101 protein-coding genes, 1 tRNA gene and 1 pseudogene (1 of these 103 running past the window's edge) are annotated in these 113,364 nt (G+C 62.5%); 65 read left to right on the top strand and 38 right to left on the bottom strand.

The annotated features are described in order from the left end of the window. The first annotated feature begins 94 nt into the window (after positions 1-94). On the top strand, positions 95-304 hold the full coding sequence (locus ACIPZF_RS14675; protein ID WP_016488765.1) for a cold-shock protein: 210 nt from the start codon (positions 95-97) through the stop codon (positions 302-304). A 67-nt stretch (positions 305-371) separates the two neighbouring features. Here the strand turns inward: ACIPZF_RS14675 and apbC are convergent, their stop codons facing one another. Beyond that, the gene (apbC, locus tag ACIPZF_RS14670) at positions 372-1,466 is read right to left on the bottom strand and encodes an iron-sulfur cluster carrier protein ApbC (protein ID WP_400800474.1); all 1,095 of its coding nucleotides are present in this window, start codon (positions 1,464-1,466) and stop codon (positions 372-374) included. 156 nt (positions 1,467-1,622) lie between these two features. Between apbC and metG the strand changes: the two genes are divergently transcribed. The 7 genes from metG (at position 1,623) to ACIPZF_RS14635 (ending at position 7,327) form a co-directional block, all read left to right on the top strand. After that, positions 1,623-3,668, top strand: coding sequence for a methionine--tRNA ligase (gene metG, locus ACIPZF_RS14665; RefSeq protein WP_400800471.1), 2,046 nt, complete (start codon positions 1,623-1,625; stop codon positions 3,666-3,668). Between the two features lie 89 nt (positions 3,669-3,757). Continuing rightward, entirely contained in the window at positions 3,758-4,306 is a 549-nt protein-coding gene (locus ACIPZF_RS14660; RefSeq protein WP_400800468.1) for an Rnf-Nqr domain containing protein, read from the top strand. A gap of 9 nt (positions 4,307-4,315) precedes the next feature. Continuing rightward, complete coding sequence (locus tag ACIPZF_RS14655) at positions 4,316-5,287, top strand: RnfABCDGE type electron transport complex subunit D (RefSeq protein WP_400800465.1); 972 nt, start codon at positions 4,316-4,318, stop codon at positions 5,285-5,287. Next, a complete protein-coding gene (locus tag ACIPZF_RS14650) occupies positions 5,284-5,886 on the top strand; it encodes an RnfABCDGE type electron transport complex subunit G (RefSeq protein ID WP_400800462.1) in 603 nt (200 codons plus the stop codon). The genes ACIPZF_RS14655 and ACIPZF_RS14650 overlap by 4 nt, the downstream gene beginning before the upstream one ends. Beyond that, the gene (locus tag ACIPZF_RS14645) at positions 5,879-6,403 is read left to right on the top strand and encodes an Rnf-Nqr domain containing protein (protein WP_400800459.1); all 525 of its coding nucleotides are present in this window, start codon (positions 5,879-5,881) and stop codon (positions 6,401-6,403) included. Before ACIPZF_RS14650 ends, ACIPZF_RS14645 begins: the two co-directional genes overlap by 8 nt. Positions 6,404-6,407: 4 nt before the next feature. Continuing rightward, complete coding sequence (gene nth, locus ACIPZF_RS14640; protein WP_400800457.1) at positions 6,408-7,046, top strand: endonuclease III; 639 nt, start codon at positions 6,408-6,410, stop codon at positions 7,044-7,046. Positions 7,047-7,150: 104 nt separating this feature from the next. Further along, positions 7,151-7,327, top strand: coding sequence for a PA3496 family putative envelope integrity protein (locus ACIPZF_RS14635; protein WP_400800454.1), 177 nt, complete (start codon positions 7,151-7,153; stop codon positions 7,325-7,327). Positions 7,328-7,371: 44 nt separating this feature from the next. Here the strand turns inward: ACIPZF_RS14635 and ACIPZF_RS14630 are convergent, their stop codons facing one another. Continuing rightward, positions 7,372-7,998 carry a response regulator gene (locus tag ACIPZF_RS14630; RefSeq protein ID WP_400800452.1) on the bottom strand — a complete coding sequence of 209 codons (627 nt, stop codon included), beginning with the start codon at positions 7,996-7,998 and terminating at the stop codon, positions 7,372-7,374. Between the two features lie 269 nt (positions 7,999-8,267). Here ACIPZF_RS14630 and ACIPZF_RS14625 point away from each other — a divergent pair, with 269 nt between their 5' ends. Further along, the gene (locus ACIPZF_RS14625; protein ID WP_400800449.1) at positions 8,268-8,747 is read left to right on the top strand and encodes a hypothetical protein; all 480 of its coding nucleotides are present in this window, start codon (positions 8,268-8,270) and stop codon (positions 8,745-8,747) included. Positions 8,748-8,808: 61 nt separating this feature from the next. Here the strand turns inward: ACIPZF_RS14625 and ACIPZF_RS14620 are convergent, their stop codons facing one another. Both ACIPZF_RS14620 and ACIPZF_RS14615 read right to left on the bottom strand, forming a co-directional pair. Then, complete coding sequence (locus tag ACIPZF_RS14620) at positions 8,809-10,026, bottom strand: argininosuccinate synthase (RefSeq protein WP_400800447.1); 1,218 nt, start codon at positions 10,024-10,026, stop codon at positions 8,809-8,811. 501 nt (positions 10,027-10,527) lie between these two features. Further along, entirely contained in the window at positions 10,528-11,439 is a 912-nt protein-coding gene (locus tag ACIPZF_RS14615; protein WP_400800445.1) for an OmpA family protein, read from the bottom strand. Between the two features lie 130 nt (positions 11,440-11,569). Here ACIPZF_RS14615 and pyrC point away from each other — a divergent pair, with 130 nt between their 5' ends. Next, positions 11,570-12,616, top strand: a complete 1,047-nt coding sequence (gene pyrC / locus ACIPZF_RS14610) for a dihydroorotase (protein ID WP_400800442.1) — start codon at positions 11,570-11,572, stop codon at positions 12,614-12,616. A 59-nt stretch (positions 12,617-12,675) separates the two neighbouring features. Then, positions 12,676-13,287, top strand: a complete 612-nt coding sequence (gene rnt / locus ACIPZF_RS14605) for a ribonuclease T (protein ID WP_400800600.1) — start codon at positions 12,676-12,678, stop codon at positions 13,285-13,287. A 57-nt stretch (positions 13,288-13,344) separates the two neighbouring features. Here rnt and ACIPZF_RS14600 read toward each other — a convergent pair whose 3' ends face one another. After that, complete coding sequence (locus ACIPZF_RS14600) at positions 13,345-13,947, bottom strand: peroxiredoxin (protein ID WP_008099573.1); 603 nt, start codon at positions 13,945-13,947, stop codon at positions 13,345-13,347. Positions 13,948-14,160: 213 nt separating this feature from the next. Here ACIPZF_RS14600 and ACIPZF_RS14595 point away from each other — a divergent pair, with 213 nt between their 5' ends. After that, complete coding sequence (locus ACIPZF_RS14595) at positions 14,161-14,382, top strand: bacterioferritin-associated ferredoxin (protein WP_400800439.1); 222 nt, start codon at positions 14,161-14,163, stop codon at positions 14,380-14,382. Between the two features lie 201 nt (positions 14,383-14,583). Further along, complete coding sequence (bfr, locus tag ACIPZF_RS14590) at positions 14,584-15,057, top strand: bacterioferritin (RefSeq protein ID WP_400800437.1); 474 nt, start codon at positions 14,584-14,586, stop codon at positions 15,055-15,057. 57 nt (positions 15,058-15,114) lie between these two features. Here bfr and grxD read toward each other — a convergent pair whose 3' ends face one another. Beyond that, the gene (gene grxD, locus ACIPZF_RS14585; RefSeq protein WP_400800434.1) at positions 15,115-15,450 is read right to left on the bottom strand and encodes a Grx4 family monothiol glutaredoxin; all 336 of its coding nucleotides are present in this window, start codon (positions 15,448-15,450) and stop codon (positions 15,115-15,117) included. 91 nt (positions 15,451-15,541) lie between these two features. Continuing rightward, entirely contained in the window at positions 15,542-17,650 is a 2,109-nt protein-coding gene (locus tag ACIPZF_RS14580) for a molybdopterin oxidoreductase family protein (RefSeq protein WP_400800432.1), read from the bottom strand. A 365-nt stretch (positions 17,651-18,015) separates the two neighbouring features. On the opposite strand from ACIPZF_RS14580, the gene argF reads away from it, so the two are divergent. Together argF and ACIPZF_RS14570 are read left to right on the top strand one after the other, a co-directional pair. Then, a complete protein-coding gene (gene argF, locus ACIPZF_RS14575; protein ID WP_400800429.1) occupies positions 18,016-18,936 on the top strand; it encodes an ornithine carbamoyltransferase in 921 nt (306 codons plus the stop codon). Next, positions 18,933-20,042: an ABC transporter ATP-binding protein gene (locus ACIPZF_RS14570; RefSeq protein WP_400800427.1), complete on the top strand. Its 1,110-nt coding sequence runs from the start codon at positions 18,933-18,935 to the stop codon at positions 20,040-20,042. The genes argF and ACIPZF_RS14570 overlap by 4 nt, the downstream gene beginning before the upstream one ends. A 39-nt stretch (positions 20,043-20,081) precedes the next feature. Here the strand turns inward: ACIPZF_RS14570 and ybaK are convergent, their stop codons facing one another. Next, the gene (gene ybaK / locus ACIPZF_RS14565; RefSeq protein ID WP_400800424.1) at positions 20,082-20,552 is read right to left on the bottom strand and encodes a Cys-tRNA(Pro) deacylase; all 471 of its coding nucleotides are present in this window, start codon (positions 20,550-20,552) and stop codon (positions 20,082-20,084) included. 301 nt (positions 20,553-20,853) lie between these two features. Here ybaK and ACIPZF_RS14560 point away from each other — a divergent pair, with 301 nt between their 5' ends. The 4 genes from ACIPZF_RS14560 (at position 20,854) to glpD (ending at position 25,815) form a co-directional block, all read left to right on the top strand. Next, a complete protein-coding gene (locus ACIPZF_RS14560; RefSeq protein ID WP_400800422.1) occupies positions 20,854-21,705 on the top strand; it encodes an MIP/aquaporin family protein in 852 nt (283 codons plus the stop codon). Positions 21,706-21,746: 41 nt separating this feature from the next. Continuing rightward, positions 21,747-23,246 (top strand): glycerol kinase GlpK, encoded by a 1,500-nt coding sequence (glpK, locus tag ACIPZF_RS14555; RefSeq protein WP_400800419.1) that lies wholly within the window; start codon positions 21,747-21,749, stop codon positions 23,244-23,246. Positions 23,247-23,347: 101 nt separating this feature from the next. After that, the gene (glpR, locus tag ACIPZF_RS14550; protein ID WP_400800418.1) at positions 23,348-24,103 is read left to right on the top strand and encodes a DNA-binding transcriptional repressor GlpR; all 756 of its coding nucleotides are present in this window, start codon (positions 23,348-23,350) and stop codon (positions 24,101-24,103) included. A gap of 173 nt (positions 24,104-24,276) precedes the next feature. Next, positions 24,277-25,815, top strand: coding sequence for a glycerol-3-phosphate dehydrogenase (gene glpD / locus ACIPZF_RS14545; protein WP_400800415.1), 1,539 nt, complete (start codon positions 24,277-24,279; stop codon positions 25,813-25,815). Here the strand turns inward: glpD and ACIPZF_RS14540 are convergent, their stop codons facing one another. After that, positions 25,816-29,931 (bottom strand): NEL-type E3 ubiquitin ligase domain-containing protein, encoded by a 4,116-nt coding sequence (locus ACIPZF_RS14540; protein WP_400800412.1) that lies wholly within the window; start codon positions 29,929-29,931, stop codon positions 25,816-25,818. 318 nt (positions 29,932-30,249) lie between these two features. Here ACIPZF_RS14540 and ACIPZF_RS14535 point away from each other — a divergent pair, with 318 nt between their 5' ends. From ACIPZF_RS14535 to ACIPZF_RS14510, 6 genes are all read left to right on the top strand, one after another. Then, a complete protein-coding gene (locus ACIPZF_RS14535; protein WP_400800410.1) occupies positions 30,250-31,167 on the top strand; it encodes a glutamate/aspartate ABC transporter substrate-binding protein in 918 nt (305 codons plus the stop codon). A gap of 142 nt (positions 31,168-31,309) precedes the next feature. Next, positions 31,310-32,056: an amino acid ABC transporter permease gene (locus tag ACIPZF_RS14530; protein ID WP_012051388.1), complete on the top strand. Its 747-nt coding sequence runs from the start codon at positions 31,310-31,312 to the stop codon at positions 32,054-32,056. Continuing rightward, positions 32,057-32,728, top strand: coding sequence for an amino acid ABC transporter permease (locus ACIPZF_RS14525; RefSeq protein WP_400800407.1), 672 nt, complete (start codon positions 32,057-32,059; stop codon positions 32,726-32,728). Continuing rightward, positions 32,725-33,459 (top strand): amino acid ABC transporter ATP-binding protein, encoded by a 735-nt coding sequence (locus ACIPZF_RS14520; protein ID WP_176511050.1) that lies wholly within the window; start codon positions 32,725-32,727, stop codon positions 33,457-33,459. Before ACIPZF_RS14525 ends, ACIPZF_RS14520 begins: the two co-directional genes overlap by 4 nt. A gap of 69 nt (positions 33,460-33,528) precedes the next feature. Further along, positions 33,529-35,433, top strand: a complete 1,905-nt coding sequence (locus tag ACIPZF_RS14515; RefSeq protein WP_400800404.1) for an ATP-binding protein — start codon at positions 33,529-33,531, stop codon at positions 35,431-35,433. Then, the gene (locus tag ACIPZF_RS14510) at positions 35,430-36,758 is read left to right on the top strand and encodes a sigma-54-dependent transcriptional regulator (RefSeq protein ID WP_400800401.1); all 1,329 of its coding nucleotides are present in this window, start codon (positions 35,430-35,432) and stop codon (positions 36,756-36,758) included. The genes ACIPZF_RS14515 and ACIPZF_RS14510 overlap by 4 nt, the downstream gene beginning before the upstream one ends. A gap of 99 nt (positions 36,759-36,857) precedes the next feature. On the opposite strand, the gene ACIPZF_RS14505 is transcribed toward ACIPZF_RS14510, so the two are convergent. Then, on the bottom strand, positions 36,858-37,853 hold the full coding sequence (locus ACIPZF_RS14505) for an alpha/beta fold hydrolase (protein WP_400800398.1): 996 nt from the start codon (positions 37,851-37,853) through the stop codon (positions 36,858-36,860). A gap of 196 nt (positions 37,854-38,049) precedes the next feature. Between ACIPZF_RS14505 and metR the strand changes: the two genes are divergently transcribed. Then, positions 38,050-38,967 carry a transcriptional regulator MetR gene (gene metR, locus ACIPZF_RS14500; protein ID WP_400800395.1) on the top strand — a complete coding sequence of 306 codons (918 nt, stop codon included), beginning with the start codon at positions 38,050-38,052 and terminating at the stop codon, positions 38,965-38,967. On the opposite strand, the gene ACIPZF_RS14495 is transcribed toward metR, so the two are convergent. Beyond that, on the bottom strand, positions 38,951-39,364 hold the full coding sequence (locus ACIPZF_RS14495) for an NUDIX domain-containing protein (protein WP_400800392.1): 414 nt from the start codon (positions 39,362-39,364) through the stop codon (positions 38,951-38,953). The genes metR and ACIPZF_RS14495 overlap by 17 nt on opposite strands. A 122-nt stretch (positions 39,365-39,486) precedes the next feature. Here ACIPZF_RS14495 and ACIPZF_RS14490 point away from each other — a divergent pair, with 122 nt between their 5' ends. Both ACIPZF_RS14490 and ACIPZF_RS14485 read left to right on the top strand, forming a co-directional pair. Next, positions 39,487-43,767, top strand: coding sequence for a DEAD/DEAH box helicase (locus ACIPZF_RS14490; RefSeq protein ID WP_400800389.1), 4,281 nt, complete (start codon positions 39,487-39,489; stop codon positions 43,765-43,767). Between the two features lie 269 nt (positions 43,768-44,036). Then, positions 44,037-45,656, top strand: coding sequence for an FMN-binding glutamate synthase family protein (locus ACIPZF_RS14485; RefSeq protein WP_400800386.1), 1,620 nt, complete (start codon positions 44,037-44,039; stop codon positions 45,654-45,656). Between the two features lie 40 nt (positions 45,657-45,696). Here ACIPZF_RS14485 and ACIPZF_RS14480 read toward each other — a convergent pair whose 3' ends face one another. Continuing rightward, positions 45,697-47,115 carry an amino acid permease gene (locus ACIPZF_RS14480; RefSeq protein WP_400800384.1) on the bottom strand — a complete coding sequence of 473 codons (1,419 nt, stop codon included), beginning with the start codon at positions 47,113-47,115 and terminating at the stop codon, positions 45,697-45,699. Positions 47,116-47,506: 391 nt separating this feature from the next. Between ACIPZF_RS14480 and ACIPZF_RS14475 the strand changes: the two genes are divergently transcribed. The 3 genes from ACIPZF_RS14475 to ACIPZF_RS14465 all read left to right on the top strand — a co-directional run bounded on the left by ACIPZF_RS14475 (position 47,507) and on the right by ACIPZF_RS14465 (position 52,033). Next, positions 47,507-50,644, top strand: coding sequence for a transglycosylase domain-containing protein (locus ACIPZF_RS14475; protein ID WP_400800381.1), 3,138 nt, complete (start codon positions 47,507-47,509; stop codon positions 50,642-50,644). Between the two features lie 89 nt (positions 50,645-50,733). Next, on the top strand, positions 50,734-51,279 hold the full coding sequence (locus ACIPZF_RS14470) for a PadR family transcriptional regulator (RefSeq protein WP_400800378.1): 546 nt from the start codon (positions 50,734-50,736) through the stop codon (positions 51,277-51,279). After that, positions 51,272-52,033, top strand: a complete 762-nt coding sequence (locus ACIPZF_RS14465; RefSeq protein WP_400800376.1) for a siderophore-interacting protein — start codon at positions 51,272-51,274, stop codon at positions 52,031-52,033. The genes ACIPZF_RS14470 and ACIPZF_RS14465 overlap by 8 nt, the downstream gene beginning before the upstream one ends. A gap of 121 nt (positions 52,034-52,154) precedes the next feature. On the opposite strand, the gene ACIPZF_RS14460 is transcribed toward ACIPZF_RS14465, so the two are convergent. Both ACIPZF_RS14460 and ACIPZF_RS14455 read right to left on the bottom strand, forming a co-directional pair. Continuing rightward, a complete protein-coding gene (locus ACIPZF_RS14460; RefSeq protein ID WP_400800373.1) occupies positions 52,155-52,787 on the bottom strand; it encodes a Pr6Pr family membrane protein in 633 nt (210 codons plus the stop codon). Between the two features lies 1 nt (position 52,788). Then, a complete protein-coding gene (locus ACIPZF_RS14455) occupies positions 52,789-53,010 on the bottom strand; it encodes a VF530 family DNA-binding protein (protein ID WP_095064225.1) in 222 nt (73 codons plus the stop codon). 166 nt (positions 53,011-53,176) lie between these two features. On the opposite strand from ACIPZF_RS14455, the gene ACIPZF_RS14450 reads away from it, so the two are divergent. The 7 genes from ACIPZF_RS14450 (at position 53,177) to cmoB (ending at position 64,278) form a co-directional block, all read left to right on the top strand. Further along, positions 53,177-55,222: a TonB-dependent receptor gene (locus ACIPZF_RS14450; protein WP_400800369.1), complete on the top strand. Its 2,046-nt coding sequence runs from the start codon at positions 53,177-53,179 to the stop codon at positions 55,220-55,222. 301 nt (positions 55,223-55,523) lie between these two features. Continuing rightward, a complete protein-coding gene (locus ACIPZF_RS14445; protein ID WP_400800367.1) occupies positions 55,524-56,861 on the top strand; it encodes a carbohydrate porin in 1,338 nt (445 codons plus the stop codon). Between the two features lie 28 nt (positions 56,862-56,889). After that, the gene (locus tag ACIPZF_RS14440) at positions 56,890-59,301 is read left to right on the top strand and encodes a glucose/quinate/shikimate family membrane-bound PQQ-dependent dehydrogenase (protein WP_400800364.1); all 2,412 of its coding nucleotides are present in this window, start codon (positions 56,890-56,892) and stop codon (positions 59,299-59,301) included. Between the two features lie 212 nt (positions 59,302-59,513). Then, a complete protein-coding gene (lon, locus tag ACIPZF_RS14435) occupies positions 59,514-61,940 on the top strand; it encodes an endopeptidase La (protein WP_400800361.1) in 2,427 nt (808 codons plus the stop codon). Positions 61,941-62,099: 159 nt separating this feature from the next. Next, positions 62,100-62,492 (top strand): protease inhibitor I42 family protein, encoded by a 393-nt coding sequence (locus ACIPZF_RS14430; protein WP_400800359.1) that lies wholly within the window; start codon positions 62,100-62,102, stop codon positions 62,490-62,492. 89 nt (positions 62,493-62,581) lie between these two features. After that, positions 62,582-63,325 carry a carboxy-S-adenosyl-L-methionine synthase CmoA gene (cmoA, locus tag ACIPZF_RS14425; RefSeq protein ID WP_400800356.1) on the top strand — a complete coding sequence of 248 codons (744 nt, stop codon included), beginning with the start codon at positions 62,582-62,584 and terminating at the stop codon, positions 63,323-63,325. Beyond that, positions 63,322-64,278 carry a tRNA 5-methoxyuridine(34)/uridine 5-oxyacetic acid(34) synthase CmoB gene (gene cmoB, locus ACIPZF_RS14420; protein WP_400800353.1) on the top strand — a complete coding sequence of 319 codons (957 nt, stop codon included), beginning with the start codon at positions 63,322-63,324 and terminating at the stop codon, positions 64,276-64,278. The genes cmoA and cmoB overlap by 4 nt, the downstream gene beginning before the upstream one ends. 28 nt (positions 64,279-64,306) lie before the next feature. Here the strand turns inward: cmoB and ACIPZF_RS14415 are convergent, their stop codons facing one another. Next, the gene (locus tag ACIPZF_RS14415) at positions 64,307-64,501 is read right to left on the bottom strand and encodes a hypothetical protein (protein WP_400800350.1); all 195 of its coding nucleotides are present in this window, start codon (positions 64,499-64,501) and stop codon (positions 64,307-64,309) included. Between the two features lie 322 nt (positions 64,502-64,823). Here ACIPZF_RS14415 and ACIPZF_RS14410 point away from each other — a divergent pair, with 322 nt between their 5' ends. Further along, complete coding sequence (locus ACIPZF_RS14410; RefSeq protein ID WP_400800347.1) at positions 64,824-65,498, top strand: heavy metal response regulator transcription factor; 675 nt, start codon at positions 64,824-64,826, stop codon at positions 65,496-65,498. Next, positions 65,495-66,877, top strand: a complete 1,383-nt coding sequence (locus ACIPZF_RS14405) for a heavy metal sensor histidine kinase (RefSeq protein WP_400800344.1) — start codon at positions 65,495-65,497, stop codon at positions 66,875-66,877. The genes ACIPZF_RS14410 and ACIPZF_RS14405 overlap by 4 nt, the downstream gene beginning before the upstream one ends. Positions 66,878-66,888: 11 nt before the next feature. On the opposite strand, the gene pdxJ is transcribed toward ACIPZF_RS14405, so the two are convergent. The 10 genes from pdxJ to rpoE all read right to left on the bottom strand — a co-directional run bounded on the left by pdxJ (position 66,889) and on the right by rpoE (position 76,910). Continuing rightward, entirely contained in the window at positions 66,889-67,611 is a 723-nt protein-coding gene (gene pdxJ, locus ACIPZF_RS14400) for a pyridoxine 5'-phosphate synthase (protein ID WP_400800598.1), read from the bottom strand. A 61-nt stretch (positions 67,612-67,672) separates the two neighbouring features. Continuing rightward, the gene (gene recO, locus ACIPZF_RS14395) at positions 67,673-68,356 is read right to left on the bottom strand and encodes a DNA repair protein RecO (protein ID WP_400800341.1); all 684 of its coding nucleotides are present in this window, start codon (positions 68,354-68,356) and stop codon (positions 67,673-67,675) included. A gap of 171 nt (positions 68,357-68,527) precedes the next feature. After that, positions 68,528-69,430, bottom strand: coding sequence for a GTPase Era (gene era / locus ACIPZF_RS14390; protein ID WP_400800338.1), 903 nt, complete (start codon positions 69,428-69,430; stop codon positions 68,528-68,530). Then, positions 69,423-70,112, bottom strand: a complete 690-nt coding sequence (gene rnc, locus ACIPZF_RS14385) for a ribonuclease III (protein ID WP_400800335.1) — start codon at positions 70,110-70,112, stop codon at positions 69,423-69,425. Before rnc ends, era begins: the two co-directional genes overlap by 8 nt. Positions 70,113-70,272: 160 nt before the next feature. Then, a complete protein-coding gene (lepB, locus tag ACIPZF_RS14380; protein WP_400800332.1) occupies positions 70,273-71,127 on the bottom strand; it encodes a signal peptidase I in 855 nt (284 codons plus the stop codon). Positions 71,128-71,132: 5 nt separating this feature from the next. Then, positions 71,133-72,932 (bottom strand): translation elongation factor 4, encoded by a 1,800-nt coding sequence (gene lepA, locus ACIPZF_RS14375; RefSeq protein WP_400800329.1) that lies wholly within the window; start codon positions 72,930-72,932, stop codon positions 71,133-71,135. A 183-nt stretch (positions 72,933-73,115) separates the two neighbouring features. Beyond that, positions 73,116-74,519 (bottom strand): DegQ family serine endoprotease, encoded by a 1,404-nt coding sequence (locus ACIPZF_RS14370; protein ID WP_400800595.1) that lies wholly within the window; start codon positions 74,517-74,519, stop codon positions 73,116-73,118. Between the two features lie 209 nt (positions 74,520-74,728). After that, positions 74,729-75,694: a MucB/RseB C-terminal domain-containing protein gene (locus tag ACIPZF_RS14365; RefSeq protein ID WP_400800326.1), complete on the bottom strand. Its 966-nt coding sequence runs from the start codon at positions 75,692-75,694 to the stop codon at positions 74,729-74,731. A gap of 12 nt (positions 75,695-75,706) precedes the next feature. Continuing rightward, positions 75,707-76,297: a sigma-E factor negative regulatory protein gene (locus tag ACIPZF_RS14360; protein ID WP_400800323.1), complete on the bottom strand. Its 591-nt coding sequence runs from the start codon at positions 76,295-76,297 to the stop codon at positions 75,707-75,709. A 31-nt stretch (positions 76,298-76,328) separates the two neighbouring features. Further along, entirely contained in the window at positions 76,329-76,910 is a 582-nt protein-coding gene (rpoE, locus tag ACIPZF_RS14355) for an RNA polymerase sigma factor RpoE (protein WP_011535354.1), read from the bottom strand. Positions 76,911-77,345: 435 nt separating this feature from the next. On the opposite strand from rpoE, the gene nadB reads away from it, so the two are divergent. Further along, positions 77,346-78,950, top strand: coding sequence for an L-aspartate oxidase (nadB, locus tag ACIPZF_RS14350; RefSeq protein ID WP_400800320.1), 1,605 nt, complete (start codon positions 77,346-77,348; stop codon positions 78,948-78,950). A gap of 92 nt (positions 78,951-79,042) precedes the next feature. Here nadB and ACIPZF_RS14345 read toward each other — a convergent pair whose 3' ends face one another. Both ACIPZF_RS14345 and ACIPZF_RS14340 read right to left on the bottom strand, forming a co-directional pair. After that, positions 79,043-79,501, bottom strand: coding sequence for a protein YgfX (locus ACIPZF_RS14345; protein ID WP_400800318.1), 459 nt, complete (start codon positions 79,499-79,501; stop codon positions 79,043-79,045). Next, a complete protein-coding gene (locus tag ACIPZF_RS14340; protein WP_008094993.1) occupies positions 79,485-79,739 on the bottom strand; it encodes a succinate dehydrogenase assembly factor 2 in 255 nt (84 codons plus the stop codon). Before ACIPZF_RS14340 ends, ACIPZF_RS14345 begins: the two co-directional genes overlap by 17 nt. Before the next feature lie 133 nt (positions 79,740-79,872). On the opposite strand from ACIPZF_RS14340, the gene ACIPZF_RS14335 reads away from it, so the two are divergent. Both ACIPZF_RS14335 and ACIPZF_RS14330 read left to right on the top strand, forming a co-directional pair. Further along, on the top strand, positions 79,873-80,814 hold the full coding sequence (locus tag ACIPZF_RS14335; protein ID WP_400800315.1) for a YgfZ/GcvT domain-containing protein: 942 nt from the start codon (positions 79,873-79,875) through the stop codon (positions 80,812-80,814). Positions 80,815-80,845: 31 nt separating this feature from the next. Next, a complete protein-coding gene (locus tag ACIPZF_RS14330; protein ID WP_400800312.1) occupies positions 80,846-81,652 on the top strand; it encodes an HDOD domain-containing protein in 807 nt (268 codons plus the stop codon). A 12-nt stretch (positions 81,653-81,664) separates the two neighbouring features. On the opposite strand, the gene ACIPZF_RS14325 is transcribed toward ACIPZF_RS14330, so the two are convergent. Both ACIPZF_RS14325 and ACIPZF_RS14320 read right to left on the bottom strand, forming a co-directional pair. Next, entirely contained in the window at positions 81,665-83,044 is a 1,380-nt protein-coding gene (locus tag ACIPZF_RS14325; RefSeq protein ID WP_400800310.1) for a sensor histidine kinase, read from the bottom strand. Then, positions 83,037-83,708: a response regulator gene (locus ACIPZF_RS14320; protein ID WP_400800307.1), complete on the bottom strand. Its 672-nt coding sequence runs from the start codon at positions 83,706-83,708 to the stop codon at positions 83,037-83,039. Before ACIPZF_RS14320 ends, ACIPZF_RS14325 begins: the two co-directional genes overlap by 8 nt. Before the next feature lie 199 nt (positions 83,709-83,907). On the opposite strand from ACIPZF_RS14320, the gene ACIPZF_RS14315 reads away from it, so the two are divergent. The 5 genes from ACIPZF_RS14315 (at position 83,908) to ACIPZF_RS14295 (ending at position 89,363) form a co-directional block, all read left to right on the top strand. Further along, the gene (locus ACIPZF_RS14315; protein WP_400800305.1) at positions 83,908-85,197 is read left to right on the top strand and encodes an OprD family porin; all 1,290 of its coding nucleotides are present in this window, start codon (positions 83,908-83,910) and stop codon (positions 85,195-85,197) included. Positions 85,198-85,229: 32 nt separating this feature from the next. Further along, positions 85,230-86,210: a Bug family tripartite tricarboxylate transporter substrate binding protein gene (locus ACIPZF_RS14310; protein ID WP_400800302.1), complete on the top strand. Its 981-nt coding sequence runs from the start codon at positions 85,230-85,232 to the stop codon at positions 86,208-86,210. A 152-nt stretch (positions 86,211-86,362) separates the two neighbouring features. Next, the gene (locus ACIPZF_RS14305; RefSeq protein ID WP_400800300.1) at positions 86,363-86,821 is read left to right on the top strand and encodes a tripartite tricarboxylate transporter TctB family protein; all 459 of its coding nucleotides are present in this window, start codon (positions 86,363-86,365) and stop codon (positions 86,819-86,821) included. A 3-nt stretch (positions 86,822-86,824) separates the two neighbouring features. Beyond that, positions 86,825-88,339 carry a tripartite tricarboxylate transporter permease gene (locus tag ACIPZF_RS14300; protein ID WP_400800297.1) on the top strand — a complete coding sequence of 505 codons (1,515 nt, stop codon included), beginning with the start codon at positions 86,825-86,827 and terminating at the stop codon, positions 88,337-88,339. After that, positions 88,332-89,363: an AbrB family transcriptional regulator gene (locus ACIPZF_RS14295; protein ID WP_400800295.1), complete on the top strand. Its 1,032-nt coding sequence runs from the start codon at positions 88,332-88,334 to the stop codon at positions 89,361-89,363. Before ACIPZF_RS14300 ends, ACIPZF_RS14295 begins: the two co-directional genes overlap by 8 nt. A 93-nt stretch (positions 89,364-89,456) precedes the next feature. On the opposite strand, the gene ung is transcribed toward ACIPZF_RS14295, so the two are convergent. Beyond that, positions 89,457-90,149 (bottom strand): uracil-DNA glycosylase, encoded by a 693-nt coding sequence (gene ung, locus ACIPZF_RS14290; RefSeq protein WP_400800292.1) that lies wholly within the window; start codon positions 90,147-90,149, stop codon positions 89,457-89,459. Between the two features lie 126 nt (positions 90,150-90,275). On the opposite strand from ung, the gene ACIPZF_RS14285 reads away from it, so the two are divergent. Next, positions 90,276-91,382 carry an enoyl-CoA hydratase/isomerase family protein gene (locus ACIPZF_RS14285; RefSeq protein WP_400800290.1) on the top strand — a complete coding sequence of 369 codons (1,107 nt, stop codon included), beginning with the start codon at positions 90,276-90,278 and terminating at the stop codon, positions 91,380-91,382. Between the two features lie 131 nt (positions 91,383-91,513). On the opposite strand, the gene ACIPZF_RS14280 is transcribed toward ACIPZF_RS14285, so the two are convergent. Beyond that, entirely contained in the window at positions 91,514-91,954 is a 441-nt protein-coding gene (locus tag ACIPZF_RS14280; RefSeq protein ID WP_400800288.1) for a hypothetical protein, read from the bottom strand. A 211-nt stretch (positions 91,955-92,165) separates the two neighbouring features. Between ACIPZF_RS14280 and ACIPZF_RS14275 the strand changes: the two genes are divergently transcribed. From ACIPZF_RS14275 to nadS, 8 genes are all read left to right on the top strand, one after another. Beyond that, complete coding sequence (locus ACIPZF_RS14275) at positions 92,166-93,656, top strand: diguanylate cyclase (RefSeq protein WP_400800285.1); 1,491 nt, start codon at positions 92,166-92,168, stop codon at positions 93,654-93,656. Next, positions 93,649-93,873 (top strand): cysteine-rich CWC family protein, encoded by a 225-nt coding sequence (locus ACIPZF_RS14270; protein WP_400800282.1) that lies wholly within the window; start codon positions 93,649-93,651, stop codon positions 93,871-93,873. Before ACIPZF_RS14275 ends, ACIPZF_RS14270 begins: the two co-directional genes overlap by 8 nt. 36 nt (positions 93,874-93,909) lie before the next feature. Then, positions 93,910-94,602 (top strand): pseudouridine synthase, encoded by a 693-nt coding sequence (locus tag ACIPZF_RS14265; protein ID WP_400800280.1) that lies wholly within the window; start codon positions 93,910-93,912, stop codon positions 94,600-94,602. Between the two features lie 346 nt (positions 94,603-94,948). Further along, positions 94,949-95,839 (top strand): alpha/beta fold hydrolase, encoded by an 891-nt coding sequence (locus tag ACIPZF_RS14260; protein WP_400800277.1) that lies wholly within the window; start codon positions 94,949-94,951, stop codon positions 95,837-95,839. A 121-nt stretch (positions 95,840-95,960) separates the two neighbouring features. Continuing rightward, positions 95,961-96,034: transfer RNA gene (locus ACIPZF_RS14255), tRNA-Gly, on the top strand. Between the two features lie 168 nt (positions 96,035-96,202). Continuing rightward, positions 96,203-97,903 carry a SulP family inorganic anion transporter gene (locus ACIPZF_RS14250; RefSeq protein ID WP_400800274.1) on the top strand — a complete coding sequence of 567 codons (1,701 nt, stop codon included), beginning with the start codon at positions 96,203-96,205 and terminating at the stop codon, positions 97,901-97,903. Positions 97,904-98,053: 150 nt separating this feature from the next. Beyond that, positions 98,054-98,374, top strand: coding sequence for a type II toxin-antitoxin system RelE/ParE family toxin (locus ACIPZF_RS14245; RefSeq protein ID WP_400800271.1), 321 nt, complete (start codon positions 98,054-98,056; stop codon positions 98,372-98,374). Then, entirely contained in the window at positions 98,371-98,658 is a 288-nt protein-coding gene (gene nadS, locus ACIPZF_RS14240; protein ID WP_400800268.1) for a NadS family protein, read from the top strand. Before ACIPZF_RS14245 ends, nadS begins: the two co-directional genes overlap by 4 nt. Before the next feature lie 16 nt (positions 98,659-98,674). On the opposite strand, the gene ACIPZF_RS14235 is transcribed toward nadS, so the two are convergent. Continuing rightward, on the bottom strand, positions 98,675-99,760 hold the full coding sequence (locus ACIPZF_RS14235) for a glycerophosphodiester phosphodiesterase (protein ID WP_400800266.1): 1,086 nt from the start codon (positions 99,758-99,760) through the stop codon (positions 98,675-98,677). Positions 99,761-99,856: 96 nt separating this feature from the next. On the opposite strand from ACIPZF_RS14235, the gene ACIPZF_RS14230 reads away from it, so the two are divergent. Continuing rightward, positions 99,857-100,867, top strand: a complete 1,011-nt coding sequence (locus ACIPZF_RS14230; protein ID WP_400800264.1) for a DUF4917 family protein — start codon at positions 99,857-99,859, stop codon at positions 100,865-100,867. 21 nt (positions 100,868-100,888) lie between these two features. Here the strand turns inward: ACIPZF_RS14230 and ACIPZF_RS14225 are convergent, their stop codons facing one another. The 4 genes from ACIPZF_RS14225 to ACIPZF_RS14210 all read right to left on the bottom strand — a co-directional run bounded on the left by ACIPZF_RS14225 (position 100,889) and on the right by ACIPZF_RS14210 (position 103,777). Continuing rightward, entirely contained in the window at positions 100,889-101,398 is a 510-nt protein-coding gene (locus ACIPZF_RS14225; protein ID WP_400800261.1) for a helix-turn-helix transcriptional regulator, read from the bottom strand. Between the two features lie 2 nt (positions 101,399-101,400). Continuing rightward, a complete protein-coding gene (locus tag ACIPZF_RS14220; protein ID WP_400800258.1) occupies positions 101,401-101,679 on the bottom strand; it encodes a hypothetical protein in 279 nt (92 codons plus the stop codon). A 161-nt stretch (positions 101,680-101,840) separates the two neighbouring features. Continuing rightward, on the bottom strand, positions 101,841-103,061 hold the full coding sequence (locus tag ACIPZF_RS14215; RefSeq protein WP_400800255.1) for a class I SAM-dependent methyltransferase: 1,221 nt from the start codon (positions 103,059-103,061) through the stop codon (positions 101,841-101,843). Positions 103,062-103,159: 98 nt separating this feature from the next. Further along, complete coding sequence (locus ACIPZF_RS14210; RefSeq protein ID WP_400800252.1) at positions 103,160-103,777, bottom strand: TPM domain-containing protein; 618 nt, start codon at positions 103,775-103,777, stop codon at positions 103,160-103,162. Between the two features lie 186 nt (positions 103,778-103,963). Between ACIPZF_RS14210 and bglX the strand changes: the two genes are divergently transcribed. The 6 genes and pseudogenes from bglX to ACIPZF_RS14180 all read left to right on the top strand — a co-directional run bounded on the left by bglX (position 103,964) and on the right by ACIPZF_RS14180 (position 112,342). Next, complete coding sequence (gene bglX, locus ACIPZF_RS14205; protein WP_400800249.1) at positions 103,964-106,258, top strand: beta-glucosidase BglX; 2,295 nt, start codon at positions 103,964-103,966, stop codon at positions 106,256-106,258. Between the two features lie 146 nt (positions 106,259-106,404). Next, entirely contained in the window at positions 106,405-108,162 is a 1,758-nt protein-coding gene (locus ACIPZF_RS14200) for an ATP-binding protein (protein ID WP_400800247.1), read from the top strand. Further along, positions 108,156-109,490, top strand: a complete 1,335-nt coding sequence (locus ACIPZF_RS14195; protein WP_400800244.1) for a sigma-54-dependent transcriptional regulator — start codon at positions 108,156-108,158, stop codon at positions 109,488-109,490. Before ACIPZF_RS14200 ends, ACIPZF_RS14195 begins: the two co-directional genes overlap by 7 nt. A 270-nt stretch (positions 109,491-109,760) precedes the next feature. Beyond that, positions 109,761-111,080, top strand: a complete 1,320-nt coding sequence (locus ACIPZF_RS14190; protein ID WP_400800241.1) for an MFS transporter — start codon at positions 109,761-109,763, stop codon at positions 111,078-111,080. Positions 111,081-111,368: 288 nt separating this feature from the next. Continuing rightward, a pseudogene (locus ACIPZF_RS14185) lies at positions 111,369-111,614 on the top strand (hypothetical protein); the annotation flags it as partial. Positions 111,615-111,736: 122 nt separating this feature from the next. Further along, positions 111,737-112,342, top strand: a complete 606-nt coding sequence (locus ACIPZF_RS14180) for a flavin reductase family protein (protein WP_400800238.1) — start codon at positions 111,737-111,739, stop codon at positions 112,340-112,342. A gap of 13 nt (positions 112,343-112,355) precedes the next feature. Here ACIPZF_RS14180 and ACIPZF_RS14175 read toward each other — a convergent pair whose 3' ends face one another. Both ACIPZF_RS14175 and ACIPZF_RS14170 read right to left on the bottom strand, forming a co-directional pair. Further along, positions 112,356-112,589: a hypothetical protein gene (locus ACIPZF_RS14175; protein ID WP_400800235.1), complete on the bottom strand. Its 234-nt coding sequence runs from the start codon at positions 112,587-112,589 to the stop codon at positions 112,356-112,358. Between the two features lie 54 nt (positions 112,590-112,643). Continuing rightward, positions 112,644-112,937, bottom strand: coding sequence for a putative quinol monooxygenase (locus tag ACIPZF_RS14170; protein ID WP_400800233.1), 294 nt, complete (start codon positions 112,935-112,937; stop codon positions 112,644-112,646). A gap of 202 nt (positions 112,938-113,139) precedes the next feature. Between ACIPZF_RS14170 and ACIPZF_RS14165 the strand changes: the two genes are divergently transcribed. Further along, positions 113,140-113,364, top strand: the 5' portion of a protein-coding gene (locus ACIPZF_RS14165) for an AraC family transcriptional regulator N-terminal domain-containing protein (protein WP_400800230.1). The gene runs 696 nt beyond the window's last position; 225 of the gene's 921 nt are visible here — the first part of the coding sequence; its start codon is at positions 113,140-113,142; its stop codon lies off the right edge, out of view.

Raw genomic sequence — 113,364 nt, 5'->3', positions numbered from 1 at the left:
ATCGGCCCATCGCTGAATTTTCTGCTCTCTTTGCGCTCAGTCCCGGGCAGGGTTTTTCCTGACCGTTATCAACTTTGTCCAAGGAGACAGAAAAATGTCCAACCGTCAATCCGGTACCGTTAAGTGGTTCAACGATGAGAAGGGCTACGGCTTCATCACCCCTCAGTCGGGCGACGACCTGTTCGTGCACTTCAAAGCCATCCAAGCTGACGGCTTCAAAACCCTGAAAGAAGGCCAGGCTGTTACTTTCGTCGCTACCCGCGGCCAGAAAGGCATGCAGGCTGAAGAAGTTCAAATCGCCTAAGTCGATTTAGCTTCCTGGCTTTCAAAAAAACCCGCCTTCTGGCGGGTTTTTTTATGCCTGCAGCTTTTCAATCCTCGCTGATGGTGATGCTCGGCATCGCCGGCGCCGCGGCTTCTTGCAACACGATCCGTGCACCTACCTGGCGCGCCAGCTCCTGATAGACCATGGCAATCTGGCTTTCCGGCTCGGCGATCGCGGTCGGCTTGCCGCTGTCGGCTTGCTCACGGATCAGCATCGACAAGGGCAGCGAGGCCAGCAACTCGACACCGTACTGCGCCGCCAGCTTCTCGCCACCGCCTTCGCCGAACAGGTGCTCGGCATGGCCGCAATTCGAGCAGATGTGCACCGCCATGTTCTCCACCACACCCAGCACCGGGATGTTGACCTTGCGGAACATCTCCACGCCCTTCTTGGCATCCAGCAGGGCCAAGTCTTGCGGAGTGGTGACGATCACCGAGCCTGCCACCGGTACTTTCTGCGCCAGGGTCAGCTGGATATCGCCGGTGCCTGGCGGCATGTCGATCACCAGGTAATCGAGGTCGTCCCAGGCCGTCTGGGTCACCAGTTGCAGCAGCGCGCCGGACACCATCGGGCCGCGCCAGACCATCGGCGTGTTGTCGTCGGTGAGGAAGGCCATCGACATGACTTCCACGCCATGGGCCTTGATCGGCACGAACAACTTCTGCTCGCGGATCTGCGGGCGAGTGCCTTCGGCGATGCCGAACATCACACCTTGGCTGGGGCCGTAGATATCGGCGTCGAGAATCCCCACCCGGGCACCCTCACGGGCCAGCGCCAGCGCCAGGTTGGCAGCGGTAGTCGATTTGCCGACACCGCCTTTGCCCGAGGCCACGGCGACGATGTTCTTGACGTTGGCCAGGGCTGGCACCTGGGCCTGGGCTTTGTGCGCGTTAACCACGCAATCAATCGACACCTGGGCCGAGCTGACGCCATCCAGGTTCTCGATCGCGGTCTGCAGCACCTGGGCCCAGCCGTTCTTGAACAAACCAGCGGCATAGCCCAGCTGCAATTGCACGGCGACCCGCCCATCTTGAATGTCGATGCTGCGCACACAGCCGGCGCTGACCGGGTCCAGGTTCAGATAAGGGTCGGTGTACTGGCGAAGCACGCCTTCGACGGCGGCACGGGTGACGGCACTCATGGAGGCTCCCATTGGCATACGGATAGTCAAACAGGCGCCTATCCTAACCCGTCAATCGTCAGCAGTTGCGTGCATGGGGTGAAATATATTCGCCGGCCCTTTATAGTGGCCGATCACCCTGATTTTTACCCGAGCCAGATAAGTAGCCGAGCCACCATGTCCGAGCCACGCCAGATTCTCGTCACCAGCGCCCTGCCCTATGCCAATGGGTCCATTCACCTTGGCCATATGCTTGAGTACATCCAGACGGACATGTGGGTTCGCTTCCAGAAGATGCGCGGCAACCAGTGCATCTATGTCTGCGCCGACGACGCCCACGGTTCGGCCATCATGCTGCGCGCCGAAAAGGAAGGCATCACCCCCGAGCAACTGATCGCCAACGTCCAGGCCGAGCACAGCAGCGACTTCGCCGACTTCCTGGTGGATTTCGACAACTTCCACTCCACCCACAGCGAAGAAAACCGCGAACTGTCGGGCATGATCTACTCGCGCCTGCGCGACGCCGGGCACATCGCGACCCGTTCGGTCACCCAGTATTTCGACCCTGAAAAGGGCATGTTCCTCGCCGACCGTTTCATCAAGGGCACCTGCCCCAAATGCGCGGCCGAAGACCAGTACGGCGACAACTGCGAAAAATGCGGCGCCACCTACGCCCCGACCGAACTGAAGAACCCCAAGTCGGCGATCTCCGGCGCCACTCCGGTGCTGCGCGATTCGCAGCACTTCTTCTTCAAGCTGCCGGACTTCCAGGCCATGCTGCAGCAATGGACCCGCAGCGGCACCCTGCAGGATGCCGTGGCCAACAAGCTCGCCGAATGGCTGGATTCGGGCCTGCAGGAGTGGGATATCTCGCGTGACGCGCCGTACTTCGGCTTCGAGATCCCGGGCGAGCCCGGCAAGTACTTCTACGTGTGGCTGGATGCGCCGATTGGCTACATGGCCAGCTTCAAGAACCTCTGCGCGCGCCGTCCGGAGCTGGACTTCGACGCGTTCTGGAACGAAGGCTCCAAGGCCGAGCTGTACCACTTCATCGGCAAGGACATCGTCAACTTCCACGCCCTGTTCTGGCCAGCCATGCTCGAAGGCGCGGGCTTGCGCAAACCGACCGCAGTCAACGTGCACGGCTACCTGACCGTCAACGGCGCCAAGATGTCCAAGTCGCGCGGCACTTTCATCAAGGCGCGCACCTACCTGGATCACTTGCAGCCGGAATACCTGCGCTACTACTACGCCGCCAAGCTCGGCCGTGGCGTCGACGACCTCGACCTGAACCTCGAGGACTTCGTGCAGAAGGTCAACTCCGACCTGGTCGGCAAAGTGGTCAACATCGCCAGCCGTTGTGCCGGCTTCATCCACAAAGGCAATGACGGCGTGATGGTTGCCGGCGATGCCGCGCCGGAACTGACCGAGGCCTTCCTGGCTGCGGCTCCGTCCATCGCCGAAGCCTATGAGGCCCGTGACTTTGGCCGCGCCATGCGCGAAATCATGGCCCTGGCCGACCGTGCCAACGCCTGGATCGCCGACAAGGCGCCCTGGTCGCTGGCCAAGCAGGAAGGCAAGCAGGACGAGGTTCAGGCCATCTGCGCCCAGGGTATCAACCTGTTCCGCCAGCTGGTGATCTTCCTCAAGCCGGTGCTGCCGGTGCTGGCCGCCGACGCCGAGGCCTTCCTCAACGTCGCGCCGCTCTGCTGGAACGACCACACCTCGCGCCTGGAAAACCACCCACTCAACCCGTTCAAAGCGCTGATGAGCCGCATCGAGCTGGCCAAGGTCGAAGCCATGGTCGCTGCCAGCAAGGAAGACCTGCTGGCCGCCGGCGGCCAGCCACAGGCACCTGCGGGCAACGGCGAACTGGCCAAGGACCCACTGTCGGCGGAAATCGAATTCGACACCTTTGCCGCCGTCGACCTGCGTGTAGCACTGATCGTCAAGGCCGAAGCGGTGCCGGGTGCCGACAAGCTGCTGCAACTGACCCTGGACATCGGCGACGAGCAGCGCAACGTGTTCTCGGGCATCAAGTCGGCCTACCCGGACCCATCCAAACTGGAAGGCCGCCTGACCATGATGGTGGCCAACCTCAAGCCTCGGAAAATGCGCTTTGGCGTCTCCGAAGGCATGGTCATGGCCGCAGGCCCTGGCGGTGAAGAGATCTACCTGCTCAGCCCGGACAGCGGCGCCAAGCCAGGCCAGCGCATCAAGTAATTCCTCCAGCCCCGGCCTCAGTGCCGGGGCTTTTTCATTCCCTGGCGCTTAGTCGGACAGCGCAGCCGATAGCGGCTATCGTCATCTGCATGAACGACTATGTCCTGGTGCTGATCAGCGCCGCGCTACTCAGCGATCAGTTCCTGCAACGGCATCCGAGGTCCAGGCTTGGGCTGCATGTCTGCGGTCTGGCGGGAGCCCTTTCGATCATCATTGGTGTGATCAGCGGCCAGCTGCTGGAGCACGTGCTCGTAGCGCCTTTGCATCTGCAGGACCTGCGTCTGTTTCTGCTGCTGCCCTGGCTGGCGTTGCTTGCCTGGGGCGTACCGCAGGTACTGGCCAGGCTGCGGCGCGACTGGCCAACGGCGCAGCTGACATGGCCATTATTGAACAATGCTGCGTTGCTGGGGCTGACACTGCAGCTCCTGGGGGCACAAGCCCAATGGCTGCCCACATTGGGCTGGGCCGTGCTGGCCGGGCTCGGTTACTGGCTGGCGCTGGCGCTGTTCGACGATCTGAATCAGCGCAGCCAGCATACGGAGGTTCCGGCCCCACTTCGCGGCTTGCCCATCGCCTTGCTAGGGGCCGGCATCATGACCATGGCGCTCTCAGGCATCAACGGATTATTCATGCAATGAAACTGACCCATGACCACTGCTGACCCTCGCCTGCGCAGCGCCATGGGGCTGGTGCTGCTGGCCTGCGCGCCGGGCCTGCTGGCATCGTTGTGGCTGTTGGGGTGGGGGCTGCTGGTGAGCCTGGCGCTATGCGCAATCACTGCCGTTGGTTGCGAAATGGCGGCAATGGCATTGCGCGGTCAACCGGTTACCACCACCCTCAACGACTGTAGCGCGCTGGTGACCGCAGTGCTGCTCGCGCTCGCCCTGCCCACCGAGGCGCCCTGGTGGCTGCCTATGGTTGCCACAGCCGTCGCCATTGGTTTGGGCAAGCAGGCCTTCGGCGGCGTCGGCCGCAACCTGTTCAACCCGGCGATGGTCGGCTACGCATTCGTGCTGCTGAGTTTTCCGCTGCAAATGAATCACTGGCCGGGCCATCCATCGGGCTTGAGCGGCACCCTGCACCTGGTGTTTGGCGGTGGTGAGCAAATCGATGCATGGGCTAGCCCGACAGTCCTCGATGGCCTTCGTCACAATCGTAGCCTGACCCTTGACGAGCTTTTCGCCAGCCATCCGGGCTTTGGCCATGTCGGTGGCAGCGCCAGCGAATGGGTCAACCTGGCGTTTCTGCTCGGCGGGTTGTTGCTGTTGCAACGCAAGGTGTACAGCTGGCATGCGCCGGTGGGCTTGCTGGCTACACTGTCGCTGTTCAGCCTGCTGGCGTGGAACGGTTCCGGTTCGGACTCCAATGGTTCGCCATTGCTGCACCTGTTCTCCGGCTCGACCATGCTGGCGGCTTTTTTCATAGCCACCGAACCGGTGTCAGGCCCAAAGGCTGATCTGGCCAGACTGCTGTTCGGGGCCGGCACGGGCGCATTGATCTACCTGATCCGCACGTGGGGGAGTTACCCCGATGGCACCGCATTCGCCATCTTGCTGATGAACCTGGCTGTGCCGACGCTCGAGCGGATAGCCGCACGCTACGCGCAGGTCACCCCATGAAGCCCCCCCTGCGCAGCCTGATCCTGTTGCTTATCGTGGCTGGAATGGCATTGACGGCCACGCTGGCCTGGCGGCAATGGACACGCACAGCAATCGGCGAAGCCGAGCAACAATTGCAGGCGCAGCAGTTTCTGGCGGTTCTTCCCGCCAAAAGCTACGACAATCATCCACTGGCCGCCCCCCTGCAACTGCCCGCCGTTCAAGCCTCGCATAGCCAGATAATCGCAGCCTATCGCGCCAGTCGCGGCAACACTGCGACGGCGGTGGTGCTGGTGAGTCAAGTACAGGGTTATGCCGCCCCCATCCGCCTGACCATTGCCATCAGCGTCGATGGCCGGCTGATCGGCACCCAAGTCATCGAACAACATGAAAGCCCAGGGCTGGGTGGCCGGATCGCCGACCCTCAGCTGAATTGGCTGGCGCAGTTCGCCCATCGTCGGCTCGAAGACCGATGGGCGCTACAGCGCGATCAGGGCGATTTCGACCAACTGGCCGGTGCGACGGTCACGTCACGTGCGGTGATCGAGGCGCAGCAGGATGCGTTGCGTTATTTCGATCAGTACCGCGCGCTATTGCTCGGAAATTCTGCTCATGAATAGATACTGTCTGCTGCTGGCAGGCTTGGCGCCGTTACTCGGCGCCACCCGTACGCTTGCTCAAGCCAGCGTCATCGGCATCAGCCTGCTCGTGCTGACCGTGCTCCACCAAGGACTGATGCACCCTTTGCGCAGCCGATTGAGTGGGGCGATGTATTGGCTGGCAAGCCTGCTGCTGCTCGCGGCGCTGTCCAGCTGCCTGCTACTTGCGCTACGCGCCTGGGCATTGCCGCTAGCCTTGGCCCTCGGCTATTTCCCGGCGCTGATCTGCCTGCATTGCCTGGCAACAGATCGGCTGCTGCCGGATAACGGCCGCTGGCGCCTGTTGGCAGAGCACCTGGCTGGACTGCTGGCCCTGTGCATGGTGCTCGGCGCCACTCGCCAATGGCTAGGGGATGAGCTGGGCGTGTATGCGGCCAAGCTGGCTCCGGGTGCGCTGCTAGTGCTCGGTGTACTACTGGCCTTGTACAATTGGCTGCGTCCGGGCCCCGCCCCCTCACGTCGTCAAGGAAAGCGTTGACCCCATGAATGCCGCCAAACGCCTGGAAATCTTTCGCAGGCTGCACGAAGACAATCCCGATCCAAAAACCGAGCTGGCCTACACCACCCCGTTTGAATTGCTGGTCGCCGTGACCCTTTCTGCGCAGTCTACCGATGTCGGTGTCAACAAGGCCACCGCTCGACTGTTCCCAGTCGCCAATACCCCACAGGCTATCTACGCACTTGGTGTCCAAGGGCTGAGCGACTACATCAAGACCATCGGGCTCTACAACAGCAAGGCCAAGAATGTCATCGAAGCCTGCCGCCTGCTGATAGAGCGCCATGGCGGTGAAGTGCCGCAGACCCGCGAAGCCCTGGAAGCCTTGCCCGGCGTCGGCCGAAAAACCGCCAACGTAGTCCTCAACACGGCTTTTCGCCAACCGACCATGGCAGTCGACACGCATATCTTCCGCGTGAGCAATCGCACGGGCATAGCGCCCGGCAAGACGGTGCTCGACGTTGAGAAGAAGCTGCTGAAGTTCGTCCCCAAGGACTACTTGCTCGATGCGCACCATTGGCTGATCCTGCACGGCCGCTATGTCTGCCAGGCACGCAAGCCACGTTGCGGCAGTTGCAGGATCGAAGACTTGTGCGAGTACAAGCAGAAAACATCAGACGATTGATCCGATAGTGAATACCCACCCGTTTCGATTGAAAAAATCTTTTTTACCAACGTTCGCTCTTTCGTTATAAGGACGGCCAATGGCCCTTTGGCTTGGAGCGACTCATGAGTACCGATAAAGACGACCTGTCGATCGAAGATGACTTTGCCACTGCTGACGACGATGCGGAGCCTCGGTTGGAACCCGCGAAGACCAACCTGAGCAAACGTCGCACCATAGACAATCTTCTTGAAGAACGGCGCCTGCAGCGTCAGCTTGCGGATTTCGATTACGACCTCTAGCCCGGCCAGAAAGCCTCCCGTTGGAGGCTCTCCGCGCAGAGGGATCAGGCCAGGCCGTGACGCTGAGCCAGCTCGATCAGATCGACCAACGAGTGCGCATTGAGTTTGAGCAGCAGACGTGTCTTATAGGTGCTGACCGTCTTGTTGCTCAAGAACATGCTGTCGGCGATTTCCTTGTTGGACTTGCCGCGCGCCAGTTGCTGCAACACCATCATTTCCCGCGCCGACAGACGATCGACCATTTCCGTTTCACTGGCACCCCCTACCCGGCCGCGCGACTTGTGCAAGGCTTGATTGGGAAAATAGCTGTAACCGGACAAGACGGCCTTGATCGCGCTGAGTAGTTCGGTGAGTTCCTGTTGCTTGCACACGTAGCCTGAAGCCCCCGCCTGCATGCAGCGCATCGAAAAATGCCCGGGCGCCTGGGAGGTCAGCACCAGCACCCGGCTGCCCGGGCTCGCCGTTGCCATGCGAGCAATGACTTCCAGCCCGTCGAGCTTGGGAATACCGATATCGAGCACCACGATGTCAGGTAGGTGCTCGCGGGTTAGCTGTAGCGCTTCCACGCCGTTGTCGGTTTCTGCAACCACATCGTAGCCATGCCGCTCCATCAGCATGCGCACTGCCAAGCGTATGACCGGATGGTCATCCACGATAAGGACTTTATTCATGCGATATCCATTCATTATTTTGCTTTGACGACGCGACACAATAACCGAGCGGGACGGTCAATGGAGTATCGTTTTCCTCCGCAAATACCGTAATAGATAAACCTTACGTCGCTTTCAGAATTTTCCTACGCACAACTGTTACAACAATCCGCTTCGATTCAATGACTGCAGCCAACGAAGGGATAAATCTCCCCCCCCGGAAACAGCACACAATTCAGTCGCCATTGAGGGTGAGCTATTGATAGCGAAAGCCGCAGGAGGCAGCCATCATGAGCAAACACCAGTCGGTAGCGCCACTGACCATCATCGCTCTTTTCGCTGGGATCATCGAAGCGTCCGCGCTAGCGACACTTCCGTTTCTCAGCGACACTAGTCAAAGCCTCTACACGTGGTTCCTGGTCGGCTTTCCTTTCTTTCTGACGGCGCTGTTTTTCCTCACCCTGAACTTCAATTACAAGTCGTTTTACAAACCCGACAGAAATATCTCAATCAAACACACAGCTCCTTTGAAAACCCCTGAGCCCCTGCCATCTGAATCCGACTCCCTCGACAACCACGTTATCAAACCAATCATGCTGATGCTTTCCGGGCCTGAAGCGCAGACAATAATCACAACACATGTACTCAAACTCGTGACCCAAACACCTGTTAAAAGTGGCACGTGGATCTACTGCAACTTGGACAAACAACAAAGTTTCCGCTTGTCTATCAGTGAGGAACCGCATGACGCCGTCGCGCTCCTGGATTAGGCAATTCAGGCTCGCAAAAAAAAACCCGGCCTGAGCCGAGTTTTTTCATACGCTTCGGGGCTTAAAGCAACCCGCGGCCCTTGTTGGCAGCAATGCGCATGCGCAGCGCATTGAGCTTGATGAAACCAGCGGCATCGGCCTGGTTGTAGGCGCCACCATCTTCTTCGAAGGTTGCAATGTTGGCATCGAACAACGAGTCGTCCGACTTGCGGCCGACCACGGTCACATTACCCTTGTACAGCTTCAGGCGCACAACACCGTTCACGTTGACCTGCGAAGCGTCGATCATCTTCTGCAGCATCAGACGTTCCGGGCTCCACCAGTAGCCGGTGTAGATCAAGCTGGCGTACTTGGGCATCAGCTCATCTTTCAGGTGAGCGACTTCGCGGTCCAGGGTGATCGACTCGATGGCGCGGTGAGCCTTGAGCATGATGGTGCCGCCTGGGGTCTCGTAGCAGCCACGCGACTTCATGCCGACGTAACGGTTCTCGACGATGTCCAGACGACCGATACCGTTGGCACCGCCGATGCGGTTCAGGTCGGCGAGGACAGTGGCCGGGCTCTTCTCGACGCCGTCGATGGCAACGATGTCGCCGTTGCGGTAGGTCAGTTCAAGGTAGGTCGCCTGGTCCGGGGCGTTCTCCGGCGAGACGCTCCAACGCCACATGTCTTCTTCGTGCTCGGTCCAGGTATCTTCCAGGACACCGCCTTCGTAGGAGATGTGCAGCAGGTTGGCGTCCATCGAGTACGGCGACTTCTTCTTGCCGTGGCGTTCGATCGGGATGGCGTGCTTCTCGGCGTAGTCCATCAGCTTCTCGCGGGACAGCAGGTCCCACTCGCGCCATGGGGCGATGACTTTGACGCCCGGCTTGAGCGCGTAGGCGCCCAGCTCGAAACGCACCTGGTCATTGCCTTTACCGGTGGCACCATGGGAAATGGCGTCGGCGCCGGTTTCGTTGGCGATTTCGATCAAGCGCTTGGCGATCAGCGGACGGGCGATGGAAGTACCCAGCAGGTACTCGCCTTCGTAGACGGTGTTGGCGCGAAACATCGGGAAGACGAAATCACGCACGAATTCTTCGCGCAAATCGTCGATGTAGATCTCTTTGACGCCCATTGCCTGGGCTTTGGCGCGAGCCGGCTCGACTTCTTCGCCCTGACCCAGGTCAGCGGTGAAGGTCACCACTTCGCAGTCGTAGGTATCTTGCAGCCACTTGAGAATCACCGAAGTATCAAGGCCGCCGGAATACGCCAGTACGACCTTTTTTACGTCCGCCATGCCATCACTCCACGGGGTTGTACGGAAAGGGATCGATTCTACCGGCGTTGCGGACAAATTTACAGTGGGGCGACAGCTTCTGACGACAAAGCGACAGGAACAGTCGAGAGCGCGACGTGGATTGGAGTGTGGATTCCGGGTGCAAGCCCTGGAAGGTGTGGATTCCAAGTGCATGTCTAGGGAGGTGTGGTGAGCATCAGATCGAGCGCCGCCCGCGCGGCGCTTCGCGGGGCAAGCCCGCTCCCACATTTGTTGCAACGTGCCATTGTCTGTCAGGCCATGGTTGTCCGCCTTGGTGCATGGCTGAAGACTTGTGGGGCAGCAGCAGCGCAAGCCTAAAAATCGCGTCGTCCTAACAAGGCAGGCAACTATGGCCTATCAGGCCATGGCACGTTGCAACAAATGTGGGAGCGGGCTTGCCCCGCGAAGCGCCGCGCGGGCGGCGCTCGATCTCCAGGGCTCTACATCTTTAGAGGCATGCGCCCGGCAGCGACGCTGATCTCAGGGGGTTTTAGCCGGAGCCGGAGCCGGAGCCGGAGCCACAACCGCCTTCTCCACCACCGCCACCCGATCCAGCTCAATATTCACCCGCCGATTCCGCGCCCGGTTCGCCGCACTGTTGTTCTTCACCAGCGGATAGCGTTCACCATGGAAGCGCACGGTAATCTGCTCTTCCGGCACACCATGAGCCTTGAAGTAATCCGCGACGGCCAATGCCCGACGCCGCGAAGTATCCCGATTGGTCAGACGATTGCCGCTGTTGTCGGAGTGACCATTGAGTTCGATGTGATTAACCGTCGGATCAGCCTTGAGATAGTCGAGAATCATATCCAGCCGCGCCCGCGCCGCTGCATCAAGGTCGATACCGCCACCCGGGAAGCCGACCTGGGTCTGGCGCACCTGGTCGTAATTCATCGCCAGCATCTTGCCAGCACATGCCTGGTAGTCGCTGTACGCCTTGGCAAAACTAACGGGCAACACGCGCACCTCCATCGGCCGCCCCGCCTCGCCGGTGTAGCTGCGCACCACTGTGCTGCGGCCATCGAGCAAGCCGTTGATCAGGCGACTGGCCTGGCCCTGGGACGAACTGAACAGCACGCCGCTACGGGCCAGACGCACGGCCCCCAGGTTGATATCCGCGCGTCCCGGTTGCCAGGGTGCAGCAGCGGCCAGCAGCGTGGCCGAGCCTGCGCCCAGCGCATTACTGGACGAACGCAACTGGAAAACTGGCTGCTCACCTGCCCGTCGGACGAACTCACCGCTGCCGAAACCGTCGATCGGCTGGATCAAGCGGCATTCGAACTGGTCACCCTCGACTTTCCAGGCGATGTTCTCCATGCGGGTCTGGAAGGTCAATGCACCGGCCGGCAGGCTGGCGAACAGGGTCAACAGGGCTAGGTAACGCTGGCGCACGGGCGGCTCCACTAATTTTGACGGCTTACAGGCAGGCTATCGGACGCTCGTCGGAAAACTTGATAGCCGTGCTCGGCACGGGGTTTTCCGGTAGCATTGGGGCCTGAGTTCGACCCGCCTGGAATCCCCAATGTCCGATCGCCTGACCCTCCTGCGTCCCGACGACTGGCACATCCATCTGCGCGATGGTGCCGTCCTGCCCCATACCGTTGGCGATGTGGCGCGTACCTTCGCCCGTGCCATCATCATGCCCAACCTGGTTCCGCCGGTACGCAACGCCGACGAAGCCGCTGCCTACCGCGAGCGCATTCTTGCCGCCCGCCCGGCCGGCAGCCGCTTCGAACCACTGATGGTGCTGTACCTCACCGACCGCACCAGCCCCGAGGACATCCGCGCGGCCAAGGCCAGCGGCATCGTGTACGCCGCCAAACTGTACCCGGCCGGTGCCACCACCAACTCCGATTCCGGCGTGACCAGCATCGATAACATCTTCCCGGCCATCGAGGCACTGGCGGAAGTCGGCATGCCGCTGCTGGTGCACGGTGAAGTGACCCGCGCCGAGATCGACGTGTTCGACCGCGAAAAACGCTTCATCGACGAACACATGCGCCGCCTGGTCGAACGCTTCCCGACGCTGAAAGTGGTGTTCGAGCACATCACCACCGCCGATGCCGCGCAGTTCGTCAGCGAGGCCCCGGCCAACGTCGGTGCGACCATCACTGCCCAGCACCTGCTGTACAACCGCAACCACATGCTGGTCGGCGGCATTCGCCCGCATTTCTACTGCCTGCCGATCCTCAAGCGCAACACCCATCAGGTGGCGCTGCTGGACGCCGCCACCAGCGGCAACCCGAAGTTCTTCCTTGGCACCGACTCGGCACCGCATGCCCAGCACGCCAAGGAAGCGGCCTGCGGTTGCGCCGGCTGCTACACCGCCTACGCGGCCATCGAGATGTACGCCGAGGCCTTCGAGCAGCGCAACGCGCTGGACAAACTGGAAGGCTTCGCCAGCCTGCACGGCCCAGCCTTCTACGGCCTGCCGGCGAACACCGACCGCATCACCCTGGTCCGCGAAGAATGGACTGCCCCGGCCAGCCTGCCATTCGGCGAGCAGACCGTGATCCCGCTGCGCGCCGGTGAGAAACTGCGCTGGCGCCTACTGGAGGACAACGCGTGAGCGAAGACCTCTACGAAGACGATCAGGACGGCCAGGCCGGTAGCGGCTCGCGCCACCCGATGGCTGAGCGCTTCCGTGGCTACCTGCCGGTGGTGGTGGATGTCGAGACCGGCGGCTTCAACAGCGCCACCGACGCCCTGCTGGAAATCGCCGCCGTGACCATCGGCATGGACGAAAAGGGCTTCCTGTTCCCGGAACATACCTACTTCTACCGTGTCGAGCCGTTCGAAGGCGCCAACATCGAGGCAGCGGCGCTGGAATTCACCGGCATCAAGCTGGACCACCCGCTACGCATGGCGGTGAGCGAAGAAAGCGCGCTGACCGACATCTTCCGTGGCGTGCGCAAGGCACTCAAGGCCAATGGCTGCAAGCGGGCGATCCTGGTCGGCCACAACAGCAGCTTCGACCTCGGTTTCCTCAACGCTGCGGTGGCGCGCAACGACCTCAAGCGCAACCCCTTCCACCCGTTCTCCAGCTTCGACACCGCCACTCTGGCGGGCTTGGCCTATGGCCAGACCGTGCTGGCGCGGGCCTGCCAGAGCGCCGACATCGACTTCGATGGCCGTGAGGCACATTCGGCGCGTTACGATACCGAAAAGACCGCCGAGCTGTTCTGCGGCATCGTCAACCGCTGGAAAGAAATGGGCGGCTGGCGCGATTTCAACGACTGAGTTGCGCTGCCATAAAAAAACCGGCCACGAAGGCCGGTTTTTTTATGCGCCTGGCAATTACAGCTTGCCAGCGTTCTCGCTCAGGTAAGCCGCAACGCCTTCTGGCGAAGCGTTCATGCCCTTGTCGCCTTTTTTCCAGTTGGCCGGGCAGACTTCGCCGTGCTCTTCGTGGAATTGCAGGGCATCGACCAGACGCAGCAGCTCGTCCATGTTACGGCCCAGCGGCAGGTCGTTGATGATCTGCGAACGGACAACACCGTTGGTGTCGATCAGGAAGGCGCCACGGAAGGCCACGCCGCCTTCGGACTCGACGTCATAGGCCTTGCAGATTTCGTGGGTCATGTCGGCCGCCAGGGTGTACTTGACCTGGCCGATACCGCCGTTGTTGACCGGGGTGTTACGCCAGGCGTTGTGGGTGAAGTGCGAGTCGATCGACACGCCGATCACTTCAACGTTGCGCGCCTGGAAGTCAGGGATGCGGTTGTCCAGGGCGATCAGCTCGGACGGGCAGACGAAGGTGAAGTCCAGCGGGTAGAAGAACACCAGGCCGTACTTGCCCTTGATGGCCGAGGCCAGGTTGAAGCTGTCGACGATTTCGCCGTTGCCCAGCACAGCCGGTACGGTGAAGTCGGGGGCTTGTTTGCCAACGAGTACGCTCATTGTAATCTCCTGATGAGGGTGAAAAAACGTTTGCCGGGCAAGGCGGGCGTGCCCGACATCCAACAAAGGCCGACCATCATACACGGCTTGCGATGACAGTCCGAATCCAACCGCCGGTCACTCGAGCGCGCCCTCTTCAACAAAGTGTTTTGACAAGCATTCTCATTACCATTACTCTCCAACCATCGACTCAACCAGCGATGGTCCGACTTTATGTATGTGTGTCTTTGTGTCGGCGTTACCGACGGACAGATCCGCGATGCGATCTATGAAGGATGCTGCAGCTACAAGGAAGTCCGAGCCGCGACCAATGTCGCCAGCCAATGTGGTAAATGTGCGTGCCTGGCCAAGGAGGTGGTCCGCGAGACCCTCACCAAGCTTCAGGTGAGCCAGCAAGCCGCCCTGCCCTACCCGGTAGAATTTACTACCGCTTGATAGTGCCCAATTTCAAGAACCGGACCGTGTGTCCGGTTTTTTTATGCCTAAAATTCAATAAGTTAGCGCGCCAACGCGGTTCACAAACATTCTTATTCCTATTAATTTTCACTTATTATTCAAGAACTTAGGTTTGACACCTGTAAGTTACGGGCTCAAACTTCCCTGTATTGGCACTCTTCTACAGGGCAGGAACCCGCAATGAAAGGCGACGTAAGCGTCATCCAGCATCTCAACAAGATCCTCGGAAACGAGCTGGTCGCGATCAACCAGTACTTCCTGCACGCCCGCATGTATGAAGATTGGGGTCTGAACAAGCTCGGCAAGCACGAGTACAAAGAATCCATCGACGAGATGAAACACGCTGACAAGCTGATCAAGCGTATTCTCTTCCTCGAAGGTATCCCCAACGTTCAGGACCTGGGCAAGCTGCTGATTGGCGAGCACACCAAGGAAATGCTCGAGTGCGACCTGAAGCTCGAACAGAAAGGCCTGGTCGACCTGAAAGCCGCCATCGCCCATTGTGAAACCGTTGGCGACTTCGGCTCGCGCGACATGCTCGAAGACATCCTCGAATCCGAGGAAGAGCACATCGACTGGCTGGAAACCCAATTGAGCCTGATCGACAAGATCAGCATCGAGAACTACCTGCAGTCGCAGATGGGCGAAGAGTAATTTCCCGCCCCATGAAAAAACCCGCCATGAGCGGGTTTTTTTATGCCTGCCTGGGGATCAGGCTTCGGAAGCCTTGGCGTTGGCGGCAGCTTCCTTGATCAGGGTTTGCAACTCACCCTTCTCGAACATTTCCAGCATGATGTCGCTACCGCCGACCAGCTCACCGGCTACCCACAACTGTGGGAAGGTCGGCCAGTTGGCGTACTTGGGCAGGTTGGCGCGGATTTCCGGGTTCTGCAGGATGTCGACGTAGGCGAACTTTTCGCCGCAACCCATCACAGCTTGCGATGCCTTGGCCGAGAACCCGCACTGCGGGGCATTCGGCGAGCCTTTCATGTAAAGCAGAATGGTGTTGTTGGCAATCTGCTCTTTGATCGTTTCGATGATATCCATGTAGCACCTCGGCTGAACTTTCCGACACGGTCGTCGGCACGGTGACGCATTGTATCGGAAAGCCGAGCAACGTGCTCGGCCTTGCCACGCCTCAGGCGGCCTCCACTTGCACGGGCACGCCATTGAGTGCCGCGTTACCCGAAACAGCATCACGCAGGTGCTCGTCGGTCAGGTCGTTGGCACTGACGCCAAGTTGTGCCTGGGCGATCTGCAGGTGCACGCCCTGGCGGCCATGACCGAAGCCATGGGGCAGGCTGACCACGCCTGGCATCATGTCCTCACAGGCCTGCACCTCCACTTCGAGGGAACCGGTGCGCGAACGGATGCGGACCCGCTGACCATCCTGCAAGTGCCGCTGGAGCAAATCCTGAGGGTGCATCAGCAGCTGATGACGCGGCTTGCCTTTCACCAGCCGATGGAAGTTGTGCATCCAGGAATTGTTGCTGCGCACATGCCGTCGGCCGATCAACAGCAGATCGCCCGCTGCCGGCGGGGCCTGCTGCGCCAGCCGAAGCAGGTCATCCAGTACGGCCTGCGGCGCCACCTCGACGGCCTTGCTGGCAGTGCTCAGGCGGGCGCTCAGGTTGGCGCGCAAAGGGCCGAGGTCAAGGCCATGGGGATATTCATCCAGCGTGCCGAGCGAGAGCTTCCAGTCACTCTCGTCGCCATACCGGCCTTTACGCAACGCCAGGTCGATCATCTTCGCTGGCGCCAGGGTGGGCTTGAGTTCCAGGCCAGCACGCTGGGCGAACGCCTGCGCCAGGCCGACGAAGATTTCCCAGTCGTGCAGGGTGCCAGTCGGCTTGGCCAGGATCGCCCGGTTGAAACGGGTGACATTGCGTACCGCCAACAGGTTGAAGGTACTGTCGTAATGATCGTTCTCCAGTGCCGAAGTGGACGGTAGGATCAGGTCGGCGTGGCGGGTCGTTTCGTTGATGTACAGGTCGATGCTGAGCATGAACTCCAGCCCTTGCAGGGCCGTGTCCAGCTGCCGGCCATTGGGCGTCGACAACACCGGGTTGCCGGCAACGGTCACCAGCGCCCGCACCTGCCCTTCGCCCGGGGTCAACATCTCCTCGGCCAGGGCGGCCACCGGCAACTCGCCGGCATACTCGGGCAAACCGGACACGCGGCTCTGCCAGGCATTGAAGTGGCCGCCTGAAGTGCTCGCCACGAGGTCGACGGCGGGTTCGGTACACAGTGCCCCGCCTACGCGATCGAGGTTGCCAGTCACCAGGTTGATCACTTGCACCAGCCAGTGGCACAGCGTGCCAAAGGCTTGGGTCGACACGCCCATGCGGCCATAGCAAACGGCCTTGTCGGCTGCGGCGAAGTCACGCGCCAGTTGGCGGATAGCACCCGCTTCGATTCCGCATAGCGCGCTCATCGAGTCGGCAGTGAATGGCGCGATTGCCTCGCGCACCTGCTCCATCCCCTCGACCGGCAGATGCGAGCCACGCGCCAGGCCCTCGTCGAACAAGGTGTTGAGCAGACCGCACAACAGCGCCGCATCGCCACCGGGTCGAATGAACAGGTGACGGTCCGCCATCGCCGCCGTTTCACTGCGCCTTGGGTCCACCACAACCAATGTCCCGCCCCGGGCCTTCAGAGCTTTCAAACGTTTTTCCACATCCGGTACGGTCATGATGCTGCCGTTGGAGGCCAGCGGGTTGCCGCCGAGGATCAGCATGAAATCGGTATTGTCGATGTCCGGGATCGGCAACAGCAGGCCGTGGCCATACATCAGATAGCTGGTCAGATGCTGGGGCAACTGGTCCACCGAGGTGGCGGAAAAGCGGTTACGCGTCTTCAACAAGCCGAGGAAGTAGTTACTGTGGGTCATCAACCCATAGTTGTGCACGCTGGGGTTGCCCTGGTAGACGGCCACGGCATTGCGCCCATGGGCCTGCTGGATCGACCAGAGCTTGTCGGCAGCCAGGGCGAATGCGTCCTCCCAGCTGATGGCGTGCCACTGCGTGCCTATTCGCCGGTGTGGTTGGCGCAGGCGGTCGGGGTCGTCCTGGATATCCTGCAGCGCCACCGCTTTGGGGCAGATATGGCCGCGACTGAAAGGGTCCTGGGGGTCGCCTTTGATCGAGCTGATGCGCGCCCGCCCATCGTCTTCGAGGCTGACTTCGATGTTCAGCCCACAGATCGCCTCGCACAGGTGACAGGCACGGTGATGCAGGATCTTGGTCATGGCCGCCTCTGCCTTTCGTTGTTGTCGAATGCCGACTATGCGCGCTGCCCCTGGCCCCTGCCAGTGCGCTTCGCGACGTGAATCCCCCGACATCAGGCGCGCGATTCGCGCCGGCCATTTGCCAAACGGCCAGAGAGCCGTGTAAAACCCCTGTAGCAAATAAAAAACAGCACAGGCACCATGGGTAAAGACACCCTTTGCAACAGAGCCGCTGTTTCCCCTCTTGGTTTCAGGCGACATTTAATTATAGTATTGCGCCTTTCCCTATTTCGTCCGCCCCGTGCGGCTTACGCCGCAGGTCACTCCCGTTGTCAAAAAAAACCATACGGTCGACCTGCATACCGTTGCAGATAAGGTAGTCAATCATGAGCGCTAGGCACTTTCTCTCCCTGCTGGATTTCACCACCGACGAATTGCTCGGGGTGATCCGCCGAGGCATCGAGCTGAAGGACCTGCGCAAGCGCGGCGTGCTGTTCGAACCGCTGAAAAACCGTGTACTGGGGATGATCTTCGAAAAATCCTCGACCCGTACCCGCGTGTCGTTCGAAGCCGGCATGATCCAGCTCGGCGGCCAGGCGATCTTCCTGTCCCCGCGCGACACCCAACTGGGCCGTGGCGAGCCGATCAGCGACAGCGCCATCGTGCTGTCGAGCATGGTCGATGCGGTGATGATCCGCACCCACGCCCACAGTACCCTCACCGAATTCGCCGCCCATTCGCGCGTGCCACTGATCAACGGCCTGTCCGACGAATCGCACCCGTGCCAGCTGCTGGCCGACATGCAGACGTTCCAGGAGCACCGCGGCTCGATCCAGGGCAAGACCGTGGCCTGGGTCGGCGATGGCTTCAACATGTGCAACTCGTACATCGAAGCCGCCCGGCAGTTCGACTTCCAGCTGCGCATCGCCTGCCCGGAAGGTTACGACCCGGATCCACGCTTCATGGCGCTGGGCGGCGAGCGCGTGCAGATCGTCCGTGACCCGCGTGAAGCTGTGCGCGGTGCACACCTGGTGACCACCGATGTCTGGACTTCCATGGGTCAAGAGGAGGAAACTGCACGGCGCCTGGCGCACTTTGCGCCATACCAGGTCACCCGCGCACTGCTCGACCTGGCGGCACCCGACGCCCTGTTCATGCACTGCCTGCCCGCCCACCGCGGCGAGGAAATCAGCCATGACCTGCTCGACGACCCCCGTTCGGTCGCCTGGGACCAGGCTGAAAACCGCTTGCATGCACAGAAGGCCCTACTCGAATTCCTTGTCGAACCGGCTTACCACCACGCATGAGTCAACCCCTACTGCTCAACCTGCGCGACCTGGCCTGCGGCTACGGCGACCAGCGCATCGTCCAGAACCTCAACCTGCACCTGAACGCAGGCGACATCGGTTGCCTGCTGGGTTCTTCGGGTTGCGGCAAGACCACCACCCTGCGCGCCATCGCCGGCTTCGAGCCGGTGCATGCAGGGGAGATCCAGCTGGCCGGCGAGGTCATTTCCCGCGCCGGTTTCACCTTGTCGCCGGAAAAACGCCGGATCGGCATGGTGTTCCAGGACTACGCACTGTTCCCGCACCTGACCGTGGCGCAGAACATCGCCTTCGGCATCGCCAAGCACCCGAAACAGGCGCAGGTGGTCGAAGAGATGCTCGAACTGGTCAAGCTCGGCCGCCTGGGTGGGCGCTACCCGCACGAGCTGTCCGGTGGCCAGCAGCAGCGTGTCGCGCTGGCCCGCGCGCTGGCCCCCGAGCCGCAGTTGCTGCTGCTCGACGAGCCGTTCTCCAACCTCGATGTGGAGCTGCGTCGGCGCCTCAGCCATGAGGTGCGCGACATTCTCAAGAGCCGCGGCACCAGCGCGATCCTGGTTACCCATGACCAGGAAGAAGCTTTCGCGGTCAGCGATCATGTGGGCGTATTCAAGGAAGGACGGCTGGAGCAGTGGGATACCCCCTACAACCTCTACCACGAGCCGCAAACGCCGTTCGTCGCCAGTTTCATTGGCCAGGGTTACTTCATCCGTGGCCAGATGAGCAGCCACGAAGCGGTCAATACCGAACTTGGCGAATTGCGCGGCAACCGTGCGTACATCATGGCGCCGGGCAGCTCGGTGGACGTGCTGCTGCGTCCTGACGATATCGTGCATGCCGCAGATAGTGCACTGCGGGCCAGTATCGTCGGCAAGAGTTTCCTGGGTGCATCGACGCTGTACCGCCTGCAACTGCCGACCGGCAGCCAGCTGGAAGCGATCTTCCCCAGCCACATCGATCATCAGGTGGGCGAGGACGTCGGGATTGCCGTCAAGGCTGACCACCTGGTGCTGTTCCCGGTGCCAGGCAGTGTCGCGGCGCAGTTGCCCCGCCAGGAAAGCGGGGTTCGCCGCTACAGTTCGGCGACCTGAATTCTCAACGATGGGGCCGCTATGCGACCCCATGCCATCTCAGCCCCTACCGATCCCGGCAAACGTCCCTTGGGTATGTTGAGCCAGCACCGCCGCCGCCAATTCCACTTCCAGCCCTCGCCGCCCGGCGCTGACATGGATGGTTGCAAAGCTTTGCGCCGAATCGTCGATGAAGGTGCGCAGACGTTTCTTCTGCCCTAGCGGGCTGATCCCACCCACCAGATATCCCGTGGCCCGTTGCGCCGCCGCCGGGTCGGCCATCTCGCACTTCTTCACACCGGCGGCAAGGGCCAGCGCCTTGAGGTCCAGCGTCCCGACCACGGGCACGACCGCCACCAGCAGCTCCCCTTTCTCGCTGCTCGCCAGCAAGGTCTTGAACACCTGCTGCGGATCGAGCCCGAGCTTTTCCGCCGCCTCCAGGCCGTACGACGCCGATTTGGGGTCATGTTCATAACTGTGCACACGGTGCTCGGCGCGGGCTTTTTTCAACAGGTCGAGGGCGGGGGTCATGCAGGGCTCCGGTCTTGTACAGATCGGCGGCTACTTTAGGACAATTCCCACATCCCAGCCAGTTCACCTCCCACGCCCCTGTCTAACTCGCGGATTCAAGGGTGCAAAGGCCGTCCAATTCGTGACCGACCGTTCACTTTCGACCTTTGACATAAGCGTTTCTTGTCTATATTTTTTCGTTTCTGAATAAACGGTGCACTCTTAAGGTGCATTCCTATAGATGCCCGATGCCAATGGGGATAGGCACCGGGCTTTGCTGTCGAGCGCCAAGCGCCTCACAACAAAAAGAACGAGGTCATACATGACGACTGCTCTACGCGAACCCACATTGTCCAGCCAATGCCTGGCCGAATTTCTCGGCACGGCGCTGTTGATCTTCTTCGGTACCGGTTGTGTTGCCGCCCTCAAGGTCGCGGGCGCCAGCTTCGGCCTGTGGGAAATCAGCATCATCTGGGGCGTTGGTGTGAGCATGGCGATCTACCTCACCGCGGGTATTTCCGGCGCGCATCTGAACCCGGCGGTGAGCATCGCCCTGACCCTGTTCGCCGGTTTCGACAAGCGCAAGCTGCCGTTCTACATGCTGGCGCAGGTCTGCGGTGCGTTCTGCGGCGCGGCACTGGTGTACACCCTGTACAGCAACCTGTTCTTCGATTTCGAACAGGCCCACGCCATGCTGCGAGGCAGCGCCGAGAGCCTGGAACTGGCCTCGGTGTTTTCCACCTACCCGCACCCTTCTCTGTCCACAGGCCAGGCCTTCCTGGTCGAAGTGGTGATCACCGCCATCCTCATGGCGGTGATCATGGCCCTGACCGACGACAACAACGGGCTACCGCGTGGCGCCATGGCGCCGCTGCTGATCGGCCTGTTGATTGCCGTGATCGGTAGCGCCATGGGCCCGCTGACCGGCTTCGCGATGAACCCGGCCCGCGATTTCGGGCCAAAACTGATGACCTTCCTGGCCGGCTGGGGCGAAATCGCCTTCACTGGCGGTCGGGACATTCCCTATTTCCTGGTACCGGTGTTCGCACCGATACTCGGCGCTTGCCTGGGTGCCGCCACCTATCGTGGCCTGATTGCCCGCAACCTGCCGGCGGCGCAAAGCGCGAACCCTGAGACAAACGACAATCGCCAGGGCGATACTCAAGCCAACTGAAGCTGACGCCCTGACCTCCTCTTTTTGCAAGGCCTACGACCATGACAGACACCCAGGATAAGAACTACATCATCGCCCTGGACCAGGGCACCACCAGTTCGCGGGCCATTATTTTCGACCGCGACGCCAATGTGGTCGGCACTTCTCAGCGCGAATTCGCCCAGCACTATCCGCAAGCCGGCTGGGTCGAGCACGACCCGATGGAAATCTTCGCCACGCAGAGCGCCACCATGGTCGAAGCCCTGGCCCAGGCCGGCATCAGCCATGCCCAGGTAGCCGCCATCGGCATCACCAACCAGCGCGAAACCACCGTGGTATGGGACAAGGAAACCGGTCGCCCGGTCTACAACGCCGTGGTCTGGCAGTGCCGGCGCAGTACCGAGATCTGCGCGCAACTCAAGCGTGATGGGCATGAAGACTACATCCGCGAAACCACTGGCCTGGTAACCGACCCTTACTTCTCCGGCACCAAGCTGAAGTGGATCCTCGACAACGTCGAAGGTGCCCGCGAACGTGCCGAACGTGGCGAGCTGCTGTTCGGCACCGTCGATACCTGGCTGATCTGGAAGTTCTCCGGTGGCAAGGTGCATGTCACCGACTACACCAACGCCTCGCGCACGCTGATGTTCAACATCCACAGCCTGCAGTGGGACGACAAGCTGCTGGAAATCCTCGGCATCCCGCGGCAGATGCTGCCCGAAGTACGTCCGTCGTCGGAAGTGTATGGCCATACCAAGAGCGGCATCGCCATCGCCGGTATCGCTGGCGACCAGCAATCGGCACTGTTCGGCCAGATGTGCGTGGAGCCGGGCCAGGCCAAGAATACCTACGGCACCGGCTGCTTCCTGCTGATGAACACCGGCGACAAGGCGGTGAAGTCTTCCCACGGTCTGCTGACCACCATTGCCTGCGGCCCACGTGGCGAAGTGGCCTACGCCCTGGAAGGCGCAGTCTTCAATGGCGGCTCCACCGTGCAGTGGCTGCGCGACGAGCTGAAGATCGTCAACGACGCGCTGGACACCGAGTACTTCGCCAGCAAGGTCAAGGACAGCAACGGCGTGTACCTGGTACCTGCTTTCACCGGCCTGGGTGCCCCGTACTGGGACCCGTACGCACGGGGTGCGCTGTTTGGCCTTACCCGTGGTGTGAAGGTCGATCACATCATCCGTGCCGCGCTGGAATCCATCGCCTACCAAACCCGCGACGTGCTCGACGCCATGCAGCAGGACTGCGGCGAGCGCCTTTCGGAGTTGCGTGTCGATGGCGGCGCGGTGGCCAACAACTTCCTCATGCAATTCCAGGCCGACATCCTCGGCACCTGCGTGGAGCGCCCGAAAATGCGCGAAACCACCGCCTTGGGTGCTGCCTACCTGGCAGGCCTGGCCTGTGGTTTCTGGGGCAGCCTGGACGAGCTGCGTGACAAGGCGATCATCGAGCGCGAGTTCAGCCCACAACTGGACGACACCGAGAAAGAGAAACTTTACGCCGGCTGGAAAAAGGCCGTCGAGCGCACCCGTGACTGGGAAGATCACGAGGCGTAACACAGGTTGGGGCCGCCAGCCGGCCCCAATGCTCCACTGGTCGTCATCCCTTTCCTACGGCATCATTGCAGAATTTGTCCGGCTGCCCCCAAGGACCGCCCATGAATCTGCCCCCACGCCAACAACAAATCCTCGAACTGGTGCGCGAACGCGGCTACGTCAGTATCGAAGAAATGGCACAGTTGTTCATTGTCACGCCACAAACCATCCGGCGTGACATCAACCTGCTTGCCGAACTCAACCTGCTGCGCCGCTACCACGGCGGTGCGGCTTATGATTCGAGCATCGAAAACACCGCCTATGCCATGCGCGCCGACCAGATGCGCGATGAGAAGCAGCGCATCGCCGAAGCCGTCGCTCGGCAGATTCCCGACCATGCCTCACTGTTCATCAACATCGGCACGACCACCGAATCGATTGCCCGGGCATTGCTTAATCACAGCCAGCTGAAAGTCATCACCAACAACCTGCACGTGGCTGCGATCCTGGCGGCCAAGGATGATTTCGAAGTGCTGGTGGCCGGCGGCACGGTACGCCGCGATGGAGGGGTGGTGGGCCAGGCCAGCGTAGACTTCATCAGCCAGTTCAAGGTCGATTACGCCCTGGTCGGTATCAGCGGCATCGATGAAGACGGCAGCCTGCTGGACTTCGACTACCAGGAAGTACGGGTTTCGCAGGCGATCATCGCCAACGCCCGGCAAGTCATTCTCGCTGCCGACTCCAGCAAGTTCGGGCGCAACGCCATGGTACGCATGGGTTCGATCAGCCTGGTCGACTGCCTGGTAACCGACCAGACACCTACGCCTGGCCTCACCCAACTGCTCAATCAGTACAAGGTCCGCTTGGACGTGGTCTGAGTCGTGACGGGCCGCCGCAGCGGCCCCTTATTTTCATAAATGTTCATTTCGTTGTCATCTGATCAGTTTTTTCTATAAAGACTGACTGGCGACCGCGCTTCTATTGCGCTAGTATTTTCGCAAACGAACATTGATGTTCACTTTCGATGTGAACAAACCAGGAGGCCTTGCCCGTGTCCCAGCCCGTTTCCTCCCAGCCCCCACTCGCCGACTGCTACGATCTCGCCGTGATCGGCGGCGGCATCAATGGCGTGGGCATCGCTGCCGATGCTGCGGGGCGCGGCCTGGATGTATTCCTTTGCGAAAAGGACGACCTGGCGCAGCACACCTCATCGGCCAGCAGCAAGCTGATCCATGGCGGCCTGCGCTACCTGGAGCACTACGAATTCCGTCTGGTGCGCGAAGCCCTGGCCGAACGTGAGGTGTTGCTGGCCAAGGCCCCGCACATCGTCAAACCGATGCGCTTCGTCTTGCCGCATCGCCCTCACCTGCGTCCAGCCTGGATGATCCGCGCCGGCCTGTTCCTGTACGATCACTTGGGCAAGCGCAAACGCCTGGGCGCCTCGCGCGGCCTGCGCTTCGGCCCGGGTTACCCGTTGAAGCCGGCGATCACCCGTGGATTCGAATATGCCGATTGCGCTGTCGATGACGCACGCCTGGTGGTGCTCAACGCGATGGCCGCTCGTGAAAATGGGGCCCACATCCATACCCGCACTCGCTGCCTGCGTGCCGAGCGTATCGATGGCCTGTGGCAGGTCGACCTGCAGATGGCTGACGGCAGCCTGCGCAGCATCCGAGCGCGTGCCCTGGTCAACGCAGCCGGCCCCTGGGTCGCCAGCTTCATCAAGGACGACCTCAAGCTCGACGCGCCTTACGGCATCCGCTTGATCCAGGGCAGCCACATCATCGTGCCGCGCCTGTACGAAGGTGAACATGCCTACATTCTGCAGAACGAAGATCAGCGCATCGTTTTCTGCATCCCCTACCTGGATCGCTTCACCCTGATCGGCACGACCGACCGTGAATACAGCGGTGACCCGGCCAAGGTAGCGATCAGCGAGGAAGAAACCGACTACCTGCTGAACGTGGTCAACGAACACTTCAATCAGCCGCTGAGCCGCGCCGACATCCTGCACACCTATTCCGGCGTTCGCCCCCTGTGCAACGACGAATCGGACAACCCTTCGGCCGTCACTCGCGACTACACCCTGGCCCTGTCTGCCGAGGCAGGCCAAGCACCCCTACTCTCGGTGTTCGGTGGCAAGCTGACCACCTATCGCAAACTCGCCGAGTCGGCGATGGCTGAACTCAAGCCGTTCTTCACCCAGATGCGTGGCAGCTGGACCGCTTTGGCACCGTTGCCGGGCGGCGAAAACATGACCACCAGCCTGGCGTTGGCCGATGCCATCCAGGCACGCCACGGCTGGCTGGCGGCCGATATCGCCAAGCGCTGGGCTCAGACCTACGGTAGCCGTGTCTGGCAACTGCTTGACGGCGTTGAGGGGCCGCAGGATCTGGGCCAGCCGATCGGTGGCGGCCTGTTCAGCGTTGAAGTGGATTACCTGCGCCGTGAGGAGTGGGCAATCGATATCGACGACATTCTCTGGCGCAGGACCAAACTGGGGCTGTTCATCAGCGCCGATGAGCGAAACGTGCTGGCGGATTACCTGCAGCGCAAGCAGGCCACTCCAGCACGTACCTGCGCGGCATGATCAGGCGTGCAATCGTTGCTCGAGCTCCTGCGCCAGCGTAAGCAGCAGGTCATCCTGAAGCGCGGCGAGCTCGGCACTTAGCGCCCTGCCCTGCTCGTCGAGCATCGCTTCAGTAATGCGTTGGGCAGCGCAGTCCTCCTCGAGCTCAGCGTAGCGTTGATAGAACGGCTCACTGATATCTTCGAAACGCTGCCAGGCAAGTCGGCGCGCCTGCTCGCGCCAGAAAGGCCGCTGGCTCAACGAGGCTACCAGGGTATCGGTCGTTTCGTTTGCCAGGACGTTCGCCTTCACTTTTTGCAAATCGCCTCGGGTCACATGAGCGTAACTTTGGTAGTGCATCTTGCGCGTCACCACTGGCAACTCCAGCTCGCGGGCCAGATTGACCCGCAGGCACAGCGTCACTTCCAACGGATCCACAATGTGCCGCGCTTGCTGGCGCAACTGCTCAATGTGCCGTTCGGCCTGCTCATTGACCTGGTCCAACCGCCAAAGCCCACGACCGTGCCTCCATATCGCCATATCGAGCTGATCCATCGGCACATCTTCGAGTGGTCGCTCTGCAACAAGATTCACCTCCATTTGATCGAGGATCATCAACAGCTGATCAGCGCAGGTTCGTGGGCCGGAGGCTTCCTCGAACAGACGTCGACGCATGGATTCGTGCTGCGCGCAGTAGTCGAGGATATCCCAGACGCGTCTGCGGTAGTGGATGGGGGATCTCTGGAAGTCCTCCTGACCGGCAAAGTCCGCCAGAAAGCGGAACAGGCCAGCCGAACCCTCGGCTTCACGCAATGTCTGCCAGGTCAGCGCTCGCTGCGGATCGGCAGCAGGGCCTATCCACTGGTCACGCAGTTGATCATCGACGGCCTGGTGTCGGTAAGAGGCACTGCCTGGTTGCCCGGCGGCCACACCGCCTGCGGCTTCATCCAGTAACGCCGCGCTGGCTTGGTCCAACGGATTATCGTGCAAGGACAATCCCGCAACCTGCGAGCGAAGGGTCAGCAAGTCCGCGCGCACCTGACGGATCTGATTATCGCGAAGATCCACCCATGCGTTTTCCGGCAAACCGGCGGGGATCCGATCCAAACCAGTCGCCCTGAGCCTCAGCGTACCGAGATTGAACAACCCGGAAAGCTCGGGTGCACGCCCCAGCGGGTTGTCGCTCAGGTCCAGCAAGCGAAGGTTACGCAGCGCCGACAAGCGCTGATTTCCAGCACTGGTGACTTCGATCTGGTTACCTGCCAGGTGCAATTGCCTGAGTTTTCTCAAATACTCGATCCCCGCAGGGATCGTAGAAAGGCGGTTGTCCGTCAGGTCGAGTTCTACCAGATCGGGAAAACGCGCCAGAAAATCGCTGTCGATCTCTGCCAGCTCCATATCGCGCAAAATCAGGCGTTGTACATGCCCGTAGGAAATATCCTGGGGCAGCACTGGCAAGGCACCGACGCGTTCTCCCTCCACCTCCAACACGTACTCTCCAGCATCGTTGGTGATTTTCCGTCGCCAACTGCGGCGCAGCTGTTTGGCCACGCGTTGCCGGCGCAAGGCGTCCCGTGGGTAGTGCCAGCGTCCACTCCAGTCGTTCAGCGCCGTGCGCAAACGGCTAAGCTGGTCTTGCAGGTCGGCGTAGTGCTGCCAGAGATCGCCGCTTCGAGACATCACGTCGAGCAGGTACGCCTGCATTTGATCCTCGTCCAATGTCGGGAAAATCCGATGGATGCCGCACCGGATCGCCCGCCTGCCACCGCCCGGCCTGCCGCTGAGTGGATACCCGAGCCGGCCATCGGCAAAACGCTGAGGGGGACGCCAGCCCCGGCCTGTCGGTGCCATGCCAATCATGTTGGCAACACGTTCGCGGTCCTGACCTGCGAGCCGTGCGAGGCGATCGCCCAGCGCCTGTTCATCCAGCGCCGCGCTGGCCAGAATGCGCTGCTGGGACGCGGTCATGTTCTGCATGAGACTGCCTAGCAGGCTTCCAGCCTCATCCCCCCCGACCTTCGAGCTGTACCCCATGGGGTGACGCACGATCAGCACCACTTCATTGGCCTGCGCCGAGCCCCACGAAGCCCGCAGTTCACCCGCCGGGCCACCCTCACGCAGCTCCACCCTGACCGACTCCGGCCAGGCCGCCAGCGTGTCGACCAGACCCAGGGCAAGCTGCTCGGTGTCGGCATTGGCCGCGCGGTCCAGACGCAGCCCGGCACAGGCCCGATCGATGCGACTTTCGCGCAATTGCCAACGTATACGCTCCAACAGGCTCAGGGGAATGCGCTGGGTATCCACGAGCCGTTGCTGCTCGAGCGTGCTGCTGTGCTCGAGCACCTCCCGAGCGCCGCTACGCGATAGCGAGGGAAATTGGCGCATCAACACGGTCTCTTCAGTAGCCGGTGCTGGCCAGCGCTCGCGCAGCCACGCATCCAGGCCGCCCCCTCGCAACTGGGGCTGTTGCCTGTGAGCCGTGTACAGGTCGTGGGCCTCGAGCAGCCGCGATGGCGCCTGGGCGCGCTCTGCAAGCAAGCGGCGCAATTGCTTGGGCTCAAAGCCTGTGGTTTCCAACAGGTGGGCAGCGGCTTGGTCGGTGACCTTGGCCAATTTTCCACCGAACTGCCGAATGAGCAGGCTATCGCCTTCAAGGTACTGAGGTTGAGTGGCCATTCGCATCAAGCGCACCTGACCTGAGGCGTGGCGCATGGGAGCCAGCTCATCGACGAGCGCGAAACGGTCAAAGACCTGCGCCGCCATCGAACTGCCTTTGGCGATCAATGCATTCACCAGCACCGTTTGCGCGACATTGAACAGATGTTCCAGCGCTTGCCTGCGGTCGCCGATCACCCAGCTTTCATAACCTTCATAAACTTCGTCGGCAATCTGCACCGCTGTCACTGCCAGCAACACTTCACCCAAGACCGGCACGAACAGCGCAGCGAGCCCGAGCACGCCAAACCCCAGCTCCTTGTATGCATCGAGGCGCTGACGCCGATCTTGCGCGTCTTCATCTCCCGTAGGTACCGCCAGGACGCGCGCGTCGTCGAACAACTTTTCGATCTGCAGGGTGCGCAGGTGCTCACGCAACGTAGTGGTAATCGGCAGGTTACGCCCGTCGAGTTGCAGTGCAGAGGCTTGGCTTTGCACCTGTTCAAGCAAGGCGCCAGCAAAGCTGGCCCGGTCACGCTCGCTCAGAAAACGGTAGAAGAAGGTTCGATAGTCCGCATCGCGCAGGCGTTCGCCCAAGGCATCGTATAGCGCCTGCCAAGACGCATGCTGCAACACCGATTGCTGCGGATCGCCCGGAATCCAGGCAATCACCTTTTGCAGTGCAGCGTCGGCGCCACCCTGTAGTTCCAGGGTCACGATGCCGCGCATGCATTTACCCAGTAGATAAAGCTGACGGGCAGCTACTTGCCCAGGCACCGCTGGCACCTGGGGTTTGCCTGCAAACAGGGGTAACAGCTGCAGGAAGTCGTGCTCATCGAGAACGCCTTTGAGTGCGGCAATGCGTATGGCGACTTCAAAGTGCGCTTGCTGGCTGTCTTCGAACAACTGCTCCACTGTCTGGGCCGTGTCGCCATGCTCGTGCCCAGGCTGGTCGAGCGGTCTGAGGCGGGTTTCCAGCAATGCCTGGTACTGGCCGCCCACATCCACGCTGCGACACAAGCCGGCGAAGGCATGGAAGCCTATCGGGATCACGCTGCCATCGGCTGCGCGCAACTCCCCTTTCAACAGTATCGAAGGCCGTGTTTCGCTTACATGGAAGTTGTGCAAGGCGGCGGCAAGCAGCCTGCGCGAGGATTTGCGTTCAATCTCGCGCCTGGGCAGGTTGGGTGCGGCAGTGGGTGCCTGGACCCGCTGGGTGAGATGCAAAGTGCCACGCCGTAGGTCGACAGGGGTGACCCCACGCTGAGTCAACGCAGCCTGCAACAGCGGTTCGGCAAAGTCATGCGGGGCCGGGATGGCGTTGATCACTGCGCCCAGGCGCTGGGCCGCCTGGTCTTGGCGGGCCAACGCGGCGTGCAATGCAACCAGGCGTTCGGGCTTGTCGCCAGCAATGAGCCAGGCGGGTAACCGTTGTGCAATGAGTGTATCGATAGAATCGGGATCGAAAGGCGGCTGAGGCATAGGACGGCTCCGTGATGAGTCGCCCCATGACACCTGCTTGCGCGTGGGGTTGGGCGTTACTTAGTGCTCGCACCCCTCGTTCGGTTTTCCGAACAGCGGAAAAGTATTCGTTCGGATATTCGATCAACTTGAACTTCGCCGTTACTTGAAAAACCCTTGAACCTCTCGGTTTACAGGCCGTTATCATAAAACAGAGAGCTTGGCACGACTCATGCTCTACACTTGGTAGCCGAATGCTCTCGCTTCTTGCGGTATTCGTTGAACGAAAGAGTCCGCCAACGGCTCCATAAAAAAAACAAACACGTCGAGGAAAATTTGATGCGTATCGTTCGTCAATTGCTGGGCGCCGCCATCGCGGCCGCGGTCATCGCTTCGCCCGCCATGGCCGAAGAACTGACCGGCACCCTGAAGAAGATCAAGGATTCGGGCACCATCACCCTGGGGCACCGCGACTCCTCCATTCCGTTTTCCTACCTGGCTGGCAAGCCGGAGCCTGTGGGCTACTCCCACGACATCCAGCTGGCAGTGGTCGAAGCCCTGAAGAAGCAACTGGGCACCGACATCAAGGTCAAGTACAACCTGGTCACCTCCCAGACCCGCATCCCGCTGGTGCAGAACGGCACCGTCGACCTTGAGTGCGGCTCCACCACCAACAACGTCGAGCGCCAGCAGCAGGTTGGCTTCTCGGTGGGCATCTTCGAAGTCGGCACGCGCCTGCTGACCAAGGTCAAGGATGGTCAGCCGTCCTACAAAGACTTCCCGGACCTGGCCGGCAAGAACGTGGTGACCACCGCCGGTACCACCTCCGAGCGCATCCTCAAGGCGATGAACGCCGACAAGCAGATGAAGATGAACGTGATTTCCGCCAAGGACCACGGTGAAGCCTTCAACATGCTCGAAAGCGGCCGCGCCGTGGCCTTCATGATGGACGACGCCCTGCTGGCCGGTGAAATGGCCAAGGCGCGCAAGCCGTCCGACTGGGTCATCACCGGTACCCCTCAGTCTTACGAAATCTACGGCTGCATGGTGCGCAAGGAAGATGCCGCGTTCAAGAAAGCGGTCGACGAGGCCATCGTCGGCTACTTCAAGTCGGGCGAGGTCAACAAGAGCTACGACAAGTGGTTCATGCAGCCAATCCCGCCAAAAGGCCTGAACCTGCAGTTCCAGATGAGCGATGAGCTGAAAAAACTGATCGCCGAGCCGACCGACAAGGCCGCGGACGAGAAGAAGTCCTGATCCTCAGATAGTGGCCTGGTGCGCAAGCACACGAATCAATTCTGCAGGCTACTCATTAGTGTCTAACCTTTCATCCGAGGGCGCCAAGCGCCCCCGGATGCTCGAAGGTGCCCGTGAAACAACCGTCTGAGGGGAAATCCCGATGAATTACAACTGGGACTGGGGCGTGTTCTTCAAGTCCACCGGCGTGGGCAGCGAAACCTATCTGGACTGGTACATCACCGGCCTGGGCTGGACTATCGCCATCGCCATCACCGCCTGGATCATCGCGCTGTTGCTGGGGTCTGTCCTCGGCGTCATGCGTACCGTGCCCAACCGCTTGGTATCGGGTATCGCCACGGCTTACGTGGAGCTGTTCCGCAACGTGCCGCTGCTGGTGCAGCTGTTCATCTGGTACTTCCTGGTACCGGACCTGCTGCCCGAAGGCCTGCAGGAATGGTTCAAGCAAGACCTCAACCCGACCACGTCGGCGTTGATCAGCGTGGTCATCTGCCTCGGCCTGTTCACCGCCGCACGGGTCTGCGAACAGGTGCGTACCGGTATCCAGGCGCTGCCCAAGGGCCAGGAAGCCGCTGCCCGCGCGATGGGCTTCAGCCTGCCGCAAATCTATAACAACGTGCTGTTGCCGCAGGCGTACCGGATCATCATTCCGCCGCTCACTTCCGAGTTTCTGAACGTGTTCAAGAACTCCTCGGTGGCTTCGCTGATCGGCCTGATGGAACTGCTCGCGCAGACCAAACAGACCGCTGAATTTTCCGCCAACCTGTTCGAAGCGTTCACCCTGGCCACGCTGATCTATTTCACCCTGAACATGGGCCTGATGCTGCTCATGCGCATGGTCGAGAAGAAAGTCGCCGTGCCGGGCCTGATTTCCGTGGGGGGCAAGTAAATGGAAATGGATTTCAGCGAAATCATCCCGGCCCTGCCCGCCCTCTGGGAAGGCATGGTCATGACCCTCAAGCTGATGGTCATGGGCGTGGTGGGCGGTATCGCGCTGGGTACCGTCCTGGCCCTGATGCGCCTGTCGTCGAGCAAACTGCTGTCGCGGGTGGCTGGCGCCTACGTCAACTACTTCCGCTCGATCCCGCTGCTGTTGGTGATCACCTGGTTCTACCTGGCGGTGCCGTTCGTGCTGCGCTGGATCACCGGCGAGGACACCCCGGTGGGTGCCTTCACCTCCTGCGTGGTCGCCTTCATGATGTTCGAGGCCGCGTACTTCTGTGAAATCGTGCGGGCTGGCGTGCAGTCGATCTCCAAGGGCCAGATGGGCGCCGCGCAGGCGCTGGGCATGAACTACGCGCAGACCATGCGCCTGATCATCCTGCCCCAGGCCTTCCGCAAGATGACCCCGCTGCTGCTGCAGCAGAGCATCATCCTGTTCCAGGACACCTCGCTGGTGTACACCGTGGGCCTGGTCGACTTCCTCAACTCGGCACGCTCCAACGGCGACATCATCGGGCGCTCCCATGAGTTCCTGATCTTCGCCGGGGTCGTCTACTTCCTCATCAGCTTCTCCGCTTCGTGGCTGGTCAAGCGCCTGCAAAAAAGGATCACCGTATGATTTCCATCAAGAACGTCAACAAGTGGTACGGCGACTTCCAGGTACTGACCGACTGCAGCACCGAGGTCAAGAAAGGCGAAGTGGTGGTGGTTTGCGGCCCGTCGGGCTCGGGTAAATCCACCTTGATCAAGTGCGTCAACGCGCTGGAGCCGTTCCAGAAGGGCGACATCGTGGTCGACGGTACCTCCATCGCCGACCCGAAGACCAACCTGCCCAAGCTGCGTTCACGCGTGGGCATGGTGTTCCAGCACTTCGAGCTGTTCCCGCACCTGACCATCACCGAGAACCTGACCATCGCCCAACGCAAGGTCCTCGGCCGCAGCGAGGCGGAAGCCTCCAAGAAGGGCCTGGCCCTGCTCGATCGCGTCGGCCTCAGTGCCCACGCCAAGAAGCACCCCGGCCAGCTCTCCGGCGGCCAGCAGCAGCGCGTGGCGATTGCCCGCGCGCTGGCCATGGACCCGATCGTCATGCTGTTCGACGAACCGACCTCGGCACTGGACCCGGAGATGGTCAGCGAAGTACTGGACGTGATGGTGCAGCTGGCCCACGAGGGCATGACCATGATGTGCGTGACCCACGAGATGGGCTTTGCACGCAAGGTCGCCAACCGGGTCATCTTCATGGACAAGGGCAGCATCATCGAGGACTGTACCAAGGAAGAATTCTTCGGTGACCAGAGCGCCCGCGACCAACGCACCCAGCACTTCCTCAGCAAGATCCTGCAACACTAAGTCGGCCACCGCTTCCGCTGCTCCGGGCTCCTCCGGGCAGCGGATGCTGGTCGTGACAAGGCCACTGTGATGAAATGCGACCCCTCGCTACTTCTTCCTGCCAAGCCTGCCGTGAAATCCCGCCTGATCCGCCAATTGCTGTTGCCGCCCCTGATCATCCTGCTGATGGTCGGTCTAGGGATGGCTGGGTACCTGATCAGCGAAAGCAACGGCATCCGCACCCTCAGCGATAACGGCGAGCGCGCGCTTGAACTGCACGCGCGCACGGTCGAGAGCGAAATCAGCAAGTACACTTATTTGCCCAGCCTGCTGGAGCTGGAAGACAGCGTCTCGCAGCTGCTCACCGACCCTGACGGCGGCCCTCGCCAAGCCGTCAACGAATATCTCGAAGGCCTGAACCGCCGTAGCCGCAGCCGGGCGATCTTCGTCCTCGATACCAATGGCCGCGTGCAGGCCACCAGCAACTGGCGCGATGCCGACTCGTTCCTCGGTGAAGACCTGTCGTTCCGCGCCTATTTCCAGACCGCCGTGCGCGGCGAACCGGGCCGTTTCTACGGCATCGGCAGCACCACGGGCGAAGCGGGCTACTACCTGGCCCACGGCCTGGAGGAACACGGCAAGATCATTGGCGTGGCGGTGATCAAGGTGCGTCTCGACACCCTGGAGGAGCGCTGGCAGCGCGCTCGCCTGGAAGCCTTCGTCAGCGACGAAAATGGCATCATCATCCTCTCCAGCGACCCGGCGCGGCGGTTGAAATCGGTGCGCCCGCTGACCCCGCAAATCAAGGAACGCCTGGCGCGCAGCCTGCAATATTACTGGTGGCCGCTTAACGAGCTGGAGCCGCTGGCCCGCGAGACATTGGCCGATGGCGTGGAAAAACTGACCTTCCCGGCCAACAGCGAAACCGCCCACGGCAAGCCCCACGAGGTGGCGTACCTGGCGCAGACCCGGCGCCTGGTCGACACTCCCTGGCATTTCACCCTGCTCACCCCCTTGCAGGACCTGCGCCGCGAATCGATGATGCAAGGCATTCTGGTCGGCGTGGCGTTCGCCCTGCTGGCAATTCTCGGCATCGCCTGGAACGAGCGACGCAAGGTGATTGCCACCCGCCTGGCTGCCCGTGAGGCGCTGGAAGAGGCCAACAGCCAGCTGGAACGGCGCATCGCCGACCGTACCGCCGACCTGCGCGCCAGCAACGAGCGGCTCAAGGGCCAGATCCGCGAGCGACGCCACGCCGAGCAGACCTTGCGCCATGCTCAGGACGAGTTGGTGCAGGCAGGCAAGCTGGCGGCCATCGGGCAGATGTCCACCAGCATCGCCCACGAACTCAATCAGCCGCTGGCGGCGTTGCGCACCTTGTCCGGTAACACCGTGCGCTTCCTGGAGCGCGGCGCGCTGGAAACCGCCAGCACCAACCTGCGCACCATGAATGACCTGATCGACCGCATGGGTCGCATCACCGCCAGCCTGCGCTCGTTCGCCCGGCGTGGCGACGACAGTGGCCAGGCCTCGCTGACCAAGGCCGTGGAAGCCAGCTTGCAGGTCCTGGGCAACCGCATCAGCGGTTGTCACCTGAAGCTGCACAGCCAGTTCGACGACCAACAACTGGCCATCGACCAGACCCGCCTGGAGCAGATTCTGGTCAACCTGATCGGCAACGCCCTCGACGCCATGGCCACCGTGCCACTGCCTGAACTGTGGCTGGAGGGCGAACTGCACGGCGACAAATATCGCCTGCGGGTACGCGACAACGGCCACGGCATCGATGCCGAAACGCGCAAGCACCTGTTCGAACCTTTTTTCACCACCAAGCCGGGCGAACACGGCCTGGGCCTGGGCCTGACCCTGTCGGCGAGCCTCGCCGCCGCCGCCAAGGGCAGCCTCAATGTCGAGCACCCGGGCAACGGCGGGACCGCATTCGTCCTCGCCCTGCCGCTGGCCTCCCCTCCTAACGAATCGGCAGAGCTCCCATGAACCAAGCGCCACTTACTGTCTTGATCGTCGAAGACGACCCGCACGTGCTGCTCGGCTGCCAACAGGCGCTGGCCCTGGAAGACATCGCCTGCGAAGGTGTAGGCAGCGCGGAGCAGGCCCTGGAACGCATCGGCGATGATTTCGCCGGCATCGTCGTCAGCGACATCCGCCTCCCAGGCATCGATGGCCTGGAACTGCTCAACCGCCTCAAGGCACGTGACCGCAGCTTGCCGGTGGTGCTGATCACCGGCCATGGCGATATCGACATGGCGGTCGGGGCCATGCGCAACGGCGCCTACGATTTCATGGAGAAGCCTTTTTCGCCGGAGCGCCTGGTCGACGTGGTGCGCCGCGCCCTGGAACAGCGCGGGCTGTCGCGTGAAGTGCTGGCCCTGCGCCGCCAACTGGCTGAACAGAGCAGCCTGGAGGGTCGCATCATCGGCCGCTCCCCGGCCATGGAACACCTGCGCGAACTGATCGCCAACGTCGCCGATACTTCGGCCAATGTGCTGATTGAAGGCGAGACGGGTACAGGCAAGGAACTTGTCGCACGTTGCCTGCACGACTTCAGCCGCCGCCAGGGCCAGCCCTTCGTCGCGCTGAACTGCGGTGGCCTGCCGGAAAACCTCTTCGAAAGCGAGATCTTCGGCCATGAAGCCAACGCCTTTACCGGCGCGGGCAAGCGCCGCATCGGCAAGATCGAACACGCCAATGGCGGCACGCTGTTCCTCGATGAGGTGGAGAGCATGCCGATCAATCTGCAGATCAAACTGCTGCGGGTGTTGCAGGAGCGCACCTTGGAGCGCCTGGGCTCGAACCAGAGCATTGCCGTCGATTGCCGGGTCATTGCCGCAACCAAGGCCGACCTCGATGCCCTCGGCCAGACTGGGCAATTCCGCAGCGACCTGTACTACCGGCTGAACGTGGTGACCTTGGAGTTGCCGCCGCTGCGCGAGCGCCGCGAAGACATCCTGCAGTTGTTCGAACATTTCCTGCAGCAGTCGGCGCTGCGTTTCGACCGCGAGACGCCGACGTTGGACAGCCAGACCTTGTCGCGCCTCATGGCCCATGATTGGCCGGGCAACGTGCGTGAACTGCGCAACGTGGCCGAACGCTATGCCCTGGGTTTACCAGCCTTCAAGAAAGGCCCGAGTGGTGGCGCCAGCCAGGGCCTGGGCTTTGCCGAGGCGGTTGAAGCCTTCGAGCGCAACCTGCTCAGCGACGCCCTGCAGCGCACCGGTGGCAACCTCAGCCAGGCCAGCCAGGAGCTGGGCATGGCCAAGACCACGCTGTTCGACAAAGTGAAGAAGTACGGGCTCGGCTGAGATCCCCGTAGGAGCGGCTTCAGCCGCGAACACCGGCGAAGCCGGTGCCATCCACCGCGTCGCCTGTTTCGCGGCTGAAGCCGCTCCCACCAGGGGAGGTCAAAGCCCTGCGATATGCGTGACATCCTGCCGATGCGACTGCAGGTAGGGCAGCACCGCCCCCAGCAACGGCGCCTTGAATTCCTCCTGGAAACGATGCGCCAGCCCCGGAATCAGCCGCAACTGGCTGCCTTGAATATGCGCCGCCAAGTGCACCCCATGCATCACCGGCAGCAACGGATCAGCCGTGCCATGCACCACCAGCGTCGGCACCCGTAGCTGATTGAGCAGCCCCACCCGGCTCGGCTCGGCAAGGATCGCCATGATCTGGCGCTTCGCACCATCGGGGTTGAATGCCCGGTCATAGGCCACAGCCGCCTGTTGCAGCAACGCGGCACGATCATCGTGAACCTCAGGGCTGCCCAAGGCCGCCAGCAGGTCAGCCTGCTGCTCAATGGCCACTTGCCGATTCGGTGCGCTGCGTCGAGCCAGCAACTGCACCAAGGCAGGATCCGGCGCCGGCAAACCCGCCGCGCCAGAGCTGGACATCACCAGTGTCAGGCTACGCACTCGCTCCGGCGCCATCGAGGCCATGTGCTGGGCGATCATGCCGCCCATGCTGACGCCCAGCACATGGAATTGCCGTATTTCCAGCGAGTCCATCAACCGCAGCCCATCACCCGCCATATCGGTCAGGGTGTAAGGCGCCGCAACCTGCAAACCTAGCTTGTAGCGCAGCAGCTCCACAGTCAGATTGGCCGACGGTGGCAGCTGGTTCCAGCGCGACAGGCCGACGTCGCGATTGTCATAGCGAATGACCCGAAAGCCCTGGCGGCACAAAGCCTCGACCACGTCATCCGGCCAATGGATAAGTTGCCCGCCCAACCCCATCACCAGCAGCAATGCCGGATCGCGGGGCGCACCGACGCTCTGGTAGACCAGGCTCAGGTCACCCAGTTCGGCCCGCTGTACGGCGACTTGAGCGTCACAACGCTGATCGGCGAACGTCGCCGGCACGCTGACGAGAAAGAAGAAAAACAGCAAAAAAGCCCGCATGAAAGAAACACCAGAATGCAGATCCCCAGTAGAGCGCGAGTCTGATGAATTTAATTCGGGCGCGCTGCCACAGTTCAGTGACAGTTTGATGAACCCTGCCGAGCGGTGCGGCGCAACGTCCAGTCGACAGCCTGAGCAACATGAGGGAAACTCAACTCATCCCTGCTTACTGCAAAATTATTTCCCGGAGTCAGCCGTGCTGGAGATGCGCCACCTGAAAACCCTTCATGCCTTGCGCGAGGCCGATAGCCTGGTCGAGGCTGCGGAGCGTCTGCACTTGACTCAATCGGCGCTGTCTCACCAGTTCAAGGAACTGGAAGAACGCCTGGGCTTGCCGTTGTTCGTGCGCAAGAGCAAACCGATCCGCTTCACCAGCGCCGGCCTGCGCCTGCTGCAACTGGCCGATGCCACCCTGCCCCTGCTGCGCGGCGCCGAGCGGGACATCGCACGCCTAGCCGGCGGTACTGCCGGGCGCCTGCACATGGCCATCGAGTGCCACAGTTGCTTCCAATGGCTGATGCCAACCATCGACCAGTTCCGCGATGCCTGGCCGGAAGTGGAGCTGGATTTGGCCTCGGGCTTCGCCTTCGCCCCGCTGCCGGCTCTGGCCCGTGGCGACCTGGACCTGGTGGTCACCTCCGACCCTCTGGACCTCGCCGGCATCACTTATGTGCCGCTGTTCACCTATGAAGCCATGCTCGCCGTGGCCAACCAGCACCCGCTGGCCAGCAAGCCCTACATGGTGCCCCAGGATCTGCTCGACCAGACGCTGATCACCTACCCCGTGGAACGCGATCGGCTGGATATCTTCACCCGCTTCCTGGAGCCGGCCGACATCGAACCGGCCGCGGTGCGCACCTCGGAGCTGACGGTGATGATGATGCAGCTGGTGGCCAGCGGCCGTGGTGTGTGCGGCATGCCGCACTGGGCGCTGCACGAGTACAGCTCGCGCGGTTACGTGAAGGGCAAGCGCCTGGGCGAGAAAGGCCTGTTCGCCACGCTCTACGCGGCGGTGCGCACCGACATGCTCGATGCACCGTACATGCGCGACTTCCTGCTGACCGCCAAGGACACCTCGTTCGCCACCCTCGATGGGGTCAGCGCGGTACGCTGACAGCCTGGCGGTACAGCGGCAGGATCAGGTCACGGGTCAGTGGTGCCAGTTCCAATACTGGCGCCTCGTCCGCCGCCAGCCACACCACTTCCTCGATTTCTGCCGCCGGCAACACCTGCTCGGCGCTGTCGACGCGGTACAGTTCGGCCTGTACTTCAAAGCCTGGCTCGTTGGCGGCAGGGGCGCTAAAGCGGCCCAGGTGCACGGCCTGGGCTGGGTCGATGCACAGGCCGAGTTCTTCGTGCAGTTCACGCACCAGCGCCTCCACCGGCGACTCACCTGCATCGATCTTGCCGCCTGGCTGCATGAACGCCTGGGTACCGCGCTTGCGCACCAGCAGGGTGCGGCCTTGCGGGTCGATCAACAGCGCGGCGGCGATACGGATGGTGTTGGGCATGCGGCTACTCTCGGGCGGCTCAGGGCGGGCAAGGATCACATGGTGCAGTAATTCAGGCAACCGACCTGCTGACAGACGAACGGCCACTTGCCAAGCTGCCTGCCAGCCGCCATAACCAAGGCATGAACCTGCCCGCCCATCAGCACCCGGTGCTGGAGCTGTTCCACCCCGCCGTCGGCACCTGGTTCCGTCGCCATTTCGCCACGGTCACCGACGCCCAGGCGCGTGCCTGGCCCTTGATCCATGCCGGCCAATCGATGCTGCTGGCCGCGCCGACCGGCTCGGGTAAAACCCTCAGTGCGTTTCTCGCGGTGCTCGACGAGCTGTTTCGGCAGGGCCTCGAACAGGGCGGAGAATTGCCCGCTCAGACCCAGGTCGTTTACGTGTCGCCGCTCAAGGCGCTGTCCAACGACATCCGCCTGAACCTGCAGGCACCGCTCGAAGGCATCAGCCAGGCACTCGAAGACCAGGGCCTCAAGGCGCCGCGCATCAGTACCGCCGTGCGCACCGGTGATACGCCGCAGAAAGAACGCGCAGCCATGCGCAAGCTCGCGCCGCATATTCTGGTGACCACGCCAGAGTCGCTCTATGTGCTGATGGGCTCGGCCTCGGGGCGCGCGGGATTGTCCAGCGTGCACACGGTGATCGTCGATGAAATCCATGCCCTGGCCGGCAACAAGCGCGGCGCGCATCTGGCCCTGACCCTGGAGCGCCTGCAGGTGCTTGCCGGGCGGCCGCTGCGACGCATCGGCCTGTCCGCCACCCAACGGCCCGTGGAGCGTGTGGCGCAGTTTCTGGTCGGCCACCAGCGCCCTTGCGCCATTGTCGATATCGGCCACGCACGCCAGCGCGACCTGGCCCTCGAAGTCCCGCCAGTGCCCCTGGGCGCGGTGATGGCAACGGATGTGTGGAACCTGGTTTACGACCGCCTGGCAGACCTGGCCCGCGAACACCGCACGACCCTGGTCTTCGTCAACACCCGGCGCCTGGCCGAACGCCTCACCCGCCACCTCAGCGATCGCCTGGGCCAGGAGGCCGTGGCCGCGCACCACGGCAGCCTGGCCAAGGAGCTGCGCCTGGACGCGGAACAGCGGCTGAAGAATGGCCAGCTGCAGATGCTGGTGGCGACGGCGTCGCTGGAGCTGGGCATCGATATCGGCGATGTCGACCTGGTTTGCCAGATCGCATCGCCAGGGTCTATTGCCGCCTTCCTGCAGCGGGTCGGCCGCTCTGGCCACCAGGTCGAAGGCATCCCCAAAGGGCGGCTGTTCCCGACCTCGCGCGATGACCTGATCGAGTGCGCCGCCCTGCTCGACTGCGTGCGCCAGGGCGAGCTGGACCAGTTGCAGATTCCCAAGGCCCCGCTTGACGTGCTGGCCCAGCAGATCGTCGCCGAAACCAGCAACCAGCCCTGGCAGGAACAGGCGCTGTTCGACTGCCTGCGCCAGTCAACGCCCTACGCCGAACTCGACGTCGAGCATTACCAGGCACTGCTGCGCATGCTTGCCGAAGGCTACAACGGCCGCCAGGGTGTGCGCAGCGCCTACCTGCACCGCGATGCGGTCAGCGGTATGTTGCGCGGGCGCCGAGGTAGCCAGCTGACCGCACTGACCAGTGGCGGCACCATTCCAGAAACCGCCGACTACGCCGTGTTGCTGGAACCGCAGGCGCTGAACATCGGCAGCGTCAACGAAGACTTTGCCGTGGAGAGCATCGCCGGCGATATCTTCCAGCTGGGCAATGCCTCGTATCGCATCGTGCGGGTCGAGCCTGGCCGAGTGCGGGTCGAGGACGCCCATGGGCTGCCGCCGACCATTCCGTTCTGGCTGGGCGAGGCGCCGGGGCGCAGCGACGAGTTGTCGGCAGCAGTGGCGCGACTGCAAGCCCGCCTCGATGAGCAACTGGCACTGTGCAATGGCGATTTCGCTGCTGTGCTGGTGTGGCTGCAAAACGACCTCGCGCTTGACCAGGCCTGCGCCAGCCAACTGCTCGATTACCTGGGGCGCACCCGCGAAGTGCTGGGCGCACTGCCCTCGCAGCAGACACTGGTGATGGAGCGTTTCTTCGATGAATCCGGCGGCACCCAGCTGATCATCCATTCACCCTACGGCAGCCGCATCAACCGCGCCTGGGGCCTGGCTCTGCGCAAGCGCTTCTGCCGCACTTTCAATTTCGAATTGCAGGCTGCGGCCAGCGAAGATGCCATCGTGCTGTCGCTGTCCACCAGCCACAGTTTCGAGCTGGATGAAGTCTGGCGCTACCTGTCCAGCCGCAACGCCGAGCAGGTGTTGATCCAGGCGCTGCTCGACGCGCCCTTGTTCGGCGTGCGCTGGCGTTGGAACGCTGCCGTGGCGATGGCGCTGCCGCGCTTTGTGGGGGGGCGCAAGGTCGCGCCGCAGCTCCAGCGCATCAAGAGCGAGGACTTGATCGCCGCCGTGTTTCCCGACCAGATCGCCTGCCTGGAAAACATCGCCGGTGAACGGCAGATCCCGAACCACCCCTTGGTTGAGCAGACTCTCGACGACTGCTTGCACGAAGCCATGGACAGCGACGGCTGGCTGGCCCTTCTGCGGCGCATGGAAAACGGCGAAGTACGCCTGCTTTGCCGCGACCTGCCCGCGCCCTCGCCGCTGGCATCGGCCATTCTCAATGCCAGGCCCTACGCTTTCCTCGATGATGCTCCGCTGGAGGAACGCCGCACCCAGGCGGTGCTCAACCGGCGCTGGAACGAGGTACACAGCAGCGATGACCTGGGCGCGCTGGATGCCGATGCGATCAGCGCCGTCGAGGCCGAAGCCTGGCCGCAACCCAGCAGCACCGACGAAATGCATGAAGCCTTGATGAGCCTCGGTGCCATCAGCTATCCCGAAGTGCAGGCCAATCCCGGGTGGGACTTGCCGCTCAGGCAACTGGCCAAGGCTGGCCGCGCGATGCGCCTGCCCGCTGAAGGATTATGGTTCGCGCGCGAGCGCCAGAATCTGCTGCAAACGCTGTATCCGCATACGCCCCTGGAGCCTGCCCTCGCTGTGCTTGCTGGCTTCGATCAGGCCATCGACCCGGACAGTGCATTGACCGAACTGTTGCGCGCCCGCCTGAGCGGCTGCGGCCCGTTGACCCTGGCGCGGATCGCCGCACCAATCGGCAAGCCCGCAGCGCATGTCGAACAGGCCTTGGCTCGCCTGGAAGCCGAAGGCTACGTGCTGCGCGGCCATTTCAGCCCTGGCGAGGTGCAGCTGCAGTGGTGCGAGCGCCATCTGCTGGCGCGCATCCATCGCTATACCGTGAAACGCCTGCGCCGGGAAATCGAGCCGGTCAGCCTGCAGGACTTCATGCGATTTCTGTTCGACTGGCAGCACCTGGCAACCGACGAACGCTTGCGCGGACCACAGGCAGTGGCTGAAGTACTCGAGCAGTTGCAAGGTTTCCCCGTGGCTGCCGGTGCTTGGGAAGCGGACCTGCTGCCAGCAAGGATCAAGGATTACAGCCCGCACTGGCTCGACGATGCCTGCCGTAGCGGGCAGTTTGCCTGGAGCCGCATGGCGAGCACGGCAGCCAGCACCACTTTGGCGAGCACGCCGCTGGTGCTGCTGCCTCGTGCGCATCTGGCGCTCTGGCGCAGCCTGGCACCTGCGCCGACATTGGATGAGTTGGCACCTCGTGCGCAACGGGTGCATGAGGTATTGCAAACGCAAGGGGCGCTGTTCTTCGACGAACTGACGCACGAGACCCATCTATTGCCCAGCGAACTGGAAACGGCCTTGCAGGCGCTGGTGGGCGCCGGTTTGGTCGGTGCCGACAGTTTCACCGGACTGCGTAGCCTGATCATGCCAGCCGCTAAACGCTCATCACGCAACAGCAGGCGCGGTCACCCACCACTCTCCAGCAACATGGCCCACGCCGGCCGCTGGGCGTTGTTGCGCAGAGGCGCTGGCGCCGTGGACGAAGGCCAGCGCCTGGAACATATCGCCCGCAGCCTGTTGCGACGTTATGGGGTGATCTGCTGGCGGCTGCTGGAGCGCGAGAGTGATGTGCTGCCGCCCTGGCGCGAGCTGCTGCGCTGCTACCACCGGTTGGAGGCGCGTGGCGAGATTCGTGGCGGACGCTTCATTGCCGGGCTCGCAGGTGAACAGTTTGCCTTGCCGGAAGCGGTCGGGTTGTTGCGCCAGGTGCGGCGTCGCGAACTGGGCGGCGAGCTGGTGGTGGTCAGTGCCAGCGACCCGCTGAACCTGATTGGGTCATTGTTGCCTGGGGCGAAGGTGCCCGCAGTGGGCGGTAACCGCTTGCTGTACTGCGACGGTGTACCGGTGGCGGTGCGGATTGCCGGGCGCTATGCGTTCCTGGCCGAGGCACCACCCGAAGATCAGCAATCTTGGCGACTGAAGCTTCTGCGCGATACGTTCTGAAGCCGCTACTCCCTGTAGGAGCGGATTCATCCGCGAAGCAGGCACCGCGGTGTATGGCACGGGCTACGCCCGTGTTCGCGGCTAAAGCCGCTCCCACAGCTCAATCCGCGCAGCTTTTTAAGTTTTGTGGAAGACAGGTGCTCCCACAGCACAGGCGCGTGAGAATGATTTTCGATACCCCGAATTTCATTTTCAGCGCCGCACAACCGGGCTATGGTCGGGGTTTGCCTCCAGGCCCTGAGCCTGACCGCGCTTCGTAAGGACCCCGTATGAGCCTGTCACTTCTCAGTCGCTACGCAGTGTTTGCCGCTTGTGTGCTGTTCACCTTGGCGAGCCTGCCGTTCCTCCATCACGAATGGCTGTGGCCGTTCACCCTGACCACCGCAGTGCTCAGCCTGATCGGCCTGTTCGATTTGCTGCAGCAGCGCCACGCGGTGCGCCGCAACTACCCGATCCTCGGCAACATCCGTTACCTGGTCGAGGGCATCCGCCCCGAGATCCGCCAGTATCTGCTGGAGGCCGACAGCGACGCCCTGCCCTTCTCCCGCGCCCAGCGTTCGCTGGTGTATGCACGAGCCAAGAACGAAGCTTCGGACAAACCTTTCGGCACGCTGATCGACGTATACGAATCCGGCTTCGAATTCATCGGCCACTCCATGCGCCCGGCACCGCTGGCCGACCCGGCGAGCTTCCGGATCATCATCGGTGGGCCGCAGTGCAGCCAGCCGTATTCGGCGTCGATCTTCAACATTTCCGCCATGAGCTTCGGCTCGCTCAGCGCCAACGCCATCCGCGCCCTCAACCAGGGTGCCAAGCTGGGCAACTTCCACCATGACACCGGCGAAGGCAGCATCAGCCCCTATCACCGCGAGCACGGTGGCGACCTGGTCTGGGAGTTGGGCAGCGGCTACTTCGGCTGCCGCACGGCGGACGGGCGCTTCGACCCCGAGCGCTTCGCCGCCCAGGCGCGCAGCCCGCAGGTGCGGATGATCGAAATCAAGATGAGCCAGGGCGCCAAGCCCGGCCACGGGGGCATCCTGCCCAAGCACAAGGTCACCCAGGAAATTGCCGAAACCCGCGGCATCCTCATGGGTGAGGACTGCATCTCGCCGTCACGCCACAGCGCCTTCTCCACGCCCATCGAGATGATGCAGTTCATCGCCCAGCTGCGTGAGCTGTCCGGCGGCAAGCCGGTGGGCTTCAAGTTCTGCCTGGGCCACCCATGGGAGTTCATGGGCATTGCCAAAGCCATGCTGGAAACCGGCATCCTGCCCGACTTCATCGTCATCGACGGCAAGGAAGGTGGCACCGGCGCGGCACCGGTGGAGTTCACCGACCACATCGGCGTGCCGCTGCGTGAAGGCCTGCTGTTCGTGCACAACACCCTGGTCGGCCTGAACCTGCGCGACAAGATCAAGCTGGGCGCCAGCGGCAAGATCGTCAGCGCCTTCGACATCGCCAGCGTGCTGGCCATCGGCGCCGACTGGGCCAACTCGGCACGTGGCTTCATGTTCGCCATTGGCTGCATCCAGTCGCAAAGCTGCCACACCAACAAGTGCCCGACCGGTGTCGCAACCCAGGACCCATTGCGTCAGCGTGCGCTGGTAGTGCCCGACAAGGCCCAGCGGGTGCTGAACTTCCACCACAACACCCTGCGCGCACTGGCTGAGATGCTCGCTGCAGCTGGCCTGGAGCACCCAGCGCAATTGGAGGCCAAGCACTTGGTCCGACGTATCTCGGCTACCGAGATCAAGCTGTTCTCGCAGATGCATGTGTTCTTGAAACCAGGCGAGTTGCTGACCGGCGAGGTCAATGGACAGTTTTATTCGCGGATGTGGCAATTGGCACGGGCCGACAGTTTCGAGCCCAACAGTGAGGTGGCGGCCTGAAAGGATTGGGGCCGCTGTTGCGGCCCCAAGGGTTTTCAAATCAGGAAGCGGTACTCGGGACCGCTTGCTGCTCCTTCGGCGCCAGGCGGAAGGTGTAATACAAGGCAGTCAGCAATACCAGGAACGCCGGGCCGATATACAGCGCCACGCGGGTATCTTCGAAGTACGCCATCAGGCCCACCACCAGCACCAGGAAAGCCAGCGCCAGGTAGGAGCTTAGCGGCCACAGCCACATGCGGTACTTCAAAGCCTTGCTTTCAGCCATCGAAAGCCCGGCGCGGAACTTGATCTGCGCCAGCAGGATCATCACCCAGGTCCAGATCGCGCCAAAGGTGGCGATCGAGGTCACCCAGACGAACACCTTCTCTGGCACCAGGTAGTTGGCCAGCACACCCAGCAGCAAGGCACCGATCGACAGCAGCAGCGCATTGCGCGGCACGCCGCTTTTCGAGGTGCGGGCGAACGTGGCGGGCGCCTGGCCATTCTGCGCCAGGCTATAGAGCATGCGCCCGGTGCTGAAGATGCCGCCGTTGCAGGACGACAGGGCTGCGGTGATGACCACGAAGTTGATGATGCCAGCGGCGGTCTTGATCCCCAAGCGCTCGAAGGTCATGACGAAGGGGCTGCCCTGGCTGCCGATTTCGTTCCATGGGTAGATCGACAGGATCACGAACAGGGCGCCGACGTAGAACAGCAGGATGCGCCAGAACACCGAGCCGATGGCCTGCGGGATGGTTTTCTGCGGGTTGCGGGCTTCGCCAGCGGTGAGGCCGATCATTTCGACGCCCAGGTAGGCGAACATCACCATCTGCAGCGACATCAGCACGCCGGTCACGCCATTGGGCATGAAGCCGCCGTTGCTCCACAGGTTGCCGATCCCGACCGCCACCCCGTCGTTACCGAAGCCGAAGGCGATGATGCCAATGCCACCCAGGACCATGGCGATGATGGTGACGATCTTGATCAGGGCGAACCAGAACTCGAACTCGCCAAACGCCTTGACCGCGATCAGGTTGATCGCGCCCATGCTGCCCAGTGCCGCCAGGGCCCAGATCCAGCGCGGCACATCTGGGAACCAGATGCCCATGTAGATGGCCACCGCGGTGATTTCCGCGACGCAGGTCACCAGCCACAGGAACCAGTAGTTCCAGCCGGTGAGAAAACCCGCCAGCGGGCCAAGGTAGTCCTGGGCATATCGGCTGAACGAGCCGGCGACCGGATTGTGCACGGCCATCTCGCCGAGGGCGCGCATGATCACCAGGATCGCCAGGCCGCCGATAATGTAGGAAAGCATGATCGCAGGGCCGGCCATTTCAATGGCTTTGGCCGAACCGAGGAAAAGACCGACACCGATACAGGCGCCCAGCGCCATCAGGCGGATGTGCCGTTCGCCCAGTTCACGCTTGAGCGGGCCGCCTTGTGCGGTCTCGCCATGGGCAGGGGGGTTGCCGACTGGCATAGCAATACAACCTCATTTTGTTATTGGATTTGACCTTCGTGCAGCACCGACCCTGCCGATAGGCGAGGTGTTGGCTTGCCAGGCGGCCTTGTGGGCCGGCCCGTATGCCGGACTAGAGCGTCTGGCATGGCGAAGGGGTCGAGCAGTATAGGAAGCCCGCTGTAGGGCTTTTCACTGTAAATACGTAGAAATTTGGCGAGAAATCCGGGACGGAAGTGCCGTCCACAGATCGACCCAGCCACCCTATCAATAACGACGTAGGAAGGAACCCACACCAAAGGCGCATATCCGACTTTGAATTTCTGCAGTTCTTACAAATTTTTCACCTCCTGCCGTCAGCGTCTAAGCTTCAGACAAGCAACACGAAAAGTACCTGGCCGGATTGAAGATTATGGGCGCACTGTGGCAATCGGAACCAACCGCAACGGAAGCACCCGAAGCACCTCTGGCCGAGACGCCACAACCCAAGTCCCCTCGTCAGCGTCGGCTGTGGTGGCGGCTGATTCTGCTGATCCTGCTGGTGGCGATGGTCGCCATCGGTTTTGCCGCCTACGACGAGTTTCGTACCTCCGAGCTGCAGTCTCGGGAATTCAGCAAGCTGGCCACCACCCTCACCTATTCGCTGCAACCTGGGCCCAGCGATGCCATCGTCTACCCCGGCGAAGGGCCGTTCGACAAGCGCCTGGGCTACAGTGCGCTGGGGGAATTTCTGCCGCGCCTGCTCAAGCGCGACTATCTGATCAGCGAGCAAGTGCATTTTTCGCCAGCGCTGATGAACTACGTCGACCATGGCCTGTTCGCGCCTTATATCGAGAAAATCCAGGCCGGCCTGTCGATCACCGATTGCCGCGGTGACACGCTGTACCAGTACAACTACCCGCAACACCTGTATCCGGACTTCGCCGCCATTCCACCGGTGATGGTCAACAGCCTCCTGTTCATCGAGAACCGCGACCTCCTCGATCCGGAGGATCCAAACAACAATCCCGCCGTCGACTGGCCGCGCTTCGCCAAGGCTGCCTACAGCCAGATCGCAAAGTACCTGGCACTGCCCGGCCAGTCCGCCGGTGGCAGTACCCTGGCAACTCAACTTGAAAAGTACCGCCACTCACCGGACGGCCTGACAGTCTCCGGCGCCGAGAAGATCCGCCAGATGATTTCCGCCAGCGTGCGCGCCTACCAGGGTGGCCCCGACACCACCGAGGCCCGCCAGCGTATCGTGCGTGACTATTTGAACAGCGTGCCGTTGTCGGCGGTGCCTGGCCACGGCGAAGTGCACGGCATGGCCGAAGGCCTGCGGGTGTGGTACGGCGCCGACTTCGACCAAGTCAACCAGGCCCTGACCTCGACGGCGACCGACCCCGACAGCATGGCCGCTCGCGGCCTGGCCCTGCGCCAGGTATTGTCGCTGATGATCGCCCAACGCCGCCCGTCGCATTACCTGTCCAAGGGCCGTGTGGAGCTCGCCGAGCTCACCGATTCGCACATCCGCGTGCTCGCCGCCAACGGCATCGTCGATCGCCCGCTGGCTGACGCGGCGCTGGCCAGCAAAGCGGTGTACCGCGACTGGGTGGCGCAGCCGACCATCGTGCCGATCATCACCAACAAGGGCATCAGCCTGGCGCGCAACCGCCTGGCGGCGATGCTCAACCGCCCGCTGTACGACCTTGACCGCCTCGACGTCTCGGCCACCAGTACCTTGCAGGCCGACCTGCAGATGCAAGCCAGCCAGTACCTGAAAAACCTGTCCGACCCCGCATTCGCCGCGCAGATGGGCCTGATCGGCGAGCGCCTGCTGACCAGCAAGACCACCGACCAGGTGCGCTACAGCTTCACCTTGTTCGAGCGCACCGCCGATGGCTCGCGGGTGCGTGTGCAGACCGACAGCACCGATCAGCCGTTCGACATCAACGAAGGCAGCAAGCTGGAACTGGGCTCGACGGCCAAGCTGCGGGTGCTCACCACCTACCTGGAGATCATCGCCGAGCTGCACGACAAGTACGCTGGCAAGCCCGCCGCGGAGCTCAAGAAAGTCGAAGTCGCCGAGCTCGACCGCATCACCCAGTGGTCGCTCGAGTGGCTGGCGCAGAACAGCAAGAACCAGAGCCTGGACGCCATGCTCGACGCTGCTCTGGAGCGCAAGTATTCGGCCAACACCGGCGAAGCCTTCTTCACCGGCGGCGGCATGCACGTGTTCAACAACTTCCGCAAGGAAGACAACAGCCGCAATCCGACGCTCAAGGACGCGCTACGCGAGTCGATCAACCTGCCGTTCATCCGCCTGATGCGCGACCTGGTGCGCTACGTCACCTACCAGCAGCCGTTCAACCGCGTGCCGCTGCTCAAGGACGACGCCGACCCACGTCGCCAGGAATACCTCGCCCGCTTCGCCGACAAGGAAGGCACCAATTACCTGATGCGCTTCTGGAAAAAATACCAGCGCAAGACTTCGCAGCAACGTCTGGACACCTTCCTCGACAGCATGCGCGTCACCCCGCAGCGCCTGGCGGCGGTACACCGTTACCTGTTCCCCGAAGCCGGCCAGGAAACCTTCAATGCTTTCGTCCGCGCCCACAGCAAGGATGACAAGAAAGCGCTGGCCAAACTCACCGACGGCCGTCTGGTGGAGATGTACGAAGCCTACGGTCCCGGCAAATACGACCTGCCCGACCAGGGTTACATCGCCAAGGTCCACCCGTTGGACCTGTGGCTGCTCGGCTACCTGCTGAAGAACCCCAGCGCAACGCTGACCGAAATGGTCAATGCCAGCCGCTTCGAGCGCCAGGAGGTCTACGGTTGGCTGTTCAAGAGCCGCCACCAGGGCGCCCGTGACAGCCGTATCCGCACCATGGTCGAGATCGAAGCCTTCCTCGACATCCACCAGCGCTGGAAACGTGTGGGCTACCCGTTCGACCACCTTGTGCCGTCGCTGGCCACCGCCATCGGCAGCTCCGGCGACCGTCCGGCGGCGCTGTCCGAACTGGTCGGCATCATCCAGAACGATGGCGTGCGCCTGCCAACCCTGCGCATCGACACCCTGCACTTCGCCGCCGATACACCTTACGAAACCAAGCTCAATAGCGATCCCGACCGTGGCGTGCGGATTCTCCCCGTGGAAGTCGCCCGGGCGCTCAAGGGGGCGATGTCGCAAGTGGTCGACGCGGGCACGGCGCGGCGTATTTCCGGCAGCTTCAAGCTGCATGACGGCACACCGCTGGTGATGGGTGGCAAGACCGGCACCGGTGACAACCGTATCGAAAGCTTCGGCGCCGGCGGCCGGCTGATCGGCTCGCGTTCGTTGAACCGTACCGCCACGTTCGTGTTCTTTCTCGGCGACAACCACTTCGGCACCCTGACCGCCTTCGTGCCGGGGCGCACCGCAGAGGCATTCACGTTCACTTCGGCGCTGCCGGTGCAAGTGCTCAAGGGTATGGCACCGATCCTCATGCCGTACCTGGAGCCGGGCAATCCCAACGAGTGCAAACCTCCACAGGTAGCGATGCATACGAGTAATCGATCGAAAATCTAGATGATAATCATCAGCATTTGAAGGCTTGTATTTAGATATATCTTGAGTAATATCTTGCGATATATCTAAAGACACGGAGCCTTTTCTCCATGCGTGACCACTCCGCCCATGACCCTTTCGAGCGTCGTCCCAGCCGCGGTGAGCGCGGCCCACGGGTTTTCGCCCCGGGTGATCTGAAACTACTGATGCTGTCGCTTTTGGCAGAACAACCGGGCCATGGCTACGACTTGATTCGCCAGATCGAAAACCTGTTCGACGGCAGCTACACGCCGAGCCCCGGGGTCATCTATCCGACCCTCAATTTTCTTGAAGAAGCCGAGCTGATCAGCGGCCAGGTGCAGGGCAGCAAACGTCTCTACGTCATTACCGCAGCTGGTCGCACCGCCCTTGCCGATCAGGCCGTCGCCCTCGATGGCGTGCGCATGCGCATCGAAGTCAGCAAGCGCGCCCTGCGTGGCCACGACCGTCCGCCAGAGATTCATGAAGCGGTCGGTAACTTGCGCCATGCCTTGCACATGCACAGCGGCCGCTGGACCCCGGAAGAAATCGAACGGGTCCGCACGCTGCTCAACGACACCGCCAAAGCCATTGCCTCCGGGCCGGCCCAGGCTGCCATGGAGAACACCCATGAGTGACACCATTCACCGCGTCAACCACGAAATCCGCCAGCGCCGCCTGCAGGTACTGCGCGTCACCGACCTGACCCCGCGCATGCGCCGCATCACCCTTGGCGGCGAAGAACTGCAAGGTTTTACCAGCCTTGGCACTGACGACCACATCAAGCTGCTGTTCGCCGAGACCGCCGAGCAGCAGCAGGCCATCGACGCCCGTAACCTGGGCCGCGACGGCGGTGCCCGGCCGACCATGCGTGAGTACACGCCACGGCGCATCGACCTGGCGGCCTGTGAGCTGGACATCGACTTCGTACTGCATGGCGACGGCCCTGCCTCGACCTGGGCGGCGCAGGCTGCGCCAGGGCAGGCATTGAACATCGCCGGGCCGCGGGCTTCGATGGTGGTGCCGGATATTTTCGACAGCTACCTGTTGATTGGCGATGAAACGGCGATTCCGGCGATCGGACGACGCCTGGAGGAACTGCCTGCAGGGCGCCGGGTACTGGCGGTGATCCAGATCGAAGATGAGCAAGAGCGCCAGCCGCTGCCGAGCAAGGCTGAGGTTGAGGTCGTCTGGGTCAAGCGCAGTGAAGATCTGCTGGCTGTCCTGCAGGGGTTGAGTTTGCCTGAAGGCAAGCTGTATAGCTGGGTGGCGCTGGAAAAAGCACTGACCCGGCAGGCCAAGGAATCGCTGCTGCTGGAGAAAGGGGTTGCGGAAGATGCGCTTAAGGCCGCTGCTTATTGGCGAGCTGACGGGACTGCGGACGACGAGTGATTTCCGTCGTCGTCATCGGCCTCTTCGCGGGGCAAGCCCGCTCCCACAGGCACCCCACTGTCCTCAGGTTCAGCGAGGTACCTGTGGGAGCGGGCTTGTCCCGCGAAGAGGCAGGCACAGGCTAAACCAGCCGCCGCCCTTGCCACCGATCCAGCCCCAACAGCACCAACCCAATCCCCCAGAACCCCGCCAGCACCCCCAGCGCATTGAGCATCACCTGCCCATACCCCAAACTCGCCACGTCGATGAACGGATAGGCATACACGCCAATCTCGCTCCCCCGCCACAGCGCGTACGCAAAGTACACCGCCGGGTACAGTGCCCAGACCGCCAGGTGCCAGAGCCGCAGATACCCCTTGGGCACCGCGAACCACCAGTACAGCACGTACAGCGCAGGCATCACATCGTGCAGCAACTCATCCGCCAGCCACTGCCACCCCTGCGGCTGCCACAGGTGACGCAGCAACACGCTGTAGGCCAGCGCCACCAACACGATGCTGGCGGCTACCGCTGAACTCACCGACGGCAACAGGAAAAAGCGCTTGGCACGCGATTCGCGCCCAAAGGCCGCATAGCTGAGTACCGTCGCCACCAGGGTATTGGTCAGCACCGTGAAATAACCGAACACATTGATCAGCCCGCCGATCAGGCTGGCCTGTTCCTGCCAGCGCGCCATCAGCACCAGGTAGATCTGCACCGTCAAGCCCAGCCAGCCGAGCACGGCGGCCAGGGTCAGCCAGGGATGACGCGTCATCTCAGGCGTTGCGCTGCAGCTTCACATACAGCTGCTCGACCTTCTCCCGCGCCCAGGGCGTCTTGCGCAGGAAGGTCAGGCTCGACTTGATGGTCGGGTTGCTTTTGAAGCAGCGCACATCGACCCGCTCGGCCAGGCCCTGCCATTGGTAGTGCGCCACCAGCTCGGTGAGGATCTGTTCGAGGGTCTTGCCGTGCAGCGCGTTGTGTTGGGCAGTGCTCATGCCTGTGCTCCAGCGTTGGAAAGATGCGCACCTTACACGAGTGTAGTGGCGAAGAGACGCAGTACCCCATGACAAAAACCGCTGGCAATCGACGAAAGCCCTGTGCTGAAATAGTGATGTTATACAGTAACGATAAAAAGCCTCTGCCAAGGACCGTCACTTCCCCATGTTGTGCTCATCACTGCGCCTCTCCCCCCTCGCCGTCGCCCTCTGGTTGGCTTCATCGCCCAGCCAGGCCGTGGAACTCGAACCCCAGGTCATCACCGCCAACCCGCTGGGCAATCGCCAGCTGGCCGCCCCGAGTACCGTGCTCGAAGGTGACGACCTGCTGCAACAGCAGCATGGCAGCCTCGGTGAAACCCTCAATAAACAGCCAGGTGTGGCCTCTACCTGGTTCGGCCCCGGCGCCAGCCGCCCGGTAATCCGTGGCCTGGATGGCGACCGTATCCGCATTTTGCGCAACGGCGTCGGCGCCCTGGATGCCTCGGCGCTTTCCTACGACCACGCCGTACCATTGGACCCGGTCACCGTCGAGCGCGTCGAAATCGTCCGAGGCCCGGCCGCCCTGCTGTACGGCGGCAATGCCATCGGTGGCGTGGTCAACACGTTCGACAACCGCATCCCCGATGCACCGATCGAGGGTATCCACGGCGCGGGCGAACTGCGCTATGGCGGCGCCGACACTACACGCAGCAGCGCCGGCAAGCTGGAAGCCGGCGACGGCACCTTCGCCCTGCACCTGGATGCCAACAGCCGCCAGTTCAACGACCTGCGCATCCCCGGCTATGCCCGCAGTTCCAAAGTGCGTGACGCCGACGAACCCGGCAGCAAGCACCGCCTGGAGAACAGCGACGGTCGCCAGGATGGCGGCGCCATTGGCGGTTCCTACCATTGGGATCACGGCTATGCGGGTCTCTCCTACAGCCGTTACGACAGCAACTACGGTTCGGTGGCCGAATCCGGCGTGCGCCTGGACATGAAACAGGATCACTACGCGTTCGCTTCCGAGTTGCGTGATCTCGACGGCCCGTTCAGCTCGGTCAAGGTCGATGCTGGCTACACCGATTACGAGCACAGCGAGATTGAAGAAGGCGAAGTGCATACCACCTTCAAGAACAAAGGCTATGAGGCGCGCATCGAAGCCCGACACCAGCCGCTCGGCCCGCTGGAGGGTGTGATTGGTGCGCAGGTCAGCCGCAACGAGTTTTCGGCGCTGGGTGAAGAAGCCTTCGTACCGCACACCGATACCGACAGCCTGGCGCTGTTCATGCTCGAGCAATGGCAGGCCACCGAGCGCCTCAACCTGAGCCTCGGTGCGCGCCTGGAACATACCCGCGTCGATCCGGATGCCAAGGGCAACGAGAATTTCGTCGACGCCGACAGCGCCAGCAGCTTCAACGCCTTCAGCCTGTCATCCGGCGCCGTCTACCAGCTCGATCCGGTATGGGCGCTGGCCGCCAACCTTGGCTACACCGAACGTGCGCCGACGTTCTACGAGCTGTACGCCAACGGCGCCCACGTCGCCACCGGGGCTTACGAAGTGGGCGATGCCAGCCTGAACAAAGAGAAAGCCATCTCCGCCGACCTGGCCTTGCGCTTCGACAACGGCACCCACAAGGGCAGTGTCGGGGTGTTTTACAGCCACTTCCGCAATTACATCGGGCTGATCGGCACGGGCAACCTGCGCGAAGGGCATGACCACGACCATGGTGACGAGGATCACGACCACGATCATGACGACGGCGGCTTCCCCGAGTATCAGTACCAGGGCGTACGGGCACGCTTCTACGGCATCGAAGCCCAGGACCGCTGGCAACTGGTCGAAAACCGCTACGGCAGCTTTGCCCTGGAGCTGTCGGGTGACTACACCCGGGCCAAGAACCTCGACAGCGGCGAGCCGTTGCCACGCATTGCACCGCTGCGGCTGAACAGCGGGCTGGTCTGGGAGCTGGACCGCTGGCAGGCCCGGGTGGATGTGCAGCATGCGGCGTCGCAACATCGCAAGCCGGACAATGAAACCAGTACCGATGGCTATACCACGCTGGGCGCGAGTGTCGGCTACAAGTTCGACATCGGCCAGAGCCAGTGGCTGGCGTTCGTGCGCGGGGAGAACCTGACGGATCAGACGGTGCGCTATGCCAGTTCGATTTTGCGGGATATTGCGCCAGCGCCAGGGCGGAGCGTTGAGGTAGGGTTGCGCACGACCTTCTGATCGAAAATAGCCACCTTGTGGGAGCGGCTTCAGCCGCGATGCAGGCACTGCGGTGGATGGCACCGGCTTCGCCGGTGTTCGCGGCTGAAGCCGCTCCCACCGTTCACATCAAATCCACATTGTTGCCCATTCGGTAATAATCACCTGCGACAATTTGTCTTTTTTTCTTACAAATTCCCCTATATCCTCCCCGCCGCAAGCTGAATCGCTTCACTCCCCTATCCCGGTCGCCATTTCCATCGAAGAGCCCGCTCATCGGTGCGCTTGCCGTTTTTCAATAATCAAAAGATAGCGCTATCTCATGCTTAGAACCCGCTACACCGGCCCTGCCCTGATTGCCCTCGCCACCAGCCTGTCACCTGGCGTCAGCGCCAGCGACATGTTCGCCAGCGACTCCCCCTGGATGCTCGGCGACTGGAGCGGCACCCGCAGCGAGCTGCTGGAAAAAGGCTACGACTTCACCTTCGGCTACACCGGCGAGATGGGCAGCAACCTGCACGGCGGTTACGACCACGACCGCACTGCGCGCTACAGCGACCAGTTCACCTATGGCAGCCACCTGGACCTGGAAAAAATCCTCGGCTGGCACGACACCGAGCTGCAACTGACCATCACCGAACGCCACGGCGACAACATCAGCAACGACCGCATCAACGACCCGCGCGTCGGCGGTTTCACCTCCGCCCAGGAAGTCTGGGGCCGCGGCGAAACCTGGCGGCTGACGCAGATGTGGATCAAGCAGAAGTACTTCGATGGCGCCCTGGACGTGAAATTCGGCCGCTTCGGCGAGGGTGAGGACTTCAACAGCTTCCCTTGCGACTTCCAGAACCTGGCCTTCTGCGGCTCGCAAGTGGGCAACTGGGTCGGTGGCATCTGGTACAACTGGCCAGTCAGCCAGTGGGCGCTGCGCGTGCGCTACAACCTCAACGATGCGCTTTATGCCCAGGTCGGCGTGTTCGAACAGAACCCCTCCAACCTCGAATCCGGCAACGGTTTCAAGCTCAGCGGCAGCGGCACCCAGGGCGCGGTGATGCCGATCGAACTGGTCTGGAGCCCGCGGGTCAATGGCTTGAAAGGGGAATATCGCGCCGGCTACTACTACAGTAATGCCAAGGCACAGGACGTTCTAAAGGACAGCAACGGCCAGCCGGCTGCCATCAGTGGCGCCGCCTACCGCAGCAGTTCGAGCAAGCACGGCCTGTGGTTCGGCGCCCAGCAACAGGTCACCTCGCTTGCCTCCGACCAGTCGCGCGGCCTGAGCCTTTTCGCCAACGCCACGGTGCACGACAAGAAGACCAATGCCATCGACAACTATGTGCAGGCAGGACTGGTATACAAGGGCCCCTTCGACGCCCGCGCCAAGGACGACATCGGGTTCGCCCTCGCCCGCGTGCACGTCAACCCCGGCTACCGCAAGAACGCCCGCCTGGCCAACCAGGCCGCAGGCCTCTACGACTATGACAATCCCGGTTTCCTCCCTGTACAGGACACCGAATACAGCGCCGAGCTGTATTACGGCATTCACCTGGCCGACTGGCTCACGGTACGCCCGAACCTGCAGTACATCCGCCATCCGGGCGGGGTGTCGCAGGTCGACGATGCCCTGGTCGGCGGCCTGAAGATCCAAAGCACTTTCTGACAACCATTCACCTAACGGAGAACATACGATGAGCACTGACGGTGCCAAGAATGGAAGCCGCTGGCTACCGCGCCTGCTGGGCGTGTTGCTGTTGCTGATGGGCCTGGCCCTGCTGGCGGGCGGCATCAAGCTGAGCCAGTTGGGCGGGTCGCTGTATTACCTGATCGCCGGCATCGGCTTCGCCCTGTCGGGCGTCCTGCTGCTGGCCCAGCGCCGCCTGGCCCTGGGCCTGTACGGCCTGGTGCTGCTGGGCAGCACCGCGTGGGCGCTGCTGGAAGTGGGCCTGGACTGGTGGCAACTGGTGCCACGCCTGGCCATCTGGTTCGCCATCGGCGTGGTGTTGCTGCTGCCGTGGGCGCGTCGCCCGCTGACCGGGCCGGCCAACAAGGCCAATATGGCCCTGCTCAGCGTTGCCGTAGTGGCCTCCGGCGCCTGCGCGCTGGGTAGCCAGTTCACCCACCCGGGTGAAGTGTTCGGCGAACTGGGCCGCGACAACAGCGAAATGGGCAGCGCCGCCCCGGCCATGCCGGACGGTGACTGGCAAGCCTATGGCCGCACCGAACACGGCGACCGTTATTCGCCGCTGCGCCAGATCACCGCGCAGAATGCTTACCGCCTGGAAGAAGCCTGGCGCATTCGCACCGGTGACCTGCCCACCGACAACGACCCGGTTGAACTGACCAACGAAAACACCCCGCTGAAGGCCAACGGCATGCTGTACGCCTGCACCGCCCACAGCAAGGTGCTGGCCCTGGACCCGGACACCGGCGCCGAGATCTGGCGCTACGACCCGCAGATCAAGACCCCAGTCGGCACGTTCAAGGGCTTTGCCCACATGACCTGCCGCGGCGTCTCGTACTACGACGAGAACAGCTACGTCAGCCGTGACGGCAGCCCCGCGCCGAAAGTCTCCGATGCAGGCCAGGCCGTCGCCCAGGCCTGCCCGCGCCGCCTCTACCTGCCGACCGCCGACGCTCGCCTGATCGCCATCAACGCCGACAACGGCAAAGTCTGCGAAGGCTTCGCCAACCAGGGCGCGATCGACCTGACCACCGGTATCGGCCCATTCACTGCCGGCGGTTACTACTCCACCTCGCCCGTGGCGGTCACCCGCAGCCTGGTGATCATCGGCGGCCATGTCACCGACAACGAATCGACCAACGAGCCATCCGGCGTGATCCGCGCCTACGACGTGCACGACGGCCACCTGGTGTGGAACTGGGACAGCAACAACCCGGACGACACCAAGCCACTGGCACCAGGCAAGACCTACAGCCGCAACTCGGCCAACATGTGGTCGCTGGCCAGCGTCGATGAAGACCTGGGCATGGTCTACCTGCCGCTGGGCAACCAGACCCCTGACCAGTACGGCGCCAACCGCACCCCAGGCGCCGAGAAGTACAGCGCTGGCGTGGTCGCCCTGGACCTTGCCACCGGCAAGGCGCGCTGGAACTACCAGTTCACCCACCACGACCTGTGGGACATGGACGTCGGCAGCCAGCCAACCCTGGTGCATCTGAAGACCAAGGACGACGTCAAGCCCGCGATCATCGTGCCGACCAAGCAGGGCAGCCTGTATGTGCTCGACCGCCGCGACGGCACGCCGATCGTGCCGATCCGCGAGATCCCGGTGCCGCAGGGCGCGGTGAAGGGTGACCACACCGCACCGACCCAGGCCCGCTCCGACCTCAACCTGCTCGGCCCGGACCTGACCGAACAGTCCATGTGGGGCGCCACGCCGTTCGACCAGATGCTGTGCCGTATCCAGTTCCGCGAACTGCGTTACGAAGGCCAGTACACCCCGCCGTCCGAGCAGGGCTCGCTGGTCTACCCGGGCAACGTCGGCGTGTTCAACTGGGGCGGCGTCTCGGTCGACCCGGTGCGCCAGCTGCTGTTCACCTCGCCCAACTACATGGCCTTCGTGTCGAAGATGGTGCCCCGTGAGCAAGTGGCCGCCGGCAGCAAGCGCGAAAGCGAGACCAGCGGCGTGCAGCCGAACACCGGCGCGCCTTACGCGGTGATCATGCACCCGTTCATGTCACCGCTGGGCGTACCGTGCCAGGCACCAGCCTGGGGCTACGTGGCAGCCATCGACCTGTTCACCAACAAAGTGGTATGGAAGCGCAAGAACGGCACCACCCATGACAGCACGCCGGTGCCGATCGGCCTGCCCGTCGGCGTACCGAGCATGGGCGGTTCGATCGTCACTGCCGGTGGCGTCGGCTTCCTCAGCGGCACCCTCGACCAGTACCTGCGCGCCTATGACGTGAACGACGGCAAGGAACTGTGGAAAGCCCGCCTGCCAGCGGGAGGCCAGGCCACACCAATGACCTACAGCGGCAAGGACGGCAAGCAGTATGTGCTGATCGTCGCCGGTGGCCATGGCTCGCTGGGTACCAAGATGGGCGATTACATCATCGCTTACAAACTCGCCGACTAAGCTTCAATTGCGGCGGCGCCCCTGCCGCCGCGTTCGCGGGCAAGCCCGCTCCCACAGGTACAGTGCCACATTCGAGAATGGCGCTGTACTTGTGGGAGCGGGCTTGCCCGCGAAGAGGCCAGCAAGAACACCACCCTCCTCCCTTCGTCTACCATTGAAACCCATCCCCTCGCGCCCCATCTAAGCACCATAGTCATTCACGCAGGTGCCCCATGAGCGACCAGCAGGATTTCCCGGAACAACCCGACGAACACAGCGAAGTCGAACACCTCGATGCCCAGGCCGAAGCCGGCCACGGCCACGCCCTTGCCCTGCCCGGCCAGCAGTTGCCGGACAAGGTCTACGTGATCCCGATCCACAATCGCCCATTCTTCCCGGCCCAGGTGCTGCCGGTCATCGTCAACGAAGAGCCGTGGGCTGAAACCCTCGACCTGGTGGCCAAGACCCCGGACCATTGCCTGGCGCTGTTCTTCATGGACACCCCGCCGGAAGACCATCGCCACTTCGACACCTCGGCACTGCCGGAGTATGGCACCCTGGTCAAGGTCCACCATGCCAGCCGCGAAAACGGCAAGCTGCAGTTCGTTGCCCAGGGCCTGACCCGCGTACGCATCCGCACCTGGCTCAAGCACCATCGCCCGCCCTACCTGGTTGAAGTCGAATACCCACGCCAGCCGGCCGAGCCGACCGATGAGGTCAAGGCCTACGGCATGGCCCTGATCAACGCGATCAAGGAACTCCTGCCGCTCAACCCGCTGTACAGCGAAGAGCTGAAGAATTACCTCAACCGCTTCAGCCCCAACGACCCGTCCCCGCTCACCGACTTTGCCGCCGCGCTCACCTCGGCCACTGGCAACCAGCTGCAGGAAGTGCTCGACTGCGTACCCATGCTCAAGCGCATGGAGAAAGTCCTGCCGATGCTGCGCAAGGAAGTCGAAGTCGCGCGCCTGCAGAACGAGATCTCGGCCGAGGTCAACCGGCAGATCGGCGAGCACCAGCGCGAGTTCTTCCTCAAAGAGCAGCTCAAGGTCATCCAGCAGGAGCTGGGCCTGACCAAGGACGACCGCAGCGCCGACCTCGAACAGTTCGAACAGCGCCTGCAAGGCAAGACCCTGCCGGCGCAGGCCAAAAAGCGCATCGATGAAGAAATGGCCAAGCTGGCCATCCTCGAGACCGGCTCGCCGGAATATGCCGTGACGCGCAACTACCTGGAATGGGCCAGCGCCCTGCCCTGGGGCGTGTACGGCAAGGACAAGCTCGACCTCAAGCACGCGCGCAAGGTGCTCGACCAGCACCACGCCGGCCTGGACGACATCAAGGAACGCATCCTCGAATTCCTCGCCGTGGGCGCCTGGAAAGGCGAGATCAGCGGCTCGATCGTGTTGCTGGTGGGCCCGCCCGGCGTGGGCAAGACCAGCATCGGCAAGTCCATCGCCGAATCCCTGGGCCGGCCGTTCTACCGTTTCAGTGTCGGCGGCATGCGTGACGAAGCAGAGATCAAGGGCCACCGCCGCACCTACATCGGCGCCCAGCCGGGCAAGCTGGTGCAGGCGCTGAAGGACGTCGAGGTGATGAACCCGGTGATCATGCTCGACGAGATCGACAAGATGGGCCAGAGCTACCAGGGCGACCCGGCCTCGGCGCTGCTGGAAACTCTCGACCCCGAGCAGAACGTCGACTTCCTCGACCACTACCTGGACTTGCGCCTTGACCTGTCCAAAGTGCTGTTCGTGTGCACCGCCAACACCCTGGATTCCATCCCTGGCCCGTTGCTCGACCGGATGGAAGTGATCCGCCTGTCCGGTTATATCACCGAAGAAAAACTGGCCATCGCCAAGCGCCACCTGTGGCCCAAGCAGCTGGAAAAGGCCGGTGTGGCCAAGACCAGCCTGAGCATCAGCGACAGCGCTCTGCGCCTGGTGATCGAGGGTTACGCCCGCGAAGCCGGCGTGCGCCAGCTGGAAAAACAACTGGGCAAACTGGTGCGCAAGGCCGTGGTCAAGCTGCTCGAAAGCCCGGATGCCAAGCTGAAGATCGGCCCAAAGGATCTGGAGGCCTCACTCGGCATGCCGGTATTCCGCAGTGAGCAGGTGCTCGCTGGCAAAGGGGTGATCACAGGCCTTGCCTGGACCAGCATGGGCGGTGCGACATTGCCGATCGAAGCCACCCGCATTCATACCCTGAACCGCGGCTTCAAGCTGACAGGCAAGCTGGGTGACGTGATGAAGGAATCCGCCGAGATCGCCTACAGCTACGTGAGCTCCAACCTCAAGCAGTTTGGCGGTGATCCGGGCTTCTTCAACGAAGCGTTCATTCACCTGCACGTACCCGAAGGTGCCACACCCAAGGACGGCCCGAGTGCTGGCATCACCATGGCCAGTGCCCTGCTTTCGCTGGCCCGCGACCAGGCGCCGAAGAAAGGCGTGGCCATGACCGGCGAGTTGACCCTTACCGGGCAGGTGCTGCCGATTGGCGGGGTGCGTGAGAAGGTCATCGCGGCGCGTCGGCAGAAGATCTTCGAGCTGATTCTGCCGGAGCCGAATCGCGGCGATTTCGAAGAGTTGCCGGAGTACTTGCGTGAGGGGCTGACGGTGCACTTTGCCAAGCGCTTTGCCGACGTGGCCAAAGTCCTGTTCTAACCCATACCGGCCCTTTCGCGGGGCAAGCCCGCTCCCACAATACTGCGGCGTTGTGCAGTATCTGTGGGAGCGGGCTTGCCCGCGAAAGGGCCGGCACTGACCACACAAAACCCGACTTCTTCGGTTATCCTCAGGCCATCGCCCGCCTCTGGAGCCACCATGACTGCCCCTCGTCTGCTCGTTCCCCTGAGCCTCGCCCTGCTCACCGCCTGCGCCCAGCACCCGCGTGAACCCGTCGAACTCGACGCCGAAAGCGAGTGCCCGCAGCGCCTGCAGGTCGGTCAGCCACTCACCCTGACCCTGCCCAGCAACCCCACCACCGGCTACCGCTGGCTGGTGCAGAATCCCGCCTCGAACGTCCTGCGCAGCCTCGGCCCCGAGGTGTACAGCGCCCCGGAGGACGCGGGTATCGTCGGAAGCGCGGGCATCTCCACCTGGCGCTTCGAGGGACGTGCGGCCGGCGAAGGGCACCTGGTGCTGGTCTACCAGCAGCCCTGGGCGCCGGAAGTGCGCCCGGTGCAGACCTTCGATTGCGCCGTGCGAGTTGAATGAGCGCAAAGCGCTGGTCAGCCAATCATGCATCCTTGCCGCGGTTTGGCTAGAATGCCGGCCCTGCCTCTTATCAGCCGCCTGGATTCACCGTGAGCAAACAGCCCGACCGCCTTTTCGCCCAGCCTCTGGAGCAAGTCCCCGACTTCGTGTTCAACGAAGACGTGGTGCGCGTGTTCCCGGACATGATCAAGCGCTCGGTGCCCGGTTATCCGACCATCGTCGAGAACCTCGGCGTGCTCGCGGCGCGCTTCGCCCAGCCGAACACCGCGCTGTACGACCTCGGCGCCTCGCTGGGCGCTGTCACCCAGTCGTTGCGCCGCCATGTGCGCAGTGATGGCTGTCGGGTGATCGCCGTGGACAATTCCGCCGCCATGGTCGAGCGCTGCCGCCAGTACCTCAACGCGCAGGACTCGATGTTCCAGGAACTGTTGCCGGTGCAAGTGCTGGAAGCCGACATCCTCACCCTGCCCTTCGAGCCCGCCTCGGTGGTGGCGATGAACTTCACCTTGCAGTTCATCGCCCCCGAGCAACGCCTGGCGCTGCTGGGCCGCATCCGTCAGGCCCTGCTGCCCGGTGGCGCGCTGATCCTCTCGGAAAAACTGCGCTTTGCCGATGACGAGGAGCAGACCCTGCTCAACGAACTGCACCTGGACTTCAAACGAGCCAACGGCTACAGCGAACTGGAGATCGCCCAGAAGCGCAGCGCCATCGAAAACGTGATGAAGCCAGACACCCTGCAAGCCCACACCGAGCGCCTGCGCGCCGCGGGTTTCAGCAAGGTGGTGCCGTGGTTCCAATGCCTTAATTTCACCTCGCTGATAGCCCTGCCATGATCGATCTGTCCCCTCTCGTCCGCCGCCTGGCGGGCACGCCCCTGGCTTCCTGGTCGCAAGGCCTGCAAGCCCAACTGGACGCCAAGCTGGAAAAAGGCCATGGCGACCTCGATCGCTGGCGCGGCGCCCTCGATGCCCTGCCGGCATTGCAACCCAGCGAAATCGACCTGGTCGACGGCTTGCGCCTCGACTGTGACTGCGACGACGCCACCCGTGAGCAGATGCGCCAAGGCTTGATGGGCCTGTCGCCCTGGCGCAAGGGGCCGTTCGATCTGTTCGGCGTGCACGTGGACACCGAATGGCGCTCGGACTGGAAATGGTCGCGGGTCGGCCCGCATCTGGACCTCAAGGGCAAGCGCGTGCTCGACGTCGGTTGCGGCAACGGCTACTACCAGTGGCGGATGCTCGGCGCCGGCGCCGACATGGTAATCGGCGTCGACCCCAATTGGCTGTTCTTCTGCCAGTTCCAGGCGGTGCAGCAGTACTTGCCCGACCTGCCCGCCTGGCACCTGCCGTTTGCGCTGGAAGAGCTGCCGGCCAACCTGGAAGGCTTCGACACGGTGTTTTCCATGGGTGTGTTCTACCACCGTCGCTCGCCCATCGAGCATCTGCTGGCGCTCAAGGACTGCCTGGTCAAAGGCGGCGAGCTGGTGTTGGAGACCTTGGTGATCGAAGGCGACGAAAACCAGGTGCTGGTGCCAGAGGACCGGTACGCACAGATGCGTAACGTCTGGTATCTGCCCTCGGTACCTGCGCTGGAACGCTGGCTGCGGCGCGCTGGCTTCAGCGACGTGCGCTGCGTTGACGTCAGCGTGACCAGCCTCGAAGAGCAGCGCAGCACCGAGTGGATGCGCTACCAGTCGCTTGGCGACTTCCTCGACCCGAACGACTCGAGCAAGACCGTCGAAGGCCTCCCCGCCCCGCGCCGCGCCACGCTGCTGGCACGCAAATAAAAAAGGCGCCCGTCTGGGCGCCTGAATGCTAGTCCTTGGCCAGCTTGCGGGCCTTCTCTTGCGCCTCGCGCTGTGCAATCGCTTGCTTGTCACCGTGCAAACGTTCCTGGTCCTGGCGGAACGCTTCCCAAAATTGCCGGGAACGTTCGGCGCCACCTTCGGCGTAGACACTGGCGCTGCCCAGGGCGAGGATCGCCAGCAGCAGGTATTTGCTCAGGTTCATCAGGTTTGCCTCGTGATAACCGATCAGATGCGGGCATCCTAGCAAGGCTTAGCTAACGCCAAGGTGAGGTGGGAATTACAGTCCTGCAATGTGCTGGCCCTTTCGCGGGACAAGCCCGCTCCCACAGTCTTGCGGTGTTGCGCAGTATCTGTGGGAGCGGGCTTGCCCCGCGAAGAGGCCCGCATGAACAGCCAGATAACACCAGGATTACAAATCCGTTATCTGCGCCGCTCAGCTTTTCTCATCCAGTAACATGCAGCCGCTTGACCCTGACACCACTACAGGGTCAAAAATCGCCCCTCCTCAACTTCCCGAGCCCCCCATGCGCCTATTGATCATTGAGGACGAACTGCGTACCGCCGACTATTTGCAGCAAGGCCTGCGCGAAAACGGCTACGTTGTGGACTGCGCTCACACCGGCACCGATGGCCTGCACCTGGCTCGCCAGCAGGCGTACGACCTGGTCATCCTCGACGTCAACCTGCCCGAACTCGATGGCTGGGCCGTGCTGCAACGGCTGCGCGCAGAATCGGCCACCCGCATCATGATGCTCACCGCCCACGGTCGCCTCGCCGACCGGGTCAAAGGGCTGGACCTGGGTGCCGACGATTACCTGCTCAAGCCATTCGAGTTTCCCGAGCTGCTGGCGCGCATTCGCACCCTGCTGCGGCGTAACGACCAGCAGCTGCAGCCCAGCACCCTGCGCGTCGCCGACCTGGAACTGGACCCCGGCCGCCACCGCGCCTACCGCGCCGGGCAGCGGATCGACCTGACCGCCAAGGAGTTCGCCCTGCTGCACCTGCTGATGCGTCAAAGCGGTGAAGTCCTGTCGCGTACCCAGATCATTTCCCTGGTGTGGGACATGAACTTCGATTGCGACACCAACGTGGTCGAAGTGTCGATCCGCCGCCTGCGCGCGAAGATCGACGACCCCTTCGAAGACAAGCTCATCCACACCCTGCGCGGCGTTGGTTATGTGCTGGAAGCGCGCGCGTGAAGCAGTCCAGCCTGTCCGTTCGCCTGGGCTTGAGCGTGACCCTGATGGGCGCGGCATTGGTGTTGTTGCTGGCCTGCCTGGCGGTAGTCGCCCTCGAGCATGAACTGGACAGCCGCGCACGCAAGGACCTGGCACGCAAGATGTTGCAGGTGGAGCACAACCTGCGGGTCGACCTGCGCACTGAAGACCTGGGCGCGCGCGCCCACCCACTGCTCGACCTGGTGATGGGCCACGACAACCTCAGCCTCACCGTGTTGGCACTCGAAGGCCGCCACCCGCACCTGCTCAGCCTCGGCCCGCCTCTGGAGTCGCAGGTGGGCGAGCTGCGCACCGAGGCGCGCCTGGGCTACCACGAATGGCGTGACAGCGCTGGCAAACAGATCCTCACCGCGACACGCCTGATGCGCCTGCGTGACGACACCCCGGTGCGGGTGATGATGTCGCTCGACCGTGCCGACGACAGCGCCCTGCTCCAGGCTTACCTGCGCTCGACCTTGCTCGCCCTGCCGCTGCTGCTGGTATTGATCGGCGCAGGCGCATGGTGGCTGATGCACCGAGGCCTGAAGCCGCTGCGACACTTCCGGCGCATCGCCGGAAGAGTGTCGGCGCAGGACCTGCAGCACCGCTTGCCCGACACTGGGCTGCCGCTGGAGCTCGCCGAGTTGGCGCGCAGCATCAACGTGATGCTTGACCGACTGGACCAGGGTGTACGTCAGTTGTCACAGTTCTCCGACGACCTCGCCCATGAGCTGCGCACGCCCTTGAGCAATCTGATGGGCAAGGCCCAAGTGACCCTGGCCCGCGAGCGGGAGAGTGAAAATTACCGCGAGGTACTCGAAGACAGCATCGAGGAACTGACCCGGCTCAACCGCATCATCAACGACATGCTGTTCCTGGCCCAGGTCAGCCAGCCACAGGCGCAGGTGACACTCAAGCCGCTGGGGCTGGCGGATGAGGCCGAGCAGGTGCTGGAGTGGTTTGCTTTCAGTGCCGAGCACAAAGGGCTGACACTTCGGTTACAGGGTTGGGGCACGGCGTTGGCGGACAGGCTGATGTTCCAGCGCGCGTTGTCGAACCTGCTGAGCAATGCCATTCGGCACAGTCCGGACGACCAGGCGGTCAGCGTGGGCATCGAACGCCATGGCAACGAGGTCTGGCTTTGGGTGGCCAACCAGGGGCCGGGAGTCGCCGAGGAACATCTGCCGCAGCTGTTCGAACGGTTCTACCGGGCCGGGTCGGGACGGTCCCGGCTGGAAGGCGGGACCGGGCTTGGGTTGGCAATCGTGAAGTCGATCATGCAGCTGCATGGCGGGCGGGTCGAGGTCCGCAGCAGCCCCACCGGGCCAACCCGATTCAGCCTGGTTTTCCAGGCTGAATAAGGCTCGCCGGGTCAGCGCGAAGCAGCGACGATCAGCGCCTTCATCTCGGCCACCGCCGCCTTGAAGCCGACGAACAGCGCATGGGCCACCAGCGCATGGCCGATGTTCAGCTCATTGATGCCTTTGATTGCCGCCACCGCCTCGACGTTGTGGTAGTGCAAGCCATGCCCGGCATTGACGATCAGCCCCTGGCCAATGCCGAAGGCGACACCATCGGCGACACGCTTGAGCTCTTCGGCCACTTCAGTGGGGGTTTCGGCGTCGGCATAGCGGCCAGTATGCAACTCGATGGCGGGCGCACCGACACGGCGCGAAGCTTCGATCTGGCGTTCGTCCGCGTCGATGAACAGCGACACTTCAGCGCCAGTGCGTGACAGGCGCTCCACCGCTGCCTTGATCCGCGCCTCCTGCCCTGCCACATCCAGGCCACCCTCGGTGGTCAGCTCCTGGCGTGTTTCCGGCACCAGGCAGATGTGCGCCGGGCGGATCTTCTCGGCGAAGGCCATCATCTCTTCGGTAACGCCCATTTCGAAGTTCATGCGCGTTTGCAGCACGTCCTTGAGCACCAGAATGTCGCGCTCCTGGATGTGTCGGCGGTCTTCGCGCAAGTGCACGGTGATGCCATCGGCGCCGGCTTCCTCGGCGTCCAGCGCTGCTTTGACAGGGTCGGGGTAGCGTGTGCCGCGGGCCTGGCGCAGGGTCGCCACGTGGTCGATGTTGACGCCGAGAAGCATGCGGTTGCTGTGAGTCACGAAAGGCTCTCCTGAAGGTTTAGCCCCACAGCATACGACGTGCTCAGCGCTTGCGAAACAGTTCCCGGCTGACCAGCGGTTTTGGCCCCAGATGTACCGCCAGAGCCTGGCGCATCAGACGCTTGGCTGCGAGCAGAGCGCCAGGCGCCTCCCACTCGGCCTTCGCCAAGGCCAACAGTTCGCTACCGTTGAACAGGCCTGGTTGCACCAGCTGGACGCGCTCAAGGCCGGCATCGACCCGCAAGCGGTACAGCCCGTCGGCTTCGATGGGCTGGTCATTGACGTCGTGGTCCAGCGCGAAGGCGTACCCGAGGTCCTCCAGCAGGCGCCACTCGAAGGAGCGCAACAGCGGTTCGAGCGGGCGCCCGGCCGCCAGGGCTTGCAAGGTCAGGGCGTAATGTTCGAAGAGCTCGGGTTGCGGTGCTTCGGCGGGCAGCAGGCGCATCAGCAGTTCGTTGAGGTACAGCCCACTGAACAGCGCATCGCCGTGCAGCCAGGCCGCGATACCAACGCTGTCCATTCGCCCGACGTTTTTCAGCTCACCGCGCCCGCGCAGCTCCACTTCCAGCGGCACGAAGGGCCGCACCAGGCTGCCGCCTTTGCCACGTGCGCGGCGCAACACTGCGCGCAAGCGGCCCTGCGGCGTGAAGAAGTCCACCAGCGCGCTGGTTTCCTTGTAAGCACGGCTGTGCAGCACGTAGGCCGGCTGGCCGACAGGTTGTTCCATGAGCGATCACTCAGCCGCAGATCGAGATACATCCTGTGGGAGCGGGCTTGCCCCGCGAAGAGGCCAGCCCAGACACTAGGAGTGTATGGCACAGGCTTCGCCCGTGTTCGCGGGGCAAGCCGGATCGCCGGACCGCCGCTCCCACAAGGACAGTGCCGGCTTCCAGGAGGATTACAGGTCGCCGTAGCCCAGCGAACGCAGCGCGCGCTCGTCGTCGGACCAGCCGCCCTTGACCTTGACCCACAGGTTGAGCATGACCTTGGCGTCGAACAGGGTTTCCATGTCCTTGCGCGCGTCGGAGCCGATGCGTTTGATGCGCTCGCCCTTGTCGCCAATGATGATTTTCTTCTGGCCGTCACGCTCGACCAGGATCAACGCATGGATGTGCAGCACATGGCCCTGCTGCTTGAACTCTTCGATTTCCACGGTGATCTGGTATGGCAGCTCCGCTCCGAGCTGGCGCATGATCTTCTCACGGACCAGCTCAGCGGCCAGGAAGCGGCTGCTGCGGTCGGTGATCTGGTCTTCCGGGAAGAAGTGCTCGTTTTCCGGCAGGTGCTTGGCGATCAAGCCCTCCAGCGATTCGAGGTTGTGCCCCTGCTGGGCGGAGATCGGCACCACTTCGGCATTCGGCAATTGCTCCTGCAGCCATTTCAGGTGCGGGATCAGCTCGGCCTTCTCTTCCATGCGGTCGGTCTTGTTGACCGCTATGATCAGCGGGCCGGTCACATATTGGACGCGCTCGAGCACCAGCTGGTCCTCGTCGGTCCAGCGGGTACGGTCGACCACGAAGATCACCACATCGACGTCCTTCAGGGCCGCCGAGGCATTGCGGTTCATGTAGCGGTTCAAGGCCTTGTCGTTGGCCTTGTGCATGCCGGGGGTATCGACATAGATCGCCTGCACATCACCTTCGGTCTTGATGCCGAGCATGTTGTGGCGAGTGGTCTGCGGCTTGCGCGAAGTGATCGCCAGCTTCTGACCGAGGATGTGGTTGAGCAAGGTCGACTTGCCCACGTTCGGGCGGCCGACGATGGCCACGTAACCGCAGCGGGTCGGATTGTTCTCAGTCATTGCCATTCTCCACGCCCAGGGCGATCAATGCAGCGGCGGCGGCGACTTGCTCGGCAATACGCCGGCTCACGCCCTGGCCACGGCTCTTGTTGTTCAGCAGCACCACTTCGCATTCGACGAAGAAGGTACGGCAGTGCGGTTCGCCCTGGATGTCGACCACCTCGTAACGAGGCAGCTCACAGCTACGCGACTGCAGGTACTCCTGCAGGCGGGTTTTCGGGTCTTTGTTGGTGTCGACCAAGGTCAGGCTTTCGAACTCGTCGGTCAGCCAGGCCAGCACGCGCTCGCGGGCGGTCTGCATGTCGGCGTCCAGGTAGATGGCACCGATCAGTGCTTCGAGGGCATCGGCCAGGATCGACTCACGACGGAAACCGCCGCTCTTCAGTTCACCGGAACCCAGGCGCAGATACTCGCCCAGGTCGAAACCACGCGCCAGGCGGGCCAGGGTCTCGCCCTTGACCAGGCGCGCGCGCAGGCGCGACAGCTGGCCTTCGCGGGCCTGCGGGAAGCGCTCGAACAGCGCCTCGCCGGCGACGAAGTTGAGAATGGCATCACCGAGAAACTCCAGGCGCTCGTTGTTGCGCCCGGCGTAGCTGCGGTGGGTCAGGGCCAGCACCATCTGGTCCTGGTCCTTGAAGGTGTAGCCGAGCTTGCGCTCGAGACGGGCAAGGGAAGCACTCATGCAGCCACCCGTTGGTTGTTCAACGCGTTGTTCAAATCAACTTCCTGAAAGACTGTTTGGCTGTGATCCGCTGCGGCGAGCAACGAAACTCTCGATCCCTGAGAACACAGCCTATGTCAGAAATGCATTCGGCGCTGTCTGTGAACAGCGCCGATGGGTATCAATGGATCAGGCCGACCCGCGACAAGTTGGGCATGTGGCTGAGTTTCGGTTCTGGCCAGCTCATCCAGACCGCGAAGGCCTTGCCTACGATGTTGCGGTCCGGAACCATGCCGTGCAGTTCCTTGGGAATGTTCGGGTCATCCCAGTAACGGCTGTCGTTGGAGTTGTCGCGGTTGTCGCCCATCATGAAGTAATGGCCAGCCGGCACGGTCCATTGCTGGTCCGGCGGCATGCGGTAGCGGGTCATCTCCTTGCGGATCAGGTGCTCGGCCTCGCCCAGTTTTTCCTTGTACAGCTCGGCGCTGCCCAAGGTACCCGGCTCGGCGCCGACCAGTTGCTCGGCGATGGCCTGGCCATTGACGAACAGCCGCTTGTCGCTGGTGTAGCGAATCTGATCGCCCGGCAGGCCGACTACACGCTTGATGTAGTTGACGTTCGGGTCGCTCGGATAGCGGAACACCATTACATCGCCGCGTTGCGGGTCACCGACTTCGATGACCTTCTTGTCGATCACCGGCAGGCGGATGCCGTAGGAGAACTTGTTCACCAGGATGAAGTCGCCCACTTCCAGGGTCGGCTTCATCGAACCCGAAGGGATCTGGAACGGCTCGACCAGGAATGAACGCAACACCAGCACGATGAACAGCACCGGGAAGAACGACTTGCCGTATTCCACCAGCAGCGGCTCTTTGTTCAAGCGCTCGACCACAGCCATTTCGGGCTGGGTGACGCTCCCCTGGTAGTTGGCGATCGCCGCCCGCCGGCGCGGGGCCAGGAACAGCAGGTCGATCAAGCCCAACAGACCGCAAACGGCTACGGCGATGACTAGCAACAGCGGGAAATTTAGCGACATAGGACCTAGCTATCCAACCTGAGCACGGCGAGGAAGGCTTCTTGTGGAATCTCCACGTTGCCTACCTGTTTCATGCGTTTCTTACCGGCCTTCTGCTTCTCCAGCAGCTTCTTCTTACGGCTGACGTCACCGCCGTAGCACTTGGCCAGTACGTTCTTTCTGAGCGCCTTGACGGTTGTCCGCGCAATGATCTGGCCGCCGATGGCTGCCTGGATCGCCACATCGAACATCTGCCGCGGGATCAGTTCCTTCATCTTCTCGGTCAACGCACGGCCTTTGTAGGCCGCGTTGTCGCGGTGCACGATCAATGCCAGGGCATCGACCTTGTCGCCGTTGATCAGTACATCCAGCTTGACCAGGTTGGCCGACTGGTAGCGATCGAAATGATAGTCCAGCGAAGCATAGCCGCGGCTGGTGGACTTGAGGCGGTCGAAGAAGTCCAGCACCACCTCGTTCATCGGCATGTCGTAGCGCACCTGCACCTGGCTGCCGAGGAACTGCATGTCGCGCTGCACGCCACGCTTCTCGATGCACAGAGTGATGACGTTGCCCAGGTGCTCCTGCGGCACCAGGATGGTCGCGGTGACGATCGGCTCGCGGAAGTCGGTGACCGACGAGACGTCAGGCAGCTTCGACGGGTTGTCGACGACAATGGTTTCACCGGTTTTGAGTTCGAGCTCGTAGATCACGCTCGGCGCAGTGGTGATCAGGTCCAGGTCGTACTCGCGCTCCAGGCGCTCCTGGATGATCTCCATGTGCAGCATGCCGAGGAAGCCGCAACGGAAGCCGAAGCCCAGTGCGTCGGAGCTTTCCGGCATGTATTGCAGCGACGAATCGTTCAGGGTCAGCTTCTGCAGTGCATCGCGGAAGTCCTCGAAATCGTCGGAGCTGACCGGGAACAGGCCGGCGTACACCTGTGGCTGGATCTTCTTGAAGCCTGCCAGCATTTTAACTTCAGGCGTCGAGGAAAGGGTCAGGGTGTCACCGACCGGTGCACCATGGATGTCCTTGATGCTGGCGATGATGAAGCCTACTTCACCGGCTTTCAGATCAGCGGTCTGGGTGTGTTTCGGGGTGAATACGCCGACGCTATCGACCAGGTGCACCTTGCCGGTGGACTTGACCAGGATCTTGTCACCCTTCTTGACGCGGCCCTGGCGCACGCGCACCAACGACACCACGCCCAGGTAGTTGTCGAACCAGGAGTCGATGATCAAGGCCTGCAGCGGGGCATCGATCTCGCCTTCGGGCGCCGGAATGGTGTGCACCAGGCGCTCGAGCACTTCGTCGACGCCCATGCCGCTCTTGGCGCTGCAGGCCACGGCGTCGGTAGCGTCGATGCCGATGATCTTCTCGATCTCGTCCTTGACGCGGTCCGGGTCGGCCTGGGGCAGGTCCATCTTGTTCAGGACTGGCATCACCTCGAGGCCTTGCTCGATGGCGGTGTAGCAGTTGGCGACGGACTGAGCTTCAACGCCCTGGCCGGCATCCACCACCAGCAGCGCACCTTCACAGGCGGCCAGCGAGCGCGAGACTTCATAGGTGAAGTCGACGTGGCCAGGCGTGTCGATGAAGTTCAGCTGGTAGGTCTTGCCGTCCTGAGCTTTGTAGTGAAGCGTGACGCTGTGGGCCTTGATGGTGATCCCGCGTTCGCGCTCAAGGTCCATGGAATCGAGGACCTGGGCTTCCATTTCGCGTGCCGACAGGCCACCGCACATCTGGATGAAACGGTCGGCCAGCGTCGACTTGCCATGGTCGATGTGGGCGATGATGGAGAAATTGCGGATATGACTCAAATCACTCACGGGTCAACACTCGGAAAAGGCTGCGAGCCGGACGCCCGCCGAAAAATAGCCGGGAATTGTACCTCAACCAGCAGGGATATGGGAGATTCCTCTGTCGCACCTTACCGGCCATTTCAGGCAAACAATTGTGAACGTTCATGAAAAAGGGCAGCCGAAGCTGCCCTTTCCTACTTGCGAGCCAGATTACTCAGCCAGCTTGAAGGTGATGAAGCTGGCACGGCCTTGGCGCAGCACACGCATCGAAACCGAACGATTCTTCGGCAGATCCTTGGCAATTTCGGTGAACTGCTTGGCCGACGTGATCGCCTGGTTGTTCAGGTGGCTGATGACATCACCCGGTCGCAGGCCGATCATCGCCGCCGGGCCTTCCTGAACCTCCTTGATGACCACACCGCCCTTGAGTTCCAGCGACTTTTTCTGCTCGGCAGTCAGGTCGGACACCGACACGCCCAGGCGGTTGCTGCTGCGCTCGGCGCTGCCGTCGGCGCCGGTGGTGCCGATGTCGGCGTCGTCATCGGGCATCGCACCGATGGTCACATCCAGGTTCTGGCGCTTGCCGTTGCGGATGATCTCAAGCTTGGCCTTGGCGCCATCCTTCAACGTGCCGACCAGGTGCGGCAAGTCGGCCGACATGACGATCGGCTGGCCGTTCATGCTCAGGATCACATCACCCACCTGCAGGCCGCTCTTGGCTGCCGGGCCATCTTCCAGCACCTGCGCCACCAGGGCCCCAGCCGGTTTATCGAGACCGAACGATTCAGCCAGGTCCTTGTTGACCTCCTGGATCACCACGCCCAGCCAACCGCGGCTGACCTTGCCATCCTTCTTCAGCTGGTTGGAAACATCCATGGCGACGTCGATCGGAATGGCGAACGACAGGCCCATGAAACCGCCCGAGCGGGTAAAGATCTGCGAGTTGATACCCACCACTTCGCCGTTCATGTTGAACAGCGGGCCACCGGAGTTGCCCGGGTTGATGGCCACGTCGGTCTGGATGAACGGTACATAGGTGTCATTGGGCAGGGTCCGGCCCTTGGCGCTGACGATACCTTTGGTCACCGAGTGGTCGAAGCCGAACGGCGATCCGATGGCCAGTACCCACTCACCGACCTTGAGCTTCTCGGAATCGCCCAGCTTGACGGTCGGCAGGTTCTTGCCTTCGACCTTGAGCAGCGCGACGTCGGTGCGCGGATCAGTGCCGACCAGCTTGGCCTGCAGCTCACTGCGGTCCGACAGGCGGACGACGATTTCGTCGGCGTCGGCGACCACATGGTTGTTGGTCAGCACATAGCCGTCAGGCGAAATGATGAACCCCGAACCCAGCGATTGGGCCTCACGCTGGCGATCCCCACGAGGAGAACGCGGCTGCTGCGGGGTGTTGCGCTCGAGGAATTCGCGGAGCATCGGCGGCAGGCCTTCAAGGTCCGGCATCTGCCCGGCTGCAATGCGGCGATCCGGCAGCTTTTGCTTGGTACTGATGTTGACCACCGCTGGCGAGGCCTGCTCGACCAGCGTGGTGAAATCCGGCAGAGGGTCCTCAGCCTGGGCGGTGAGCACCTGGCCGAGCATGAGCACGGCGGCGAACATCGATAGGTAGGGTTTCAAGCGAGGTATTGACATACGGCTCCCGTCACAACGAGCGTAGTTAGCGTAAGACCCCTGCAAAAGCAGGAAAGGCCAGACTCCAAGAAGCCTGACCTATAGAAAATTTAGAGATGGATTGCAAATGACAATGCTTTAATTTCATTTCAGCCGCATGTCCGACCGCCTTGCACAGGGGCTGATAAAGCGCGCCATCACTGGCGCGCCTGGGCATCCTGGGGCCGCATCGACAGCGCAACGCGCTCTGCAGTACCCAGTGGAATTTCGCCGACCACGGTCACCATCACCTTGCCCTTGGGCGTGTTCAGGCGTCGCGAAACAGCCGAGGTAGGCCCGAGCTGGGTCCGCACATCAGCGGTGGCATCTTCTTTCACCGGCTCGAAAAATACCGAGAAACGCGCCAAGCCGTCGTCATACATCAGGCTACTGACAGAACTGTCGCGGGAAGTGTCACGGCGCACCGTGCTGTTGATCAGTTCGAATCCTGGCGGCACCCAGTCCGACCTCCAGCCTGCAACGGCCTCGGTCTTCGCAGTGGCCATGCGCTCCACCGGCTTGCATGCGGCACTGGCCTGCAGATCGGCGTCGGTAGGCAGGTCGTCAGTATCGAGGCGGGTCATCTGGAAGCGTTCGAGCAATTGCCCCTTGTCGTTGAGCATCAACGAGCGCAGCGGCAAACCGGTCTTTCTGTCCAGATGCAGCTCAAAGGCGTAACGGTGCTGGTCACGAGGCGTCAGCGTGACGATCACGGCATCGCGGCCGGCGACACGCGCCTTTCCCGCAACACCCAGGTCGTACCAACTCATCAACTTGAGGGGATCGAGCATGCGCGGCGCAGCGTCGGGCAGGTTGCTCACTCCACTGGCGAGGGCACCGCTGACGCACTGCACCTTGCCATCCACGCGCACGATTTCCTGGGCGGCGCCATCGAGCTGCAGAAGCCGCTCACTGATTTTGCCGTCCTGAACGCGATGCCAGATATCGTGGGAAGAGAAGCTGCCATTTCGTTCGTAGACGAAAGAGCCCTGGTAACTCTGCTTTTGCTCGGCTTGTGCCAGCTTGTTCAACCACTCACTCGCCTCAGGCGAGGAGTTGGCTGCCAACGCTGGCACCGTCATGCAGCTGCCTAACAGCAGCGACAGGAGAGGTAGCGCGCGCATGATCCTCCTTACTTAGCGGTTTTCCAGGCTGGCGGCGCGGGCGTACGGCAGGGCGGTTTCGGTGCCCTTGAGTGCCGATTCCTGCGCATGCTGGCGCAGATAGCCGGGCAGACGCTGATCCCAGCCGGCCTGGTTCTGCAGCACGCCGTTGGCCATTGGCCCGGTCGGTTGCTCACTGCTTTCACTATAGCCTGCCAACACGGCTGGTCCCTGAGTTTGTGGCATGCTCAGGCCTTGCTGGGCAGGCTGCTGCGAAGCCAGCTCGGCACCCGTGATCTCGTCCTGGTTATACATGCGTACACCCGCCAGTACTGCGACGGTAACCGAGGCGGCAACGGCCAGACGGCCAAGGCTGCGCCATGGGCCTTGCTTGACCTTGGCCGGCACGGCTTCATCGGCCAGCGCGGCAGACACCGCCGAGGCGATATCCAATTTAGGCAGCAGCAGCTCCTTGTGCATCGCTGCGCGGGCTACCTGATAACGCGACCAGGTGGCACGGGTTTCGGCATCGTCGACGGCGCTCAGCACCCGTCGCAATTCCAGTTCGTCCGCTTCGTTGTCCATCACCGCGGACAGCGATTCTTGCAAAGCTTCACGACTCATGGCGGTTCCTCTCTTGGCTGTCGCCGCTGTCTCAGGATTCCTGCAACAACGGCTGCAGGGCTTTGTCTATGGCCTCCCGAGCGCGGAAGATTCGAGAGCGCACGGTACCCACCGGACATTGCATGACACTGGCAATGTCTTCGTAACTCAAACCGTCGAACTCGCGCAGGGTCAAAGCCGTGCGCAAATCTTCGGGCAGTTGCTGGATGGTGCGATGGACAGTGCCTTCGATTTCATCCCGCAACAGGGAGCGCTCTGGGGACTCGAGATCCTTGAGACCATGATCGCCGTCGTAAAACTCCGCATCCTCGGAGCTCACATCGCTGTCTGGTGGCCGTCTTCCACGGGACACCAGGTAGTTCTTCGCCGTGTTGATGGCGATGCGGTACAGCCAGGTATAAAACGCACTGTCTCCGCGGAAATTGCCAAGCGCACGGTAGGCCTTGATAAAGGCTTCCTGTGCCACATCCTGGGCCTCGTGGGTGTCGTGTACGAACCGCACGATCAACCCTAGAATCTTGTGCTGATACTTCAGCACCAACAGATCGAACGCTCGCCTGTCACCGCGCTGAACGCGCTCGACAAGCTGCTGATCCTCTTCCTGGGTTAGCATGAACACTCCTCAGTGAACTTGAAGGAGCGTTGCAAAAGCCATCGTTCAGGCTTGCAAACATAGACTCGGGCTTTTCGCAAAAGTTCTCTCCTCCAAGCAAGTTTCCTGCGGCCCTTGGTCGGCTCGCACGGAAGACGCGGCGCGGGCACGGCCGGCTGCGTCGATAATCAGGTTTCGGATACGCAGGTGTCAGCCCGGATAGAGCTGCCGCCACGCGTCGCCGCGCGAAATTATGGCGCACGGGCAGCCTTCATAGGATTTCCGGTCGTGTAGGAAAGTTCCCATCAAGATTACCGTAACGTCGTAGGTGGCATGGAAATGGGCCACCGCAGGCTGCTATAAAGGCAGCCCGGCCTGCATTCACGATAGTTTCACAATGCCATCTGCGCGTGACTATTGTGCCGTGCCCCTCCCAAAGATTACTAGTGTCCCGACATGAGCCAACAATTCCAACATGATGTCCTGGTGATCGGCAGCGGCGCCGCCGGTCTCAGCCTGGCACTGAACCTACCAAGCCACTTGCGCATTGCCGTGCTAAGCAAAGGCGACCTGAGCAATGGCTCTACCTTCTGGGCCCAAGGCGGTGTCGCTGCGGTGCTGGACGACACCGATACCGTCCAGTCCCATGTCGAGGACACCCTCAACGCCGGTGGCGGCCTTTGCGACGAAGCAGCGGTGCGCTTCACCGTCGAGCACAGCCGCGAGGCCATCCAGTGGCTGATCGAACAAGGCGTACCCTTTACCCGCGACGAACACTTCAGCGTTGACGACGGCGGCTTCGAGTTCCACCTGACCCGCGAAGGCGGCCACAGTCACCGGCGCATCATTCATGCCGCCGATGCCACGGGCGCAGCCATCTTCACCACTCTGCTCGACCAGGCCCGCAAGCGCCCGAACATCGAATTGCTCGAGCAGCGCGTGGCGGTCGACCTGATTACCGAGCGCCGCCTGGGCCTACCGGGCGATCGCTGCCTGGGCGCTTATGTGTTGAACCGCAACAGTGGCGAAGTAGACACCTTCGGCGCCCGTTTCACCGTGCTGGCCACCGGCGGTGCGGCCAAGGTCTATCTGTACACCAGCAACCCAGACGGTGCCTGCGGCGATGGCATCGCCATGGCCTGGCGCGCCGGGTGCCGGGTGGCCAACCTGGAATTCAATCAGTTCCACCCAACCTGCTTGTACCACCCTCAGGCCAAGAGCTTCCTGATCACCGAAGCCTTGCGTGGCGAAGGCGCCCTGCTGCGCCTGCCCAATGGCGAACGTTTCATGCCACGCTTCGACCCCCGCGAAGAGCTGGCGCCGCGCGATATCGTGGCCCGCGCCATCGACCACGAGATGAAGCGCCTCGGCGTGGACTGCGTGTACCTCGACATCACCCACAAGCCGGCCGACTTCATCAAGAGCCATTTCCCGACCGTCTACGAACGTTGCCTGACCTTTGGCATCGACATTACCCGTCAACCCATTCCGGTCGTCCCCGCCGCCCACTACACCTGCGGCGGTGTGGTGGTCGATGACCGTGGCCATACTGATGTGCCAGGCCTGTACGCCATCGGCGAGACAAGCTTCACCGGCCTGCACGGCGCCAATCGCATGGCCAGCAACTCGCTGCTGGAGTGCTTTGTCTACGGCCGCTCCGCCGCTGCCGACATCCAGGCGCACCTGGATCAGATCGCCATGCCGAAGGCCCTGCCCTGCTGGGACGCCAGCCAGGTCACCGACTCGGACGAGGATGTGATCATTGCGCACAACTGGGACGAGCTGCGGCGTTTCATGTGGGACTACGTGGGCATCGTGCGCACCAGCAAACGCCTGCAACGCGCCGAGCATCGCGTCCGCCTGCTGCTGGACGAGATTGATGAGTTCTATAGCAACTACAAAGTCAGCCGCGACCTGATCGAGCTGCGCAACCTGGCCCAGGTAGCGGAGCTGATGATTCGCTCGGCCATGCAGCGCAAGGAAAGCCGCGGGTTGCATTACACCTTGGATTACCCAGGGATGTTGCCTGAGGCCAAGGACACCATCCTCAGCCCGAGCTGAGTATCGGCGTCGCCTTCTTCGCGGGGCAAGCCCGCTCCCACAGATTCTGTGGGAGCGGGCTTGCCCCGCGAAGAAGGCGGCACGGTATCAGCCTATTGCCCCGCCACCTCGGCCCACCTGCGCCGGCTGAACTTCAGCCTCACCCGCAAACGCCGATGCTGATCAGCCTCCAGAGCATCCTTGACGATACATTGGCTTTCGCTAAACCAATGCCCTGGGCGAACAAACCGCAACACCACAAATCCGGGAAGCGCCACACTGTCCCGACACAGGCGCACCGCCTGCCAGCCCTCGGCACGGCTGAACAGCCGCCAGCCAAGCGCATCGCGCCGCAGGCCGGTGACGGCATGGGCATGGGTCAGCAGGATACGTCGGGGGATTACCCAGCAGGCATGGGCCAGACCAGCGCCTGCGACAGTAAGGCAAAGCCACCAGGGCAAGGCACTCAACCACAAGGCAAACTGCGCCACCCCCTGGCAAGCCAGATAGGACGCCAGCAACAGGCGTGAACCCTGCCAGCGGCACTCGAAACACTCACTTGGGTTGGACACGATCCAGGATGATGCGGACCATGCGCTGCAGCTCCGGGTCTTCAGACTCGGTACGCTCCATGAACCAGCCGAACATGTCCTGATCCTCGCAGCTCAACAGGCGCACGTAGAGTTCGCGGTCGGCTTCGCTCAGGGTCGGGTAGACTTCCTGGGTGAAAGGCACCAGCAGCACGTCGAGCTCCAGCATGCCACGGCGGCTGTGCCAGAAAAGCCGGTTGAGTTCAGTTTGTTCGACCATGGGGCCCTCCTCAAATGGGCCGCCAGTATACAGCCCGGCGCAAGAAGCGGCACGAGGCGTTGGTCTAGTCACCTACCTATTTTGTTACTGGCGTTCTATGATGGCCGCCAGTCTTTAGCCACCGCGATCCCCCATGGCCGATTCCGCTTTCTTCAGCCCCCTGTCCCACGAGGGCATTCTTGCCGTCCGCGGCTCCGACGCCGGCAAGTTTCTGCAGGGCCAGCTGACCTGCAACATCAACTACCTCAGCCTCGAGCACGCGAGCCTTGGCGCCCGCTGCATGGTCAAAGGGCGCATGCAATCGAGCTTTCGCATCGTGCCAGAAGGCAATGGTTACCTGCTGGCGATGGCCAGCGAACTGCTCGACGCGCAGTTGGCCGATTTGAAGAAATATGCGGTGTTCTCCAAGGCCACGCTCACCGACGAAAGCGCCGCTTGGGTGCGTTTCGGCCTGCAGGACGGTGATGCAGCGCTGCAGGCGCTGGGCGTGAGCGTGCCGGCCAGCGCAGGCGCCACCGCGCGTCATGAAGGTTTGATCGCCATCGCCGTGTCCGAAGGACGCGTCGAACTCTGGGCGCCTGCAGACGCTGCTGCGAGCGTTCGCGAAAAGCTCGCCGCCGCGCTCCCCGAAGGCAGTCTCAACGACTGGCTGCTGGGGCAGATCCGCGCCGGCATCGGCCAGGTCATGGGCCCGACTCGCGAATTGTTCATCCCGCAGATGATCAACCTGCAAGCGGTCGATGGCGTGAGCTTCAAGAAAGGCTGCTATACCGGCCAGGAGATCGTCGCCCGCATGCAGTACCTGGGCAAGCTCAAGCGCCGGCAATACCGCCTGTCGCTCGATCAGTCGGACATCCCGGCACCCGGCACCGAAATCTTCTCGCCCACCCATGGATCGTCGGTCGGCGAAGTGGTTATCGCGGCCAGTACAGCCCATGGTTGCGAACTGCTCGCGGTGCTGACGGCCGACGCGGTGGAGGACGACAACCTGCACCTGGGTAGCCCGCAGGGCCCGCGCCTCGAGGTGTCGAGCCTGCCTTACGAACTGGACCGCGATCGGGAAATCCAGCGCTGACCAGCCCGCCACTCCTGCGCTAGAGAAGTACATGAACAAGCTGGCCGAGATGGTTCAAGCACAGTTGCTCGCTGCCATCGCCAACGATGACCTGGTATTGCCGACCCTCCCGGAAGTCGCCCTGAGCATCCGCGAGGCCGCCGAGAACACCGAGATCAGCGTTGCCGCCCTGAGCAAGGTGATCGGCCGCGATGCCGCCCTCTCCGCACGCCTGATCAAGGTGGTCAACAGCCCGCTGCTGCGCGCGGCGGTCGAGGTGACCGACCTGCATACGGCCATCACCCGCCTGGGCATCAACTACAGCTGCAACCTGGCGATCGGGCTGGTGATCGAGCAGATTTTCCATGCCCGTTCTTCGGCTGTTGAGCAAAAACTCAGGGATATCTGGGCAAACAGCCTGGAAGTAGCAGGCATCAGCTATGAACTGTGCCGTCGCTACACACAGCTGAAACCTGACCAGGCGACCCTCGGCGGGCTGGTTCATCAGATCGGTGCGCTGCCGGTGCTGATCTACGCCGAAGAACACAACGAACTGCTCTCAGACCCGGTCTGCCTGCACTATGTCATCGAGCAGATCCAGCCGGTGCTGGGGGACAAGATTCTGTCTTCGTGGGAGTTCCCCGAGCAGCTGGTCAACCTGCCGAGCCAGGTGCAGGACCTGGACCGTCAAACCGACAAGGTCGATTATATCGACGTGGTACAGATTGCCCGCTGCATCAGCCAACGCGGGCGTAGCCGGCCACTGGCGGCACTGCCGGCCTACCGCCATCTTGGCTTGCCCTACGGCACGGAGCTCGAGGTAGGCGAGCTGCTGGAAGCACGGAGCATGTTGCGTTGATCACGCGCCCAATCAGTCGGCAATAAAACTTACCCGCACCTTCAGCCCGCCGTTTTCGCCATCGTGCAGGCTGATCTGGGCCAGATGCGCACGGCAGATCTCGCCAACGATCGCCAAGCCCAACCCGCTCCCCTGCGCGCTGCGCCGATAGAAGCGTTCGAAAACCCGCTCCCGCTCATCTTCGGGGATTCCTGGCCCATCGTCCTCGATCTCGAGTACCGCCGGTGCCAGCACGCGCAAGATCACATTACCGTCCGCCGGGGTATGGGCCAGCGCGTTGTCCACAAGGTTGCTGAGCAACTCGTTGAGCAACGTCGGCTCTCCCCTGAGCCACACCGGAGCCTCGGCCTCCAGCGCCAGAGCCACACCCCGCTTGTGCGCCAGCGGTGCCATGGCCATGCCCAGTTCGCGGGCCAGCTGGCTCAGGTCCAGGCGCTGCGCGCCACCTTCGGCGATTGCCCGCGCGCCATTCTCCACCCGCGCCAGCGACAGCAATTGATTCGCCAAATGGGTCAGGCGATCAGTGCCCTGCGCGGCTGACTCCAGTGTCTGTCGCCATTCCTCGGGCTGCTGCGAGCGCAGGCCAAGCTCGACCCGCGCCTTGAGCGCAGCCAGCGGCGTCCGCAACTCGTGGGCGGCCTCGGCAATGAATTGCGCCTGGCGCTCGAACTGCCCGCGCAAACGTTCGGTGAAGTGGTTCAAGGCACGTACCAGCGGGCTCAACTCACGCTGGACTTGCACCAGCGGCAGCGCGCGCAGGTCGTCCGGCTGGCGCTCCTCCACCGCCGTGCGCAGGCGCTCCAGCGGGCGCAGCGCAGCGCTCACCGCGAACCAGACCATCACCAATGCGCCCAGCGCCAACATCCCCAAGCGTAGCAAGGTGTCTGCCATCAGCCCGCGCGCCATGCTCACCCGCGCCTCTTCGGTCTCGGCTACACGGATTTCCGCCATCCCGTTCATGTTCGGCTCGCTGACCGCCTTCAGCAGGCTGACAACGCGCACGTCCTGGCCCAGATACCTAGCGTTGTAGAAGCGCGCCAGCGCCGGGTAATCGTCTGTGCGCGGCGTGCCAGGCGGCGGGGGCGGCAGGTTTTCGTAGCCCGATATCAGCTTCTGGTTGATGTCCAGCACCTGGTAGTAGATGCGCCCGGCACTGTCGTAGGCGAAGGTGTCCAGCGCCACGTAGGGGACATCGGCGCTGAGCGTGCCATCGCGCTGCGACAAGCCGGCGGCGATAGTCCGCGCCGAGGCAAGCAGCGTGCGGTCGTAAGCGGTGTCGGCAGCTTCGCGGCCATTCCAGTAAGCACTCAGCCCGCTGGCCAGCATCAGCACCACCAGCAGCAGCGCCAGGTTGCCTAGCAACCGCCCGCGCAGGCTGCCGTTGTCACGCATCGCGGTGCTCCAGCAAGTAGCCCAAGCCCCGGAAGGTGACGATGGCCACCGGCTGGCCGTCGAGCTTCTTGCGCAGGCGGTGGATGTAGATTTCGATGGCGTCGGGGCTTGCTTCTTCATCCAGACCGAAGACTTGGGCAGCAAGCTGCTCTTTGCTCATCACCCGCCCTGGGCGGGCGATCAACGCTTCGAGCACGCTCTGCTCGCGGGAGGTCAGAATCAAATTGTCCTCGCCAAGGCTGAAGCGCCGGGTATCGAGGTCGTACACCAGCGGCCCGCAGCGCTGCTGGCGTTCGCCACCGAGCACGCTGCGACGCAGAAGGGCCTTGACCCGGGCTTCCAGCTCGGTGAGCTCAAAGGGTTTGGCCAGGTAATCGTCGGCCCCCAGATTCAAGCCATGCACCCGATCCTTCACATCGCTGCGCGCGGTCAGCATCAGCACGGGCAAGGTCTTGCCGCGCCCACGCAGGCGCGCCAGCACTTCAAAACCATCCATGCGCGGCAGGCCGACATCGAGCACGGCAACGGCGTACTCCTCGCTGGCCAGCGCCAGGTCGGCAGCCACGCCATCATGCAATACATCCACGGTCAAGCCGTGGCTCTTGAGGGCCTGGGCCACGCTTTCGGCCAGTTGCAGATGGTCTTCGACCAGCAGCACACGCATCGGATTCTCCCTGCTCGGGTGGGGCGGTGGCGCGGAGTGTACCGCTGTCGCCCGTGCTGTGAAGCCCTCGTAACAAACCTTTCAAGCTGAAAGGTTAGCGAAAGGTTCGTCTCCTAGCATCGCACCACGGTCGCCCCGTGCGCCGAAAAAAGCACCAGCAAGGTGCAACGAATAAGAACAATAAATGGAGCCATCCTTGATGCTGTCATCGCAGCCGCAGGCGTTCGCGCCTACCCCTTCCCTGTCCGCACGCCCATCCGCCATTGCCAGCGCATTCGCACTAGCCGGCGTCGCCCCGATGAGCCAGGCCGCCTTCTTCGAAGACAGCACGGCGACCTTCGAAACCCGCAATATGTACTTCAACCGCGACTTCCGCGACGGCACCAGCGCGCAGCAATCCAAGCGCGACGAATGGGCCCAGGGCTTCATGCTCAACTTCGAGTCCGGTTACACCGAGGGCACCGTGGGCTTTGGCCTGGACGCACTGGGCATGCTCGGCATCAAGCTCGACTCCAGCCCCGACCGCACCGACACCGGCCTGCTGCCGACCCACGATGACGGCAAGGCGGCCGACGAGTACTCCAAGCTCGGCCTGACCGGCAAAGTGAAAGTGTCGAAAACCGAACTGAAGGTCGGCACGCTGATCCCCGAACTGCCGACCCTGCAGCCCAACGATGGCCGCATCCTGCCGCAAACTTTCGAAGGCGGCCTGCTGACCTCGCAGGAAATCAAAGGCCTGACCTTCACCGGCGGGCGCCTGGACAAGGCCAAGGACCGCAACGACACCAACTGGGAAGACCTGGCCCTGAACAACAAGAATGGCCGCTTCGGTGGCACATTCAGCGCCGACAACCTCGACCTCGCCGGCCTGGACTACAAGTTCACCGACCGCATCACCGGCAGCTACCACTTCGCCCAGCTCGACGACATCTACCGCCAGCACTTCATCGGCCTGCTCGCCACCCAACCCTGGGGCCCAGGCACCTTCGGCGCCGACCTGCGCCTGGCGATCAGTGACGATGCCGGCGCGGCCAAGGCCGGGCGCATCGACAACACCACCTTCAACGGCATGCTCAGCTACACCCTCGGCGGGCACAAGGTCAGTGGTGCCTGGCAGCAACTGAGCGGCGACAGCGCCTTCCCCTACATCGATGGCGCCGACCCCTACCTGGTCAACTTCGTGCAGATCAACGACTTCGCCGGTGCCGACGAGCGCTCCTGGCAGGCGCGCTACGACTACAACTTCGCCGCCTTGGGGATTCCCGGCCTGACCTTCATGACCCGCTACATCAACGGCGACAACGTCAGCCGCGCCGCCGGTGGCGAGGGCAAGGAGTGGGAACGCGATACCGAGTTCAAGTACGTGGTACAAAGCGGCCCGTTGAAAAACGTCGCCGTGCGCCTGCGCAACGCCACCTTCCGCTCCAACTTCGCCCGCGATGCGGACGAGGTGCGGCTGCTGGTGAGTTACAGCGTCGCCCTGTGGTAACCCCATAACAACAATGCTCACGGAGATAGACGATGACCTTTTCACTGCGCCGCCTCGCCCTGGCCACCGGTTGCCTGCTGCTGGCCGGCAATGCCCTCGCTGCTGAACCCAAACGCCCTGAATGCATCGCCCCGGCCTCGCCCGGCGGCGGTTTCGACTTGACCTGCAAGCTGGTGCAGAGCGCCCTGGTGCAGGAGAAGATCCTCAGCAAACCAATGCGTGTCACCTATATGCCTGGCGGTGTCGGCGCGGTGGCCTACAACGCCGTGGTCGCCCAGCGCCCGGGCGATGCCGGCACGCTGGTGGCGTGGTCCAGCGGCTCGTTGCTGAACCTGGCCCAGGGCAAGTTCGGCCGCTTCGATGAAAACGCCGTGAAATGGCTGGCAGCGGTTGGCACCAGCTACGGCGCCATCGCCGTGAAAAGCGACTCGCCCTACAAGACCCTCGATGACCTGGTCGCGGCGCTGAAAAAAGACCCGAGCAAGGTGGTGATCGGTTCCGGCGGCACCGTCGGCAGCCAGGACTGGATGCAGACCGCGCTGATCGCCAAGGCGGCCGGCATCAACCCACGCGACTTGCGCTACGTGGCCCTGGAAGGCGGCGGCGAAATCGCCACCGCGTTGCTGGGTGGCCACATTCAGGTCGGCTCCACTGACATTTCCGACTCCATGCCGCACATCCAGAGCGGCAACATGCGCATCCTCGCGGTGTTCTCGGAAAATCGCCTGGACGAGCCTGAGATGAAAAACATCCCCACCGCCAAGGAGCAGGGCTACGACATCGTCTGGCCGGTGGTGCGCGGCTTCTACCTTGGGCCGAAGGTGAGCGATGAGGACTACGCGTGGTGGAAAGAGTCCTTCGACAAGATGCTCGCGTCCGAAGATTTCGCACAGCTACGCGACCAGCGCGAGCTGTTCCCGTTCGCCATGACCGGTGACGAGCTGGATGGCTACGTGAAGAAACAGGTGGCGGACTACAAGGCGTTGGCCAAGGAATTTGGGCTGATTCAGTAAATCGAGCCGCCATTCGCCACCCCATGTGGGAGCGGGCTTGTCCCGCGAATGAGGCACCACGCCGCATGGCACCGGCGTTGCCGGTGTTCGCGGGGCAAGTCGGATCGCCGCACCGCCGCTCCCATAGGTCCGCACCCTAAGAGGATTTCCTAATGATCCTGCAACGCCTATTCGCCCTGGTCCTGCTGGCGGTATGCGCCGCCCTGGCCGTGATGGCCTGGCCTTACCAGGCTGCATTTTCCTACGAACCGGTCGGGCCTCGTGCCTTCCCGCTGCTGATGCTCGGCCTGATGGGCCTGGGCCTGCTCTACCTTGCGATCCGCCCTACGCCCATCGTGCACAAAGACGACGAGCCGGCGCTGGACCGCGAAACCCTGACCAAGATCGCCGCCTGCGTCGGCCTGCTCATCGTCTTCGCCAGCACCTTCGAAGTCCTGGGCTTCATCCTCAGCGCCAGCCTGGTCGGCCTGCCCATGGCCCGGCTGTATGGCGGCCGCTGGCTGCACAGCGCCATCGTGGTGGTGGGCATGAGCCTGTTCCTCTACTGGCTGTTCGACCGCGTGATGGACGTCCCCCTGCCCCTTGGCCTGCTGAGCGTACTGGAGAACTGACACATGGATACCTTGAGCTACCTGGGCCAGGGCTTCGGCGTCGCCCTGAGCCCGTACAACCTGGTCACCGCCCTTTGCGGCACGCTGATCGGCACCGTGGTCGGCCTGCTGCCGGGCCTGGGCCCGATCAATGGCGTGGCGCTGCTGATTCCGATTGCATTTGCCCTCGGCCTGCCACCGGAGTCGGCGCTGATCCTGCTGGCGGCGGTATACCTGGGCTGTGAGTACGGCGGGCGGATCAGCTCGATCCTGCTGAACATCCCTGGCGAAGCCTCGACCGTGATGACCACCCTCGACGGCTACCCGATGGCCCGCAAAGGCCTGGCTGGCGTAGCCCTGTCGCTGTCGGCGTGGAGCTCGTTCATCGGCGCCTTGATCGCCACCTGCGGCATGGTGCTGTTCGCGCCGTTGCTGGCGAAATGGGCGATTGCCTTCGGCCCGGCGGAATACTTCGTACTGATGGTGTTCGCCATCGTCGCGCTGGGCGGCATGGCCGGCGACAAACCGTTGAAAACCTTTATCGCGGCACTGATCGGTTTGTTCCTGTCGGCAGTCGGCATCGACGCCAACAGTGGCGTCTATCGCTTCACCGGTGACAGCGTGCACCTGGCCGACGGCATTCAGTTCGTGGTGCTGGTGCTGGGCCTGTTCTCGATCAGCGAGATTCTCCTGCTGCTGGAAAAGACCCACCACGGCCACCAGGCGGTCAAGGCCACCGGGCGCATGCTGTTCAACTTCAAGGAAGCGGCCTCGGTGTTCGTGGTCAACATCCGTTGCGGCCTGCTCGGCTTCATCATGGGCGTGCTGCCGGGTGCCGGCGCGACCCTGGCCAGTGCAGTGGCCTACATGACCGAGAAGCGCATCGCTGGCGAAAGCGGCACCTTCGGCAAGGGTGATGCCCGCGGCCTGGCTGCTCCGGAAACCGCTATCGGTGCGTCCTGCTGTGGCGCCCTGGTACCGATGCTGACCCTGGGTGTTCCAGGTTCCGGCACCACTGCGGTGATGATCGGCGCACTGACCTTGTACAACATCACCCCGGGCCCGCTGCTCTTCGAACAGCAACCAGACATCGTCTGGGGCCTGATCGCCTCGCTGTTCATCGCCAACATCATGCTGGTCATCCTCAACATCCCGATGATCCGCATCTTCACCCGCATCCTCGCCGTGCCAAACTGGGCGCTGGTGCCGGTGATCGCGATCATCACCGCGATCGGCGTGTATGCCGTGCATGCCACCACCTTCGACCTGTTCCTGATGGTCGGCATCGGCATCATGGGCTACATCCTGCGCAAGCTGGACTTCCCGCTGTCACCGATTCTGCTCGGCTTCATCCTCGGTGGCCTGATGGAACAGAACCTGCGCCGTGCGCTGTCGATCTCCAACGGCGAGCTGGGCATTCTCTGGTCCAGCCCGATCAGCATGGGCGTGTGGGCCCTGGTGGTGTGCATGCTGTGCCTGCCGCTGCTGCGGATCTGGCGCAAGCGCAACCTGCAGCGCCGGGCCATGGCCGATGCCTGATCGGTCACTGCCGCTGTTCTGGGCAACCGGGCTGGTCGGCCTGGCGGGCGGGTATCTCGCCAGCCAGATCGGCTGGCCTTTGCCATGGATGGTCGGCTCGTTGCTGGCGATCATCCTGGTGCGCTGCCTGACGCCCTGGCAGCTTTCGGAAATCCCCAACGGCCGCAAGTGCGGCCAGTGCATCATTGGCCTGGGTATCGGCCTGCACTTCACCCCGGCGGTGATCGAGCAGGTGGCCAGCCATTTCCTGCTGATCTTCTTTGCCGCGCTGTTCACTACTGTTTCCAGCGTGGTCGGGGTGTGGCTGTTGCGTCGCACTGGCGAGGACCGTGCCACGGCATTTTTTGCCAGCATGCCTGGCGGCTCGGGGGAGATGGTCAACCTCGGCGCGCGCAACGGCGCGGTGCTCAGCCAGGTGGCGGCGGCCCAGAGCCTGCGCGTGCTAGCCGTGGTGCTGTGTGTCCCCGCGCTGTTCAAGTTCCTGATCGGTGACGGTGTGCCGCTCAACCATGCTGGCAGTGTGAGTTGGGGCTGGCTGGCGCTGATCGCACCGCTGGGGGTGGCGGTTGGCTTCATCTGGCAGCGGTTGCGCCAGCCTAACCCTTGGCTGTTCGGGCCCTTGCTGGTGGCGGCGGCGGTGAGCCTGGCGGGCAATCTGCAGATCGCCTTGCCCAACGGCGCCAGCCAGATTGGCCAGTGGCTGATCGGCAGCGGCCTGGCTTGCCATTTCAATCGTGCGTTCTTCCGCCGCGCCCCCTCATTTTTGGGACGTACGCTGCTGGCCACGGCGCTGTGCATGCTGATTGCCGGCAGTGCGGCGTGGGCGTTGAGCGTGATGACTGCGCTGGACCTGCGCTCGCTGACGCTGGGGATGATGCCTGGGGGGATTGCCGAGATGAGCCTGACGGCGGAGACCTTGCAGCTGTCAGTGCCGTTGGTGACGGCGCTGCAGGTGATGAGGCTGTTGTTCGTGCTGTTTCTGGCGGAGCCGCTGTTCAGGGTATGGAACGCGAAATCGCAGTGATTGTGCTGGCTTTTTCGCGGCTGAAGCCGCTCCCACTGGGACCGGGGGATCTCTGTGGGAGCGGTTTTAACCGCGAAGAAAGCGACGCAAATCTCAAAGAGGCGGCAATGCCCAGTTGATCGGCGCCAGCCCACGCTGCTCAAGGAAACCATTGGCCCGGCTGAAATGCCCGCAGCCGAGGAACCCACGGTAGGCCGACAACGGCGACGGGTGCACCGACTTCAGCACCAGGTGCTTGGTGCCATCGATCAGTTTCTGCTTGCTCTGGGCATGCGCGCCCCACAGCAGGAACACCACGTTCGGGCACTGCTCGCTGACCACCTGGATGATCCGATCAGTGAAGAACTCCCAGCCTTTCTTGGCATGCGAAGCGGCATTGGCGCGTTCGACGGTCATGGTCGTGTTGAGCAGCAGCACGCCTTGCTCGGCCCAGCTCTGCAGGTAACCATGGCTGGCAATCGGGATGTTCAGGTCGCGCTGCATTTCCTTGTAGATGTTCACCAGCGACGGCGGCGTCGGCACACCCGGCTGCACAGAGAAGCACAGACCGTGGGCCTGGCCCGGGCCGTGGTACGGATCCTGGCCGAGAATCACCACTTTCACCTGCGGCAGTGGCGTGGAGTTGAGCGCATTGAAAATCAGCGGCCCCGGCGGGTAGATCTCCTTGCCGGCGGCATGCTCCTGGCGCAGGAACTCACGCAGCTGGTGCATGTAGGGCTGGTCGAACTCGGCACGCAGGGCGTCTTTCCAGCTGGGTTCGAGTTTGATGCGATCGTCGTCAGTCATGGGGCCATCCGTAAACAATGGCGCGACACTAGGTAAGCCACTCTCCCTTGTCAATCGGTCCGACCGACGACCGGCGTGTTTGGCCAGGCAGGCCATACTAGGATGATGACTTGAGCGAGGTAGTCCATGGCCATTCACTGCGAGGTACTCACCGGCGCCGATGGCGCCCGCATCGGCATTGCCACCCTGGATGCGCCCAAGGCGCTCAATGCCCTGAACCTGCCGATGATCGAGGTGCTCGGCGAACAACTGCACGCATGGGCCCAGGATCCAGGCGTGGTCTGCGTACTACTGCGCGGCAACGGCGCCAAGGCATTCTGCGCCGGGGGCGACGTCAGGGCGCTGGCACAAGCCTGCCGGGACCACCCCGGCAGCGTACCGCCACTGGCGGCGACGTTCTTTGCCGCCGAGTATCGCCTCGACTACCTCATTCATACCTACCCCAAGCCCCTGCTGTGCTGGGGCCATGGCCATGTGCTGGGTGGCGGCATGGGGCTGCTGCAGGGCGCCGGGGTGCGCATCGTCACGCCCAGCAGCCGGCTGGCGATGCCGGAAATCAGCATCGGCCTTTACCCCGATGTCGGCGCCAGTTGGTTCCTCGCCCGCCTTCCCGGAAAGTTGGGGTTGTTCCTGGGACTGACCGGAGCCCCCATCAATGCCCGCGACGCCCTCGATCTTGGCTTGGCTGACCGATTTTTCGGCGAGCACCAGCAAGAGGGCCTGCTGGACGAGCTGTTGCAGATGAACTGGCAGGAACAGACCGACCTGCAACTCAACAGCCTGCTCAAGGCAGAACAGCATCGGGCCTTCGCCGAGTTGCCCGAGGCTCAGTGGCTACCGCGGCGCCAGGCGATCGACGCACTGCTCGATGTCGCCGACCCCGCAGCTGCATGGCGGGCACTTGAGGGCTTGAAACACCATGCCGATCCTCTATTGGCCGAAGCAGGCCAGCGCTTGCACGAGGGCTGCCCGCTGACGGCGCACCTGGTGTGGGAGCAGATCCGCCGGGCGCGGCATTTGTCCTTGGCCCAGGTATTCCAGATGGAATACAGCATGAGCCTCAACTGCTGCCGTCATCCGGAATTCAGCGAAGGCGTGCGCGCGCGCTTGCTGGACAAGGACAACCAGCCGCGCTGGCATTGGCCGGATGTGGCGCAGGTGCCGGCAGCGGTGGTCGAGGCGCATTTCGTGAAGGTGTGGGAGGGGCGGCACCCCTTGGCTGATCTGGCTTGATGGGGCTGCGCTGCAGCCCATTCGCGGGACAAGCCCGCTCCCACAGGAATTGCGCAAAGTCCAAGACCTGCGCAGTACCTGTGGGAGCGGGCTTGTCCCGCGAAAGGGCCGCAAAGCGGCCCTGTCACCCATCACCGTTGCCAGTTGCGATCGCCGCCACGGCCGCCATCCGGTCGGCGGTCACGGTCGCCACGGCCATTGGAATGCCAGCGGTCGTTCTGATACCGGCGGCTGTCATTGCGGTAATCATGTCGATCGCGATCTCGCCCATAGTCATAGCGCTGGCGATTGCCGTAGTCGTAGCGCGGGTTGCCATGCCACTGCTTCATGCCCGGTTGCGGATGTGGCCGGTATTGCGGTACCGGCGCAGGGCGGTAGTAACGTGGAGCAGGCTGGTAGTAATAGCGCGGTTGCGGCGCCACATAGTACCGGTCATAGCGATAGTAGCCGGGCGCGACGTAGCGATCGGTGGTGTAGTAATCCGAACGGTAGTAACTGCCACCTCCGTGATATGGAACGCAGGCGGTCGTCATCAGACCCAACAGGGCGATCAACAGGATTCGATAGGACATGGCGGCCTCCTGGACCGCTGGGGTGCCCGAACAGCGGCGCTGACGGGCGTCGACGGCAACGCGTTGGTCGACACTGAATAAGACATTGCCGCCAATGTGCAGTGCCATTTCAGCAACAAATTGAAACAGCTCGGATACCCGCAAAAAACCTGCAGTCTTTTTTCGGTCATGTCACTAGAATGAGCGCCTCGGCACACATCACGGGACGATCATGCCTACACGCTCCGCATTGTTTTCGCAGCGCTCGTTGATCCTCGCCCTGCTGGTGCTGCTGGCCTGCGGCTTCCTCGCCACCTCGCTGCTCAGCTACTTCGCCTCACGCAGCGCAATCCGCGATGGCATCATCAATACCGAGCTGCCGCTGACGTCCGACACGGTCTATTCGGAAATTCAGAAAGACCTCATCCGCCCCGTGCTGATCGCCTCGATGATGGCCCAGGACACCTTCCTGCGCGACTGGGTGCTGGCCGGCGAACAGGATACCCAGCGCATCACCCGCTTTCTCGGTGAAGTGATGGGCAAACAGGATACCTTCACGTCTTTTTTCGTCTCCGACCGCAGCCTCACGTATTACCAGGCCAAGGGCGTGCTCAAGCATGTCGAGCCAGGGGCCTGGCGTGATGCCTGGTATTTCCGCCTGCGCGAACGCAAGGTGCCTTACGAGATCAACGTCGACCTGGATATGGCCAACCAGGACAGCCTCACCGTGTTCATCAACCATCAGGTGCTGGACTACCAGCAGCGTTTCATCGGCGCTACCGGGGTAGGCCTGAGCGTGGACGCGGTGGTCAAGCTGATCGACACCTACCAGCGCCGTTACCAGCGCTCGGTATTCTTCACCGATGCCACGGGCAAGGTCCTGCTCACTGGCTCCGATGGCGGCCCTCATGGTTTACGAGTGGGTAAACCGCTGCAGGACAATCCCGAACTGGACGCGTTGCTGGTGCAGCAACCGGTGCCCAGCGAGGGTAGCCACGAATACAAGGACAGCAAAGGCCACAGCCATTTTCTCAACGTACGGCACTTGCCAGAGCTGGACTGGTACCTGCTGGTGGACAAGCGTGAGAATGGCGCTCTGGACCGCGTGCGCCAATCGCTGTACCTGAACCTGGCGATCTGCGCGATGATCACTTTGGTGGTCCTGTCGCTGCTGCATGCCATGCTCAGGCGCCATCAAGCCAGTATCGAAGCGCTGGCCACGCTCGACACCCTCACCGGGCTGCCCAACCGGCGCAGCTTCGACCTGCTGGCCGTACAGGCCCTGCACGAAGCCCAGCGCGATTGCGCACCGTTGGTGGCCTTGTTGATCGACCTGGACCATTTCAAGGCGCTGAACGATACCCACGGCCACCTGGCCGGCGACGAAGTGCTGCGCCAGTTCGCCAACGTGCTGCAGAGCAGCCTGCGCCAGTCGGATATACTCTGCCGCTGGGGCGGTGAGGAGTTCATCGTGCTGCTGCGCGAAACCGAAGGCCGGCAAGCCATCGACGTGGCGGAAAAGATCCGTCGGCGTACCGAGCACCTGACCTTCAGCTACGACGACCAGCCGCTGCGCCTGACCACCAGCATCGGCCTCAGTGGTTTGCAGCCCGATGACACCCTGCACGCCCTGCTGACCCGCGCCGACCGCGCCCTCTATCGTGCCAAGCAGGCCGGCCGCAACCGCGTCTGCAGTGAAACACCCGGATTCGCGTATGAATGACAGCCAGCGCTGCCCCGCCTGCGGCGCCCTCAACCAGTGCACCTTGGCCGACCCACGCACCGCCACCGAGGCCTGCTGGTGTTTTGCCGTGGCCATCGACCCAGCAGTGCTTCAGGCCTTGCCATCGGAACTGCGCGACCAGTCCTGCCTGTGCCCGCGCTGTGCAGCAGGTTTGCCTGCGAACACGCCAGCCCCGATCGACAGTGAAAAGCGCTAGACTGCGCGCCCTGTTCATTTACACCTTTTTGCCGCCATGCGCCTCGACCGCTTCCTCGCCAACCTGCCCCGCTACAACCGCCAGCAAGTGCGCCTGCTGCTGGTGCAGCGCCGCGTGCGCGTGGATGGCCAAGCGGTAAACGATCCGCTCACCGAGGTGCGTGAATTCAACCGTATCGAGGTGGATGATCAACTGCTGCAGGCCGGGCGTCCGGCGCGCTACCTGATGCTGCATAAGCCGACAGGCTGCGTCAGCGCCACCCATGACCCGCAGCACCGCACCGTGCTCGATCTGCTGCCTGCGGAACTGCGCGACGACCTGCATATCGCCGGGCGGCTCGACTACAACACCACCGGGCTGATGGTCCTGACCAACGATGGCCAATGGTCTCGGCGCCTGACCCAGCCCGCGACCAAGCTGCCCAAGCATTACTTGGTAGAGACCGAGGACGAGATCGGCGCGCATTACGTCGACCAGTTTCGCGCAGGCTTCTACTTCGCCTTCGAAGACCTGACCACCCTCCCCGCGCAATTGGACATTCTCGGCCCCCGCAGCGCCAGGCTGGCGATCGTCGAAGGGCGTTACCACCAGGTCAAGCGCATGTTCGGCCACTTCGACAACAAAGTAGTGGCCTTGCACCGGGAAAGCATGGGTTCGATCAGCCTCGACCCAGGCCTTGCGCCAGGTGAGTTCCGGGCGTTGACGGCTAAGGAAATAGCCGCGGTCTAGACCGCCTCGGCCCCTGCGCAGAGGTCATACGACCGCTCGGCGAGAAAAGTCACAATTTTGCTCGAGCGGCACTTGCGCGATCCCCAAACCCTGCTTGACTGCTAACTTGTCGGTCTGCACGTGACTCATGAGTCACAAACGCAAACCAACACACCTTTTTGCCGGCTACCCAAGGCCTAGAAGCCTTGGGGCACGGCGAATTGCCCGCCAAAAACAATACCGTCGACACGTGTGCCAAGGATCGACACAGGGCCCCCGGTAATTCCTTCAGGCAAATGCCTACCTGTCATAAACAACGTGCACCCTAGGTGACGCGATTACCCTTTTTGCGCCAGGAGTCGATGACATGAGGCCAGAAATCGCTGTACTTGATATCCAAGGTCAGTATCGGGTTTACACGGAGTTCCATCGCGCGGATGCGGCCGAGAAGACGATCATCCTGATCAATGGCTCGCTGGCCACCACGGCCTCGTTTGCCCAGACGGTGCGTAACCTGCACCCGCAGTTCAACGTCGTGCTGTACGACCAGCCGTACGCCGGCAAGTCCAAGCCGCACAACCGCCAGGAACGCCTGATCAGCAAGGAGGATGAGGCGCACATCCTGCTTGAGCTGATCGAGCACTTCCAGGCCGACCACGTGATGTCGTTCTCCTGGGGCGGTGCCTGCACCCTGCTGGCGCTGGCGCACCAGCCACGGTTGGTGAAAAAGGCCGTGGTCAGCTCGTTCTCGCCGGTGATCAACGAACCGATGCGCGACTACCTCGACCGTGGCTGCCAGTACCTGGCCGCCTGCGATCGCTACCAGGTCGGCAACCTGGTCAACGACACCATCGGCAAGCACCTGCCGTCGCTGTTCAAGCGCTTCAACTATCGGCACGTCAGCAGTCTCGACACCCACGAGTACGCGCAGATGCACTTCCACATCAACCAGGTGCTGCAGTATGACCTGGACCGGGCATTGAAAGGCGCGCGCAACATCGACATCCCGGTGCTGTTCATCAACGGCGACCGCGACGAGTACACCACCGCCGAGGACGCCCGGCAGTTCGGCAACCATGTCGGCAAGAGCCACTTCACCGTGATCCGAGATGCCGGCCACTTCCTCGACATGGAGAACAAAGCGGCTTGCGAGGATACTCGCAGCGCCCTGCTCGGCTTCCTCAAGCCGACCGTGCGTGAACCTCGGGCACGCACCCCGTTCAACAACTCGCAAGTGCAGCACGCATGGGCTATCTGAGCGCATCGGCGTCCTGTAGCCATGACCCGCAGGCTATGGGCGCCGACAGTTTTTTTTAGGCCTTGTTTATAACTGGGGCTTCTAATTCAGAAAGGGTTCTGGTAAAAAGTCGATCGCAGACGCGGGTATAGTTTAATGGTAGAACAGTAGCTTCCCAAGCTTCCGACGAGGGTTCGATTCCCTCTACCCGCTCCACACCGCATTCCCGCATGGCGTTCCAACAACGTCATCGCTGTCAAAAGGAGCTTTGGCTCCTTTTTTCGTTTCTGCCTCTCCTGAAAATGCCTCGAATCCACTTGCAAGCGAAACGCCTTGTGGCGCATATGTTCTATGGATTCGCGAAACATTTCGAAAGGACTGCGCATGTTTCTCTCCCGCTGGCTACCGGGCCTTGCCAACCTGCTGCACTACCGCCGCGAGTGGTTCCACGCCGACCTGCAGGCTGGCCTGTCGGTGGCCGCCATCCAGATCCCCATCGCCATCGCCTACGCGCAGATCGTCGGCTTGCCGCCCCAATACGGCCTGTATGCCTGCGTGCTGCCGATGATGGTCTACGCCCTGATCGGCAGTTCACGCCAGTTGATGGTCGGCCCGGACGCCGCCACCTGCGCGATGATCGCCGGTGCAGTGGCGCCGCTGGCCATGGGCGATCCGCAGCGTATCGCCGAGCTGTCGGTAATCGTTACCGTGCTGGTCGGAGTAATGCTGATTGCCGCCGGGTTGGCGCGGGCCGGGTTCATCGCCAGCTTCTTCTCGCGGCCGATCCTGATCGGTTACCTCAATGGGATTGGCCTGAGCCTGATTGCCGGGCAGTTGTCCAAGGTGGTGGGCTTCAAGATCGAGGGTGACGGGTTCATCCTCAGCCTGATCAACTTCGTGCAGCGCCTGGGCGAAATCCACTGGCTGACACTTGCCATCGGCTTGGCCGGGCTGGCCCTGCTGATCTGGCTGCCAAGGCGCTATCCGCGCGTGCCGGCGGCACTGGTGACGGTGGCCGTGTTCACCCTGCTGGTCGGCCTGTTCGGCCTGGACCGCTTGGGCGTGGCCATCCTCGGCCCGGTGCCGGCCGGCATCCCGCAACTGGCCTGGCCACAAAGCAACCTGGCGGAAACCAAGAGCCTGCTGCGCGACGCCCTGGGTATCGCCACTGTCAGCTTCTGCAGCGCCATGCTCACTGCCCGCAGCTTTGCCGCGCGGCACGGCTATGCGATCAATGCCAACCATGAATTCGTCGCCCTTGGGGTCAGTAACCTGGCTGCCGGGATATCCCAGGGCTTTGCCATCAGCGGCGCCGATTCGCGTACTGCGGTCAACGACATGGTCGGCGGCAAGAGCCAGCTGGTCGGCATCATCGCCGCACTGGTGATCGCCCTGATCCTGCTGTTCTTCACCGGGCCGATGGCCTGGATCCCCCAGGCCGCACTGGGTGCCGTACTGCTGATGGCCGGTTGGGGGCTGATCGACATCAAGTCGCTGGGGCGAATCCGCCGCCTCAGCCGTTTCGAATTCTGGCTGTGCCTGCTGACCACGGTCGGCGTGCTGGGCTTGGGCGTTCTGCCGGGGATCGTGTTTGCCGTGACCCTGGCGATCCTGCGTTTGCTCTACAGCATCTACCAACCCACCGACGCGGTGCTGGGCTGGCTGCCGGGAACCGAAGGCCAGGTCGACATCCGCAAGCACCCGGAAGCCCGCACCGTGCCGGGCCTGGTGGTATACCGCTTCGACGATGCGATCCTGTTCTTCAACGCCGACTACTTCAAGATGCGCCTGCTCGAAGCCGTGCAGAGCCAGGCCCAGCCCCGCGCCGTGCTGTTCGATGCGGAAGCGGTGAGCAGCATCGATGTCAGTGGCATTTCCGCCCTGCGCGAAGTGCGCGACACCCTCGCGGCACAAGGCATCTTCTTCGGCATCGCCCGCGCCCGCGGCACGTTCCTGCGCATGCTGGTGCGCTCGGGGATGGCTCGGGAGATGGAGGACAAACTGCTGTTTGGTTCGGTGCGGGCGGGGATACGGGCGTATCGGGTGTGGCGGAACAGGAGTCGCAAGGAGCAATTGGCCGGATAGGGAAACAGCCTACATTGGAGTAGGAAGGAGATGATCGGCTAGTCAATGCGGTGTCCGCTAGCCTGAAAAGCCCTGATTCAGATGATGGGGCTTCTTCTTTCGCCGTAGTGCTGGATAGCCAGCGACTACGCCAATGGCGTATACCCTGCTATGCTTTTCACCGAAACACCCATTTTCACCAAACGAGTCAAAGCACTCCTTGATGACGGCAGTTATCGGCTTTTGCAGATACGGTTGATGGCATCGCCCGATGCGGGCGACCTCATCGAAGGAACCGGAGGCTTACGCAAAATTCGCGTTGCCGCTGGAGGCCACGGGAAGAGTGGCGGAGCCCGGGTAATCTACTACCACTTCAACCACGCTTCGCAAATTGCGATGCTCTACATCTACCCCAAGAATGAACAACCCGACTTGACCGCCGAACAACGCAGAGCGCTGAAAAGCATCATCGAACACTGGAGGCACACATGAGCAAGTTTTTCGAAGAGCTGATGCAGAGTGTCCAGCAGATGGATGACATCGTTCAAGGCACGCTCGAGCCCTCGCGCGCATTCGAAATTGACGCCCTCCAAGTAAGGACCATCCGCAAGTCCACGGGTTTATCGCAATCACGTTTTGCCGAAATGATCGATGTTCAGGTCGCCACCTTGAGAAACTGGGAACAGGGACGCAGGGAGCCAACTGGACCGGCTAAAGCTTTGCTACGGGCCATACGCAACGATCCCGCTCATGTCCTCAAAGCGCTCGCCCATTAACGACTGCGTCAACTGCTCAATACCCCAATTTTGTCAGTAAGCCCGACTCACTTTCAGCCGGGCGATGATAAAAGCGCAGCAGTGCACCCGCTCGATTGGTAAAGATCCCATCAACCCCAGCCTTCATTGCTACATCGAAGTCCTCAGGCTCATCGAGCGTATAGACATGCACCAGCAACCCACGCTCATGGCTTGCCTGGTTCATCCATGGCTGGATCAGGTCGGCATAGCTCTGTTCGCCCAGCTTGCTGCGCTTGGCCGAAGGGCCGGTACCGATTGCCCCGCCCTGTTTGGCAATGTCCAGCCATCGCAGGAATTCCGCTTGATCCTTCGGTTGCTGACGCGCATAGAACGCGGCCTTGTCGCGCTCACCCGAGCCTGCGAAGTCCTGACCCGAGGCGGGCATGATGGCCTTGGTGCCCACCCACAGCAGGAGAATCTTCGGAATCTGCGGCATGACCTCGTGCAGCAAGGCGAGGCTGTTGCGATCGAACGTCTGCAGCACCACACGCCCTGGCTTGTCCAGCCAGCCACGTGCCTCAAGCCGCGCCTTGAGCTCCCGCTCAATGCCTGGAAACTGGTTGGGTACTTTGGTTTCGATGTAAAGGCCAGGCCGGCGCTCGGGATTGCCTTCGGCGATGTCGATGACTTCATCCAGCGTGAGGATGGACAGCTTGCTGAACGAGGCTCGGGCACGCTGCGGATAGGCCTCGTTGAACCAACTGCCGGCGTCCAGGGATTTCAGTTCGGCGAGGGTGAAGGCGCTGACCGGGCTGGTCTTGCGCTCGGGGAAACGCTCGGCGACATCACTGGTGCGGGACAGCTCATCGTCATGAACCACCACCAACACGCCATCGCGGGTGCGCTGCAGGTCGAGCTCCAGATAGTCGGCGCCCAACTCACGCGCCAGCAGGTACGCGGGAGCTGTCGACTCAGGAGCATCGTAGGAGGCGCCGCGATGGGCGATCACGGCGGGGTAAGGAATGCTCTGGGCGGCAGCGATACTTTTGCCCTCCGTTGCCGAGGCCGAAGACGCCGCCCCCAGGGCTGCCCAGGCGAGAATCCCGATCAGACTTTTGCGCACGCTGAATTCCTCTTTCATCCCACGAACCCTGTGATGGCTGAACCGCAACCCTCGCACATCTCGCATGACATGCTAAAGTCGCCGCCGTTTCCCGCTGCAGCGAATGGACCCATCATGCCCGCACTCGACGCCCACCTCTCCACCTGGCAAGAACTCGCTCAACGCCATCCGTGCGATGCCCTGCTACTGGGCAACGGCGCCAGCCGGGCACTGTGGAAGCCGTTCGGCTATTTTTCGTTGTTCGAGCAAGCGCAACGCGCCGGGCGCAAAAAGGGCCTGGCGATCAGCGACCAAGCCTTGTTCAAGTCGCTGGGCACGGAGCTGTTCGAGCCGGTACTGAGCACGCTCAACCATACGGTGCGCGCCAACGCCGCCCTGGCGATCAACTCCACCGCCCCGCTGAACCGCTATTACTCGATCAAGGAAGCGCTGATCCACGCCGTGCGCACCGTGCACCTCCCCTGGCCACTGATGCCGGCGGCCAGCCTGGCGTCGATCAACCAGGCCTTACGCAGTTATCGCAGCGTTTACACCAGCAATTACGACCTGATCCTGCCCTGGGCCGTGCAGCACGCCCCACAAGGCTTCGCCGCGCTGTTCGATGAACAGGGTTTCTTCGATGTGCGCCGCACGCAGGCTACTGGTACGCGCATGCTGCACCTGCATGGTGGCCTGCACCTGCTCAAGCTGCCGGACGGCGCCACCCGCCAGCGCAGTGCCGAAAGCGCTGAATTGCTCGACGGCTTTGCCGTGAACATTCCCGGTGAAGTGCCATTGTTCATCAACGAAGACCGCAGCGACGAGAAGCTGCGCGCGATCCGCAATTCGGATTACCTGGGCTGGTGCCTGGGACAATTGGCACAGGAAAGCCAGGGGCTGTGCCTGTTCGGGCAGCATCTGGACAGCAGCGACCAGCACCTGCTCGACGCCATTCGCCAAGCGCGGCCGGCGCATCTTTCGATTGCTATTCGGCCGTTGAACGAGGCTTCAGTGATCAATCAGAAGCAGCATTTCGTTGAGCGGTTTGGTGATCTGACAGAGACGGCGCTGCATTTCTTCGATGCGAGTACGCATCCGTTGGGGCTTGCGGAGTTGGCAATTGATGTGCCGACTGGACGCCGCTGAGGCTGCCCCAACGACACATCTTCAATGAGCCAAACCTACCGGTCGATTGAATACCCGCGCATGGGCGCTTGATACGTTGACGGTCATCGCAACCCGGGCCAGATCCAGCGTCTGCTGCCCGATGGCGTAACTTCCCCTCGCCTGAAGCCAGGCCAGCACATCGGCGAGATGCCAGAGCGACGTGCTGCCTTCATGCATGGGCGCTGGAAAGCTGTGCATATGCGCCAGCATCAATTTGCGCATGTTCTGGCGAGATACACCTACGATCTCTGCCACATCAGTAAGCCCGACGAGGTCTGGCGTGGCCTCGATCAGCCGCGCACCAGGGACCGCAGTACGAACATCCCTGAGCGCGCTCTCGATCGCCTCCTCGGCGCTCGGCGACTCCCGTACAAACTCCAGGGACAGGCGGCCAGGTTGACCGACCCCGACCAACGCATCCTCACATCCTGCTTCGGCCAAGCGCTCGAGAAGCGCATCCACATCTTCGTCTTCGATCAGTTGGTACTTGAGGGTGAACTCATATTCCATCGTCATTGCTCCTCACCCGCCTTCAATGCGGCGTCCGTAGGCCCCGTACCCGCGCAATTGTCCACTACGCGTCTTAGCTGACGGGCAAAATTGCCTGGATTCTTTGGGGTGCTCCAGATGCTGGTGATGCAATGTTCCCCGCATCGACAATCAGCATCGTTGAAGGGGCAATACAACTTCCCCCAACAGTGCCCACCACCCGCAACGACTCTCCATCCTTGGGACTCAGCGTGCCTCAAGGCCTGCTCGACCTCTTTCCTGGCGTGACTCGGGCGCGACATCACATCTTCTCCAGTGTGGGCTCATCATCTCTTGGTTGTCAAATGACAACTTGAATAGATCATGGCCACTACACTACAGATTGCTAGACGCTCAAGGGGGTGGAAAGAAGTGTTTGGGAAGCCTCCTACGCGCTTTCGAGAATTGAGCTCAACAGGCTTTGCTAACCGGCGATCAACCCATCACCGCGCAACAATGTCTCCAGGCAATGCTCCTGCACCCCATAAAACGCCTTGAGCTGCGCAATCTTCTCCAGCAACGCCCCCGCCTCCACCGGCTGTTTACGCTTCACCGCAAGAATCATCTTGTTCTTGTTGGTGTGCTCCAGCGAGATGAACTCGAACACCTTGGTCTCGTAACCACAGGCTTCCAGGTACAGCGCGCGCAAGCTGTCGGTCAGCATTTCAGCCTGCTGGCCCAGGTGCAGCCCGTACTGCAGCATCGGCTGCAACAGCCCAGGGCTGTGCAGCTGCGGGCGGATCTGCTTGTGGCAGCACGGCGAACACATGATGATCGCGGCATTGCAGCGGATGCCGGTATGGATCGCGTAATCAGTGGCGATGTCGCACGCGTGCAGGGCGATCATCACCTCGATGGCTTCGGGTACCACGCTGCGTACGTCGCCGCACTGGAACTCCAGCCCCGGGTGGTCCAGGCGCGACGCAGCAGCGTTGCACAGGTCGACCATGTCCTGGCGCAGCTCCACACCAGTCACCTGAGCCTCGCGCGCCAGCGTGTTGCGCAGGTAATCATGCATGGCGAAGGTCAGGTAGCCCTTGCCCGAGCCGAAGTCAGCCACCCGCAATGCCTGCTGCTCAGGCACCGGGGCATTGGCCAGGGCGTGCTCGAATACCTCGATGAACTTGTTGATCTGCTTCCATTTGCGCGACATGGAAGGGATCAGTGCGCCCTGCGCATCGGTCACACCCAGGTCGCGAAGGAATGGCCGCGACAACGCCAGGTAGCGCTTCTTCTCGCGGTCGTGGCCAGTGCTGGCAGCCACCTCGCGGGGCGGCTGGGCACCGTGGCGCTGGAGCATCGGCTTGCCCTTCTTGCTGAAGGTCAGCTGCAGCTCGCCCTCGCCATCGAACAGGTGGGCATTGCGAAAGCCGTCCGGCAGCAGTTCAGCGACCAGCGCCAGCGCCTGGTCCAGCGGCACGTTGCGGGTGATGTCGCGGGTCTGGTGGCGATACACCAGCGACAGGTTCGGCTGCCCTTTCACCTGCACCGGTTTGGCGATGATCCGCTGCAAGGTCTGATCGGCGCCGACAGGGCGCGCCAGCACCAGCTTGACCAAGGTGTTGCCGTGCAAGGCGGCGCTCAGCAGCTCGAGAAACTGGGCGCGCGCATCCGGCGCGGAAGTAGCGGGAATACTGGCGGACATGGAAAACAGGTGCCTCGGGTAGCGGGGAGCGCGTTGCGCAATGCCGCGCATTCTACGTCGATGCCTGCCCCAGGCGAAGGTTTTCGCGATGGGCGTGGCTAGTCGAGGATCACCAGGCGGTTGGGCAGCTCATTGCGCGCATGGGTCCGCGGTACGTGTTCGCTCAACCGATCACCGCAGGCCTCGATGCAGTCCACGAAGCCTTGCAACGTCCGGCCTTGCTGCACCTGCAGGGTAAAACGGGCAACGATGATCGCGCGGGCCTTTGCATCGAGATGGCGATCGATGCCTTGATCGACGAGAATTTCCACATGCCGCTCCGCTTCGGCGACAAAGATCAGCACCCCAGTGCCACTCGCCGTGTGCCGCAGGTTCTGTTCGCGAAACTGTTGCCGCGCCAGACGCGATGCCCGCCAGCGGCGCAGGGCAGCAGGGATCAGCCAGGTGGCCATGCGCGGTTGGCGCAGTACCATGCACAACCCAACGAACAGCAGCACGTTGGCCACCAGCAGGCCGCGTGCACCCGGCCAGCCCAGCAGCCACTGCAACAGCCCAGGAATGGCCAGCGCCAGCACGGCGGCGCAGAACAGCGGCAGGTAGGCATAGTCATCGGCGCGCCGGGCCAGCACGGTCACCAACTCGGCATCGGTACGCCGTTCCACGCGGGCGATGGCCTCGGCGATCTGGCGCTGCTCGTATTCGTTGAGGGGGGTCATGCCATCGGTCTCTGGATCGTTCTTATTGTTGTAGTCCCGGCATCGGGTGTTCCTCAGCGGCCTACATATTCAGGCATAATCCGCCGCTGGAACTAACGCCTGTGAATCGTACAACAATAGCCGCCTGAAAACTTCGGCCGCGCACGTATCACTGTGGATACGGCACAGGCCTCGACAATGGAATTCATGATGAAACTGTCTTTGCTGGGCCTGGCCATGATGGGCCTTGCCAGTCAGGCGGCCCTTGCCGCCCCCTCCGCCCCGCCCCTGCAAGACAAGCAGGCGTTCATCGAGCACCTGATCGGCCAGATGACAGAGGCCGAGAAAATCGGCCAACTGCGCCTGATCAGCATCGGCCCGGAGATGCCGCACGCGAAAATCCGCGAGGAAATCGCTGCCGGGCGCATCGGCGGTACGTTCAACTCGCGCACTGCGCCCGAGAACCGGCCGATGCAGGACGCCGCCATGCGCAGTCGCCTGAAGATCCCGATGTTCTTCGCCTACGACACCATTCATGGCGAACGCACCATCTTCCCGATCGGCCTGGGGCTGGCCGCCACCTGGGACATGGACGCCATCGCCAAGGTCGGCCGCACCTCGGCCATCGAGGCCTCTGCCGACGCCCTGGACATGACCTTCGCGCCCATGGTCGACATCGCCCGCGACCCTCGTTGGGGCCGCACCAGCGAAGGCTTCGGCGAAGACACCTACCTGACCTCGAAGATCGGCCAGGTGATGGTGCGCTCGTTCCAGGGCAGCAGCCCGGCCAACGCCGACAGCATCATGGCCATCGTCAAGCACTTCGCCCTGTATGGCGCGGTGGAAGGCGGGCGCGACTACAACACGGTCGATATGAGCCTGCCAAAGATGTACAACGACTACCTGCCGCCCTACCGCGCCGCGCTCGACGCCGGTGCCGGCGGGGTGATGGTCGCGCTGAACTCGATCAATGGCGTGCCGGCCACCTCCAACACCTGGCTGATGAACGACCTGCTGCGCAAGGAGTGGGGCTTCAAGGGCGTGACCATCAGCGACCACGGCGCCATCCAGGAGCTGATTCGCCATGGCGTCGCCCGCGACGGCCGTGAGGCGGCCAAGCTGGCGATCAAGGCCGGCATCGACATGAGCATGAACGACACCTTGTACGGTGAAGAGCTGCCAGGCCTGCTCAAAGACGGCGAAGTGACCCAGGCTGAGCTGGACCAGGCCGTGCGTGAAGTGCTCGGGGCCAAGTACGACATGGGCTTGTTCAAAGACCCTTATGTGCGCATCGGCAAGGCCGAAACCGACCTCAAGGATTACTACGGCGAGGACCGCCTGCACCGCGACGCCGCCCGCGATGTGGCGCGCCGCAGCCTGGTGCTGCTGGAAAACCGCCAGCAGACCCTGCCGTTGAAAAAAGCTGGCACCATCGCTCTGGTCGGCCCGTTGGCCGATGCGCCGATCGACATGATGGGCAGCTGGGCTGCCGACGGGCAGCCGATGCACTCGGTCACCGTGCGCGAAGGCTTGCGCCGCGCCGTGGACGGCAAGGCCAAGCTGGTCTATGCCAGGGGTTCGAACATTACTGGCGACAAGGCGATCTTCGAATACCTGAACTTCCTCAACTTCGCTGCTCCGGAAATCGTCGACGACCCGCGCCCGGCCGCCGTGCTGATCGATGAAGCGGTCAGGGCCGCCAAGCAATCTGACGTGGTGGTGGCCGTAGTCGGTGAGTCCCGCGGCATGTCGCACGAATCCTCAAGCCGTACCACCCTGGAAATTCCGGCGGTCCAGCGCGACCTGATCAAAGCGTTGAAAGCCACCGGCAAACCCCTGGTACTGGTGCTCATGAACGGCCGCCCGCTGTCGATCGCCTGGGAACGCGAGCAGGCTGACGCCATCCTGGAAACCTGGTTCGCTGGCACTGAAGGCGGTAACGCCATTGCCGACGTGTTGTTCGGCGACTACAACCCGTCGGGCAAGCTGGCCATCACCTTCCCGCGCTCGGTCGGGCAGATTCCGATGTTCTACAACCACACGCGCATCGGTCGGCCCTTCACCCCAGGTAAACCTGGCAACTACACCTCTCAGTATTTCGAAGAACCCAATGGCCCGTTGTATCCGTTCGGTTATGGCCTGAGCTACAGCAGTTTCGAACTGTCTGGGCTTAACCTGTCGGCCAGGGACCTCAAGCGCGGCGACTCGCTGGAAGCCAAAGTGACGGTGAAGAACACCGGCAAGCTTGACGGGGAAACCGTGGTGCAGCTTTACCTGCAGGATGTATCGGCGTCCATGAGCCGCCCGGTCAAGGAACTGAAGAACTTCCACAAGCTGATGCTCAAGGCCGGTGAGTCGCGAACCGTGACCTTCCGCATCAGTGAGGAAGATCTGAAGTTCTACAATGGCCAGCTGCAACGGGTGGCCGAGCCTGGTGAGTTCAATGTCCAGATTGGGTTGGATTCCGAAGCCATACAGCAACAGAGTTTCGAACTGCTGTAAGAAGTCGGTCGGTAGCCCCGGCCTCTTCGCGGGCAAGCCCGCTCCCACAGGTACAGCGCTGACTTCGAGTGCGGCGCGGTATCTGTGGGAGCGGGCTTGCCCGCGAATGGGCCGGAACAAGTCTCTCCATACTCCAGGCCCGTCTCATGCCATTATCCTTTCGCGCCCTGCGTCTGGGGCTGATCACCCTGCTGATCCTGCTGGGCACCGCGCTCAGCGCGGGCTGGGCTCTGCATCAGGCCAAGCGCCAGGCCATGGAAGATGACGCCCGCCGCGCCAGTCAGCAACTGGGTCTGTACGCCACCTCGCTGCATACCCTGATCGAACGCTACCGCGCCCTGCCTGCCGTCCTGGCACTGGATCCGGAGCTGATTCAGGCGCTGCGGGGTCCGGTCAGCGAACAGGTGCAGGACGCGCTGAATCGCAAGCTCGAACGCATCAACGGCGCGGCCAATTCCTCGACGCTTGAGCTGCTCGATCGAACCGGCCTGGCCGTTGCGGCCAGCAACTGGCGCCTGCCGACGACCTACGTCGGCTCCAACTACGGCTTTCGCCCCTATTTCAAGCAAACCCGCAGTCAAGGTAGCGGTCGTTTCTATGCGGTCGGTGTGACCAGTGGCGTGCCTGGTTACTTCCTGGCCAGCGCGGTTACCGACGAACAGGGGCGCTTCCTTGGCGCCATGGTGGTCAAGCTGGAGTTCCCCGAACTGGAGCGCGAGTGGCGTCAAGGCAGCGATATCCTGCTGGTCAGCGACGCGCGCGGCATCACCTTCATCGCCAACCAGGACGGATGGCGCTATCGAGAGCTGCAGCCACTCGAAGGCGCCGACCGCGCCGAACTGGCCGAGACCCGCCAGTACGACAAGCAGCCATTGGTGCCGCTACAGCATCAAGTGCTGACGCGCTTTGCCGAGCATAGTCATCTGAGCCGAGTGCAGGGCCCCGGTGGGTCGGCCGAATACCTGTGGGAAAGCCTGCCGCTGGCAAGCGAAGACTGGACCTTGCACCTGCTGCGCAAGCCCCAGGTGGCAACCGCTGGCCGTAACGCTGCGCTGGGCGCTGCCGCCGTATGGCTGAGCCTGGTGTTCGCCGCGCTGTTCGTCAGCCAGCGCCTGCGCCTGGCCCGGCTGCGCCAGCGCAGCCGCGAAGAGCTCAAGCGCCAGGTCGAGGAACGCACCCGCGAACTGCGCACCGCCCAGGAGGGCTTGGTGCAATCGGCGAAACTGGCCGCACTCGGTCAGATGTCCGCCGCCATGGCCCACGAGATCAATCAGCCGCTGACCACCCAGCGCATGCAGCTGGAAACCCTGCGCCTGCTGCTTGATCACGCCCGCTACGACGAAGCGCGCCAGGCGCTGGAGCCGCTTGAACAAATGCTCACGCGCATGGCTGCGCTCACCAGCCACTTGAAAACCTTTGCCCGCAACAGCCCGGTCGGCCTGCGCGAACGGCTGGACCTGGCGTCCGTTGTCGATCAGGCCCTGCATCTGCTGGACACACGCATGCGCAACGACGAGGTCGAAGTGGCGCTCTACCTCGCCCGCCCGGCCTGGGTGCGCGGCGACGCGATCCGCCTGGAGCAGGTGCTGATCAACCTGCTGCACAACGCCCTCGACGCCATGGCGGACAAACGCTACAAGCGCCTGGAAATCCGCATCGAACCCGAACAGGGCCAGTGGCGCCTGAGCGTCCTCGACTCTGGCGGAGGGATTGCCGACACCGACCTGGCCAAGGTCTTCGACCCGTTCTTTACCACCAAACCGGTAGGTGAAGGCCTTGGACTGGGCCTGGCGATATCCTATGGCATCATCGTCGAGGCCGGCGGACAGCTGCACGCCGAAAATCTGCCAGGCGGTGCGCGCCTGAGTTTTACCCTGCCCCGCGACTCGGAGCCCGTATGCTGAATTCAGTGATCGTCATCGATGATGAAGCGAGTATCCGCAGCGCTGTCGAGCAATGGCTGAACCTGTCCGGTTTCAGCGTGCAACTGTTCGCCCGTGCGGAGGATTGCCTGGCGCACCTGCCGCAGCACTTTCCGGGTGTGGTCATCAGTGACGTGCGCATGCCGGGCATGGGTGGCCTGCAACTGCTCGAACGCTTGCAGGCCGATGACCCGGACCTGCCAGTCATCCTGCTGACCGGCCACGGCGATGTACCGATGGCGGTCGAGGCCATGCGCAATGGCGCCTATGACTTCCTCGAAAAACCCTTCACGCCGCAGCATCTGCTGGGCAGCTTGCGACGCGCCCTGGAGAAACGCCAGCTAGTCCTGGAAAACCGCCGCCTGCATGAACAGGCCGACCTCAAGTCACGCCTGGAAGCCACCCTGCTGGGCATGTCTCAAGGCCTGCAGCAGCTGCGCCGACAGGTGCTCGACCTGGCCAGCCTACCGGTCAATGTGCTGATCCGTGGCGAAACCGGTAGTGGCAAGGAGCGAGTGGCGCGCTGCCTGCACGACTTCGGCCCACGCGCCGGCAAACCTTTCGTCGCGCTCAACTGCGCAGCGATCCCCGAGACACTGTTCGAGGCCGAGCTCTTCGGCCATGAGAGCGGCGCCTTTACCGGGGCACAGGGCAAGCGCATTGGCAAGCTGGAGTATGCCAACGGCGGCACGGTGTTCCTCGACGAAATCGAAAGCATGCCGCTGGCCCAGCAGGCCAAGCTGCTGCGGGTGATCCAGGAACAAAAACTGGAGCGGTTGGGGGCCAACCAGAGCATCAGCGTCGACTTGCGAATCATCGCCGCGACCAAGCCCGATTTGCTGGAAGAAGCCCGTGCCGGGCGTTTTCGCGAAGACCTGGCGTATCGCTTGAATGTCGCCGAGCTGCGTCTGGCACCGCTGCGGGAGCGGCGTGAGGACATCCCCCTGTTGTTCGAGCATTTCGCCCATGCCGCAGCCAGCAAGCTGGGCCGGACTGCTGCAGCGCTGTCGGGCACGCAGCTGGCACAGCTGCTATCGCACGACTGGCCGGGCAACGTGCGTGAGCTGGCCAACGCGGCAGAGCGGCATGCGCTGGGGCTCAGTTCGCCGAACAGTGATTCGGCGGTCATGGGCCAGTCATTGGTCGAGCAGATGGAAACATTCGAGGCGCAATGCCTGCGTGCTGCGTTGCGCCTGCATAAAGGTGAAATCAAGAGCGTGATGGAAGCGTTGCAACTGCCGCGGCGCACCTTGAATGAAAAGATGCAGCGGCATGGGTTGCTGCGTGAGGATTTCGTAGCTCGGGAATGAGCGGAATTCCGCCGATCGTTAACCCTGACTGGGCGTAAATCCGCTTACTTTCCAGATTCACGGCGCGCCCTTCGCGGGGCAAGCCCGCTCCCACAGATTCAAGGCGCAACATCAGCAACCACACGGGCCCTGTGGGAGCGGGCTTGCCCGCGAAGGGCGCACCGCGCACTCAAATGAATCGCAACGCCCCCATTTGGCACACCTTCTGCAATTGTCCTGGCAAGCAGCGCCCCAGGCGCGCTCCACAAAAACAACGAGAAGGTATCCCTGATGGATAACGCCACCTCCCTGCCAACCGGGGCGGCCGCCGCGCCGGCCACAGAAAAAACCACCGCCAGCCGCCTAAAATCGATTTTCAGTGGTTCCATCGGCAACATGGTCGAATGGTACGACTGGTACGTCTACGCCGCATTCTCGCTGTACTTCGCCAAGGCCTTCTTCCCGGCCGGCGACTCCACCGCACAACTGCTCAACACCGCCGCGATCTTCGCCGTAGGCTTCCTCATGCGCCCGATCGGTGGCTGGTTGATGGGCCTGTACGCCGACCGCAAGGGGCGCAAGGCCGCGCTGATGGCCTCGGTACTGCTGATGTGCGCCGGCTCGCTGGTCATCGCCCTGACCCCGGGCTATGAAACCATCGGCGTCGCCGCGCCAGTACTGCTGGTCATCGCACGCCTGATGCAGGGCCTGTCGGTGGGTGGCGAATACGGCACCTCTGCCACTTACCTCAGCGAGATGGCCAGCAAGGAACGCCGTGGCTTCTTCTCCAGCTTCCAGTACGTGACCCTGATTTCCGGCCAGCTCATCGCCCTGGCGGTACTGATCGTCCTGCAGCAGACGCTGACTACCGAGGAACTGTATGCCTGGGGCTGGCGTGTACCCTTCGTGATCGGCGCGCTGTGCGCGGTAGTTGCCCTGTACCTGCGCCGTGGCATGGAAGAAACCGCCTCGTTCACCAAGAAGGAAAAGGCCAAGGAAAGCCTGATGCGCACCTTGCTGCGCCATCCCAAGGAATTGATGACCGTGGTCGGCCTGACCATGGGCGGCACCCTGGCGTTCTACACCTACACCACCTACATGCAGAAGTACCTGGTCAACACCGTGGGCATGAGCATCAGTGACTCGACCACCATCTCGGCGGCCACACTGTTCCTGTTCATGTGCCTGCAGCCGATCATCGGCGGCCTGTCCGACAAGATCGGCCGTCGCCCGATCCTGATCGCCTTCGGTGTGCTCGGCACTCTGTTCACCGTGCCGATCCTCAGCACCCTGCACACCATCCAGACCTGGTGGGGCGCGTTCTTCCTGATCATGGCGGCGCTGATCATCGTCAGTGGCTATACCTCGATCAATGCCGTGGTCAAAGCCGAGCTGTTCCCAACCGAAATTCGCGCCCTGGGGGTTGGCCTGCCTTACGCCCTGACTGTGTCCATCTTCGGCGGCACTGCAGAATATGTGGCCCTGTGGTTCAAGAGCGCCGGGATGGAGAGCGGTTTCTACTGGTACGTCACGGCGTGCATCGCCTGCTCGCTGTTGGTGTACGCAACCATGAAGGACACCAAGCAGCATTCGCGGATTACCACTGACTGATAGTGATCCAGCGGTAAACACAAGGCGCTCCGGAGACGGGGCGCCTTTTTTGTTTGAGATCGGGTGACCTACTTAACCCTTCTTTAATTCAGCGCCCTCATCCTCATCACTGAAAAAACGCCACTTTGTCACCTGCTACGTGCCAAGCGTACAAGCAGGATAGACGCCTTGATCGATCTATTTAGCTGATATTTAGATGCGAATATTTGCGCTTTTTAATCAATTTAATAGGCGTAACATCAAATCCATAGAAACAAGCAACCTCTCGAACCCAACGGAGCAACGACCATGAAAAACAAACTGATCCTCACCGTGGCCCTCTCGATTTTCGCTACTGGCGCCTTCGCCGAAGATGGCTTCGACCGTACCAACGCACACACCTTCGCAGCCGCTCAGACGCAAGCAGCCACTTATGCCGAAGATGGTTTTGATCGCACGGGTGCACAGCGCTTCGCCGAAGACGGCTTTGATCGCACCGGCGGCCAGCGTTTTGCAGAAAATGGCTTCGACCGCACCAACGCCCACCGCTTCAGCTGATCACTGATGCGTGTCATTCGCCCGGCCTTGGCCGGGCTTGATCATTTTCAGGCGGACGCAGAATTGGCACACTAGGCGCCTCGTCCCCCCCAGAGGTAGGGCCAGCAGGCCTAACGCAGATGTACTACTACGAACCCGCCAAAGGCCACGGCCTGCCCCACGACCCGTTCAATGCCATCGTCGGCCCGCGCCCGATCGGCTGGATCTCTTCGCAGAGCAGCGAAGGCCAACTGAACCTAGCGCCTTACAGCTTCTTCAACGCTTTCAACTACATTCCGCCGATCATCGGATTCTGCAGCGTTGGGCGCAAAGACAGCCTGAACAATATCGAGCAAACCGGTGAGTTCGTCTGGAACCTGGCCACCCGCCCGCTGGCGGAGCAGATGAACCAGAGCTGTGCGGCAGTGGCGGCGGATGTGAACGAATTCCAGCTGAGCGGCTTGACTGCAACGCCGTCGAGCATCGTTCAAGTGCCGCGCGTGGGCGAAAGCCCGGTGGCCTTCGAATGCAAGGTGAGCCAGATCGTCCAGCTCAAGCGTGCCGACCAGGAACTGGTGTCAAGCTGGCTGATTCTTGGCGAAGTGGTGGCGGTGCATATTGCCGAGCACTTGCTCAAGGACGGCATCTACGACACGGCCGCCGCCGAACCGATCTTGCGTGGCGGTGGCCCGGCGGATTACTTCGAGCTGGGCAACCTGTTCCAGATGCGCAGGCCGCAGGTCTGATCGAACGCGCTGCCTACCAGACCAGCTCGCCGTCTTCACTGACGCCCTGGAGGCGCTCCAGCTCCGTGCAGGCGGCTTCATCGGCCGCCATGGCGCCTTTGAAAACCTGACCGTCCAGCACCTTGTGGAAACGCGGCGCGCCGCCCATGCCCAAGGCCTTGACTGCGATGGCGGCGTTGTATCCGCCCCCTTCTACTGGGACCATCGCCGAAACCGCTTCGAAATGGGGGAATTCTCTACGTGCCATGTTGCTATCCGCCTGGTTTATCGAGGCGGCATTCTAACCTGTGTGACGGGGCATTCAATCGAAGGTATGCAGGTCCAGGCTGCTGACCACCTGGGCTTGCACCAACTCGCCAAATAACTGCAGGGTCGGCGAGGCGAAATAGCCGCTCATTGCCTGCTGATCGCGCCAGCTACCGCTAAGCAGCCACAGGTCAGCATCGGCTTGGGAGCGCTGTACAGTAAAGCTCAGGCAGCCAGGCGTACTCAGCGAGGGTTCGAGCAGGTCACGCAGGCGCGCGCCCAACTCTGCCGAACGACCGCTGCTGGCACGGATGAAAGCCAAGTGGGTGACCGGTTGTGAAAGGGCCATTGCACGATCTCCTTGAAGCAGGCGGACAGAAAAACCAGGCTGCCAAGATTAGGTGCGCCCCCGCATCGCGCGTTAGGCCATTACTGCACGTCGATTGCCTGATCCTGCCGCGCTGCAGGATCAGGCAATCGACGTGCAGCTTTCGACTAGCGCCCGCCATTGCCCAAACCTATGCTGCGTCGGTCAGCAGAGGATAGCCATCATGACCACTACCCCGTCCACCGATCCGACCCTGGAAGTACAGCGCCTGGAGCTGGCGGAGTTGATCAGCCGTCACGGTGGTGACGCCCACGGCCCGGCATCGGCCATCGATGACCTGTACCTGGTGCGCTACACCGAGAATGTCCGCTCCGTACCGTCCGTGGCGCAACCCGCCCTGTGCATCCTGGCCCAGGGCAGCAAAAGCCTGTTCCTCGGCGACGAGCAG

The sequence above is a fragment of the Pseudomonas sp. NPDC089752 genome (assembly GCF_044748725.1).
Lineage (GTDB): Bacteria > Pseudomonadota > Gammaproteobacteria > Pseudomonadales > Pseudomonadaceae > Aquipseudomonas.
The sequence above is the reverse complement of the archived record's forward strand: the minus strand, read 5'-3'. Positions and strand labels throughout refer to the sequence as shown.

Excerpts from the sequence above, each read along its gene's own strand:
- ACIPZF_RS14675 (WP_016488765.1), top strand. The coding sequence starts at position 95 with ATGTCCAACCGTCAATCCGGTACCGTTAAGTGGTTCAACGATGAGAAG.
- apbC (WP_400800474.1), bottom strand. The coding sequence starts at position 1,466 with ATGAGTGCCGTCACCCGTGCCGCCGTCGAAGGCGTGCTTCGCCAGTAC.
- metG (WP_400800471.1), top strand. The coding sequence starts at position 1,623 with ATGTCCGAGCCACGCCAGATTCTCGTCACCAGCGCCCTGCCCTATGCC.
- ACIPZF_RS14660 (WP_400800468.1), top strand. The coding sequence starts at position 3,758 with ATGAACGACTATGTCCTGGTGCTGATCAGCGCCGCGCTACTCAGCGAT.
- ACIPZF_RS14655 (WP_400800465.1), top strand. The coding sequence starts at position 4,316 with ATGACCACTGCTGACCCTCGCCTGCGCAGCGCCATGGGGCTGGTGCTG.
- ACIPZF_RS14650 (WP_400800462.1), top strand. The coding sequence starts at position 5,284 with ATGAAGCCCCCCCTGCGCAGCCTGATCCTGTTGCTTATCGTGGCTGGA.
- ACIPZF_RS14645 (WP_400800459.1), top strand. The coding sequence starts at position 5,879 with ATGAATAGATACTGTCTGCTGCTGGCAGGCTTGGCGCCGTTACTCGGC.
- nth (WP_400800457.1), top strand. The coding sequence starts at position 6,408 with ATGAATGCCGCCAAACGCCTGGAAATCTTTCGCAGGCTGCACGAAGAC.
- ACIPZF_RS14635 (WP_400800454.1), top strand. The coding sequence starts at position 7,151 with ATGAGTACCGATAAAGACGACCTGTCGATCGAAGATGACTTTGCCACT.
- ACIPZF_RS14630 (WP_400800452.1), bottom strand. The coding sequence starts at position 7,998 with ATGAATAAAGTCCTTATCGTGGATGACCATCCGGTCATACGCTTGGCA.
- ACIPZF_RS14625 (WP_400800449.1), top strand. The coding sequence starts at position 8,268 with ATGAGCAAACACCAGTCGGTAGCGCCACTGACCATCATCGCTCTTTTC.
- ACIPZF_RS14620 (WP_400800447.1), bottom strand. The coding sequence starts at position 10,026 with ATGGCGGACGTAAAAAAGGTCGTACTGGCGTATTCCGGCGGCCTTGAT.
- pyrC (WP_400800442.1), top strand. The coding sequence starts at position 11,570 with ATGTCCGATCGCCTGACCCTCCTGCGTCCCGACGACTGGCACATCCAT.
- rnt (WP_400800600.1), top strand. The coding sequence starts at position 12,676 with ATGGCTGAGCGCTTCCGTGGCTACCTGCCGGTGGTGGTGGATGTCGAG.
- ACIPZF_RS14600 (WP_008099573.1), bottom strand. The coding sequence starts at position 13,947 with ATGAGCGTACTCGTTGGCAAACAAGCCCCCGACTTCACCGTACCGGCT.
- ACIPZF_RS14595 (WP_400800439.1), top strand. The coding sequence starts at position 14,161 with ATGTATGTGTGTCTTTGTGTCGGCGTTACCGACGGACAGATCCGCGAT.
- bfr (WP_400800437.1), top strand. The coding sequence starts at position 14,584 with ATGAAAGGCGACGTAAGCGTCATCCAGCATCTCAACAAGATCCTCGGA.
- grxD (WP_400800434.1), bottom strand. The coding sequence starts at position 15,450 with ATGGATATCATCGAAACGATCAAAGAGCAGATTGCCAACAACACCATT.
- ACIPZF_RS14580 (WP_400800432.1), bottom strand. The coding sequence starts at position 17,650 with ATGACCAAGATCCTGCATCACCGTGCCTGTCACCTGTGCGAGGCGATC.
- argF (WP_400800429.1), top strand. The coding sequence starts at position 18,016 with ATGAGCGCTAGGCACTTTCTCTCCCTGCTGGATTTCACCACCGACGAA.
- ACIPZF_RS14570 (WP_400800427.1), top strand. The coding sequence starts at position 18,933 with ATGAGTCAACCCCTACTGCTCAACCTGCGCGACCTGGCCTGCGGCTAC.
- ybaK (WP_400800424.1), bottom strand. The coding sequence starts at position 20,552 with ATGACCCCCGCCCTCGACCTGTTGAAAAAAGCCCGCGCCGAGCACCGT.
- ACIPZF_RS14560 (WP_400800422.1), top strand. The coding sequence starts at position 20,854 with ATGACGACTGCTCTACGCGAACCCACATTGTCCAGCCAATGCCTGGCC.
- glpK (WP_400800419.1), top strand. The coding sequence starts at position 21,747 with ATGACAGACACCCAGGATAAGAACTACATCATCGCCCTGGACCAGGGC.
- glpR (WP_400800418.1), top strand. The coding sequence starts at position 23,348 with ATGAATCTGCCCCCACGCCAACAACAAATCCTCGAACTGGTGCGCGAA.
- ACIPZF_RS14540 (WP_400800412.1), bottom strand. The coding sequence starts at position 29,931 with ATGCCTCAGCCGCCTTTCGATCCCGATTCTATCGATACACTCATTGCA.
- ACIPZF_RS14535 (WP_400800410.1), top strand. The coding sequence starts at position 30,250 with ATGCGTATCGTTCGTCAATTGCTGGGCGCCGCCATCGCGGCCGCGGTC.
- ACIPZF_RS14530 (WP_012051388.1), top strand. The coding sequence starts at position 31,310 with ATGAATTACAACTGGGACTGGGGCGTGTTCTTCAAGTCCACCGGCGTG.
- ACIPZF_RS14525 (WP_400800407.1), top strand. The coding sequence starts at position 32,057 with ATGGAAATGGATTTCAGCGAAATCATCCCGGCCCTGCCCGCCCTCTGG.
- ACIPZF_RS14520 (WP_176511050.1), top strand. The coding sequence starts at position 32,725 with ATGATTTCCATCAAGAACGTCAACAAGTGGTACGGCGACTTCCAGGTA.
- ACIPZF_RS14515 (WP_400800404.1), top strand. The coding sequence starts at position 33,529 with ATGAAATGCGACCCCTCGCTACTTCTTCCTGCCAAGCCTGCCGTGAAA.
- ACIPZF_RS14510 (WP_400800401.1), top strand. The coding sequence starts at position 35,430 with ATGAACCAAGCGCCACTTACTGTCTTGATCGTCGAAGACGACCCGCAC.
- ACIPZF_RS14505 (WP_400800398.1), bottom strand. The coding sequence starts at position 37,853 with ATGCGGGCTTTTTTGCTGTTTTTCTTCTTTCTCGTCAGCGTGCCGGCG.
- ACIPZF_RS14495 (WP_400800392.1), bottom strand. The coding sequence starts at position 39,364 with ATGCCCAACACCATCCGTATCGCCGCCGCGCTGTTGATCGACCCGCAA.
- ACIPZF_RS14490 (WP_400800389.1), top strand. The coding sequence starts at position 39,487 with ATGAACCTGCCCGCCCATCAGCACCCGGTGCTGGAGCTGTTCCACCCC.
- ACIPZF_RS14485 (WP_400800386.1), top strand. The coding sequence starts at position 44,037 with ATGAGCCTGTCACTTCTCAGTCGCTACGCAGTGTTTGCCGCTTGTGTG.
- ACIPZF_RS14480 (WP_400800384.1), bottom strand. The coding sequence starts at position 47,115 with ATGCCAGTCGGCAACCCCCCTGCCCATGGCGAGACCGCACAAGGCGGC.
- ACIPZF_RS14475 (WP_400800381.1), top strand. The coding sequence starts at position 47,507 with ATGGGCGCACTGTGGCAATCGGAACCAACCGCAACGGAAGCACCCGAA.
- ACIPZF_RS14470 (WP_400800378.1), top strand. The coding sequence starts at position 50,734 with ATGCGTGACCACTCCGCCCATGACCCTTTCGAGCGTCGTCCCAGCCGC.
- ACIPZF_RS14465 (WP_400800376.1), top strand. The coding sequence starts at position 51,272 with ATGAGTGACACCATTCACCGCGTCAACCACGAAATCCGCCAGCGCCGC.
- ACIPZF_RS14460 (WP_400800373.1), bottom strand. The coding sequence starts at position 52,787 with ATGACGCGTCATCCCTGGCTGACCCTGGCCGCCGTGCTCGGCTGGCTG.
- ACIPZF_RS14455 (WP_095064225.1), bottom strand. The coding sequence starts at position 53,010 with ATGAGCACTGCCCAACACAACGCGCTGCACGGCAAGACCCTCGAACAG.
- ACIPZF_RS14450 (WP_400800369.1), top strand. The coding sequence starts at position 53,177 with ATGTTGTGCTCATCACTGCGCCTCTCCCCCCTCGCCGTCGCCCTCTGG.
- ACIPZF_RS14445 (WP_400800367.1), top strand. The coding sequence starts at position 55,524 with ATGCTTAGAACCCGCTACACCGGCCCTGCCCTGATTGCCCTCGCCACC.
- ACIPZF_RS14440 (WP_400800364.1), top strand. The coding sequence starts at position 56,890 with ATGAGCACTGACGGTGCCAAGAATGGAAGCCGCTGGCTACCGCGCCTG.
- lon (WP_400800361.1), top strand. The coding sequence starts at position 59,514 with ATGAGCGACCAGCAGGATTTCCCGGAACAACCCGACGAACACAGCGAA.
- ACIPZF_RS14430 (WP_400800359.1), top strand. The coding sequence starts at position 62,100 with ATGACTGCCCCTCGTCTGCTCGTTCCCCTGAGCCTCGCCCTGCTCACC.
- cmoB (WP_400800353.1), top strand. The coding sequence starts at position 63,322 with ATGATCGATCTGTCCCCTCTCGTCCGCCGCCTGGCGGGCACGCCCCTG.
- ACIPZF_RS14415 (WP_400800350.1), bottom strand. The coding sequence starts at position 64,501 with ATGAACCTGAGCAAATACCTGCTGCTGGCGATCCTCGCCCTGGGCAGC.
- ACIPZF_RS14410 (WP_400800347.1), top strand. The coding sequence starts at position 64,824 with ATGCGCCTATTGATCATTGAGGACGAACTGCGTACCGCCGACTATTTG.
- pdxJ (WP_400800598.1), bottom strand. The coding sequence starts at position 67,611 with ATGCTTCTCGGCGTCAACATCGACCACGTGGCGACCCTGCGCCAGGCC.
- recO (WP_400800341.1), bottom strand. The coding sequence starts at position 68,356 with ATGGAACAACCTGTCGGCCAGCCGGCCTACGTGCTGCACAGCCGTGCT.
- era (WP_400800338.1), bottom strand. The coding sequence starts at position 69,430 with ATGACTGAGAACAATCCGACCCGCTGCGGTTACGTGGCCATCGTCGGC.
- rnc (WP_400800335.1), bottom strand. The coding sequence starts at position 70,112 with ATGAGTGCTTCCCTTGCCCGTCTCGAGCGCAAGCTCGGCTACACCTTC.
- lepB (WP_400800332.1), bottom strand. The coding sequence starts at position 71,127 with ATGTCGCTAAATTTCCCGCTGTTGCTAGTCATCGCCGTAGCCGTTTGC.
- ACIPZF_RS14370 (WP_400800595.1), bottom strand. The coding sequence starts at position 74,519 with ATGTTCGCCGCCGTGCTCATGCTCGGCCAGGTGCTCACCGCCCAGGCT.
- ACIPZF_RS14365 (WP_400800326.1), bottom strand. The coding sequence starts at position 75,694 with ATGCGCGCGCTACCTCTCCTGTCGCTGCTGTTAGGCAGCTGCATGACG.
- ACIPZF_RS14360 (WP_400800323.1), bottom strand. The coding sequence starts at position 76,297 with ATGAGTCGTGAAGCTTTGCAAGAATCGCTGTCCGCGGTGATGGACAAC.
- rpoE (WP_011535354.1), bottom strand. The coding sequence starts at position 76,910 with ATGCTAACCCAGGAAGAGGATCAGCAGCTTGTCGAGCGCGTTCAGCGC.
- nadB (WP_400800320.1), top strand. The coding sequence starts at position 77,346 with ATGAGCCAACAATTCCAACATGATGTCCTGGTGATCGGCAGCGGCGCC.
- ACIPZF_RS14340 (WP_008094993.1), bottom strand. The coding sequence starts at position 79,739 with ATGGTCGAACAAACTGAACTCAACCGGCTTTTCTGGCACAGCCGCCGT.
- ACIPZF_RS14335 (WP_400800315.1), top strand. The coding sequence starts at position 79,873 with ATGGCCGATTCCGCTTTCTTCAGCCCCCTGTCCCACGAGGGCATTCTT.
- ACIPZF_RS14330 (WP_400800312.1), top strand. The coding sequence starts at position 80,846 with ATGAACAAGCTGGCCGAGATGGTTCAAGCACAGTTGCTCGCTGCCATC.
- ACIPZF_RS14325 (WP_400800310.1), bottom strand. The coding sequence starts at position 83,044 with ATGCGTGACAACGGCAGCCTGCGCGGGCGGTTGCTAGGCAACCTGGCG.
- ACIPZF_RS14320 (WP_400800307.1), bottom strand. The coding sequence starts at position 83,708 with ATGCGTGTGCTGCTGGTCGAAGACCATCTGCAACTGGCCGAAAGCGTG.
- ACIPZF_RS14315 (WP_400800305.1), top strand. The coding sequence starts at position 83,908 with ATGCTGTCATCGCAGCCGCAGGCGTTCGCGCCTACCCCTTCCCTGTCC.
- ACIPZF_RS14310 (WP_400800302.1), top strand. The coding sequence starts at position 85,230 with ATGACCTTTTCACTGCGCCGCCTCGCCCTGGCCACCGGTTGCCTGCTG.
- ACIPZF_RS14305 (WP_400800300.1), top strand. The coding sequence starts at position 86,363 with ATGATCCTGCAACGCCTATTCGCCCTGGTCCTGCTGGCGGTATGCGCC.
- ACIPZF_RS14300 (WP_400800297.1), top strand. The coding sequence starts at position 86,825 with ATGGATACCTTGAGCTACCTGGGCCAGGGCTTCGGCGTCGCCCTGAGC.
- ACIPZF_RS14295 (WP_400800295.1), top strand. The coding sequence starts at position 88,332 with ATGCCTGATCGGTCACTGCCGCTGTTCTGGGCAACCGGGCTGGTCGGC.
- ung (WP_400800292.1), bottom strand. The coding sequence starts at position 90,149 with ATGACTGACGACGATCGCATCAAACTCGAACCCAGCTGGAAAGACGCC.
- ACIPZF_RS14285 (WP_400800290.1), top strand. The coding sequence starts at position 90,276 with ATGGCCATTCACTGCGAGGTACTCACCGGCGCCGATGGCGCCCGCATC.
- ACIPZF_RS14280 (WP_400800288.1), bottom strand. The coding sequence starts at position 91,954 with ATGTCCTATCGAATCCTGTTGATCGCCCTGTTGGGTCTGATGACGACC.
- ACIPZF_RS14275 (WP_400800285.1), top strand. The coding sequence starts at position 92,166 with ATGCCTACACGCTCCGCATTGTTTTCGCAGCGCTCGTTGATCCTCGCC.
- ACIPZF_RS14270 (WP_400800282.1), top strand. The coding sequence starts at position 93,649 with ATGAATGACAGCCAGCGCTGCCCCGCCTGCGGCGCCCTCAACCAGTGC.
- ACIPZF_RS14265 (WP_400800280.1), top strand. The coding sequence starts at position 93,910 with ATGCGCCTCGACCGCTTCCTCGCCAACCTGCCCCGCTACAACCGCCAG.
- ACIPZF_RS14260 (WP_400800277.1), top strand. The coding sequence starts at position 94,949 with ATGAGGCCAGAAATCGCTGTACTTGATATCCAAGGTCAGTATCGGGTT.
- ACIPZF_RS14250 (WP_400800274.1), top strand. The coding sequence starts at position 96,203 with ATGTTTCTCTCCCGCTGGCTACCGGGCCTTGCCAACCTGCTGCACTAC.
- ACIPZF_RS14245 (WP_400800271.1), top strand. The coding sequence starts at position 98,054 with ATGCTTTTCACCGAAACACCCATTTTCACCAAACGAGTCAAAGCACTC.
- nadS (WP_400800268.1), top strand. The coding sequence starts at position 98,371 with ATGAGCAAGTTTTTCGAAGAGCTGATGCAGAGTGTCCAGCAGATGGAT.
- ACIPZF_RS14235 (WP_400800266.1), bottom strand. The coding sequence starts at position 99,760 with ATGAAAGAGGAATTCAGCGTGCGCAAAAGTCTGATCGGGATTCTCGCC.
- ACIPZF_RS14230 (WP_400800264.1), top strand. The coding sequence starts at position 99,857 with ATGCCCGCACTCGACGCCCACCTCTCCACCTGGCAAGAACTCGCTCAA.
- ACIPZF_RS14225 (WP_400800261.1), bottom strand. The coding sequence starts at position 101,398 with ATGGAATATGAGTTCACCCTCAAGTACCAACTGATCGAAGACGAAGAT.
- ACIPZF_RS14220 (WP_400800258.1), bottom strand. The coding sequence starts at position 101,679 with ATGTCGCGCCCGAGTCACGCCAGGAAAGAGGTCGAGCAGGCCTTGAGG.
- ACIPZF_RS14215 (WP_400800255.1), bottom strand. The coding sequence starts at position 103,061 with ATGTCCGCCAGTATTCCCGCTACTTCCGCGCCGGATGCGCGCGCCCAG.
- ACIPZF_RS14210 (WP_400800252.1), bottom strand. The coding sequence starts at position 103,777 with ATGACCCCCCTCAACGAATACGAGCAGCGCCAGATCGCCGAGGCCATC.
- bglX (WP_400800249.1), top strand. The coding sequence starts at position 103,964 with ATGATGAAACTGTCTTTGCTGGGCCTGGCCATGATGGGCCTTGCCAGT.
- ACIPZF_RS14200 (WP_400800247.1), top strand. The coding sequence starts at position 106,405 with ATGCCATTATCCTTTCGCGCCCTGCGTCTGGGGCTGATCACCCTGCTG.
- ACIPZF_RS14195 (WP_400800244.1), top strand. The coding sequence starts at position 108,156 with ATGCTGAATTCAGTGATCGTCATCGATGATGAAGCGAGTATCCGCAGC.
- ACIPZF_RS14190 (WP_400800241.1), top strand. The coding sequence starts at position 109,761 with ATGGATAACGCCACCTCCCTGCCAACCGGGGCGGCCGCCGCGCCGGCC.
- ACIPZF_RS14180 (WP_400800238.1), top strand. The coding sequence starts at position 111,737 with ATGTACTACTACGAACCCGCCAAAGGCCACGGCCTGCCCCACGACCCG.
- ACIPZF_RS14175 (WP_400800235.1), bottom strand. The coding sequence starts at position 112,589 with ATGGCACGTAGAGAATTCCCCCATTTCGAAGCGGTTTCGGCGATGGTC.
- ACIPZF_RS14170 (WP_400800233.1), bottom strand. The coding sequence starts at position 112,937 with ATGGCCCTTTCACAACCGGTCACCCACTTGGCTTTCATCCGTGCCAGC.